The sequence below is a fragment of the Bradyrhizobium sp. LM2.9 genome (genome assembly GCF_054056555.1).
Genome location: NZ_JBSRYJ010000002.1, coordinates 2,954,247 through 3,065,294, shown reverse-complemented (window position 1 = coordinate 3,065,294; position 111,048 = coordinate 2,954,247). Strand labels below are relative to the sequence as shown.

Here is a 111,048-nt window from a genome sequence, read left to right as displayed (position 1 = left end):
CATGTCGGCGATCGACTTCGACATGGCGATCGAGCGCGTCGCCAACCCGAAGGGCGACCGCGTCAAATTCACCATGAGCGGCAAATTCTTGCCGTACAAATATTACGGCGCCAGCGGCAACGTGCCGGAGTACGGCTTCAAGGAAGGCTGACCGCGGCGAACGCGTCGCGCAATTCCTTGATCGGCGCCATCTCGCGCACATAGGTGAAGGAGCCGTGCTCCTTCATCTCGCGTGCGCTCGTCAGGAATGCCGCGAGCGCAAATCGCGACATAGCGCCGCCGACGCTGATGCGCTTGACGCCGGCTTCCGACAGCTGCGCGAGCGTCAGGGTCGGATCGGCAAAGCCCATCACGAGATTGAATGGTTTTCCAATCGACGAAACCACCGTCTTGATGGTCGCGAGATCGTGCACGCCGGGCGCGTAGAGCACGTCGGCGCCGGCGGCCTCGAACGCCTGGAGGCGCTTGATCGTGTCGTCGAGATCGTTGCGCCCATGCAGGAGATTTTCGGCCCTGGCCGTCAGTGTGAACGGAATGGGCAGGGAGCGCGCCGCTTCCACCGCGGCCTGCACACGCTCGACGGCGCGTGCGAAATCGTAGATCGGCCGGCTCCGGTCTCCCGTCGAGTCCTCGATCGAGCCGCCGACCGCGCCAGCTTCGGCGGCGCGCCGGATCGCGTCCGCCGCGCGCCGCGGCTCATGCGCGCCGCAGTTTTCGAGGTCCACGCTGACCGGTAGTGGCGTGGCTTCGGCGATCGCGCGGCAATTGTCGAGGATGGCATCCAGGCTGACGGTCGAACTCCCGAGCGTGTTGGCCAGCCCAAGGCTGGTGGTTGCGAGCGCCTCGAAACCCATCGCGGCCAGTAGCTTCGCGGTGCCGGCATCCCACGGGTTGGGAATAATGAAGGCGCCCGGCCGGGTATGCAGGTTCTGAAACGCTTTCGCCTTCTCCAATTGGGTCGCCATGTCTTTTTGAGTAGCCATGTCTCTTTGCTCCGCGCGAGATGGTCGGTTCGGTGCAGCCATAGGCGACTTCACGACATCCGCCAAATTGGTTATTTTTCTCTGGCTCATCAGTTTTTTGCATAGGGTAACGCCATGGACAGCGATGCGCTCAACACTTTCCTTGTGGTTCATCGCCGTGGCGGAATCTCGAATGCCGCAAGATTCCTGCACCGGTCGCAGCCGGCGATCTCCCGCCGCATTGCGCTGCTGGAGCGGGAGCTCGGTGTGCCGCTGTTCGAACGTGTGGCGGGGCGCACGCTTCTCAGCGATGCGGGGCGTGTTCTGATCCCCTATGCGGAGCGGGCCGTTGCGGCCGCACAGGATGCCGAGCAAGCCGTCCGCGCGCTGACCAAGCAGACATCGGGACCGGTTTCGCTGGCTGTGACCGGGACGCTTGCCGACAGCCGCCTGTCAGGGATCATGAAGGGATTTGCGAGGGCTCATCCAGGTGTCGCGCTCACCTTGCGCACGGCGACCAGCGCCGAGGTCAGCGCGCTCGTCCGCCGTGGCGAGGCGACGATTGGCCTGCGCTACAACCTCGACCGTTCGCGCGATCTCGACTGCGAGCCGATCCTGTCCGAGAAGCTCCAGGTCGTCTGCGCCCCCGACCATCCGCTCGCCGGACGCCGGGTGAAGCGGTTGGCTCAGCTCGCGAGCGAGCGCTGGATCGCCTTTCCCGAGATACAAGGCCGACCCAAGGTCGCGGCCGCGCATATCTTCGCGTTGTTTCTGACGCAGGGCCTGGGTGACGTGGTGTGGACCGCGGTCGACGGCCTGACCGCCCAGAAGCGGCTGGTGGAGTCAGGGTTCGGCCTGGCGCTGCTCGCGCAAAGTCATGTCGCAGAAGAACTCGGCTCGGGCGCGATGTCGACGATTGCGGTCGGTGATCTCTCTGCCAGCCACAACGTGGCGATCGTCACCCGGCGCGACGGCTTTCTGAGCCTGGCCGCGCAACGTCTGCTGGACGCCATTCGAGGCGGCTATGGCGCTTCGCGAAGTCCCGCAACAAAACGGCCGGCGCGCAAAAATTCTGCACGCCGGCCGGACGCCTAAGAGCGGGCGCTATTTCCCCGCCTTCACCTCGGCCGCCGCCACCGCGATCAGCTCGTTCATCTTGGCGCGAATCGCCTGCTCGGTGACGGACACGTTCTTGGCGGCGAAATCGGCCGCGACCTTACGCAGGACGTCGGCGTCGCCGGCTTCCTCGAAATCGGCCGCGACCACGTCCTTGGCATAGGCCGTCGCCGCGTCGCCGGTGATGCCGAGCTGCTCGGCCGCCCACAGGCCGAGCAGCCGGTTGCGGCGGGCCTCCGCCTTGAATTTCTGCTCCTCGTCGAGGGCGAATTTCTTCTCGAAACCTTCCTGGCGCTTGTCGAACGTGCTCATGCCTTTTCCAATTCCCTGCTGACTGGACCCGGCGCCCTCGTTGCGACGGCCCCTTCGCATGCCTAGATAGGGGGCACGAATCGGCAAAACAACGAGCCGTTAAGCCGCAGGCAAGGCGGTATAAGTTGGCATCGGATGAGCCGGATCGATTGTGCTGGGACAGCCAATCGGATAGGTTGCCTGAAGGTCCGGTTCCCGTTCTGTTTCCAAGGGTTGCAGATCGGTTCCAGGCCATTCACAGCCGCTCCGCTGTGGGTCGTAATCCCTAGTAACCGGAGCACACCAAATACATGGATTTCAACAAAACACGGTACATCCCCATGAGCCGTCGGCGTCGCATTTATGAAGGCAAGGCAAAGGTTCTGTATGAAGGCCCGGAGCCCGGTACCCTGATCCAGCACTTCAAGGACGACGCCACCGCGTTCAACGCGAAAAAGCATCAGGTGATCGAGGGCAAGGGTGTCCTCAACAACCGGATCTCGGAGTACCTGTTTCAGCACCTCAACGACATCGGGGTGCCGACCCACTTCATCCGCCGCCTCAACATGCGCGAGCAGTTGATTCGCGAGGTCGAGATCGTGCCGCTGGAAGTGGTTGTGCGGAACGTCGCCGCCGGCTCGCTGTCGCAGCGCCTTGGCATCGAGGAAGGCACGCAGCTGCCCCGCTCGATCATCGAATTCTACTACAAGAACGACCAGCTCAACGACCCCATGGTGTCGGAAGAGCACATCACCGCCTTCGGCTGGGCGACCCCGCAGGAGATCGACGACATCATGGCGCTCGCCATTCGTGTCAACGACTTCCTCACCGGTCTCTTCCTCGGCATCGGCATCCGCCTCGTCGACTTCAAGATGGAGTGCGGCCGGCTGTTCGAGAACGAGATGATGCGGATCATCGTCGCCGACGAGATCTCCCCGGACTCCTGCCGTCTGTGGGACATCAAGTCGAACGAGAAGCTCGACAAGGATCGTTTCCGCAGGGATCTCGGCGGGCTGCTTGAGGCCTATACCGAGGTCGCCAAGCGTCTCGGCATTCTCATGGAGAACGAGCGTCCGGCGGGCTCCGGCCCGGTGCTGGTGAAGAGCTAAGAGGGATCTGACGTGAAGGCACGTGTCACCGTTACCTTGAAAACGGGTATCCTCGACCCGCAAGGCAAGGCCATCGAAGGCGCGCTGAAGTCGCTCGGCGTCGACGGCGTCGCCAGCGTCCGGCAGGGCAAGGTGTTCGACATCGAGCTCGCCGGCGCGGACAAGGCCAAGGCCGAGGCGGCGTTGAAGGACGCCGCCGACAAGCTGCTCGCGAACACCGTGATCGAGAATTATCGGGTGGAGCTGATCGGGTGAACGGGATGGCTCACAGCCATCCGACCCTGCGAAAGCGCCAGTACAGCGCGCCGCACGCCGTCAGCATCACGCCGAGCAGCGTGTAATAGCCGTACTCCCAGTCCAGCTCCGGCATGTGCTTGAAGTTCATGCCGTAGATGCCGGCAAGCGCGGTCGGGATCGCGATGATCGCGAGCCAGGAGGCAAGCTTCTTGGAGACCGCCGTCTCCTGAGCCTGGCCGACCAGCAAGCTAGCTTCGAAGGCGAAGGCCAGCACCTCGCGCATGGAATCGATCCGCTCCTGGATGTTCCTGACGTGGTCGGTGACGTCGCGGAACAGCGGCTGCATCGTCGCGCGCACCATCGCCAGCTCGTCATGCTCCAGCCTGCGACAGACCTCGACCAGGGGGCCGATCGCAGTCCTGAGCCGCAGCAAGTCGCGGCGCAGCATGTAGAGCCGCTCGATCTGGGCCTTGCTGATCGGCTGGGAGAGCACATCGTCCTCGATGCTCTCGACCTCTTCGTGAATGCTCTCGAGCACGGGCGAGTAGTTGTCGACGATGAAATCGAGGATGGCGTAGAGGATGTAGTCCTCGCCGCGCGCGAGCGCCCGCGGGCAGCTCTCGCAGCGTTCGCGCACCGGCGTGTAAGACGTCGAGGCGCCGTGGCGCACCGAGACCAGATAGCCTTCGCCGACGAAGATGTGCGTCTCGCCGAAGGCGATCCGGCCTTCGATCAGTTGCGCCGTCCGCGCCACGATGAACAGGGCCTCGCCATATTGCTCGATCTTCGGTCGTTGGTGCGCGTTGTTGGCGTCCTCGATCGCGAGCTCGTGCAAATCGAACTGCTTCTGCACCGCGCTGAGCAGCGCCATGTCGGGCTCGTGCAGCCCGATCCAGACCACGTGGCCGGGTTTTGCCCGCCAGCTCGAAGCCTCGCTGATGGCGATATTGGCGACGCGCCGGCCGTCGACATAGGCGCCGGCGGCGACGACACCCTCGGCGGATACCGGCTCGGAGAGGGATGCGGGCAGCGACGGGACATTCATGGCTTCAATCCCGGGCAAGTCGATCAGCCGAATGGCGGGCTATGGCCTGTGCACAACGCTCGCTGGCAAGGCTAGCACTGGTAAAATCCCCGTCAAATGGTTATGTCTGCTGGCGATTTGGCCGCCGTGCCAGCCCATTCCAATCTCGTTCGGAACCTCCGCCATGAAAGCCGCCATCCTCGTGTTTCCCGGAATCAACCGCGAGCGCGACATGGCGCGCGCGCTGAAGCTGATCTCGGGCCATGAGCCGGCGATGGTGTGGCACGCCGAGACGTCGCTGCCTCACGGCACCGATCTCGTGGTGGTACCCGGCGGCTTCTCCTATGGCGATTACTTACGCTGTGGCGCGATTGCGGCGCGGGCGCCGGTGATGGACGCGGTGCGCGACTATGCGGCCAAGGGCGGCCTCGTGCTCGGCGTCTGCAACGGTTTTCAGATCCTCTGCGAGTCCGGCCTCTTGCCTGGCGTGTTGATGCGCAATGCACGGCTGAAATTCATCTGCCACGACGTGCATCTGCGCGTCGAGCGCTCCGACACGCCGTTCACGCGCGGCTACAATGCAGGGCAGGTGATCCGCGTGCCCATCGCGCATGGCGAGGGCAATTATGCGGCGGACGCAGAGACCATCAAGCGGCTCGAAGGCGAGGGTCGCGTGCTTTACCGCTATTGCTCGGCGGACGGCGCAATCGACGATATCAGCAACATCAATGGCGCCGCGCAATCCATCGCCGGCATCGTCAACGACAAGGGCAACGTGCTCGGCATGATGCCGCATCCGGAAAACCACGTCGAAGACATCATGGGTTGCACCGACGGCCGCGGCCTGTTCGCCGGCCTCACCGCGCATCTGGAAAAGGCCGCGTGATTGCGTTCGTGCTGAAGCGGCTGTCGGCCGCTGTCGCCGTCGTTGCGTTCGGGACCGTCGCGTTCGCGCAGGATTTTCCCAAGCGTCCCGTCACCATGATCGTGCCGTTCGCGGCCGGCGGAACCTCCGACGTGATCGCGCGCACCGTTGCCGAGCAGATGGGCATCGCGCTCGGCCAGACCATCGTGATCGAGAACGTCGCCGGCGCCGGCGGCTCGACCGCACTGGCGCGCGCCTCCCGCGCCGAGCCGGACGGCTACACCATCGCGATCGGCAATGCCGGCACCAACGCGGCGACCTATACGATCTATCCAAAGCTGCCGTTCACGCCGGACTCCTTCGTGCCGATCGCCATGGTGGCGAAGACGTTCGGCATCATCGCCGTGCGCAAGGATTTTCCGGCAAAGGACCTCAAGGAGTTCATCGCCTACGCCAAGGCCAACCCCGGCAAGATCAACCTCGGCCACGCCGGTGTCGGTTCGTCGAACTACCTCATTTGCAAAAGCTTCGTCACCGCCGCCGGGATCGACGCGACGCTGGTCGGCTATCGCGGCGCCGCGCCTGCGCTCACGGACGCGATCGGCGGCCAGATCGACGGCGTCTGCGATGCGGCGGCCTCCGTCTCGCAATCGGTCAACGAGAAGCTGGTGCGGGGCCTCGTGGTCGGCTCGAATGTGCGGCTTGCCACGCTGCCCGATCTGCCGACATCAGCCGAAGCCGGCCTGCCTGAATTCGAGGCGCAGGGCTGGAACGGCCTGTTCGCGCCCAAGGGCACCCCGCCCGCCGTGATCGCCAGGCTGAACGCCGCCGCGCGCACGGCGGTGGAAACCGATGCAGTGAAGAAGCGCTTTGCCGAGTTGTCGACTGTTGCGCCGGATGACAGCGAGCACACGCCGGAGCTGCTTCAGCAGCTCGTGACGCGCGACGTCGAGAAGTATCGGAAGATGCTGGCGGACGCCGCCAAGCAATAGCTAGCGCTTCTTCAGCCGCTCCACCGGGATCGTCATCGCAGCGACGCCGGCCATGACCAGCACCAGCCCCAGCGCCAGGTTCGACGGCACGCTCTCGCCGAGCAGCAGCACGGACAGGCCAACACCGATCGGGATGCGCAAATAGCCTTGTGCGTTCGTCGTCAACGTGCCGAGCCGTCCGAGGCACATGTAGAACAGCATCAGCCCCAAGGCGCTGGAGACGATGCCCATGACGATGGTGGCTGTGATTGCCGTCGGCGTCGGGTGCAGCGTCCAGGGCTGGTCAATGATCAGCGAAGGTGGCAGCAGCAGGAGACCGCCGAACAGCAGCGAGCCGGCAGCCACCACCATCGGGTCGTATTCGGAGAGCCGCAGGCCGAAGATCGTGGCGCAGGCAAAGGAGATGGTGGCGAGGAGGATCGCGATCTCCGCCACGATCTCGCTACCGAAGCCGCGCAGCGCATCCAGGCCGACGATGACGATTGTACCGGCAAGGCCGAGGATCGCGCCTGCGAGCTTCAACAGCGTTGCCGGCTCGTGCCGCGTGATCAGCGACGTGATCAGGAAGGCGAAGATCGGCGTGGTCGAGGCCAGCACCACCGTGTTCGACGCCGGCACATATTGCTGCGCCCAGGTGATGATCAGGAACGGGAAGGTCGAGTTGATCAATTGCTGGGTCGCGAACAGCTTCCAGGCCTTGGCGTCGGTCGGGATCCTGACGCCGCGCATCCACAGGATCGCGAACAGGAAGGCGGCCGCGATCAGCGAGCGTGCCGAGATGAAGGTGACAGGCGGGATCGTGTCCAGCGCGAGCTTGGCCAGCGGATAGGTTGAGCTCCAGCAGCAGGCGAGCGCGACCAGCAGGGCATAGTCACGCCAGTTGCGCGCGCCGGCGGCGGGCATGGACGGCAATTGCGAGGCCGTGGCGCGACCTGTCGGCGATGTGCTCTGCGGCACCTTGATGTTGCTCCCCGCGCGACAGCGCTGGACACAAGTCTGGGCGAGGGGGCACCAAAAGGGAAGGCGGCGAGCTATGCGTTTGGCTGCGGTGCCGGCTTCCGCTTCACCCGCTTGATCGTGCCGGAGAAGGTGAAGAGGGGCCGCCCGCCTGATGTCAGCTTGCCGCGCAGGAATATCAGCGAGCCGCCGGCGCGTGAGACTTCGCCGACGCATTCGATCAGTTCGCCCTCGCGTGCAGCGTCGAGGAAGTCGCAGGCGAAATTGGTGGTCACGGCCGGCCCATCCAGTTCGTGGGTGGCGATCGCGAACAGGCAATAGTCGGAAAACGCCATGAAGCAGCCGCCATGGACGTTTCCGGAGCCGTTGAGGTGCTTTTTCTCGACTCGGAACGCCGAGCGGACGCTGCCGTCGTCCTCGATCTTGTGCCAGAACGGGCCGATGTGGCTCTCAAAACTGTCGCGAATCCAGGTTCGCCAGCCCTCGAATTCCCCATCAGTGGCGATGTGGAGGTCGGGGCGGCGGGGCGGGGGCGCTTTGGTCAATTCATGCAAGGAAATGGGCCTTCAATTGCGGGTCTTTTGCCCTTAAATCCGATCTGTCCGCGCTGTGCAATTCCTGTTCCCGCAGCCCACGGCCGCAAAACGTGGGACAGCGGGAAAATGCGCCATAAAGGGCTTTTCCAAGCCGCCCGATGTTCCTAAGAACGGCCAACTGCTGCCGAAAGCCCAAACTCCATGAAGAACGAACCCAAGATCACCCCCGAGCTGATTGCCGCCCACGGGCTCAAGCCCGACGAGTACGAGCGCATCCTGAAGCTGATTGGGCGGGAGCCGACCTTCACCGAGCTCGGCATCTTCTCGGCGATGTGGAACGAGCACTGCTCGTACAAATCCTCGCGCCTTCATCTGAAGGGTCTGCCGACCAAGGCGCCCTGGGTGATCCAGGGTCCCGGCGAGAACGCCGGCGTGATCGACATTGGCGACGGCCAGGCCGTGGTCTTCAAGATGGAGAGCCACAACCACCCGAGCTACATCGAGCCTTACCAGGGCGCGACCACCGGTGTCGGCGGCATCTTGCGCGACGTCTTCACGATGGGCGCGCGTCCGATCGCCTGCCTCAACGCACTGAGTTTTGGCGCGCCCGAACATGCCAGAACCCGGCATCTCGTCTCCGGCGTCGTCGCCGGGGTCGGCGGCTATGGCAATTCCTTCGGCGTGCCGACGGTCGGCGGCCAGGTCCGCTTCCATACCCGCTATGACGGCAACATTCTCGTCAACGCGATGGCGGTGGGCCTCGCCGATACCGACAAGATCTTCTATGCGGCCGCCTCCGGCGTGAACATGCCGATCGTCTATCTCGGCTCCAAGACCGGCCGCGACGGCATCCACGGCGCCTCGATGGCCTCGGCCGAGTTCGACGACAAGTCCGAGGAGAAGCGCCCGACGGTGCAGGTCGGCGATCCCTTCGCCGAGAAGCTGCTGTTAGAGGCCTGTCTCGAGATCATGGAGAGTGGCTGCGTCATCGCGATCCAGGACATGGGCGCGGCGGGGCTCACGTGCTCGGCCGTCGAGATGGGCGCCAAGGGCGACCTCGGCGTCGACCTCGATCTCGACGCAGTGCCGACCCGCGAGAGCGGCATGAGCGCCTACGAGATGATGCTCTCGGAGAGCCAGGAGCGCATGCTCATGGTGCTCAAGCCCGAGAAAGAGAAGGAAGCTGAGGCGATCTTCAAAAAGTGGGGCCTCGATTTCGCCGTGGTCGGCTACACCACGCCCAGCAAGCGCTTTGTGGTCAAGCACGGCGGCGACGTCATGGCCGATTTGCCGATCAAGGAGCTCGGCGACGAGGCGCCGCTCTATGACCGTCCGCATGTCCCCTCGACCGCGCTGCCGGTCGTGCACGCGCGCGAGGTGCCGTCGCCGATGGGTCTCGGCGCTGCGCTGGAAAAGCTGATCGGCACGCCCGAGCTGTGCAGCAAACGCTGGGTCTGGGAGCAGTACGACCACGTCATTCTCGGCAACACCATGCAGCGTCCTGGCGGCGATGCCGCCGTGGTGCGCGTGCAGGACGGCCCGAAGGGCTTGGCGCTGACCGTCGACGTGACGCCGCGCTATTGCGAGGCCGATCCCTATCAAGGCGGCATGCAGGCGGTGGCAGAAGCCTGGCGCAACATCACCGCCGTCGGCGGCAAGCCGCTCGCGATCACCGACAATCTCAATTTCGGCAATCCCGAGCGGCCCGAGATCATGGGCCAGTTCGTCGGCTGCCTGAAGGGCATCTCGGAAGCCTGCCGCACGCTCGACTTCCCGGTCGTCTCCGGCAATGTCTCGCTCTACAACGAGACCAACGGCCGCGCGATCCTGCCGACGCCCTCGATCGGCGGCGTCGGCCTGCTGGATGATTTCACCAAGTCAGCCTCGCTCGCCTTCAAGGCCGAAGGCGAGGCGATCCTCTTGATCGGCGAGAACCATGGCTGGCTCGGCCAGTCGGTGTATCTCCGCGACATCTGCGGTCGCGAGGAGGGCGCACCACCGCCGGTCGACCTCGCCGCCGAGAAGCGCAACGGCGACTGCGTGCGTGGCATGATCCATGCGGGCACCGCGACCGCCGTGCACGATCTCTCCGACGGCGGTCTTCTGATCGCGCTCGCCGAGATGGCGATGGCGAGCGGCATCGGCGCAGAACTGCTCGCGGCGCCGACCGCGCTGGTGCCGCAGGCCTATTGGTTCGGCGAGGACCAGGCGCGCTATCTCGTCACCGTGCCGGAAACGGAAGCCGGCCGGGTGCTCGCCAAGATGCGCGGTTGCGAGGTGCCCTGCGTGCGGATCGGCACCACCGGTGGTGACGCCGTCGCGATCGCAGGCGAAGCGCCGGTTACGATCGAGGCGCTGCGGACCTCGTTCGAACGCTGGCTGCCGGAGTATATGGGCGGGAAGGCGGCCTGAGGGGCTGCCGCACATTCCGTCATTGCGAGCGTAGCGAAGCAATCCAGAGTCTCACCGAGGAGGCAGTCTGGATTGCTTCGTCGCGAGGGCTCCTCGCAATGACGAGGAGAGAGGCCTTGGTCTCACAACACGTGCGACGCCCCTGGAATCTTACGTAAGCCCGCCGTCAGTGCCCAGCTCAGGATCACCGTGAGCACGAAGCCGATCGCGGCCTTCACGATCGCCGGCAGCGAGTAGTCATACAGCGCGTACTGAATCCACAGCGCAATCGGATAGTGCACCAGGAACATGCCGTAGGCATCCGCCTGCATGCGGTCGAGCAGGTTCGGCCCGGGCGCCTTCTGGTCCAGGAAGAAGGCGAGGATCGCGAGCAGGATCGAGCCTGAGAACAGCACGAAGAACGTGCTGTAGATCGCCTGGTACCAGTGCGGCTGCGGGTCGGGATTCCCCAAAACTTCACGCTTGATGTAGATCATGCCCCACATCAGGCAGTACGGGATCAGCGTCGCGAACACCCATAGCCAGCGCTGTTTCGGCAACTGGCCGTCGGCGCTGAGGATGCCGCGATCGAAGTTCGCCGCACCAACGCTGACGCCGATGAAGAAATAGGCGAAGTAGAGCAGGATGCGGCTCGCCTGTACCGAGAACGGCCCGAGTTCGAACCATTTGCTGCCGCCGAAATAGAGCAGCGACGGCACGTAGACGAGGGCGGTGACGACCACGAGCATCAGCCAGAATGCGGCCGGCTGCTCAAATCCGCGCAGCGAGATACGGTTGCCCGGATCGACCAAATGGGCCGAGACCCGGTAGAGCAGGCTCGCGGTCAGGTCGAATGCCAGCAGCACCCACACGAACCAGATCGGCCCGCTCGGCCACGGACCAACCGTCACCGTCTTCCACCAGAACGCCGTGAAGCTCAGCTCGGGCTCGTGCCGCAGCGCGATAGCGTAATAGGCGAGCGGGATGACGGTGAAGGCCGCGATCGCAAACGGCAACCCCAGCCGCAACAGGCGATCGCGGAGAAAGACCGACGGCGCCTTACGTGCGATGCCGGGCCACGTGAACAGTCCCGACAGGAAGAAGAACATCGCCATGAAGAAGCTGTCGGTGGCCAGCACGACGATGTCGAAACCGATCCAGGAGGTCGGATCGGTGTGCCCGAAATAGGTGTAGGGGATGACGGCGTGGTGCAGCAGTACTACCAGCGTGAGGAAGGTGCGGGCGCGATCGAGCGACAGATTGCGCGCCTTGCTCCTCGGCGCGGCGTGCACGTCTGCGCCGATCGTCGCTGAATGTGACATCGTCATCGTGGCCGCCCCGGTCGCGCTCCTGTCCCGGCCGGACTTTGCCGCCGGGAACCGGATTCAGCAAGGGTCGTTTGAGACGTCCGCAGGTCCCGACACCGCTAGGAACCAGTTCCCTGCGACGAAGTTAGCGTTCGCCAAGAGGGCTTGAGGACCGCGACAAGCGGTACAATTTCGGAGCTGGCGATGACGATCCTGAAATGGGCGCTGATCTTCTTACTTGTCTCGATCGTGGCCGGCGTGCTCGGCTTCACCGGTATCTCGGCCGCCTCCGCCGACATCGCCCGCTTCCTGTTCTACGTGTTCGTCGTGATTTTCCTGGTGCTGCTGATCCTGGGGCTCACGATCTTCAGGGCGTAGCGGGGCTGCTCCAGCATTCCCAGTCGTCGTGCCCGGGCCTGTCCCGGGCATCTACGTCCTTTTGTATCCGCGGCAGCCAAGAACGTGGAGGGCCGGGACAAGCCCGGCCCTGACGGTAGGCCCGTGTCGGTGCTACCCCACTTCCTCGATCTTCACCTTGTCCGGATAGAAGGCGAGATGACCGGAAATCTCGGTCATCGCGGGGAAAGGCGTCTCGTAGGTCCAGATCGCGTTGTCGAGCGTCTGGCCGTTGGCCTTGACGCTGTAATAGCTCGCGTCCCCCTTGTAGGGGCAATGGGTGACGCGATCGGTGCGCTCCAGCAGCGCCATATTGGCGTCCTGTCTCGGGACATATTGCACCGCCGGATATTTGGCCTCCTTCAAGATCAGCGCCTTGCTGGTCTCGGCGATCACGATATCGCCCGCCGTAACGCGGACGCGCCGGGGGTTCTGGGTGATGGTGATGGGGTGGTCGGGCCCTGGAAGCTTCATGACTTCACGCCTTTTCGATCAATCTGCCGTGCGTGGCACTTTGTCGTGCCTTTATCAGGATGGGATATAGTGCCGGAAGGCGTGACGTAGAAGGCCGTTCACGCTAAGTTTGTCCCTGCCGGCAAGTTTGGCTTTGCAGATCCGGACCCCGGCAGCGATTCGACGACAAGGCTGATTGCAGCCGCGACAAGGAGTACGACCCGAATGCCCATGGACGCTCACGATATCGAGGCGATGATCAAGGCGGCGATCCCCGATGCCGAGGTGACCATCCGTGACCTCGCCGGCGACGGCGACCACTATGCCGCGACCGTGATCTCGGAATCCTTCCGCGGCAAGTCCCGCGTCCAGCAGCACCAGATCGTCTATCAGTCCCTGCGCGGCCAGATGGGCGGCGTGCTGCATGCGCTGGCGCTGCAGACCGGGGTGCCTGGGGCGCCCGGGGCCTGATTTGATCGTGTGACGGGGGATGACGATGGCTGCGGACAATCCTCGCGGCGCGATGTTTCGCGTCATCCTGCCGAACCAGCACAGCCGCGTCACCAATGCCGAGCTGTTCTTCGACCTCGTCTTCGTTTTCGCGATCACGCAGGTCTCGCACACGCTGCTGCACCATTTCACGCCGCTCGGTGCGGTGCATGTCACGGTGCTGTTTCTCGCGGTGTGGTGGGTGTGGGTCTACACCGCCTGGGTCACCAACTGGCTCAATCCCGAGCTGACGCCGGTCCGGATCCTGCTCTTCCTGATGATGCTGGGCGGGCTCGTGCTGTCGACGACGATCCCGACCGCCTTCGAGGGGCGGGGCCTGTGGTTCGCGATCGCTTACGCAACGATGCAGGTCGGACGTACCGCGTTCTGGATGTTTGCAACGCCGCGACATCGAACTGCGGTCCGGCACAATGCGATTCGCATCCTGACGTGGCTCTCGATCTCCGCGGTGTTGTGGATCGCAGGCGGCCTTTCCGAGGGCGACACGCGGCTATGGCTGTGGATCGCGGCGGTCAGCTGGGAATACATCTCGCCGGCGGCCCGCTTCTGGGTCCCGAAGCTTGGCTTTTCGTCGGTCGAGGCCTGGGCTGTCGAGGGCGGCCACATGGCCGAGCGCTGCGCCGGCTTCATCATCATCGCGCTCGGTGAAGCCGTCGTCGTCAACGGTGCGACCTTTGCCGAGCTGGACTGGACCGCGGACAATCTTTTGGCCTTCGTCTGCGCGCTGGTCGGCAGCATTGCGATGTGGTGGGTCTATTTCCACAAGGGCGCCGAGGCGGGCTCCGAATTGCTCTCGAAGTCCGCCGAGTCCGGCCGCCTGGCGCGGATCGCCTACACTTATCTGCACATGCCGATCGTCGCCGGCATCATCCTGACTGCGGTGGCGGACGAACTGGTGCTGAAACATCCCACCGGCCATTCCGACATCCGGACCATCGTCAGCACGATCGGCGGGCCGCTGGTGTTTCTGGTCGGCACCATCCTGTTCAAGCACGCGATCCGCGGCTTCCTCCAGCTCTCGCACGGCATCGGCATCGTCCTGCTGCTGGTGCTGAGCTGGTTTGCAGCGGAGCTCTCGCCGCTCTGGCTGTCGGTCGCGACCACGGTGATCATGATCGTCGTGGCAGTATGGGAATCGGTGTCGCTGGGATCCACCCCGGAAGAGGCCCAAGAGCATTGAGCCGGAGCCTTTGGCGCCGGAGCGGTTACTCCGCCGCCTCCAGCGCGTGCACCGAGAACATCTTCGCCGTATCCGTCCAGCTCTCGCGCACTTGCCAGCCCGCGCCTTGCGCCAGGGCGGCGAAGCGGTCGAGGCTGTATTTGTAGCTGTTCTCGGTGTGGATGCTCTCGCCCGCACGGAACGAGAAGCTGGTACCGAGCAGGCGCACGGTCTGGCTCTTCTTGCTGATCAGGTGCATCTCGATGCGGTGCCGCTCGCGATTGTAAATCGCGCGATGGGTGAAGGCGGAGAGATCGAAATTGCCGCCGAGTTCGCGGTTGATGCGGACGAGAACATTCAGGTTAAAGCGTGCGGTGATACCGGCGGCGTCGTTGTAGGCGTCGTGAAGCACGCGCTCTTCCTTCTCGAGATCGGCGCCGATGATCATCTGCGCGCCCCGGCCCAGAATAGCTCGCGCGCTCTTCAGGAAGGCCTGCGCTTCATGCGGCTCGAAATTGCCGATGGTCGAGCCCGGGAAGAAGCCGACCTTGGGCATGGATGCCACCGCCTTGGGAAGCTCGAACGGCGTGGTGAAGTCGGCCGCCACCGGGTGGATGCCGAGTGAGGGAAAATCCCGCTTCAGGCCGTTCGCCTGCGCCTTCAGGAAGTCGCCGGAGATGTCGACGGGCACATAGGCCGCGAATTTGCACTGGTTGAGCAGCAGGCGGACTTTTGTGGTCGCGCCCGCGCCGAACTCGACCAGCGCCGCGTGCTCCGGAATGATTTTCGCGATTTCGCTGCCGCGCTCTTTCAGGATCGCAAGCTCCGTGCGCGTCGGGTAATATTCCGGCAGGCGTGTGATTGCCTCGAACAGTTCAGATCCGGCCGCATCATAGAAATATTTCGGCGACAGCTTTTTCGGCTGCTGCGAGAGGTCCCCGATGGCCTCGCGGGCGAAGGCAGTGGTCTGAGCGTCGGGAAGATGGGCTTCAGCCAAAGCGCTGGCGTGCACATTCATGATACTCTCCTGAACGCGCTGTCCGGCGCGCGGTTGTCGTCGGATAATTGTTATTCGTAGTCGGCGAGCCGCAATCCCGTGAACTGCCAGCGGTGGTGCGGATAGAAGAAGTTGCGATAGGTGATACGGCTGTGCCCCTCCGGGGTTGCAAGCGAGGAGCCGCGCAGCACCAGCTGGTTGACCATGAACTTGCCGTTGTACTCGCCGAGCGCGCCTTCGATAGCGCGATAGCCGGGGTAGGGTGAGTAGGACGATCGCGTCCACTGCCAGACGATGCCGAAGGCATCGTTGAGCTGGCCGGCGCGGGCCGCGACTTCCCATTCCATCTCGGTCGGCAGATGTTTTCCGGCCCAGCGCGCAAACGCATCGGCCTCGTAATAGCTGACGTGGCAGACCGGCGCGGTGGGATCGACCGGCTTGAGGCCGGCCAGCGTCATCACATGCCATTGGCCGTCGATCTCGCGCCAATGGCCGGGAGCGTCCCAGCCCTCGTTGTTGACGGCGGCAAAACCGTCCATCAGCCACAGCGTTGCGGTCCGATAGCCGCCGGCGCGCATGAAGGCGAGCCATTCGCCGTTGGTGACGAGATTGCGTGCGACCTTGACCGGGCCGACGAGGGCGCGATGCGCCGGCTTTTCGTTATCGAAATGAAAACTGTCGTCGACATGACCGACGGTATGGATGCCTTCGTTCAGCATCGGCCAATCCTCACCGGCCGGCGTCGCGGTCGGGAAGCACCAGTCCGGATCATAGGCCGGCGGGATCGGATTCTGCGCGAAGGCGTGCAGGATGTCGGTGAACATCAATTCCTGATGCTGCTGCTCGTGGTTGAGGCCGACCTCGACCAGCGGTGCGATCTCGCGCAGCTTGTCCTCGCCGGCCTCGCGGAAGAATTTTACGACCGCAGCGTCGACATATTTTCGGTAGGCGCCGACCTGATCGGCGCTGGGACGGGTGATGTCGCCGCGATGATTGCGGGAATGGCGGGGACCGGCGCTGACGTAATAGGAATTGAACAGGAAGGCGAAGTCAGGGTGAAAGGGCCGGTAACCCGCACAGTGCCCGCCGAGCAGAAATTGCTCCCAGAACCAGGTGGTGTGCGCCCGGTGCCATTTCGTCGGGCTCGCATCCGGCATGGACTGGATCTGCTGGTCCTCCGGCGACAGCGGCGAGGCCCGGCGCTCGGTCTCGTCGCGGACGGTGAGAAACGCGACTTCGAGATTCCGCGCAAGACCGCCCAAATCGGCCGACGGTGACGAAAGCGGGGCGGGGGCCGTAGCGGAGGCTTGTTTCGTCACGTTTTTCTCCAGACAGGACAAGAGAACGTTGTTGGCGCTGCCCGGTTCCAAAACGCGGGGTTCGTCCTAGATAGGGGCTTCGTGACGGTATGAAAGTCCTCCCCGGCGATGATATTCGTGGCATCATGTAATGGGCCGGCGCTGCCCAGACCGTCGGCGCAGGGGGCCGGTCGCCGCCATTTTACTTTGGATGCACAACGGTTTGGGCTACATATATAGGCAGGTATCGGGTTAGATCGGCTGAGCCAGCCCGAAGCGATTGGAGTGGGCTCAGCCCCATAAGGACACGGATATGAGCATCGAGGAATTCATCGCCAACGAAGTGAAGTCGAACGACGTGGTTCTGTTCATGAAGGGTACGCCGCAATTTCCGCAGTGCGGGTTCTCCGGCCAGGTCGTGCAGATCCTCGACCACGTCGGCGTCGGCTATAAGGGCCTCAACGTTCTCGAATCCGCCGAACTGCGCAACGGCATCAAGGACTACTCGAACTGGCCGACCATTCCGCAGCTCTATGTAAAGGGCGAGTTCGTCGGCGGCTGCGACATCATCCGCGAAATGTTCCAGGCAGGTGAATTGCAGCAGCTGTTCTCCGAAAAGGGCGTCGCTGTCGCAGCCTGATACGTGACCGAGCTGACGCGCCGGATTGGCGGCGCCGAACTCGAGGTTATCGTTGCTGACATCACCACACTGAGCGTTGACGCAATCGTCAACGCGGCCAACACGTCGCTCCTGGGCGGGGGCGGCGTGGACGGCGCCATCCATCGGGCGGCCGGGCCCGATCTGGTCGCCGAATGCCGCATGCTTCACGGCTGCAAGACCGGCGATGCCAAGATCACCAAGGGCTATCGGCTCAAGGCCGCCCATGTGATCCACACCGTCGGGCCGGTCTGGAACGGCGGTACGCTCGGCGAGGATGATCTGCTCGCCTCCTGCTATCGCCGCTCGATGGAGCTGTGCGGGAAGCACAAGCTGACCTCGGTGGCATTTCCCGCGATTTCGACCGGCATTTTCCGCTTTCCTGCCGACCGGGCGGCCGATATTGCCGTGCGCACCACGATCGAAGAGCTCGCGGCCGCACCATCCGTCGCTCGCGTGATGTTCTGCTGCTTCGCCGAGCCGAGCGCCAAGCTCCACGCCGAGGCGGTTGCGCGACACAGCAGCCCTTGTGCCTGATGCCGCGGTCAGTACACTCCGCCCGCGATGTTCCGGGGAGGGGATATGATCTTACAGTCTGGACTGCGTGCGTTGCTCTGCGGCGCGCTGGTGTTGCTGGGCGCGATGTCGTTCGCGCGAGCGGAGGGCACCTACGAGATTCCGGCCGGCGCGCATTTTAACCGGGACAAGCTTGCCAAGGTTAGTGAGTTCTTCAAGAACGAGGTCGCGACCGGCAAGATCGCCGGCGCAACCGTGCTGATCCAGCAGCGCGGCAAACCGGTTTTCCGCGAAGCCTTCGGCGTGCAGGACGTGGCGAGCAAGGCGCCGATCACCGACAAGACGATCTTCCGCCTGTTCTCGATGACCAAGGCGATCACCTCGGTTGTCGCGATGCAATTGGTCGAGGACGGCAAGATCAAGCCCGACGATCCGGTCTCGAAATACATTCCGTCCTTTGCCAATGTGAAGGTCGGCGTCGAGAAGAAGGCCGAGGACGGCACCAAGTCGCTCGAACTCGTGCCACCGAACCGGCCGATGACGGTGCACGATTTGATGACGCACACCTCGGGCGTCACCTATGGCTTCTACGGCGACAGCCTGGTCCGCAAGGCCTATCGCGACGCCAACATCTATGCCGGCGATTTTGACCTCGCCGAGTTCGCCGAGCGCATCGCAAAGCTGCCGCTGCACAACCAGCCCGGCGCGCTCTGGCAGTACGGCCATTCCACCGACATCCTGGCGCGCGTCATGGAGGTCGCGAGTGGAAAGCCGCTGCTCGAGATCGAGCGGGAGAAGCTGCTGGTGCCGCTCGGCATGGTCGACACCGGCTTCTTCGTCACCGATCCCGAGAAGCAGAAGCTGCTGGCGCAGCCGGTGCCGAATGACAGTGATTTCCGGGTCGGCCGGATCAACGATCCGACCGTCGCCAAGAAATGGCAGTCCGCCAGCGGCGGCATGGTCTCCACCATGGCGGACTATGCGCGCTTCGCGCAGATGCTGCTCAACGGCGGCACCCTCGATGGCAAAACCATCCTCAAGCCCGAGACGTTCAAGCTGATGGTGACCGATCAGATCGGCCCCAAATCGGGCGTCGATCGCGATTATTTCTACTTCCCCGGCGACGGTTTTGGCTTCGGCCTCGGACTCGCGGTGCGCACCGACCCCGGCAACGCAAAACCGCCGCCGCCCGGCGATCTCGGCGAACTGAAATGGGACGGCGCCTCCGGCTGCTATTTCGTGATTGATCCCAAGCAGGACATGTTCTTCGTGCTGCTGGAGCAGACCCCGACCGAGCGCCAGCGCGTGCAGCGGACATTGAAGCAGCTGGTCTATGAAGCAATGGAGAACTGACATGCGCGGGCGCCGCGCGCTGATCGCGGCGCTCGTCCTTGTGTTAGGCGTCGTTGGTTTGAAGGCAGGCTCCGAGCGCGCCGCGCACAATCTCTCGCCCGAAGGCCTGGCAAAAGTCTCCGACTACATCCGGAACGAGATCGCGACCGGCAAGATCCCCGGCGCCATCCTGCTGCTCCAGCAGCACGGCAAGCCGGTCTATTACGAGAATTTCGGCGTCCGCGACGTCGCGACCGAGATGTCGATGAGCGCGGACACGATCTTCCGCCTCTATTCGATGTCGAAGCCGGTCACGTCAGTCATGGCGATGATGCTGGTCGAGGAGGGCAAGCTCAAGCTCGACGATCCCGTCTCGAAATACATTCGGGCCTTTGCCGGCATGAAGGTCGGCGTCGAGAAGAAGGCCGAAGACGGCAAGGTCGCGCTGGTGCTGGAGCCGGTCAATCGTCCGGTCACGATCAAGGACCTGCTGCGCCACACCTCCGGGCTGCCCTACGGCTATCATGGCGGCGGCATGGTGCGCGAACTCTATGCCGAGGCCAATCTCTTCAACAGCAATCTCAACAATGCCGACTTCGTCGCCAAGATCGCCACGCTGCCGCTGGTCGAGCAGCCCGGCACGGTGTGGGACTACGGCTATTCCACCGACGTGCTCGGCCGCGTCGTCGAGGTCATCGCGGGAAAGACGCTGCTTCAGTTCGAGAAGGAACGGCTGCTCGATCCGCTCGGCATGACCGAGACGGCCTTCTTCGTCGCCCATCCCGCCAAATTCCCGCGCATTGCCGAGCCGATGCCGGAGGATCGCAACATCAATCCGACGATGCAGGTCCGCGACATCAAGCAGCCCGCGAAATGGGAATCGGGCGGCGGCGGCATGGTCGGCACCGTCGGCGACTATGCCCGTTTCGCACAGATGCTGCTGAATGGCGGCACCTATGACGGCCGGCGCTATCTCAAGCCCGAGACCATCGCGCTGATGGCGTCGGATCATATCGGGCCCGAGACCAAGGTCGCACGTGACCAGAACTATTATCCGGGCGGGTCTTCTGGGTTTGGCCTCGGCTTCGCGGTGCGCACGTCGGTGCCGCCCGGTACATCCTGGCCACTTGGCGAATATCGCTGGGACGGCGTCGGCGGCACCTTCTTCTTCATCGATCCCGAAGACGATCTGTTCGGGATCTTCATGGTGCAGACCCCGTCGCAGCGAGGCCGGATTCAACTGGCGCTGAAGACGCTGATCTATCAGGCGATGGGGCGGTGATCGCGGCGGTTCGCGGGACTTAAGCCCCGCGCACGATCTCGCGCACGTAGCCGATCATCTCCTCGATCTGGGTCGCATTGACGTCGAGATGGGTGCAGGCACGGATGCGGCCGTCCATCATCGCAAGCGTCACGCCGCGCTGGCGGAGCGCCGCAACCATCTTGTCGCCGGCAATGCCGGCGCCATCGGGCTTGAAGAACACGAGATTGGTCTCGGGCTCCTGCACGTCGACGCCAGAGATCTGCGACAGTCCGCGGGCGAGTGCGCGCGCGTTGGCGTGGTCGTCGTCGAGACGATCGACGTGATGGTCGAGTGCGTAGATGCACGCGGCCGCGCAGATTCCGGCCTGCCGCATTGAGCCACCGAGGCGCTGCTTCCACTGCCACACCGCGTCGATGAAGGCGCGGGAGCCTGCGAGTACGCCGCCGATCGGCGCGCCCAGGCCCTTCGAGAAGTCGATCCAGGCCGAATCCCACCCCGCCGTCATGTCGCGCGGGGAGATGCCGCTCGCCACGGTGGCATTGAGCAGACGCGCGCCATCCATGTGGGTGACGAGGCCGTGTTGTTTGGCGATCGCGACGATTTCGTCGAGCGCGGCCTTCTTCCAGATCGTGCCGCCGCCGATATTGGCGGTCTGCTCGACGCTGACCACGGTCTGCGGTGGCTGGTAGCGCGTGCGCGGGTGCAGTGCCTTGCGGAATGTCTCCGGCGTGAACTGGCCGTCGGGTCCCTTCAATTGCGTGACCTGGAAGCCGCCGATCGCGGCATGTGCGCCGCCTTCGCGCGCGATGATGTGCGCGCTCTCATGCGCGAGGATCTCGTCACCGGGACGGCAATGCACCAGCGTCGCGGTGACGTTGCACATCGTGCCTGATGGCATGTAGACCGCGGCTTCCTTGCCGAGCAGCTCGGCGACGCGCTCGCACAGCGCATTCACGGTCGGATCGTCGCCGACCTGCTCGTCGCCGACTTCGGCGCGCGCCATCGCCTCGCGCATCGCAGCCGTTGGCTTGGTCTGCGTGTCCGAGAGCAGATTGATGCGCACCGGCGGTGCCTTGGGATCGATGGGGGGAGGGGTATAGAGCATCAACTTGCTCCCTGAGGGAATTGCACTCACTCGCGGTCAGCGAGTTCTGGGTGGACGCCGGGCGGCGTGACGAAACCGCATGATCACGACTTCTGTCGCGGTCACACGATAATCGATCAGATACGGTTAAGGGTTGACCGGCAAGCGACGGACGTATGCACGGGTAGTCGGTCGCCCTGCATAAGGGTGATCCTGAAGAGCGCTATAACGCGGTCACGCATGTGGTCTGCTCCTTGGGGCGAGCGCGCTTCGATGTAGGTCAGAACCTCGTCGATTTGGACGAGCGCCCGCTTCGTATAGCGGACCTTCACAGCCCGTGCTTAGCCCACATCGCGTGGATTTCGTCGACGCTGGCAAGCTCACCGCGAGCGATTTCGGCTTCGGCCCCGGCGAGATCGGCCTCTTCCGCCGGCGTCAGCTGGATCGGAGGCTGATCGACTCCAGCAAGTTCAAGCAGGGTCCGCGCCAATTCGTCCTGCTCTGAATCAGGCAGGCCGGACACTTTGCTAAAGGCCTCTTCCAGAAGACGCGTCATGCTTAACTCTGCAATGCGCAATCCTAGCACATATGGCCTGGGACATGGAAATGGCCGGCTCAAACAAAAAGGCCCCGGAAACCGGGGCCTTTGAGGAATTGATCTGCCGAACTATCAGCGCGAATAGAATTCGACGACCAGATGCGGCTCCATTTGCACCGGGAACGGCACGTCGGAGAGGTGCGGGATGCGCACGTATTTCGCGGTCATCTTGTTGTGGTCCACCTCGAGATAGTCCGGGGTGTCACGCTCAGAGAGCTGGCTGGCTTCGAGGACGTGGGCGAGTTGCTTGGAGGCTTCCTTGACCTCGATCACGTCGCTGATCTTGACCTGATAGCTTGAGATGTTGACCTTGCGGCCGTTCACCTTGACGTGGCCGTGGTTGATGAACTGGCGCGCGGCGAAGATCGTCGAGACGAACTTGGCGCGGTACACGACCGCGTCGAGACGACGCTCGAGCAGGCCGATCAGGTTCTCGCCGGTGTCACCCTTGAGGCGGCTGGCCTCGACATAGATGCTGTGGAACTGGCGCTCGGAGATGTTGGCGTAGTAGCCCTTCAGCTTCTGCTTGGCGCGCAGCTGCACGCCGAAGTCGGAGAGCTTGCCCTTGCGGCGCTGGCCGTGCTGGCCGGGACCGTACTCGCGGCGATTGACGGGGCTCTTCGGGCGGCCCCAGATGTTCTGGCCCATACGGCGGTCGAGCTTGTACTTGGCTTCACTGCGCTTAGTCATCGCGTCCTCTGTAGGTTCATGATTTGAGGAAACGCGCCCTCCTGTGTGACGGGCTAGCCCGGCACTGACAGGTCCGATCCCCAAAGCGTGGGGGAAAGGACCACGGGTCGCGAAACGCTTCGCGGGCCGAAATCGGCCCGCGAGCAAGCGGCTTTTAGGGGAGTTTAGGGCTCACTGTCAATGCGAATGGCCCTGGAATCACGTCCTGACCGCCCGGATCGGCTTGGGGCCGGCTGCCCGCAATTCGGCAGCGATTTCAGTGTTCAGGACCTGCTCCAGCCGGGTCAGGACCCTGGCGATGGGGGCAGCGTCGGTCACCCGGTGATCCCAGCGGATCACGACATGGATGCTCTGGTCAGCCCCGACCACCCCATAGCTGACGATGAAAGGGCCGGGCGTGATGGGGTGAAGCTCGCCCCCGCCATACGCGGCCACCGAGCTCACGGCGAAGCTGCTCCGAACCAGTTGCCGCGCTGCCGGCCGAAATTCAGCCCGATCGCCCAGGACAGGCGCCGCAGCGGCAGCGGCAGACGGGTCGCCCGCATGATCTTGCGGAACATGGGAATTTCGTCGATCGGGGCTGTCTTGGCGCGCCGGATCTCGGCGTCGATTTCGGCCAAGGCTATGGCCTCTGGGCCTGCGATCCGCTGCAACAGCACGCATTCCTCGCCGTCCTCGACCCGGGCGATGGCGACCGAGGCTACGCTCCTCGGCAGCTCATAGAGCATCGGCCAGGGCCATTTGGCGTAAACCGTGCGCAGGAGCGGCTCGTCCCTGGCCACCAGAGCGAAGGCCTTGACGAACATCGCGGCCCAGCCGGCCGGCGCCATCGCGCCCGCGCGGGCGTCCAGCAGAGGGCGGATGTTGAGCGAACGGGAAAGCGACACGAATGGCACGCCGATCGAGGCGCGCATGAGATCGATAATCAGGCGGCGCGGCAGCGAAATGGTCTTTGCTTTCCCGCGCATCGCTCTTTCGGTTCCCGCAGATTAGACAATGTGGAGCGAGCGGATTCCCGCTCGCCGCCTCCTCTAGCACGAACCAACCCGCCTGGGGCCGGTCGGTTCGCCGCATCAGGGTGCCGGCGAAGCCAGCGGCTTGGTCTTGTCGACGACGTAAACTCCAAGCACTTTCATGGCCTTGTCGCCGTGGGCTTTGGCGTCGTGCACGACACCTGCCGGGATCTGGTAGGAATCACCGGCTTTCAGGGTTTTCTCCGGCTGACCGTCGATAAGAAGATTCAGCTCGCCTTCGAGCACGTAGCCGGTCTCGATTCCCGGATGGGTATGGCGTCCGGCCGCGCCGCCCGCCGGGACTTCCGCGATGGCGGTGATGGTGTTGTAGCCGTCCGGAAATTCGACCTTCTGGAGTGGGGTGCGTTTGATGCCGGGCTGCTGGGCGAAGGCGGCAGCGGCAAGGCCGGTGAAGGCAAGACCGGTGAAGGCAAGACCGGTGAAGGCAAGAGCGAGCAAAGTCTTTTTGAGCATTGTTTCCTCCCTGGAACGGCCGACCCTAGCAGCGCCGCCGTTCCCGGCAAGGTGGCAATCGGCCTGTTCAGCGCTTGATCCCCTCGAACGCCGCCATGATGCCGCGCTGGAATAGCGACCAGTCGAAGCCGAGCGCGATCGCGCGGTAGCCGCGGTCGATCAGCTGGTTGGCCTGGTCTGCGGTACGCGCCACGCCACCGATCGGCACCCCGCTTCTGAGGATGCCGGCTTCCGCGCGGGCGACCAACTCCAGCAGCTCGGGATCGTCCATCTGCCCGCGCTTATTGATGGACGTGGCGAGATCGCCGGGGCCGATCACAGCAACATCGATGCCTGGCGTCGCCATGATCTCGTCGATGCGGTTGACGGCCTCGACATGCTCGATGGTGATCATGCAGATCATCTCGTCATCGGCTGAGGCCATGTAGTCCGGCATCGACTGGCCCCAGCGGAACGGCGCGTGGAACGGACCCCAGAGACGATCGCCGCGCGGCGGATAGCGCACGCTGCGGACCGCTTTCTCGGCATCGGCGCGATTGGTGATCATCGGGAAATTGATGCCGAAGGCGCCGATGTCCATCGGTGCTTTCGCCAGCCACGGCTCGTTGGCCGCGATCCGCACCAATGGTGTGCACGGCGTGCCGGTCGTTGCCGCGATCATCGCATGCGCCTCGGTCAGTCCAATCGGACCATGCTCGAGATCGACGATGATCCAGTCGAGCGAGCGGGCCATGATCTGCACGGTCTGCACGCTCGGGATCGTCGCGATCGCCCCGAACGCGGGACGACCCTCGCGCCACAATTGGCGGAGGCGATTGAGCGGCATTGCGGGGATCGACATGAGATGACCTGCGGAGAGATGACGACGGCGAAGCCTAGCAGCGTGCCGTGTCCGCGGAAAGTCAGGCCAATGCGCGGCCGCCGAAGAATGGCGTCAGCGTGGCGCTGAGGCCATGTACGCGATTCGAGGTGAAGATCATCTCGGCACCGGATTGCGCGATGCCGCCGATCTGCGGGCCGAGTAGATCCGAGACGCGGCGGGCGATCGCGGGTGCCGGATCGATCCAGTTGACCGGCCAGGGCGCGAGCTTTTTCATCCGGTCGAGCAACAGCGGATAATGCGTGCAGGCGAGCACGACTATGTCGGTGCGTGCGCCCGCATCCGCTGCATCGCCGACGAAGCAGGGGGTAAGCTCGGCGAGGATGTCGCCATCACTGATCGGGGTGCCGCTGAGTTCAGCTTCAGCCAGCGAGGCCAGTTCGGGTGAGCCGACCAGCGTCACCTCACAGCCCAGCGCGAAATCGCGGATCAGCGCCTTGGTGTATTCGCGCTTGACCGTGCCCTTGGTACCGAGCACGGAGACGCGCCGGGTCTTCGACTGCGCGCAGGCCGGCTTGATCGCCGGCACGGTGCCGACGAAGGGCAGGGAATAAGCGGCGCGTAAGTGAGATAGGACCAGGGTGGACGCCGTGTTGCAGGCGATGACGACGAGGTCAGGATCGTGCGTGCCGATCAATTCCCCCATCAGCGGCACCACGCGGGCGATGATCTGGTCCTCGCTGTGGTGGCCGTAGGGGAAGAAGGCATCGTCGGCGACATAGACGTAATGCGCGTCCGGGCATGCTGCCACGACCTCACGCAGCACCGTGAGCCCACCAAGGCCGGAATCGAACACCAGGATCGTCGGAGAATTGATCACGTCGTTACCTTAGCCCGCCATGGTTACCATTCGGTTTTTGGGGCGGTTTTGCGGCAGGGGCGTTTGGGACCAATTTGGAACGATTCAATTTCGCGATTGCCGCGTGTTCCCGCTATCAGCTGCCGTACTGCGGTGCGGACAGGGGCAGGCCCGCAAAACTCCGGAGAGCCGACATGATCAGAAACACCAGTCACGGCTGGGGCAGCGTTTCCCGGTGGCTGCACTGGATTTTGGCGCTGACCATTATCGGCATGATCGGCTTCGGCTGGTGGATGAACCACATCCCGGCGCGTCCCGACCGCTTCTTCTACCGCTCGATCCACGCCGATATCGGCTATGTGATCCTGCTGCTCACCGTGCTGCGCCTGGTGTGGCGCCTCGTCAACCCGACGCCGGCCCTGCCGGCCGAGACCTCGCGCTGGCAGAAGATCGCGGCCCATGTCAGCCACGGCGCGCTCTACCTCGCCGTCGTCGTCGTCACCATGCTCGGCTGGGCCCATTCCGGCGCGCACGCGCCTGACTATTCGGACTTCTTCGGCCTGTTTCACGTGCCGCAATTCACTACTCCCGACCGCGCGGCGGCGGGCGTCTATGAGGACCGCCACATCCTCTTCGCCTATGTCCTGCTCGCCTTGATCGCGGTTCACATGATCGCGGCCCTCTGGCACCACTTCATCCGCCGCGACCGCGTCGTGGCTCGGATGGTGACGGACGAGGCGTAATCGCAACCACACCTGTGCGTTCGTGGCACATCCCACGTTCTGCTTCATCTCTTCAGGAGGCCTCATGCTCACCGTCCATCATCTCGGCAAGTCGCAGTCTGAGCGTATCGTCTGGTTGTGCGAGGAGCTGGGGATTCCCTACGAGCTGAAGCGCTATACGCGCGATCCCGTCACCATGCTGGCTCCTGCCGAGTACAAGGCGCTGCATCCGGCTGGCACGGCGCCGGTGATCACCGACGGCGAGCTGGTGCTCGCGGAATCCGGCGCGGTCGTCGACTACATCGTTGCAAAACATGGCAACGGCCGACTCGTGCTCGGTCCCACTGACCCCGCCTTCGCTCAGTTTCTGTATTGGCTTCATTTCGCCAATGGCACCCTGCAACCCGGCATGGGGCGGATGATGATCCTGAGCCGGCTCGATCTCGCCAAGGACAATCCGACCCTGCTCGCGATGAAGGGGCGTCTCGATCGAGCCTACGATCTTCTCGATGCAAGGCTTCGCGAGGCCGAATACCTTGCGGGCAGCGCTTTCACGACCGCCGATATCATGACAGCTTTCTCGCTCACCACGATGCGCTACTTCCAGCCCTATGACCTGTCGCGCTGTCCGAACGTGGTCAAATATCTCGGCCGCATCAGCGCGCGGGCGGGCTATCGGCGTGCGATGGAGAAGGGCGATCCGGGCATGGCGTTGCTCTTGAACTGAACGGCGACGCGCAATCGATCACGCGATCCTGTTCGTGGTGGCGGCCCGCTCCGTGGCCAGCTGCTTCTGCAACCGATCGATGTTTTGCAGCAGGCGCTGGCTGGTCAGCACCAGGAAGTAGTAGCCGAACTGCGGATCCTGGAAGTAGATCTCGAGCAATCGGTCGTAGGTAATCGTCAGCACCTGCCCGTCTTCGATGCATTCGATCGTTCCGGTGCGCCGGTTGCCCGGCGTCAGGAAGCCGAGCTCTCCCATCAGCGCGCCCGGCATGATCTCGATATTGATCTCCTTGACCAGGAACTTGCCGGTGACGGTCAGGAGCATGTCCTTGGCTGGATCGCCTAGTTTGAAGAGCGTGTCGCCACGGCGGTATTTGCGTTCGGTCATGAACGGCTTGAGCCATTCGATCGACATGTCGCCTTCGGCCGCATGGCGCGCCTTCTTGACGAGCTTGAGCATCTGCCGCAGCCGCACGGCGTTGATCGGAAGCAGCAGCAGATAGAGCAGGAACGTGGAGACGTTGGCTGAGAGCGCGCCGAAAACGGCGAAGAACGCGCAACCGACCATGTTGGCGACGCGCAGCGGCACCATCGTCCGCATCAGGAGGGTGGCGACGAAGAAGCCTGCGCCGACCGCGGCGAACATATTGGCCAGCGTGATGTTGTGGACGAAGATCTCCAGCATCCGATTGAAAATCGCGTCGTAGGTGACGTTGTTCGGATCGAGGCCCATCTGGACCAGGATCTTCGCGATCTTGAGGTTATCCGTCGCCGCATCGAGAATGCGGTCGAGGATCGACGAAATGTCTGCGCTGCCGGACGGCATGGTACTATCCCCGCGTAAGGCCTTCAGTCCTGGTCGGTATTCTCGACCCGTATAGCCGAAATCGAATGACGACCACTTGAATGAAGCCTCCGGCCGTCATGCCGCAAGAGGCAAATTTTAGCGGGATCGGTGGTTTCGGCAATTGCCTGTTTGGCCGTAGCGCCCCCGTGATTCGGGCCCACGGGGTACGAGCCCCGGCGTGGTGGACCTCGGCGCCCGACGGGGCAGGGGCGTGGGGCGATCCCAACCCTAGGGCTTGGCGGCGGGCTGCAAGACCTGCTGCTCGACCAGGCCTAGGTGCCCCGGCAGCGAACCGGCGCGCAGCATCATGGCGACGCTGTTCGCTTCCTCCAGGGTGAAATTGCCGGAGATCTGGCCCGAACCGCCGGTGATGGGCTCGCGGATCACGGGGGCGGAGATCACCTTGCCGTCGAGCACGATGGCGAAGGGCTTTCCGATGTTCTCTTCGGTGACGTGGGCAAAGCGCCGCGTGCCGCGGCCGTTGAAGCGGAACGAGGCGATCGGGTCCTTCGTGCCGCTTGCAAAACCCGGGCCTGCATAGCTGATGTCGTCGCCGTCGAGCACGCTGTCCTTGGCGACCAGATAAAGGCTCTTGTCCTTGAAGCCGGGCAGGACTTCCGTGCCTGCCGGCGGCGCGCCGGATTGCGCCTGCTCCGGCGGCATCGAGAGGTCGATCAGGCGGAAGCCGACCTTGACCTTTCGGGCGAAGACCGCGGTGACGCGCTCGGGCTCCATCACACCGGGCAGGAAGATGCGGATGCGATCGGTCCCGTCGGGCTGGACGCTGGCGAGCTGGACGCCGGCCTCCTTCAGACGCTGCTCGATCATGGCGATGGCATCTTCGACGAACTCGTGCAGCCGCGCGGAGGACGCGGCATCGGTCGGCGCGAGCCTGACCATTCCGTCGCCGCCGTCGGTCACGGCGAGTGCATGCGACGGCAATCCCTCTGCGGCTGACGCGAGCTTGCGCGCGAGCTGCTCGCGGCCCTTGGCGTCGGCGATCTTCAACTCGACTCCGCCGTCGCGGATCGCAAGACCGGAGAAGGCGATCCGGCCCTCGCGCAGGTTCTTGTAGACGTCGTCGCGCAAATCCGTGACGACGCTCTCCCGCAGGCCATCGGTGTCCACCTTGTAGATGATGCGCGACCCGCCGAGCTTCTCCATCTTGTCGGCGACGAAGGCCGCGATCTTGGTGCGCATCTTGTCGAACTGGCCGTCCTCGGCGAGTGCCGCGCGGGGCAGGGCGATCGCCGATGCCATGATCGCAAGTGTCATGGCGAGCGCGATGAAGGGCCGAGTAGCGCAATCCCGCAGGGGCGTAGTCATGATCACCTCAAGTCTTGCGGCAGGGCGCTGGCATGCTGGTCCGATGCCAATTCTTGGTCCCCGGATCTGGCCCGCAGGTTCAAAGGTCTGAGCCCGATCGTAGGCGACGTTAGGTCATGGACGAACGCCAAATCATCCATCATTCTGTCCGTGCTCGACCGGTCATCGGTCGAGGCCTCCTCGACCCAAAAAGTCAAAAGACAGGGCGCGGGGAATGCATCTGAGGGAGGACGGAATTCCATGGCGGGCATCCACGCGCTCGATCGGCTCATCGGCAGCGACTATCCGGACCTGGCAACGGACGCCGAGGTTCGAGCTTTCGAGCAGGTCCCTTACGCCGATCGCGTCGCGGCCGAGAGCACCTACGACGCGATCAGACTGGGTGCGGCGCGCAACCCCGACGAGCCGGCGATCCAGTTCCTGCAAAATGCCGATCCCGCCGACACGCCTGTCGTTGTGACGTACCGCGACTTCATCGCGCGCGTCACGCAGGCCGCCAACATGTTTCACGCGCTCGGCGTCGAGAAGGGCGACGTCATCAGCTTCATGCTGCCGCTGGTGCCCGATGCCTTCGTGACGCTGTTCGGCGCGGAAGCCGCGGGCATCGCCAATCCCGTCAATCCGCTCTTGGAGCCGCACCAGATCGCGGAGATCCTGGAGGCAGCGAACACGAAAATCCTGGTGGCGCTAGGGCCGATGCCCGGCACTGACATCTGGCAGAAGGTCGAACAGATCCGCCCACGACTCAAGCATCTCAAGGCGGTCGTGCAGGTGTTCGGCGGCGGCGATCCGGCGAAGGGAATCTTTGCCTTCAGCGATCTGATCAAGCAGCAGCCGTCGGACCGGCTTATCAGCGGGCGCAAGATTCTCGGCAGCGATATCGCGGCCTATTTCCATACCGGAGGCACCACCGGAACGCCAAAGCTGGTGCGGCACACCCATGCCAACCAGGTCTATCAGGCCTGGGCGCTCAATCTGCTGCTGAAGTCCAAGCCCGGCGCCAACATGCTGTTCGGCATGCCGCTGTTTCATGTCGGGGGTTCGCTGACCCAGGTGCTGCTGACGCTGTCCGCCGGCGGATCGCTGGTCGTGCTGTCGCCGAGCGGATGGCGCAATCCGAGTGCGGTGAAGAACATCTGGCAACTGGTCGAGCGCTTCAAGCCGGAGGCGCTGTCGAGCGTGCCGACGGTGCTCGCCGCAACGCTCGCGGTGCCGCCCGGCAATGCCGACATCTCCAGCTTGAGATATGCCGCCGGCGGCGGCTCGGCGATCCCGGTCGCGGTGGGGTCTGCAATCCAGGACAAGCTCAAGCTGCCGGTCGTCGAGGTCTACGGCATGACCGAGACCTCGAGCGTGCACACGCTGGCCTATCCGTCGCGGCCGATCCGGCTCGGCTCGGTCGGCCTTCCCATGCCTTACGCGCGGGTCCGCATCGTGCAACTCAATGCCGACGGCCGGCTGATCCGCGACTGCGCGCCGGACGAGATCGGTGTCGTCATCATGGCCGGGCCCGGCGTGTTCGGCGGCTATCTTAACGACGAGCACAACAAGGGCGCCTTCGTCGACGAGGTCTGGGTCAATTCCGGCGATCTCGGCCGGCTCGATGCCGACGGCTATCTCTGGATCACCGGCCGCGCCAAGGATCTCGTGATCCGCGGCGGCCACAACATCGATCCGGCGCCGATCGAGGAGATCATGTTCCGTCATCCGGCGGTGGGCTTTGCCGCGGTGGTCGGCCAGCCCGACGCCTATGCCGGCGAGCTGCCGGTGGGTTACGTGCAGCTGAAGCTAGGCGCGACTGTCGAGCCGGGTGAGTTGGAGACATGGGTGCGCGAACGCACGCCGGAGCGCGCGGCTGTCCCGGTGCAGGTCATCCCGATCGACCCGATGCCGGTGACCGGCGTCGGCAAGGTGTTCAAGCCGCAGTTGCGCTGGGACGCAGCCCAGCGCGTGTTCACGAAGGTGCTGACACCGCTCGCCGAGCGCGGCATCGACTGCAAGGTCAGGGTCGGCGCTCACGGCAGCCACGGCTCGATCGCCACGGTTACGCTGGCGGGCCTGCCGGCTGATCAGCGCGAGGCGGTTGCGAGCGAGGTGCACGCACTGCTTGCACCGTTCGTGATGCGCCACGAGGTGGTGCAGATGTAACGGACCCAACAGCCGGCTTTGGCGTCAGCTGCGAAAGCAGAGCGACGCTTCGCCGCATTATCCATACCCCGATAGAGGGTCTTGTGTGACAATTATCACATAGGAAGAATTGGCAATCGGCCACGCTCCCGGATATTCTCATGGAATTGCATCCTGGGGGACGCAAGTGATTCCCTTTCGGTTATTTGCTTTGTTGATTTTGGCCATTGGCCTTGCCTGCGGACCGGCCCATGCGGACCGGCGGGTTGCGCTCGTGATCGGCAATTCCGCTTACAAGAGCGCTCCCAAGCTCGGCAATCCCGTGAACGATGCCACTCTGGTCGGCGGCATGTTCAAGAAGGCGGGCTTTGATTCCGTCGACGTCAGGCTGGATCTCAGTGCGAGCGAGATGCGGCGCATGTTGCGTGAGTTCGCCGGCAGGACCCGCGATGCGGATGTGGCGGTGATCTATTACGCCGGCCACGGCATCGAGCTGGAAGGCACCAACTATCTCATTCCGACCGATGCGACGCTGGAGACGGATGGCGACGTGCTCGACGAGACCATCCCGGTCGAGCGCGCGCTGTTCGCGGTCGAGCCGGCCAAGCAGCTGCGCCTGATCATCCTGGACGCGTGCCGCGACAATCCGTTTTCCAAGACCATGAAACGGACGCTGGCCTCCCGCGCGATCGGACGCGGGCTCGCCAAGGTCGAGCCGACCAGCCCCAACACCATGATCGCCTTCGCCGCGAAAGCGGGATCGACCGCGTCTGACGGCGACTCCAAGAACAGCCCGTTCGCCGTCGCCTTGGTCGAGCACCTGCCGAAGCCGGGCCTCGACCTGCGCAAGGCTTTCGGCTTCGTGCGCGACGACGTGCTCAAGAGCACGGGCTACAAGCAGGAGCCGTATGTGTACGGCTCGCTCGGTGGCGACGACGTGCCATTGGTTGCGGTCAAACCGGCCGCGTCTGGGGCGCAGGCCAACCCGCAGGATTCTATTCGCAGGGATTACGAGCTGGCGCTGCAGCTTGCCACGCGCGACGGTTGGGAAGCCTTCCTGGCGCAATATCCCGAAGGTTTTTATGCCAATCTGGCCAAGGGCCAGATGAACAAGATCGCCGCTGAAGAGACGCGGGCGTCGGCCGAGCAAAAAGCGAATGCGGCCGAGCAGCAGAAGGCAAGGCTTATTGCCGAACGCGCCCAGAAGACCGAGCAGGACAAGGCGGCCGCGGCGGCCAAAGCTGCCGAAGAGGCCCGGATCGCGGCGGAGAAGCAGAAGCAGATCGAGCAGGCTAGGGCGGACGCGGCGGAGCACCAGCGCAAGCTGGCTGAGGCTGCTGCGGCGAAAGCACAGGCCGAGAAGCAGGCGGCGGAGAAGGCCAAGGCCGAGCTTGCCGCCAAGCAGGCCGCCGAGAAGGCGGAGCAGGTGGCAAAGCCGACGGCCGATCGGCAGATGCCTGAGGTCGAGCAAAAAGTTGCAGCCCTTTCGCCGACGCCGGCATCGGCATTGTCGGCGGCTGATCTGACAAAATCCCTACAGAGCGAATTGCGCCGTGTGGGCTGCCTGTCCACGACTGCTGACGGCGACTGGAGCGCCGCATCACAGCGCTCGCTCACGCTCTTCAACAAATATGCCGGCACCCAGCTCGACGCGAAGCTTGCAAGCATCGACGCACTCGATGCGCTGAAAGCAAAACCTGGACGAGTCTGCCCGCTCATTTGCAATTTCGGCTCCAAGGCCGACGGCGATCAATGCGTGAAGATCACCTGCCGCGCCGGCTATCGCGTCGGTGACGACAATGAATGCGAGAAGGTGCCCGAGAAGAAGCTGGTCGCGACTCGCGAGGATTCGAGGAGGCGGGATACGGAGCGGAAGCAAACCGAGGCTGCGCCATCGAAGCCGGAGGCAAGCGGCCAAATCTATTGCAGCTCTGTGGGTTGCCGGCCAGTTCAAAAAGGATGTCGGCTCGTGAGTGGGGCGATTCCCGGAAGGGCCAGCCCGAATGGTGCGACGGGCGGGAACTATGAGGTTTGCAACTAGCGTCGAGACGAAACGCGATGACTGGGCGATTGTATGAACGTCTTTCGAGTTCTTTTGATATCGGCCTTCGCCGTCTGGCTGGCTTGCGGATCTGCGCTCGCCGACAAGCGCGTCGCGCTCGTGATTGGCAATTCCGCCTACAAGAACGCGCCGCGGCTCGCGAACCCGGTGAACGACGCCGGACTGGTCGGCGGCATGTTCAGGAATGCGGGTTTCGATACGGTCGAGATCAAGCTGGACCTCAATGCCAGCGAAATGCGGCGATCGCTACGCGAGTTCGCGGCCAGGACGCGCGATGCCGACATGGCGGTGATCTACTATGCGGGCCATGGCATCGAGCTGGACGGCAGCAACTATCTCGTTCCGACCGATGCCATGCTGGAAACCGATGGCGATGTCCTCGACGAGACGATCGCACTCGACCGCGCGCTGTATGCGGTCGAACCGGCCAAACAACTCCGTCTCGTCATCCTCGATGCCTGTCGCGACAACCCCTTTGCCAAGGCGATGAAGCGCACTCTGGCCTCGCGCGCGATTGGTGGCGGGCTTGCCAAGGTCGAGCCAACCAGTCCCAACACGATGATCGCATTTGCGGCCAAGGCGGGGTCGACGGCGTCCGATGGCGACTCCCGGAATAGCCCGTTCGCGGTGGCGCTGACCGATCATCTGCCAAAGCCCGGGCTCGACTTGCGCAAGGCGTTCGGGTTTGTCCGTGACGACGTCTTGAAAAAGACCGGCAACAAGCAGGAGCCGTATGTCTATGGCTCCCTGGGCGGCAGCGATGTGCCGCTGGTGCCGGCAAGGCCGGCCGCCGCAGCCGGTCCTCAGGCAAATCCACAGGACAGTGTGCGCAAAGACTACGAGCTTGCCCTTCAGGCCGGCCTGCGTGAAGCCTGGGAAGCATTCCTCCAGACCTATCCGGAGGGCTTTTACGCCAACCTCGCCCGCGTGCAGTTGAAGAAGATTGCCGCCGAGGAGGATCGCACGGCAGCGACCGAGAAGGCGCGCCTGGCCGAACAGGAGAAGGCGAGGCTCGCGACCGAACGAGCCCAGAAGGCCGAGCTGGAGAAAGCGGCCGCCGCTGCGAAAGCCGCGGAAGGGGCGAGGATCGCGGCCGAGAAGGCCAAGCAGATCGAGCAGACCAAGGCAGAGGCAGCCGAACGAGATCGCAAGGCGGCGGAAGCTGCCGCGGCCAAGTCGCTTGCGGAGAAGCGGGCGATCGAGAAGGCAGCGACCGAGGCGGCAGCGAAGCAGGCGGCGGACAAGCAGACGGCTGATGGCGACAGTAGGAAGGTGGCCGCGCTGTCGGCGCCGCCAAGCTCCCCGCCGCCCGGCGATCTCGCGAAATCCGTTCAGAGCGAACTGCGCCGCGTCGGCTGTCTTTCGGCCGCCGCCGACGGCGACTGGAACGCCACAACGCAGCGCTCGCTGACGCTGTTCAACAAATATGCCGGCACTCAATTCGACGCGAAGCTTGCCAGCGTCGACGCGCTCGATGCGCTGAAGGCGAAGCCGGGACGCGTCTGCCCGCTCGTATGCAATTTCGGCTTCAAGGCCGACGGCGATCAATGCGCGAAGATCGCCTGCCGCGCCGGCTATCGCGTCGGTGACGACAACGAGTGCGAGAAGGTGCAGGAGAAGAAGCCGGTCGCGACGCGCGAGGATTCGAGGAGGCGGGATACGGATCGGAAGCAAACGGAGGCTGCGCCGTCGACGCCGCAGGCCTCCGGGCAAATGATCTGCAACAACGCCGGATGCAGGCCGATCGCCAAGGGATGCCGGCTCGGGACGGCCAATCATCCAGCCACTCCTACGGTCAAGCTACCCGCCGAAATATGCAATTGATGACGAAGCGCAATTGCCGGACTTCCGCCATCGGGCTCTGAGCTCTTGCTTCTCTTGTTCTTGCAAGCTGGCTCGGCTGTACCGCCGCGCAGGCCGAGAAGCGCGTTGCGCTCGTGATCGGCACTTCCGCCTACAAGAGCGCGCCCAAGCTCGGCAAGTAATTGGTACGGGGCAATCGCAGGGGAGCGGCGGTGTTGGGCAGCAGAGAGAGGTTTGCAACTGATCTGAAGCGGTAGCCTCGCGGTGGCATGGCTGGCAAGCCCGCCCCAAACCGCGCAGGATTATCTATTGTGGTTTGGTGCAGACGCCACGGGCCTCGATAGGGGGATACTCTTCGCCGAGTTACCCCGCCGGCATCCGCGTCTCCACCAGGCGTGCCCAATAGGACGCGCCGTGGCCGAGAATGTTGTCGTTGAAGATGTAGCTGGGGTGGTGGCACTCGTTGCCGTCGCCCATGCCGACCAGGATCATCGCGCCGGGGCGCGCTTCCAGCATGAACGAGAAGTCTTCGGCGCCCATCATGGGAATGAACTTGTCGTTGACGCGCTCGGCGCCGACGATGTCGCGGGCGACGTCAGCGGCAAGGCCGGCCTCGCGCGCATGGTTCATCGTCACCGGATACATGCGCGTGTATTTCGTCTCCGCCGAGCCGCCATAGGCACGGGCGACGCTGTCGGCGACCTCGCCGATGCGGCGTTCGACGAGATCGCGCACCTCGGGATCGAGCGTGCGCACAGTACCGCCGAGCTCGGCGATCTCCGGAATGATATTGAAGGCCGTGCCGGAGTGGAATTGCGTGATCGAGATGACGGCTGACTTCAGCGGATCGACGTTGCGCGCGACGATCGATTGCAGCGCGTTGACGATCTGCGCGCCGATCAGCACGCTGTCGATCGATTTGTGCGGACCCGCGCCGGCGTGGCCGCCCTTGCCGTGGACCGTGATCTGGATGTTGTCGGAGGAGGCGAGCATCGCACCCGGCGTAGTCGCGAAATGACCCTCGGGCAGGCCCGGCATATTGTGCATGCCGTAGACCTCCTGGATGTTCCAGCGCGTCATCAGCCCGTCCTCGACCATCGCCTTGCCGCCGCCGCCACCTTCCTCGGCGGGCTGGAAGATCACAACCGCGGTGCCGTCGAAGTTGCGCGTTTCGGCGAGATATTTGGCGGCGCCGAGCAGCATGGCGGAGTGGCCGTCATGGCCGCAGGCGTGCATCTTGCCGGGTACCTTGGAGGCGTAGGCGACGCCTGACGTCTCCATGATCGGCAGCGCGTCCATGTCGGCGCGCAGGCCAATGGTCTTGCCGGAGGCCGACTTGCGGCCGCGGATCACGCCGACGACGCCGGTGCGGCCGATGCCAGTCACCACCTCGTCGCAGCCGAACTCGCGCAAACGATCGGCGACGATGCCGGCGGTGCGATGGACGTCGTATTGCAGCTCCGGGTTCTCATGGAAGTCATGGCGCCAGGCGGCCATTTCGTCGGACAGGGCGGCAACGCGGTTGACGATCGGCATGGGGGCTCCGTCTCTGTTGTTGTTATTGTTGTAGCCGGATGAGCGAAGCGACATCCGGGATCTTTGTTGGTGGCTCCCCGGGTTATCGCTGCGCTCACCCAGGCTACGCACTACGGACGGGACACTCAGCTTTCCCCGAACACGCGCTTGAAGATCGTGTCGACGTGCTTGAGGTGATAGCCGAGATCGAACTGCTCCTCGATCTCGGCGTCTCTGAGATATTTCTTCACTTCAGCGTCCTTCTTCAGGAGCTGGAGGAAGTCGCCTTCGCCGCGCCAGACCGGCATGGCATTGCGCTGCACGAGCTTGTAGGCGTCCTCGCGGCTGGCGCCCTTCTGCGTCAGCGCCAGCAGCACGCGCTGGGAGTGCACGAGGCCGCCGAGGCGGTCGAGGTTCTTCTGCATGTTGGCGGGATACACCAGCAGCTTGTCGATCAGGCCGGCGAGGCGCACCAGCGCGAAGTCGAGCGTCACGGTCGCGTCGGGGGCCATCATGCGCTCGGCGGAGGAGTGCGAAATATCGCGCTCGTGCCAGAGCACGACGTTCTCCAGCGCCGGTGTCACATAGGCGCGGACCATGCGCGAGAGACCCGTGAGGTTTTCCGAGAGCACCGGATTACGCTTGTGCGGCATCGCGGACGAACCCTTCTGCCCTTCGGAGAAGAACTCTTCGGCCTCCAGCACCTCGGTGCGCTGCATGTGGCGGATCTCCACCGCGAAGCGCTCGACCGAGGAGGCGATCACACCGAGGACCGAGAAATACATCGCGTGGCGATCGCGCGGGATCACCTGCGTCGAGATCGGCTCGGGGACAAGGCCCATGGCCTTGGCGACGTGTTCTTCCACGCGCGGATCAATCTGCGCGAAGGTGCCGACGGCGCCGGAGATGGCGCAGGTCGCGACCTCTTTCTTCGCCGCGATCAGGCGCTCCCTGGCGCGCGTGAATTCGGCATAGGCATAAGCGAGCTTGAGGCCGAAGGTCACGGGCTCGGCATGGATGCCGTGGCTGCGGCCGATGGTGGGCGTCATCTTGTGCTCGAAGGCGCGCTTCTTCAGCGCCGCCAGCACCTTGTCGAGGTCGGCGAGCAGCAGGTCGGCGGCGCGGGTGAGCTGGACGTTGAGGCAGGTGTCGAGCACGTCGGAGGAGGTCATGCCCTGATGCACGAAGCGCGCTTCGGGGCCGACGATCTCGGCAAGATGGGTGAGGAAGGCGATGACGTCGTGCTTGGTCTCGCGCTCGATCGCGTCGATGCGGGCGACGTCGAAGGTGACGTCCTTGGCCTTGGCCCAGACCGTTTTGGTGGCTTCCTTGGGGATCGTCCCGAGTTCGGCGAGGGCGTCAGCCGCGTGCGCCTCGATCTCGAACCAGATTTTGAACCGGGTCTGCGGCTCCCAGATCGAGGCCATTTCCGGGCGGGTGTAGCGGGGGATCATTGGACTGCTCCAGGAAGGTGGGCGGGCGACCCAAGAGAGCGCTACCTGCCAAAATGCTTTTTACGCCGTGATTTAGCAGAGCGGAGAGGGCGAAACAAACGATCCGAGCCCGGGAAGAGGGAGATCGCCGAGCTATCCACCGGACCAGCCGGCCCAAGGGAGGCCGGAGAGGAGTCCCACAAAAATTGACTGTCAATCACGGATCATTGACTGACAGATATTGAAATCTGTCATCGAGAGGTGTATATCCGCTCTCGGACGCTCCGATTGGGCGTCTCGTGGTTCTCCCCGATAAGAAACCGCGGACGATTGGAGACTTAAGACAATGACGACCGAAATCATCAATTTGACCGGGACGATTGGGCATTGGCTCAATTTACTGGTGGCGCGCCAGATCGCGGCGCAGGCTGCAAAACTGCCTCATTAAGGCGAGAGCTTTTCGAAACGACCGGCACGGGCGCTTCGGAAGCAGCTCCATCGCCGGGTAACTGAGCCCTCAACGGGACCATGGTGCTGGCATGAATGAAGCCGTTATCTTGACGCCGGAGCGGATCCTCGAAGTCACCGAGGACGTGTTGCGGCGCTACGGACTTGCCAAGGCCACCGTGGTCGACGTTGCCCGTGCGCTCGATGTGAGCCACGGCAGCGTCTACCGCCATTTCCCGAGCAAGGCCTCGCTGCGCGAGGCCGTTGCCAAACGTTGGTTGGACCGTATCGACGCGCCGTTGCTGGCGATCGCCGAGGAGCAGGGTCCGGCGCCAGTCAGGCTCGACCGCTGGCTGCGCACGCTGTTCGACGCCAAGCGTTCGCGCGTGCTCGACGACCCCGAGATGTTCGACACCTATCTGACCCTGGCGCGCGAGGCCTGCGCAGCCGTCAGGTGTCACAAGGACACCATGATCGACCAGATCGGGGCGATCCTGACCGACGGCGTGAAGCAGGGCGTGTTCGAGGTTGGCGACGTCAAGGCAACCGCGCGCGCCATGTTCGATGCCACCGTCCGCTTCCACCATCCGGCCCACGCCGACGAGTGGAAGGACGCCGATCTGCCGGCGCGCGTCGATGCGACGCTGGCGCTGCTGTTGCGCGGATTGAAGGCTTAGGCCGAACAACCCACCCGCTCCAAAGCCAGCGGTAGCCGACCTGGCCGGCGTTTGTTATCCCCCCACCTTATGTGCAAGGGCACCATCGCGGAGCGAACGCGGATGGTGAGATTTTTTCCGCCCACCAAGCGCGGCACCGGCCAATGGCACGACCGGCGGGCTTTCCGGATACGCATTGACTTCAATTTCGACAAGGTCCTTCGCCCGCTTTCGAAGCCGGTAGAATGCAAGCTCTTGTCCGAGCAGGGGGCAGTGGAATCGAATCGTTGCTGTGTCTGGCAGGCGGCAGAGTTCATCGATGAGCTCGCCGACAGTGATGATCGCGGGATAGGTGGCTTCGCGGATAGCCTTACTCATGGCGGAACTCCTTCGCTCCGGTACTAACCAGAGTTCGACCGCCTCCGTTCCAATCCGCATCGCTAAGGCGATCGAAATATTCTTGGAGGCCCCGCGTGCGGAGGAGGGCTCTGCGCGCCCTGTGTCCAGGGACGGGCGAACACTTAGATCTTCGTCAGCCCGCAAGCCGCGGCGAGCCGCACGAGCTGCGCATCCGTGCGCGCGCCGGTCTTGGTCTTGATCAGATAGTGATAGTTCTGCACCGTCTTGACGCTGAGATTGAGATGCGTCGCGATCTGTTCGGTGGTGGCGCCGCCCGCGAACTGGCGCAGGATCTCGATCTCGCGTTCTCCCAGTTGATCCAGCGCCGAGCCCGCCGAGAGGCTGTCCTCGGCCAGGATGTGCGCGATGTCGTCGCTCATGGCGCGTTCGCCGCGGGCAACGCTGCGGATCGCGGATACGACCGCGGACGGCTCGCTGCTCTTGGTGACGAAGCCGCTGGCGCCGGCACTGAAGGCGGCTTTCACCAGCACGGCCTCGTTGTGCATGGTGAAAACGAGGATGCGCGCCCGCGGGCTGCGCGCGCGGATGTTGCGGATCGCCTCCAGCCCGCTCGCGCCGGGCATCGAGATATCGAGCACGACGACGTCAGGATCGCGCGCCTTGAAGGCGCTGTAGGCATCCGCGGCGTTATCGGCTTCCGCCACGACATGCAGATCGCCCTGGCTTTCCAGCACGCGCCGGTAGCCTTGCCGCACGATCGGATGGTCGTCGACCAGCAGCACGGAGATTCCTGTTGCCGCAATCTCGTTCATGCCGGCCTCATGCGGCGAGCGGGATGGTGGCGGCGACGCTGAGGCCGCGATGGGCGGGCAGGATCGACAATGATCCGCCAGCCGCAGCGATGCGCTCGCGGATGCCGGTGAGGCCGAAGCCGGCCGACTGCGCCACGCGAGCCGCATCGCCGCCGCCGTCGTCCTCGACACTGATCAGCAATGCATCGTCATCGCCCGTGCGCCGCTCGACGCGCAGGGAAATCTCGCGTGCCGCGCCGTGGCGCAATGCGTTGGTCAGGCACTCCTGCGCGACGCGATAGGCGGTGGTGGCGGCCGGGCCGCTGATGTCGGTGAGGTCGCCCTTGAGATCGAGCTGGATCGTCGGCCGCGCCGCGCTCTGCGAACGCCAGCTATCCACCAAATTCACCAGGCTCGCCTCCAGTCCAAGCTCCGCGGGAAGGGGATTGCGCAGGCGCTTCAGCGCGTCCCGCAGCGAGGCCATCAGATGATGCGTGGCCTGCGAGATCATCCGCGCGTCCTGCGCGATGCCGTTGTCCTTGTCTTCCTTCGTGCCCGCCGTCTCGATGGTGTTGGCGAAGGCGAGGATGGCCGAGAGATTTTGCCCGAACTCGTCGTGCAGTTCGCGGGCGAGCGCGCGGCGCTCATCGTCGCGGATCTCGATCAGGCGCCGCGTCAGCGCCGCGCGCTGTTCGGTCGCTTCCTCCAGCCGGCCGCCGAGCTCGCCGACGGCGCTGCCGATCATCGCCAGCTCCATCGAGCGGAAGCGCGGCAGTTTCGTGCGATACTGACCGCGCGCCATGCGCTGCAAGGCGGTCACGATCGTGCGCGCCGGCGCCAGCGCATGCGCGATCGCGAGCGAAGCCAGCAGTGCGATCGCCGCCGCCATCAAAAGCGCGACGTCGATCACGTTGAGGATGTACTCCCAGGCGAGCGAGATGGAGGCCGCGGCATCCGGCGTCGCGACCACCGTTCCGGCGGTCGCCGCGCGAGGACTGACGGGCCGTATCACTTCGGCGTGGCTGCCGAGGAAGGTCGGCACGATCGATGCGAACCAGCGCGGCGGCGTCTTGCCTAGCCCCTCGCTCTGGCCGCAGAGCGGCTTTTCGAACGCGATGACCGGCTGGAACTCGACGCAGACGCCGGGCGAGATCAGCTTCATCGTCTCCAGCGTGCGCCACTCCGGAACCGGCAGAAGCTGCTCGCGTGTTCTGCTGCTACGCAACAAGAATTCGTGCCAGTACAGCGCCTGAAGCGCCTGCGCGACCCGTTGCGCCGAGGCCGCGGTCGCCCGGTCGACGCTGCGATAGGCGTCGAACGTCGCCCAGACGGTCGCCGCTCCAAGGCAGAGCGCGACGATGAGAAACAGACGGGCGACAAGCTCAAGCACAAGGCGCATGCGATCACCCCAAAGTTTGGTAAGGTCAGCCTAACAACGCCGCCGCGCCTTGCCAATTGCGAGGTATGGCAGGATGGCAGCTCGGGCAAATTTCCCAAGCCGGATTGGGCATGGCTCTTTGGACCGGGCGCGGCGGCTTTGATCTAATGGGCGGGAAATCGCGGTAGGCCAATCTTTGCAGGCCAGGAGCAGTGCAGCATGAGTTCGATGACGATTGGACCGATCGCGGGGACTGCGACCGACCCATCCGAGCGCAGCGCGCTCCTGTTCTGGATGATCTTCACCGGGCTTTCGGTCTTCGCCGTCGTGCTGCTGTGGCGCTTCGGCCTGATCCGTCTGATGTTGTCGTCGGACCGCACCTACATTTCCAGCGTGATCGCGCTGCTCTATGTCCTCACCTGCGGTCACTGCTTCCTGCGCACGCGGGCAATTGCCCGCGAGGGCGCGGCGGCCCGGCGCTGCCGCGCGGTGCTCGCGGCGCCCGAGGGCGGCAAGGCGCTGGACGCCGGCGCGACCGCGCTGCCGCGCGGGCTGGTGCGGGACCACATCGAGAGCCTCGTGACCAAGGCCACGGCGCAGGACTACCGCCCGGTCGACCAGACGCTATTGTTGCGGACGCTCGCCGACCGGCTGCGCGGGTCGAACGGCTTCGGGGCCTTCGTCTCGGATACGCTGATGAAGCTCGGCCTGCTCGGCACCATCGTCGGCTTCATCATCATGCTGGCGCCGATCGCGGGGCTCGATGCCGCCGACAAGGTCGCAATGCGATCCTCGATGGGGCTGATGAGCGACGGCATGGCGGTCGCGATGTACACGACGCTGGCGGGCCTCGTCGGCTCGATCCTGGTCCGCATCCAGTATTACATGCTGGACGCCGCGACCCAGAAGGTGTTCTCGGACGCGGTGGTGCTGACCGAGACCTATGTGACGCCAGTACTGGAGCGCAAGGGCGCTGGAACGCCGTTATGATGGATGACTTTGGTCTCTATCCGCGCGAGGAGCCGTTCGATCCCCTGGGCGTGATGCTGTTCAAGGCGCTCCAGGTGATCGCGTTCCTGTTCTTCCTCGCACTGCTCGCGGTCTCGCCGGATGCCAAGGACGGCAAGATCGACTCCAAGGCCGAGTTCATGATCACGCTGGACTGGCCGGACAGCCATCCCGACGATCTCGACCTGTTCGTGCAGGATCCCGCCGGCAACATCGCCTGGTATCGCCACCGCGAGGCCGGCTTCCTGACGCTCGACCGCGATGACCGCGGCGGGGCCAACGACTTCATCATGGTCAACGGCAAGAAGATCGCCTCGCCGATCCGCGAGGAGATCGTCACGGTGCGCGGCATCGTTCCCGGCGAATACACCGTCAACGTATCGCATTTCGTGGCGACGACCGGCGTCCCGGTCGAGGCCAATGTGAAGGTGCAGAAGCTCAATCCGACGGCGCAGGTGGTCTTCGACAACAAGTTCATGCTCGATCACACCGGCGACGAGAAGACCGCGGTGCGGTTCCGGCTCGATGCCGAAGGCAAGGTGGTCAATGTGGACCAGCGGCCGAAATCGCTGCTCGAGACCTTTCGCAGCGGCTGGCGCAACGGCGCCGATCTCGACCCGAGCACCGGTGTGAGCAAGAACGCTGCGAGGGTGCGCCGTGACTAGCCTGCAAACGATCATCCTCACGCTATCGATAGCCTACACCGTCATCGGCGCGCTGCTGCTGATCGTGCTGGTCTATGCGCGGCTGCACTGGTCGTTCAAGGCAGTCGCGGTGGTCGTGACCAGTGCGTTCTATGTCGTGAGCTTCACGGAAATGCGCGGGCTGCTCGGCTGGGCCAGCGCCGATCGGCTGCCGGGGAACTTCAAGCTGCTGAAGTCCCGCATCGTCGAGCCGCATTCGTTGGAGGGCGATCCCGGCTCGATCTATCTGTGGGTCGAGCAACTGGATGAGGACAATCGCCCAAGCGGCATCCCCCGAGCCTTCCGCATCCCCTACAACGACAGGCTGGCCGACAAGACCCATGCAGCGGAGAACGAGATCGCGCTGGGACATCCGCAAGGCGGCCGCGCCGCCGATTTCGGCGGCGGCGACGGCAGCCTCATCGACATGGTCCGGGAATATGTGACGCCCAAGACCATCATGGAGACGAGCGGCGGCGATTCCTCGACCGGCGAGTTCAGCGCTCCGCAGGCCGGCGCGCAAGGCGCCGGTTTCACCCCTGTGCCGCCACCCCGGATGCCGCCCAAGGACGAGCAATAGGCCCTTCACCCTCGCCGCAGGGACCCGCTGGAAAACCGAACCGCGCAGAGGCATCTTGACGTCCCTCAATTTGGCCTTATCGGCTTCCGACAAGACATTTGGGGTGGAGGGTGCGTGCTTCTCGCTGTCTTCTCGGATATCCATGGCAACCGGCAGGCGTTCGAGGCGTGCCTGAAGGTCGCGCGGGCGCGTGGCGCCGAGCGTTTCATCCTGCTCGGCGACTTCGTCGGCTATGGCGCCGATCCGGAATGGGTGGTGGATACCGCGATGGAGCTGGTTGCCCAAGGCGCCGTCGCCATGCGCGGTAACCATGACCAGGCGGTCAATTCCTCGGCCGAGACGATGAATGCCGAGGCGCAGATCGCGATCGAATGGACCCGCGGCCGGCTCGACACCGCGCAGCGCCGGTTCCTGGCGGAATTGCCGATGCTGGTGCAGGACGGCGATCGCCTGTTCGTGCATTCGGAAGCCTCCAGCCCCCGAAGCTGGCACTATGTCCGATCGACGGCGGACGCCGCCAAGAGCCTGATCGCGACGCCGGCCCATGTCACGTTCTGCGGCCACATCCACCGTCCGGCGATCTATTCGATGTCGGTGACGGCGAAGATGACGGGCCTGGTGCCCAAGACCGACGTCTCCATACCGCTGCTGCGCGGGCGGCAATGGCTTGCGGTGCTCGGCTCGGTCGGCCAGCCACGCGATAGCGATCCATCCGCCGCTTTCGTGCTGTTCGACACGGTCTCTTGCCAGATCACCTATTGCCGCGCGCCCTACGATGTCGAGACGGCCGCGAACCGGATCCGCGAGAACGGCCTGCCGCATTGGCTTGCCGACCGGCTGTCGCAGGGGCGCTAGAGGCGATGCCGAAACCCCTGGTCAAATCAGGCGCAGAGATCGACGGCTACACTATCGGCGAATGCGTCCATGCCGGCGGGATGGCGACGCTGTGGACGGTCACCCATCCCGGCATCGACGTGTCGCTGCTGATGAAGATACCGCGGGTGTCGGAGGGCGAGGACCCCGCGGCGATCGTCTCCTTCGAGATGGAGATGATGATCCTGCCGCGGCTGGCCGGGCCGCATGTACCTTCATGTTTCGGCACCGGCGATTTCGCCCACCAGGCTTATGTCGTGATCGAGCGCATCGCCGGGACCACGCTCTACAAGCGATTGCCCGACCTGCCGCTGCCGTATGACGAGGCGCGGCGGCTCGTCGCCAGGATCGCGACGGGGCTCGCCGATTTGCACCGGCAGAACGTGATCCACCACGACATCAAGCCGAGCAGCATCATGTTCCGCGAGAGCGGCGAGGCCGTGCTGATCGACTATGGCCTGTCGCACCACAACCATCTGCCGGATCTGCTGCAGGAGGAATTCCGCCTGCCTTACGGCACTGCGCCCTATATGGCGCCGGAACGGCTGTCAGGCGTGCGCGACGATCCGCGCAGTGATCTGTTTTCGCTCGGCGTGCTGCTCTATTTCTTCACGACGGGCGAGCGTCCCTTTGGCGAGGGCGAGACGCTGCGTGCGATGAGGAGGAGGCTGTGGCGCGATCCGTACCCGCCGCGCGGCTTACGCGCCGACTATCCGCCCTGGCTCCAGGAGGTCGTGCTGAGGTGCCTCGAGATCGAGCCGGTGTGGCGCTATCCGACGGCGTCACAGCTCGCGTTCGATCTCGCCCATCCCGACCAGATCAAGCTCACCGCGCGTTCGGAGCGGCTGAAGCGCGATCCGCTCAGCGTCGCCTGGCGCCGCCGGTTCAACCAGGGTGTCATGGCGCCCCACGCGAAATCGGATGTCGCAGCCCAAATCGCATCGAGTCCAATCCTCGCGGTTGCGCTCGAGACGGTGGAAGGCGCGCCGGAGCTGAACGAGGCGCTGCGCGTCACCACCGAGCGCATTCTCGCGACGCTGCCGTCGGCGCGGCTCGCTTGCGTCAACGTGCTCAAGCTCAACCGGATCGCGATCGATCGGACGCTCGACGAGCAGGGCTCCAACAAGCATATTGACCGCCTGGTGGCGCTGAGGCATTGGGCGACGCCGCTCAAGCTGGATGAGAGCCGGCTGTCGGTTCATGTGCTGGAAGCGGTCGATCCCGCTGCGGCGCTCCTGGAATTCGCCGAGGTCAACCAGGTCGACCACCTCATCATCGGCGCGCGGCAGAGCTCGTTCCGCCGCACGCTGCTCGGCAGCGTCTCGGCCAAGGTGGCCTCGGAAGCGGCCTGCACCGTCACCGTGGTGCGGCCGCCGCGGCTGGCTGCGGATGCGGGCGAGGAGGCCGGATAGGGCCGTGCTCTGGATGCTGGAAGGTTCAGGCCGCGTGGGCGGAGCGCTTGCGGCGGATCGGCCAGGAGAACTGGGGGCCGGGCTCGCCGTGATCCGCGCTGCCGCCGAAGAACTGGATGAGCTCGCGGCAGGGCTCGCAGTTGAAGAGGTTACGCGACGCGGATGCCTTGGTCATTTCCTTCAGGCAGTTCGGGCAGTGCGGCTTCATGTGCTTGGTCCAGAAAAGAATTCAATGCCGGCGCGGTGACCGGAGCGGGTGATCCAGGTCCGCCGCTTCGGGCCCGGTGTCGTCGCGCATCTCGCCTTCGGAGCGTTCGAGCCGGCCGAAGAAATAATCGAGGTCCGGGTGCGGGCGCCGCGGAATGCGGCGCCTGCGCTTCGGCTGACGCTTCACGAGCGCGAATTGCACTTGCGTCAGATCCAATGGCGACGGGTGGTACGCAACGAACATGCCGGGACCTGCACCGGTCCGGCCGACGGCCCAAACACAACAAACGCACTGAAACCAAGCCACAACGCCACGCCAGTCCAAACCAGGGTCGTCGTCATGATGTGCTCCCGCGAAAACAGGCAAGAATCACTAGCGGTGATTTGCGCGAATCAGGGAAGCCCGGAGGAGTACGGATCAAGATTGCAATTTTAGGCATTGCGCGTCGCAGCATCCGTAGAAGCCGCTCATTCGCGGAAAGCGCGTGACGCCTCAGATCGCTTCGCCGCGTGCGCCTGCGGCCGCGTTGCGGATCGCGGCAATGTTGGTCTTGTACGCTTCCTGCGTGCCGCCCCTGAACACGGACGTGCCGGCGACGAAGGCGTTGGCGCCAGCCGCGGCCAGGAGACCTGCGACGTCGGGACCGACGCCGCCATCGACCTCGATGTCGATCGGACGGCCTGCCGTCATCGCGCGGATATCGCGGATCTTGCCGATCGCGGAGGGGATGAAGGCTTGGCCGCCGAAGCCGGGATTGACCGACATCACCAGCACAAGGTCGACGAGGTCGATGACGTATTCGAGCACGCTGATCGGCGTGCCTGGATTGAGCGAAACGCCGGCCTTCTTGCCGAGCGCGCGGATCGCCTGGAGCGAGCGGTGCAGATGCGGACCTGCCTCCGCATGCACGGTGATGTGGTCGCAGCCGGCTTTCGCGAAGGCCTCGAGAAAGGGGTCGCACGGTGAGATCATCAGATGGGCGTCGAAGATTTTCTTCGTATGCGGGCGCATCGCCTTGATGATGTCGGGGCCATAGGAAATGTTCGGAACGAAGTGCCCGTCCATCACGTCGAGATGGATCCAGTCGGCGCCGGCGGCGTCCACGGCGCGCACCTCCTCGCCAAGCTTGGAGAAATCCGAGGCCAAGATCGAGGGCGCGATTGCCAGGGGGCGGGGGGCGAAGGCTTGGGTCATAGCGCGGTTTCCCGTGGCGGCCGTGAAAGATGAACTCGCCTAACATGGGCCTCTCAGCCGGGCAATGCAGGGGTGGCGAGCTTTCTGTGGGCGGAAATTTCTGCCGCGATCGGCATGAATTGCCGGTGTTCCCGGGCCGTGCAAAGTGCGGCGAAGGCGGATTTCATTGAGCTTTTTTCGTTGGCACGGCGCTTGCTGACGTCACCTCCAGGACATTGGCCGCGGCATGCCGCATCGGTTGGAGTTTTTGCGATGTTGTTTGCCCTTGGTGCCGCATCGAGTGCGCTCGACGCGATCCAGTCGCTGACGAATTCGAAATCGTCCTCGTCGACCCAGAAGACGGGGTCTTCGAAAGGCGGGACCAATCCGTTCGCGATCGACAGCGGCAGCAACAGCACGACCAGAGGCGCGACCTCTTCGGTCAATTCGGGCAAATATCCGCAGATCTCGCCGGAGACGATGAACGCGTTGTTCGCCGCGCAGAGCCAGTCCTCTGACAGTACGAGCAGCACAGCCAACTCGACCTCGTCGAACCCCACGTCCTCCACGTCGACGTCCTCGACGAGCCGTGACGCCGCGCTGAAGGACCTTTTTTCGCAGATCGACGGAGACGGCGACGGCAAGATCACCAAGTCCGAATTCGAGAATGCGCTGGGTGCCGGCGGCACCAACACGGCGCAGGCCGACGACGTGTTCTCCAAGCTGGATTCGAATTTCGACGGCAGCGTCAGCCTCGACGAGATGTCGAAGGCGCTGAAGAGCGGCCATCACGGCCACCATCACGCGCAAGGTGCGGGCGATGCGTCCGGCACCGGTTCGGATGCTTCCTCGCAGTCGAGCGGCGGCTCGACCTCGACCACGACAACCGGCGCCGACGGCTCGTCCACCACCATCGTCACCTATACCGACGGCTTCAAGATGTCGACAACGGTCCCGGGCGCCCCCAGCGCCTCCGGTAATTCGGCTTATGATCTGTTTGCGCAGTTGATGCAGCGGCAAGGCGGGCACGGGCAAGGCGCCTCAGCGGCTGCCGGCTCGTCCATGTCGATGAGCGTGTGAGCGAGAAGCTCTCCCTCCGCAAATTGCGTCGTCGTGCCCCGCGGAGACGGGGCATCCAGTACGCCGCGGCCTTTCGGTTCAATCATTTATCGTCTCTGGAATACTGGATCGCCCGGTCTTCGCCGGGCGATGACGTGTGACGTGTTGCGAGATGCGAGTGCTACTTACGCGCCGAAGCGATCCTTCCACGCCGGTAGTGCCCCTGCGAACGGCAGTGCTGTCGCATTGTAAATGCCACGTGCGATCGCGCGCGCGACCACGTTGGCGGCGACCGTGCCGAGTTCGGTGAGGCCGACCAACGGCTCGACCGGCTTCTCGCCAGTCGCGGCGGCAAACAGCACGTCGCCGTCGGTCGGGGCATGCACCGGATAGATCGCGCGGGCAAACCCGGTATGCGCGATCATCGCAAGCCGCTTGGCCTGTGCCTTGGTCAGCGTCGCGTCGGTGACGACGAGGCCGATCGTGGTGTTTTCGCGCGCGGTCGCGGCGAGCCCGCCCTTGATGCGCATCGCCAGCATGTCCGGCGTGAACGCGGACGGCAGGCCGCGCCCGCCGAACTCGCCGTTCTCCTCGAATGGGCGCTGCCCAGAACCACGGCCCGTCGCCGACGGTGGCGCTGCCGACCGCGTTGACGACGATAATCGCGGCGACCTTGATGCCGTTGGCCAGGACCGCGGAAGCTGACCCCAGCCCGCCCTTGAAGGTCGCGGTGGTGGCACCCAGGCCGGCGCCGACGCTGCCCAGCGCGAAATCGTGGCTTGCGGCCAAGGCCGCGGCGTAACCGAGATCGCGATAGGGCGCGAAGCGCCCCCAGGCCTTGTCGCCACCGTTGAGCAGGTCGAACACGATCGCACCCGGCACGAGCGGGATCACCGCGCCGCGGATATTGAGACCGCGACCCTGCTCGGCGAGCCAGGCCTGCACGCCGCCGCCGGTCTCGATCCCGAAGGCGGAGCCGCCGGACAACGCGATCGCATCGACCCGTTCTTGCGTGCTGGCAAGATCGAGCAGGGCATCCTCGCGGGTACCCGGTCCGCCGCCGCGGATGTCGATCGCCGCGACCGCCGGTTGGTCGAAGATGATCGCGGTCGCGCCCGAGGCGAGTTTCGCATCCTCGGCATGGCCGACGCGGACGCCGGCGATATCGGTGAGAAGGTTTTTCAAGACGGCTCCGCAGGCTGAAAGGCGATCGCTTCAGCGATATCGCAGGGATGCCGCAGGCTCAACCGGCGAGCGCGGTCCTGAGCATCTTGGCGAGCTCGGACTTGCGGTAGGGCTTTGCCAGCAGCAGCACGCCGGAATCGAGCCGGCCGTGGTGGACGATGGCGTTCTCGGTGTAGCCCGAAGTGAACAGCGTCTTGAGGTCGGGGCGGCGGCGAGCCGCCTCATCGGCGAGCTGGCGGCCGTTCATGTTGCCTGGCATGATGACGTCCGTGAACAGCAGGTCGATGTCCTTGTCGGAGTCGATGATGATGAGGGCCTCGGCCGCGTTGCCGGCTTCGAGGGCGGCATAACCGAGGCTCTTGATCTGGGTCACGACATATTGCCGCACCAGCGCGTCGTCCTCGACGATCAAGATCTTCTCGTCGCCACCGGTGATGGGCGCGTTCTGGAGCGCCTCGAACTCGGTCTCCTGCACGCCGCTCGAGCGCGGCAGGTAGATCTTCACGCTCGTGCCGTGGCCTTCCTCGCTGTAGATCTTGACGTGGCCGCCGGACTGCTTGACGAAGCCGAACACCATGCTGAGCCCGAGGCCGGTGCCCTTGCCGACCTCCTTGGTGGTGAAGAAGGGATCGAACACCCGGTCGATCAAGTCCGGCGGGATTCCGGAGCCGGTGTCGCTGACGGCGATCATCACGTAATTGCCGGCCAGCACGTCGGGATTCATGCTGGCATAACCGTCGTCGAGGAAGATGTTGCGGGTCTCCAGCACCAGCGTGCCGCCGTCGGGCATGGCATCGCGCGCGTTCAGCGCGAGATTGAGGATCGCGGTGGAAAGCTGACCCGGGTCGATCAGTGCCGGCCATGCATCCTCGGTGAGCTGCGGCAGGATGGTGATCTGCTCGCCGAGGGTGGGATGCAGGAGCTTTGCGGCCTCGAGCGTCAGGGCGTTGACGTCGATTTCGCGCGGCTGGAGCGGCTGCTTGCGGGCGAAGGCGAGCAGATGCTTGGTCAGTTGCGCGCCGCGTTCGGCGGCATCGTCGATCAGCTTGGTGATGGCGGCGAGTTCGGGACGGTCAGCGACCGCATCCGCCAAAATGCCGATCGTGCCGGTGATGACGGTCAGCACATTGTTGAAGTCGTGCGCGACACCGCCGGTCAATTGACCGATGGAATCCATCTTCTGGATGTGCCTGAACTGCGCCTCGGCCGCCTGCTTCTCGGTGAGGTCGCGGCCGATGAAGAAATGGCGCTTGACCGGATCGGACCAGGTGCCCATCCAATTCAGCGTGACCTCGTGACCGTCGTAGTGGTAGTAGCGCGCCTCGAAGCTGCGCTTGACGGCACCGCGCCGCGCCGCGCGCATCTCGCTTCGTGTCCTGTCGAGATCGTCGGGATGGATGAACTCGGTTGCGCTGTGTCCGACCATGTCCTCCGGACCGAATCCGAGGATATCCTTCACGCTCGGGCTGACCTGGACGAAATTGCCAAAACCGTCGGTGACCAGGATGAGATCCTGCGAGGTCTCGAAGATGCGCTGCCGCTCCTCGATCTCGCGGCGCAGTTTCTCCCGTGACTGCTTCTCCTCCGTGATGTCGTGGGCGATCTTGGAGGCGCCAATGATCTCTCCGCCAGCTGTTTTGAGCGGAAAAATATTGAGCACGACGTCGAGCCGACGGCCGTCCTTTCGGATGCGGACCGTCTCGTGCTGGGCGATCGTTTCGTTGCCGCCGACCCGGTTCAGGATACCCCTGACCTCGGCCTTGCGGTCGTCCGGCACAATGATGTCGATCGGCTTGCCGATGGCCTCCGTGGCGGCATAGCCGAACAGATGTTCGGCGGCCTTGTTCCAGCCGGTGATGACACCGTCGAGCGTCTTCGTGATGATGGCGTCATTGGCGGATTCGACGACGGCGCGCCGTACAGGGCAAGGCGCTTGCCGTAGTAGTCGCGATCCAATGCTGACTGCTGGCGCAGCCTGCCGACCAGGCCCACCGTGTGGGCCTGGAGGCGGACATTTTCGATCAGAAGCACCCCAAGCACGAAGGTAGCTGCGCAGAGGCCGTAGAAGCGGCCAGCGTAGAAGCCGAGATCGAAGCGCGCGACGTTGACGATCGCCGACAGTGCGATGTCGAACAGCCAGGCGCACATCACGACCATGAGCCAGACGTCGATGATCGAATGCGGACGCCGGAACCACAGCGAGACCAGTGCGGCGAAGCTCAGGGACCAAACGAAGGACACCACGCCGATCATGAGCTGCGTGTAACGGCCGTCGCGCAGCAGGACCGGCAGCAGATCGTGCTGGGCAGTGACGATCCAGGTCAAGACGATCGAGACCGCAACGACGCCGAGCGCGCTGGCGCAGATCGCCTTGCTTGCCGAGCCTGAGATCCTGGCGCCGCCGTCGGCCTCCTTCAGCCAGGCATAGGCCAGCACGCAGAGCGGGAAGCCGCCGTGCCAGATCATGTAGAGCCAGACCGCGGTCTGCTGATCGGCACGCAGCAACCCCGTCGGCGAGAAAAGTCCCGGGAAGGTGAGGGCATGGCATGTGGCCGCCGCGGCAGTGAACAGATAGCCCGTTGCTAGCACGAGCAGTGCGCGGGTCCGGAGCACCGCAAACTGCGACAGCAGAAGGACCGCGGTGATGATGTCCGCGGCGGCGAGGGCGGATTGATAGCTCGCGACGAAGGCTGGCACAGGCAGCAGCGGGATACCTGCGAACGGTACGGCCAGTGCGAACAGGATCGAGGCGACGCCGACGATCGCCAATGCTGCGGTGCGGTCCGACACGGTGGCCGGCAAGGTCGACAGGAATGTGTTTCGCTCGGTCGTCGCGGACAGGTCCAGCTCTCGCGAATCGGTCTTGAGCATCTTCGCCAGTCTCATTTGGCCCAATGAAATTCCGTCCATGGTAGCTCGTTCTGGGCACGCATCATGACAAAACCCACCGCGACTCAACCGAAGGTTACAGCTTACTTAATCTTGTTGGGAACGCGCACTAGCAGTCTGCTGAAAAACCCTGAAATGGAGAATTTTCATATTTCCGCCGGTCGTTTTTGGAGCGGCGCGGTAGAGTTGGATGTAATTTCTAGCTTGTTATTGAGTGTGCCCCGGCGCGGGGTGGCTATGCGGCGAGCAGTTTGGGAATTCGGATCAGGTTATAGGCGATCAGATTAAGCAGGAAGTCGGCGGCGACGCGAGCGATGCCCCGATGTTTGGTCTTGCGCATGGTGCCATGCTGCTTGCCCCATCCGAAAATGCACTCGACCATCGCTCGGCGTGATTGCGACATGCCGTATCCCGGATGCCGCGTGGTTCGTTCGTCGATCGCGCTGTTACGGTTCTTGCCGGTTTTGGTGATGGCCTGGTTCTGTGTCACATGCGGCGTCACGCCGATGGCGCGAAGATTGGCGACATGATCGGCCGTATCGTACGCCTTGTCCTCACCAGCCGTGATGCGGCGACCTGCGGCTTTGCGTCTCGCCTTCAGCATGACCTCCGCAGCCCGGCGTTCGGCGGTGCCATTGGCATGCGTGACCCTGCCGGCCACCGCCAGCCCATGCCGGTTCTCCATGGTGGCGTGGCCCATATAGCAAAGCTTGGCCTCCCGTCCGGCCGCCTTGCGATAAAGCCTGCTGTCCGGGTCACTGGTGCTCGCATGGGTGTCGTTCTTGCGTTTCTGGCCATGGAAGTTGGCGCCGTCATCATCGTCGCCGCTGCCGTCCTTGGGGCGAAAACTCTTCTGCGAAGCCCAGGCTTCGATCAGCGTTCCGTCCACCGAAAAATGCTCGTCCGACAATAGCGGCTTGACCTGAGAATGGTTCAGAAGCCTGGTCATGAACTTCGTGAACACATCGCCGTTCTGCAGCCGCTCCCGGTTCTTGGTAAAGGTGGTCGGGTCCCAGACCGGATCGTCCGGCGACAGTCCCACGAACCAGCGATACAAAAGATTGTAGTCCAGTTGCTCCATCAGCTGGCGTTCCGAGCGGATGCCGTAGAACACCTGCAGCAGCAAGGCGCTCAGCAATTGCTCCGGAGGGATCGAAGGACGTCCCTCGCTGGCGTATAGCTTTCCAAGGCTGCGGTTCAAATCACTCAAAACATCCCGGACAAGTTCCCGGACCTTCCGCAGCGGATGGTTCGCTGGCACGCGCTTATCCGGCGCGATGTACGAAAACAGGCCGCCCTGATCCGTAAACCTGCCGCGCATGATCGTCTCCGCCGATTCGAGATGATAAAGTGAATCATCAAGTCCCCTCCCTGGCGAGGGGGTTTTTCAGCAGACTGCTAGGGATCGGGTAAGATGCGCTTTACTGGACGGTGCCATAATGCCCTCCCACTGCTATGGGTTCCAGGTTTGAATCAGGCATTTTGATTTCAGGATCCGGGAGTTGTTCCCTATGGCCCGCGTTCTCATCATCGACGACCAGAAGGACGTCCGCGCGATGGTCGCGATCGTGCTGCGCGTCAACCGTTACGAGGTCGTCGAGGCCGACAGCGGCGCGGCCGGAGTGAAAGCGTTCAGCGCGGCCTCCTTCGACGCGGCCATCGTGGACATTTTCCTCGGCGACACCAGCGGCGTCGAGGTCATCTCGACTCTGCGCGAGCTTGCACCCCGCCTCCCGGTCATTGCCGTGTCGGGGATGACCGCGCTGGACTTCATGGAACAATCGCCCCACCTCGCCAACGTGGTCTGCCTGCAAAAGCCATTTCGGCCGAACGATCTTCTGCAAGCGCTGCGGAGGGCCCAGGCGGCGGCGGACGGCGAACTGCCCGCAGCCGTCTGACCTTGCCGCAGGAAGCAACGCCCCGGGGTAACCCGGGGCGCGATGATGATTGGAGGAGGCCTTCAGGCCCGGCAAGTGCGCTCAGGTGCCGTTGCCGCTGATCGCGGCGTAGCCGCCCTTGGCATCCCATTTGTAGACGACGTAGTCGAGCTGCTTGATATCGCCCTTGGCGTCATACTCGATCGGCCCGATCACGGTATCCCACTTGCCGGCCTTGATGGCCGCCATGACCTTCTTGGCGTCGGTGGTGCCGGCCTTCTTGGCCGCCTGCGACCAGACTTGCATCGCCGCATAGGTGTAGAGCGTGTAGCCCTCGGGGTCGATGTTCTTGGCCTTGAAGGCGTCGACGATCTTCTTCGCGGTCGGCTTGTTGCGCGGATCGGGGCCGAAGGTGAACAGCGTGCCTTCGCCGGCCGGGCCGGTGATGGAGGCGTATTCCTTGTCGGCGAGCGCGTCGCCGGCCATCAGCACGGTCTTGAGGCCCTGGTCGCGCATCTGGCGAAGGATGAGGCCGCTCTCCTGGTGGTAGCCGCCGACATAGACAAGATCGATGTTGTCGCGCTTCAGCCGCGAGACGATCGCGTTGAAGTCCTTGTCGCCCTTGTTGTAGGACTCGTACATCTTCTCGGTAACGCCGGCCTTGTTCAGCGCCTTCTTGGTTTCATCCGCAAGACCCTTGCCGTAGGTGGTCTTGTCGTTGAGGATGGCGATGTTCTTGCCCTTGTAGTTCTTGGCGATGTACTGGGCGGCGACCAGGCCCTGCTGGTCGTCGCGGCCGCAGACGCGCGCCACGTTCCACAGTCCGCTATCGGTGAACTTCGGATTGGTGGAGGCGGGGGTGATCTGGAGCACGTTGCCGTCGGCATAGGCCTCCGAAGCCGGGATCGACGACGACGAGCAATAGTGCCCGGCGACGAACGGCATCTTGGCACTGGCGATCTTCTCGGCGACCGAGCGCGCCTGCTTGGGATCGCAGGCATCGTCCTCGACAGAGAGCGCGAGCTTCTTGCCGTTGACGCCGCCGGCGGCGTTGATATCAGCCACGGCCATCTCGGCGCCGTTCTTCATCTGGCGGCCGAAGGCGGACTCGCCGCCGGTCATCGGACCTGCGACTGCGATGTTGACATCCTGCGCGAACGCCGCGCTCGACAGCGCGATCGAAGCGCCGAATGCCAGACCGATGAGCTTCAGTGATTTCATGAGATACCTCGAGGGTGGTCGCCTGTGGACGTTGCCGGGCATGCCCGGTTCAAACCGGCGCCATTCTTGAATGAATCTTGGGAGAAGTCACCGGCAAAATACGGGCATTGGCGCAGATATCTCGCCACATTCAGCCGCACGCGGGTCCGCAGGCTTGGCTCTTGAGGGTTCGTTCTCGGGCGCCTCAGCCGTGCCGCCCGCCTTCCAGATAGGCGGCGCGAATCTCGGGGCGCTGCAGCAACTCGGCGCCGGTCCCGGCCAGCGTGATCAGGCCGTTCACCATGACATAGCCGCGATGGGCGAGCTTGAGCGCATGGTTGGCGTTCTGCTCGACGATCAGCACGGTCAAGCCGTCCTGCCGGTTCAGAGTGCGGATCGCGTCGAAAATCTGGCGCGCGATCAGCGGCGCCAGCCCAAGCGAAGGCTCGTCGAGCAGGAGCAGGCGAGGACGGCTCATCAAGGCGCGGCCGATCGCCAGCATCTGTTGCTCGCCGCCGGACAGAGTTCCGCCGCGCTGGGCGTAGCGTTCCTTCAGCCGCGGAAACAGCGCGAACACGCGTTGGAGCGTCGCCTCGCGTTCGGCGTCGGTACATTCGGTCGCGTCGGCCCCCATCTGAAGGTTTTCCGCCACGCTCATGCGCGGGAAGATGCGGCGGCCTTCCGGCGATTGCGCGATGCGCAAATGCGCGATCTCGTGGGTGGGAACGCCGGTGATGTCGCGGCCTTCGTACAGGATCTGGCCGGCGCGGGCGCGCGGCTTGCCGAAGATCGTCATCATTAGCGTCGACTTGCCGGCTCCGTTGGCGCCGATCAGCGCCACGATCTCGCCGGCGTTGATCTCGACATCGACGCCTTTCAGCGCCTCGATCTTGCCGTAGGCGGCGCGAAGGCTGCGGATCGCGAGCAGGGGAGCGAGGGCCGGCGTCACGACCCGCTCTCCATCACGGCCACGGCCTCTTCCTCATCGGTGCCGAGATAGGCGGCGATGACCTTGGGATCGTCGCGAACCTCGCGCGGGGAGCCTTCCGCGATCCTCACGCCATGGTCCATCACCACGATATGGTCGGAGATCTCCATCACGACCGACATGTCGTGCTCGATCAGCAGGATCGAGGTGCCGAGGTCGTTGCGGATCGAAAGCAACAGCTCGCTCAGGGCCGCGCTCTCGCGCGCGTTGAGGCCGGCGGCGGGTTCGTCGAGGCACAGAAGCGCGGGCTCGGTGCACATCGCGCGCGCGATCTCCAGCCGGCGCTGGTCGCCATAGGCGAGATTGCCAGCGGCGTCGTCGGCGCGATCGAGCAGATTGATGCGCTTGAGCCAGTCGGTGGCGAGACCGATCGCCTGCTTTTCGGCGTCGCGATAGACGGGGGCGCCGACAAGGCCCAGGAAGGTGAAGCCGGAGGCGCGCATCAGTACGTTGTGCTGCGCCCACCATCAGGTTTTCCAGCGCCGTCATGCCGGGAAACAGGCGGATGTTCTGGAAGGTGCGGGCGACCTTGGCCTGCTTGGCGATACGGAAATCGTTCAGTCGCTCCAGCGCGATCACCTTGCCGTCGCCATGGGTGAGGCGAATGGCGCCGCCGCTCGGCTTGTAGAAGCCGGTGATGCAATTGAAGACTGTGGTCTTGCCGGCGCCGTTCGGCCCGATCAGCGCGGTGATCTTCTTCCGCTCGGCTGCAAACGACAGGTCCTGCACGGCGACGATGCCGCCGAAGCGCATGGTCAGCCGGTCGACGCTGAGAATCTCGTCGGCGCTCATCCGTGCCCTTCCTTGACGAGGTCGGAGGAGATCGCCTGCGCCTTGGTCAGATACACGGTCGGTGCGCGATGGCCGATCAGGCCGCGCGGCCGCCAGATCATGATCAGCACCATCGCCATGCCGAATACCAGCATGCGGTAATTCTCGAGGCCGCGGAACAGTTCGAAGCCGCCGATCATGGCGAGCGCGGCGAGTGCCACGCCAAGCTGCGAGCCCATGCCGCCGAGCACGACGATGGCGAGGACCAGCGCCGATTCCTGGAAAGTGAAGGATTCCGGACTGATGAAGCCCTGGCGGGTCGCGAAGAACGCGCCGGCAAAGCCGCCGAACATCGCACCGGTCGCGAATGCCGTGAGCTTGGTGGTCGTGGTGTTGATGCCGAGCGCGCGGCAGGCGACCTCGTCCTCGCGAAGCGCCTCCCAGGCACGGCCGATCGGCAGGCGGCGCAGCCGGATCGTCACCCAGTTGGTGAGGAGCGCAAGCGCCAGGATCAGATAGAACAGGAAGACGATACGGTGGGTCGGCGAATACTCGATGCCGAGTTTGGCGGCGAGCCCGTTGTCGCTGTTGTCGAGCGGGATGCCGAAGAAGGAGGGGCGAGGAATGCTGGAGACGCCGTTGGGGCCCCCGGTGAGGTCCTGCCAGTTGATGATGACCAGGCGGATGATCTCGCCGAAGGCAAGCGTCACAATGGCGAGGTAATCGCCGCGCAGGCGCAGCACGGGGAAGCCGAGCAGCACGCCCCAGAATGCGGCAAGGATGCCGGCAAGCGGCAGGCAGACCCAGAACGACCAGCCGAAATTGGTGGCGAGCAGCGCGTAGGAATAGGCGCCCACCGCATAGAAGGCGACGTAGCCGAGATCGAGCAGGCCGGCGAGGCCAACCACGACGTTCAGTCCCCAGCCCAGCATCACATAGGTGAGCACGAGGATTGCGAGGTCGAGGATGTAGCGCTGGTCATAGAAGATCACAGGCACCAGCAGCGTGAAGATCAGGAGCGCCGGTGCGAGATAGCGGCCGACGAACGACATGCCGCTTTGCAACGCAGGCGGCACCAGCTTCTCGGCGCCGGTCGGGCCGATCCATTGCCTGAGCAGCTCGATCACGATCGAGCCGCCGAACACGGCGGCGACGATAGATGCGAGGTCGCCGAATCGCGTCCAGTAGGTGAGCTGGCCGTCGGAACCCGCCTCGGTGCGGATGCCGATCATCAGCGAGAACAGCACCAGCGCGATCAACGCGTTGAAGCAGGCGGTCTTCAGGAGAGCGGGGATGCCCGATGCAGCTTTGGCCGTATTGATCGAGGGAGTTTTCACGCGCGCGACCGTCAGACTTTTTCGACTTCGGGGCGGCCGAGCAGGCCGGTCGGCATGAAGATCAGCACGACGATCAGGATCGAGAAGGCGGCGACGTCCTTGTACTCGACCGAGAAATAGGCCGACCAGAACGTCTCGATCAGCCCGATCGCGAGCCCCCCGAGCATCGCGCCCGGCAGCGAGCCGATGCCGCCGAGCACGGCAGCGGTGAACGCCTTGATGCCGGCGACGAAGCCCATGAAGAAATCGACCAGCCCGTAATAGAGCAGGTACATCAGACCGGCCACCGCGGCGAGCGCAGCACCGATCACGAAGGTCATGGAGATGGTGCGGTCGACGTTGACGCCGAGCAGTGCCGCCATGGTCTGGTCCTGCTCGCAGGCGCGCATGTCGCGCCCGAGCCGGGTGCGCGAGACCAGCCAGGTGAAGATCGCCAGCAGCACGATGGTGGTGACGACAACCATGATCTGGATGTTGGAGAGCTGGATCACGAAGCCGTCCGCGCTCTCATGCAGCGTATAGCCGCCGGTGATGAGCGGCGGGATCGGCTTGACGCGGGCGCCTTGCGCCACTTGCGAATAGTTGGTCAGCACGAAGGACATGCCGATCGCCGACAGCATCGGAGCGAGGCGGAAGGAGTGGCGCAGCGGTCGGTAGGCGATGCGCTCGATGGTCCAGCCGTAAAGTGCCGTGATCGCCATCGAGACCAGAAGCACGATCAGCAGGATCACCGGGATCGCGGTCAGGCCGGTCGAGATCAGGAGCAGAAAGGTGATGAGGGCGATGAACCCGCCGATCATGAAGATGTCGCCATGAGCGAAGTTGATCATGCCGACGATGCCGTAGACCATCGTGTAGCCTATCGCGATCAGGCCGTAGATGGAGCCGAGCACGAGGCCGTTGATGAGCTGCTGGGCGAAATAATCCATGGGCTGCCGTTACCAAACCTGACGAGGGCTCAAAGGGAGCTCTTTGAAGAGTTCTCGGGCCCCGGCAACCCCTGAGCATTCTCCTGGTTTTGTAACAGGAGGGAACTGGCGGCTGCAACTGGCCATCGCCTCGGCATAAAGGCTTGTACAGAACTGATTTCGTTACGGACGTCATGATCCGGTTCCGACACGCGCGAGGAACCGGGTTCCGCGGGGCAACCAAAATCGGGGCCGGCCGTTATCTCACCTCGGACGTCCGACAAGGGAGTTTCCCGATATGACGAACCAGCAGAACCAGAATCCCGGCCAGCAGGGCCAGAACCCCGGTCAGCAGCAGGGCGGCGGCCAGAAACCGGGCCAGCAGCAACAGAGTCCGCAGCGCCAGGGTGACAAGCCGGGCCAGCAACAGGGTGGTAAGTCCGGCCAGCACGGTCAGGACAACAAGTAGAGTTGAGAGCCAAGAACAATGGCCATCGCAGAAGCCCCGCCGGGAGGCGGGGCTTTTTCCGTGGGCCGCGTCGCCCGGCCGGGCAGTTAAGGTAAACAAAGGGTTTAAATTGCCGCCACAGTCTGATGCGAGTTAGCTCCCGGCAAAGCCTTCGAAGGCGCGGGCCAAGCGAAACGGGAAGCGGCATGTTCGGAAATTGGCGGATCGGTTCGGTCAACGGCGTACTTCTGGCGGCCTATTTCATCCCGGCCTGGACCCTCGTTGCCTTCAACATCATGGTGGCGCCGGTGCACGGTCTCTATGAGCGGCCGAGCGTCGCAGTGGCTCTTTTCCTCAGCGACCATCTTCAGATGGCGGGAATGGACACCGTGCGCGCCGCCTGGCTGCTGGCGCTGGGCCGAGCGACCGTGGTGGCGTTCTTTGCGATCTACCTCGCGCTGCTCTGCGTTCCCCGCATCCGTAAGAACGGCGGCAGCGACGAGGCGCTCGGCATTGCGCTTGCGATCGGCAGCCTGATCTCGTTTGCCAGCATGATCATGGCTTCGAAGGTCGGCGAGATGGCCGCGCTGCGGCTGCACGCCACCGAGCTCCTGCTCTTGCTCGGTGCCGCCATCGTGATTGTGATCGAGCGGCCGGCAGCGGTCCCGCAGACCATCGAGGCTACTCCGCCGCTAGGTCTTGAGCAGGCCGAGCTCCTGCACAATCGCTGAGGCTTCCTTGACGGCGTGGTTCGTCGCCGGCACACCGCAATAGATCGCCTGCTGCAGCAGGATTTCCTTGATGTCGTCGGGCGTGAAGCCGCCCTCGGCGAGCGCCGCGCGCACATGCAGGCGGAATTCGTCCCATTGCCCGAGCGCGACCATGGTGCCGATCACCAGCACCCGCCGCGTGCGCTCGTCGAAATGCGGCCGGGTCCAGATCTCGCCCCAGGCATAGCGGGTGATCATGTCCTGGAAGTCGGTGTTGAACGCATTGCGGCCCGCGATCGACTTGTCGACCCAGGCATTGCCCAGCACTTTTCGGCGCACGTTCATGCCGGCATCGCGGCGTTTCTGGTCGTCCATATTCATCCTCCTCCCGTCATTGCGAGGAGCGAAGGGACGAAGCAATCCAGTCTGTCGCGGAAAGATTCTGGATTGCTTCGTTGCGCTCGCAATGACGGCTGTGACTAGCGTTGCGTCAAAAAGCCCACCACCGCGTCGGTGAATGCGTGCGGCTGCTCGACATTGGAAATGTGGGCGGCGTCGATGATGGTCATGCTCGCGCCGGGAATGTTCGAGCGGATCAATTCACCCGCCGAAATCGGCGTCGCCATGTCGTGGCGGCCAGCGATCACCAGCGTCGGGCTTTTGATCTTCGGCAGCAGCGCGCGCTGGTCGAGCGTCGACAGCGCCTCGCAGCAGGGGAGATAGCCTTCGACGGGAGTGGCGAGCAGCATCGACTTCATCCTGGCGGAGACGTCAGGCGCGCGCTCGCGGAAATCCTGGGTGAGCCAGCCGGCGATAACGGCATCAGCGACCGCCGCGATACCGCCTTTCTTCACGGCGTCGATGCGCTCGAGCCATTTGGTCGGCTCGGCGTAGTAGCAGGAGGTGTTGGCGAGGATCAGCTTGCCGAACCGCTCCGGCGCGTTGGCGCCCAGCCATTGCCCGACCATGCCGCCCATCGAGAGGCCGCACCAATGCACCTTCTCGATGTTGAGGTCGTCGAGGATCGCCAGGACGTCGCGGCCGAAGCGCTCCATCGTGTACGGGCCGGCCGGAACGTTGGACTTGCCGTGGCCGCGGCGGTCGTAGCGGATGACGCGGAATATCTGCGTCAGCGCCTTCATCTGCGGCTCCCACATCTGCAGCGTGCAGCCGAGCGAGTTGGAGAGCATCAAGGTCGGCCCGCCGTCGCGGCCCTCGACGGAGACGTTGATCAGGCAACCGTCGGCATCGATCATGGGCATGCGGGCGTCTCCGTCTTGTTTCCGCTCAGGGCTGCTCTATTCGCGCTCGAGGCTGTCGAGCAAGCGGTCGATCAGGGTTTGGGAAGCCCCTTGATAGGCCATTGGCTCGAACAATGCCGTAATTTTTTCCGGCGAAAGATGCGCGGTGACCTGCGAATCGGCCGACAGCACCTCGCGCAGATGCTTCCTCTCGGCAACCGCGCGCTTGCTCGCGGCTTCGACGAGATGATGCGCATCGCTCTTGCCGATTGTCTCGGCCAGCGCAAAGGTGACCGCTTCCGCCATGATCAGGCCGTGGGTGGCATCGAGATTGCTGCGCATGCGCGCCGCATCGACATCAAGCCCTTCGGCGATGTCGACGATCGCGGCCAGCGCGCCCGAGGTGACCAGCATCAGTTGCGGCAGCGTCGGCCATTCCGCATGCCAGGGCCCGGCGCTCCGCTCGTGGTCCTGCACTTGAGCAGCGAATATCGTCGCGGCGAGCTGCGGCGCCATGGTCGCGCAGCCCAGCGCGCTCGCGGCGGCGACCGGGTTGCGCTTGTGCGGCATGGTCGAGGAGCCGCCGCGGCCTTCCCCGGCGGGCTCGAACGCTTCGGCAACGTCGGTCTGCATCAGCAGCGAGACATCGCGCGCGATCTTGCCGCAGCTGCCGGCGAGAATCGCAAAGCTCGATGCCGCCTCCGCGATCCGGTCGCGATGGGTGTGCCAGGGCGCTTCCGGTAGCGGCAGGTTCAGCTCCTGCGCCAGCCGTTCGGCCACCACGAGCCCTTTGTCGCCGAGTGCTGCGAGCGTTCCGGCCGCTCCGCCGAATTGCAGCGCGAGGCCCTCGCGGGAGAGCCGCCGCAGGCGGCAGCGGGCGCGGGCAAGGCTTGCGGCGTATTCGGCGGCCTTCAGCCCGAACGGCATCGGCAGCGCGTGCTGGAGCCAGGTCCGCGCCACCATCGCGGTGTTGCGGTGCTTCCGTGCCAGCGCGGCAAAGCCCTTGATGGCGCGGCTGAGGTCGGCGTCCAGCGCAACGATGCCGGCGCGCAGCGTGAGCATGGTCGCGCTGTCGATGACGTCCTGGCTGGTCGCGCCCCAATGCACGTAGCGCGCGGCCTCCGCGTCGGCCTTGCCGACGTTGGAGGTCAGCGTCCTGACCAGAGGGATCGCGAGATTGCCGGATCGCGTCGCGGCCTCGGCCAGCACAGCCATGTCAAAGGCATCAGCCTTGCACGCGGCTTCGATCGGGCCCACCGCGGATGCGGGAATCACTCCCGTGGCCGCTTCGGCTCGGGCCAAGGCTGCCTCGAAATCGAGCATATTCTGAAGGGTCGCCCGGTCGTCGCAGACTGCACGCATGGCCGCGCTCGACAGCATCGGCGCGAGCAGGGGGGAGAGGGATGTGCTCATATTGTGCGGGACCTAATCACCATGCTTCGGCTCTGCCAATCCCCAACCATCGGGCGCAAGCTTTTTGCAGGTGCGAATATGCATTGCACGTGGCCGGGTGCCACCCTTTCCTTTGTGGCCTCCGTGCGTTACTTGAGCAGCATCATAGTGACGCATCCCGGGAGGCACCCCATGGCCATGACGATGAACGGCGAAGTCCAGCTTGCGGCGCCGCGCGAGGCCGTGTGGGAGAAGCTCAACAATCCCGAGGTGCTGAAGACCTGCATCCCCGGCTGCGAGGAGCTGGAGAAGACCGACGACGGCGGCTTTCGTGCGACCGCGAAAATGAAGGTCGGCCCGGTGTCGGCGCGCTTCAAAGGCAAGGTCACACTGAGCGATCTCGACCCGCCGAACGGCTACAAGATCTCCGGCGAAGGCGAGGGCGGGGTGGCCGGCTTCGCCAAGGGCGGCGCCGTGGTCAAGCTTGCGGAGAAGGACGGCGGCACGCTTTTGTCGTACGAGGTCGAGGCGCAGATCGGCGGCAAGTTGGCGCAGCTGGGCCAGCGCCTGATCAACGGCGCCGCCAAGAAACTGGGCGACGAATTTTTCGCGAACTTCGCCAAGGCGGTACAGGGCTGAAGGCCAATACCTTAAGCATTGCGCCTTTGGGCATGGCGCCTTGCGTTCCCTGTGATGTTGCCCCGGGGCATAATGGCCCATATGATGGGTTGGAATAATTATAAGAACCGCTTCGACGGGACCCGTCGGGGCGCTGATAGAGAGTGCTTATGGCAAAAATCTCCCTCATCGTGAACGGCAATCCTGTAACGGCCAATGTCGATCCCCGTACCCTGCTGGTGCAGTTCCTGCGCGAAAATCTGCGCCTGACTGGTACCCATGTCGGCTGCGACACCTCGCAGTGCGGCGCCTGCGTCGTCCATCTCGACGGCAAGGCCGTGAAGTCCTGCACCACGTTGGCCGTGATGGCTGATGGCCACGAGGTCAAGACGATCGAGGGGCTGGCCGCCGACGGCGCGCCGCTGCATCCGATGCAGGAGGCCTTCCGCGAGCACCATGGCCTGCAGTGCGGCTTCTGCACGCCCGGCATGATCATGACCGCGATCGACCTCGTCCATCGCAAGGGCAACGAGCTCGACGATCACACCATCCGCGAGGAGCTGGAAGGCAATCTCTGCCGCTGCACCGGCTACCAGAACATCGTCACCTCGATCTCCGCCGGCGCCAAGGCGATGGCGAAATCCGACCTCGCGTAACCGCGCGCGCACTCTGCGATCAGGACATTCAGATGTACGATTTCAAATACCATCGCCCCGGGACCGTGCGGCAGGCCGCCAACCTCCTGGTGAAGAACGAGGACGCCAAGGTGATCGCCGGCGGTCACACGCTGATTCCGGTCATGAAGCAGCGCCTTGCCAGCCCACCACATCTGGTCGACCTCTCCCACATCGAGGGGCTCAACACGATCGAGATGAAGGGCCGCGCGCTCGTGATCGGCGCCACCGCCAGGCATGCCGAGGTCGCAAGCTCCGCGATCGTCGGTGAAGCCATCCCGGCGCTGGCCGATCTTGCCAGCCAGATCGGCGATCCAGCAGTGCGCCACAAGGGCACGCTCGGCGGCTCGCTCGCCAATAACGATCCGACCGCGGACTATCCGGCTGCGGTGCTGGCGCTCGGCGCCACCATCGTCACCAACAAGCGCCGCCTCAAGGCGGAAGAGTATTTCCAGGGCCTGTTCACGACCGCGCTCGAAGCCGACGAGATCATCACCAAGGTGATGTTCCCGCTGCCGAAGAAGGCGGCCTATATCAAGTTCCGCAACCAGGCCTCGCGCTATGCGCTGGTCGGCGTGTTCGTGGCGCGGCGTCCCTCGGACGTGCGGGTCGCGGTCACAGGCGCCGGTTCGGATGGCGTGTTCCGTGCCATCGCCTTCGAGGAAGCTCTGAAGAAGCGCTTCGCCGCGAAGGCGCTTGATGGCATCGAGGTGCCGGCGGACGGCCTCAACAGCGACATCCATGGCAGTGCCGAATACCGCGCGCACCTCATTGGAGTGCTGACGCGGCGTGCCCTCGACGCCGCCAACGCCAAGGAGTGAGTGATCCTCACGCCTCGGCCCAAACTTGTCCCCGGTGAGGGCGTAGCGAGACTGGCTTTTTCATGACTTCAACGGCCAATACGTCCGGTGCCTTGCCGGCATCGGTCGATGCGATGCTCGAACTCCTGACGTCGCGCGGCTATCTCTCCGAGCGATCGCTGGCCACGGTGACCTATCTGTCGCTGCGCATGGGCCGGCCGCTGTTTCTGGAAGGGGAGGCCGGCGTCGGCAAGACCGAGATTGCAAAAGTGCTGTCGGCGGCGTTGGGACGGAAGCTGATCCGCCTGCAATGCTACGAAGGCCTCGACGTCTCCTCGGCAGTCTACGAGTGGAACAGCGCCGCGCAGATGATCGCGATCCGGATGGCGGAAGCCGCCGGCGACACCGATCGCGATCAATTGTCGTCCGACATCTTCGCCGAGCGCTACATGATCAAGCGGCCGCTGCTTCAGGCGCTCGAGCCTGACGTCGCCGGGCCGCCGGTGCTGCTGATCGACGAGCTCGACCGCGCCGACGAGGCATTCGAAGCGTATCTGCTCGAAATCCTCAGCGACTTCCAGGTGACGATCCCCGAATTCGGCACGGTGAAGGCACCGAACCCGCCGATCGTCATCATCACCTCCAACCGCACCCGTGAGATTCACGACGCGCTGAAGCGGCGCTGTCTCTATCATTGGGTCGATTATCCCGACGCCGATCGCGAGCTCGCGATCGTCAAGTCGCGCGTGCCCGGCATCTCCGCAAAACTGTCGCAGCAGGTCGTGCGCTTCGTCCAGGTGCTGCGTAACCAGGATTTTTACAAATCCCCCGGCGTTGCCGAGACCATCGACTGGGCCACCGCTTTGTCCGAGCTCGACGCCCGCTCGCTGACCCCGCAAGTGGTCGGCGACACGCTGGGTGCGCTGCTCAAGTATCAGGACGACATCACGCGGATGCAGGGCGACAGCTTGCAGAAGGTGCTGAAGGAAGCGACGAGCGAGAATTGACGCCTCCGCGTCACGACTGAGCTCGTCATTCGGCGCGCCGCGACGGGATGACGAGTGAGAGTACTGAACCATGGCCATCAATCACTTGGCACCTGAGCAAACCGAGCAGTTCGCCGACAATATCGTCGGCTTCGCCCGCGCATTGCGTTCGGCGGGCATGCCGGTCGGGCCGGGCGCCGTTATCGATGCCATGAGCGCGCTCCAGGTAATCGACATCGGCAACCGCGCCGACGTCTTCACCACGCTGGAGGCGATCTTCGTCAAGCGCCACGAGCATGCGTTGATCTTCAAACAGGCCTTCCACCTTTTCTTCCGCGCCTCGGAAGAGTGGAAGCACATGCTGGATTCGGTGCCGTTGCCGGAGCAGGCCAAGAAGAAGCCGCAGGCCGGCTCGCGCCGCGTGCAGGAGGCGATGTCGCAGCCGCGCATGACGGAGACACCGCAGCACCAGGAGCAGGATCTGCGCCTGTCGGTCTCCGACAAGGAGATCCTCCAGAAGAAGGACTTTGCGCAGATGAGCGCGGCGGAGATTACCGAGGCGTTGCGCGCCATCGAGCGGATGCGGCTGCCGCAGGCCGAACTGCTCACGCGCCGGCACCGGCCCGATCCCCATGGCCTGCGCATCGATTTGCGCCGCACGTTGCGCGCGTCCCTGCGCACCAGCGGCGAGATCATCGACATCCATCGCCTCGGGCGGATCGAGAAACCGGCGCCGATCGTGGCGCTGGTGGATATCTCGGGCTCGATGAGCGAGTACACCCGGCTGTTCCTGCATTTCCTCCATGCTGTCGGCGACGCCCGCAAGCGAGTCTCGGTGTTCCTGTTCGGCACCCGGCTCACCAACGTGACCCGGGCGCTGCGCCAGCGCGACCCTGACGAGGCGCTGGCGAGCTGCTCGGCCTCGGTCGAGGACTGGGCCGGCGGCACGCGGATATCGGCCTCGCTGCACAATTTCAACAAATTGTGGGCGCGGCGCGTGCTGAGCCAGGGGGCCATCGTGCTGCTGATCTCCGACGGGCTGGAGCGGGAAGCCGATTCCAAGCTCGCTTTCGAGATGGACCGGCTGCACCGCTCCTGCAGGCGGCTGATCTGGCTCAACCCGCTGCTGCGGTTTGGAGGCTTCGAGGCCAAGGCGCAGGGCATCAAAATGATGCTGCCGCACGTTGACGAATTCCGTCCCGTGCATAATTTGAGTTCGATCCACGAGCTGATCAGCACGCTCTCCCGGCCGCTGCCGCCGCATCACCGCAGCCTGATCCGCTCCGCAGCTTGAGAGGTAGCCATGCTCGATCGCGACGAGGATATTCTGAAGGCCGCCGAGGACTGGCAAAAGGCCGGCCGTGGCGTCGCGCTCGCAACCGTGGTGGAGACCTGGGGCTCGGCACCGCGCCCGGCAGGCTCGAGCCTTGTCATCAACGACGGGGGCACGTTCCTGGGCTCGGTCTCCGGCGGCTGTGTCGAGGGCGCCGTGGTGACCGAGGCCATGGATGTGATCCAGAGCGGCAAGCCCAGGATGCTGGAGTTTGGCGTGGCCGACGAGACTGCCTGGAATGTCGGGCTGTCCTGCGGCGGCACCATCCGCGTCTTCGTTGAGAAGGTCGGCTAGCCGTGAAGCTCGCAATTTTGCACGAACTCAATGCCGAGCGCGCCGCGCGCCGGCCAGTCATTCTGGTGACGGACACCGAGAGCGGCGAGCAGCGCCTGGTGAAGGCCAGCGATTTTGCCAAGGATCCCTTGCGAGCTGAGCTCGACAAACAACTGCGCATGGGCAAGAGCGCCAGTGTCGAAGCCGGCGGCAAGAAGATTTTCCTCAACGTCTACGCGCCGACCGCAAAGCTCGTCATCGTCGGCGCGGTCCATATCAGCCAGGCCTTGGCGCCGCTGGCGCGCTCGCTCGGCTACGACGTCATAGTGGTCGATCCGCGCACGGCCTTTGCAAGCCCCGAGCGCTTCCCCGACGTTCCCTTGGTCGCGGAATGGCCCGACACGGCGCTGCCACCGCTCAACGTCGATGCTTACACGGCTTTCGTCGCGGTGACGCACGATCCAAAGATCGACGACCCCGCGCTGCTGCACGCCTTCGAGCGCAACTGCTTCTATATCGGCGCGCTCGGCTCGCGGAAGACGCATGCCAAGCGCGGCGACCGGCTGCGGGCGCAAGGCGCCAATGACTCTGACATCGCGCGCATCCACGCGCCCATCGGGCTTGCAATCGGCGCGGTCTCGCCGTCCGAGATTGCGGTGTCGATCATGGCCGAGATCACGGCGGTGCTTCGCCTGCCGCCCAAAGAAAAAGAAGAAGCGGCATGAAATTCGGCCCGGCGAGCCCCAAGGACGCGATCGGCGGGGTGACCGTCCACACCCTGCGCCAGGGACCGCTGGTGCTGAAGAAGGGGACGACGATCGGCCCGGCCGAGATCGAGGCGCTGGAGCGCGCCGGCATCAAGGACGTCGTCGTCGTGCGGATGGAGGAGGGCGATGTCTCCGAGGACATTGCCGCCGCAAGCATCGCGCTCGCCGTCGGCGGCGATGGCATTCATGTCGAGCGCGCCTTCACCGGCCGCGCCAATCTGTTTGCGGCTCGCCCGGGCGTGCTGGTGATCGAGCGCGGCGCGGTCGACCGCATCAACAATATCGACGAGGCCATCACCTTCGCGACGCTCTCCGCCTTCAAGCCGGTGGTCGAGGGCGAGATGGTCGGCACCGTCAAGATCATCCCGTTCGGCGTCGAAGGAAACTTGCGCGATGCCGCGGTGAAGGCTGCGGGCCGCGACGTGCTGAAGATCGCGCCGTACGTGATCAAGCGCGTTGGCGTGGTTTCGACGCTGCTGCCAGGCCTGTCCTCCAAGGTGATCGACAAGACGTTGCGTGTCACCGCCGAGCGGCTGGCGCCGGCCGGCGCCGGCATCATCGCCGAGCGGCGAGTCCAGCACGAGGAGCAGGCGCTGTCCGCCGCGATCAAGGAATTGCTCGCTCTTGGCGCTGAACTCGTGATCGTGTTCGGCGCGTCTGCGATCGCCGACCGCCGCGACGTGATTCCGGCGGCCGTCACCGGGATCGGCGGCGAGATCGAGCATTTCGGCATGCCGGTCGATCCCGGCAACCTGCTGCTGATCGCCCGTGCCGGCAGCGTGCCGGTGCTGGGGGCGCCCGGCTGCGCGCGTTCGCCGGTCGAGAACGGTTTTGATTGGGTGCTGATGCGGCTCCTCGCCGGCATCAAGGTGACGCGTTCCGAGCTGATGGGCATGGGCGTCGGCGGCCTCCTGATGGAGATCGTGACGCGGCCGCAACCGCGCGCCAAGCCGGAGATCGAAGGGAACAGCAATATCGCGGCCATCGTGCTCGCGGCGGGACGCTCGACCCGCATGGGCGGACCGAACAAGCTGCTCGCCGAGCTCGACGGCAGGAAGCTGGTGCGGATTGCGACCGAACAGGCACTGGTGTCGAAAGCATCCGAGGTGATCGTCGTCACCGGCCATCAGACCGAGCTGGTCGAGCAGGCACTGCAAGGCCTGAAGGTGCGGTTCGTCAAGAATCCGGATTTTGCCGGCGGCATCGCAAGCTCGGTCAAGGCAGGCATCGCGGCCGTCCCCGAGACCTCCGACGGCGCTGTGGTCTGCCTCGGCGACATGCCGCTGATCGATGCCGGCCTGATCGACCGCCTCATCGACGCCTTTGCGCCGGACCGCGGCAATCTCATCGTCGTGCCGGTCAGCGAAGGCCGCCGCGGCAACCCCGTGCTGTGGTCGCGCCGCTTCTTCAAGGAGTTGATGACGCTCGACGGCGATGTCGGCGCGCGCCATCTGATCGCCAAGCACACCGAGGCGGTTGCCGAAGTGCCGGTCGACGGCGAAAGCGCCTTCCTCGACATCGACACGCCGCAGGCGCTGGAAGCGGCAAGACGGGGATAGTTAGCCTTGCGGTTGCGCGCTTGCGCAGTCCGCTAGAGTAACCCACCAATTCTGCTTCCGCGGTGAGGTACTTTGGTGGATTGCGCTCGGCCAATCCGCCCTACACGGCTGTTTTCAACCCTCCGTTCACCATCTGGAAACGACCGCGGCTTACAGTCGCCTTCGCCTGCCTTGGGGGGAGGGGATTTCCATGCCTTCGAACGTCGTCGCGCGCCGTTGCGCGATGTTTTTCTTTGCGCTGTCGGTTTTTGTCGCCGGCGCGCGCCACATCACGGATGCGCACGCCGCCGGCGCATTTGCAGTCGGCAAGTGCGGCGCCTACGGCCAGGCCTTCGATTATGGTGCCGAGCACGAAGCGCGTGCGGCGGCGCAGAAGCAATGCAAGGGCGATTGCACGACCGTGACGATGAAGCGTGCTTGCGCCGCGATGTCGGTCGACCTTTCCAATCCCTGCGGCGCCTATGGCTATGCCGTCAAGCCGAAGATCTCGGCCTCGCTCAATGCCGCGACGCGCGAATGCTACAAGTTCGGCGGCAAGGAATGTGTGATCCGCGCCTGGGCCTGCGACGTCAAGGGGTAATTCCTCTTGCTGTCATTCCGGGGCGATGCGTAGCATCGTATCCGGAATAACAGTTAGGGATATGCATGCAGTTCGATACCAAGGTCGCCATCGTGATCCGCGCCGATCTTGCGGCCTGGCAGAAGCTCAACGTCGCGTCCTTCCTCACAAGCGGCATCGCCGCGGCCTTTCCGGAATGCATCGGCGAACCCTATGAAGATGCATCAGGCACCAAATATCACGCGCTGATCGGCCAGCCGATCCTGATCTACGGCGCCGACGGTCAGGCGCTCGCGCGCGCGCTCGATCGGGCCCTGACGCGCAACGTCGCGGCGGCGGTCTACACCGAGGACATGTTCAAGACCACGCACGATGCCGCCAATCGCGAGGCGGTGAGGGCGGTGGCGCGCAGTGACCTCAATCTCGTCGGTCTCGCAATGCGCGCCGAGCGCAAGGTGATCGACAAGATCGTCGATGGCTTGAAATTCCATAGCTGACGTAGGTGCCGGTTGGTTTCACCTCTCCCGCTTGCGGGAGAGGTCGGCGCAACGCGCCGGGTGAGGGTTCTCTCCACTAGGGGATTGTCCCGTTGGTGAGACACCCTCTCCCCAACCCTCTCCCGCAAGCGGGAGAGGGAGCACACCCCCACGTGGGGCCAGTGCCTCACCCCGGCGGCATGCCCTCAAACTTCGGCAGGTCCGCGTCGAGGCGATCCCAGTCATGACCGCGCGCGGCGTAGGTCACCACTTGCGGCTCGTAGCGGGCGGGCTCGTCGAGGCTTGCGGCGCGGATGGTGAAGATGTCAGGCATCGCCGCGAAGGTCATGTAGACCGGCAAGCCGCAGACGGAGCAGAAACCGCGAGTCTTCACGTTGCCACTGTCGCCGACCATGTCCCAGTGCTTCGCCTCGCCCGTCACTGTGACACCGGCGCGCGCGAAGGTCATGTACGAGCCATGGCCGCTGCCGCTTTCCCGCTGGCAGTCCCGGCACTGGCAGTGATTGCTGAACAGGGGCTCACTGGAGATCGAATAGCGGATCGAGCCGCAGGCGCAGCCGCCGGTTTAAAGGGCTTGGTCATTGCGATAACTCCTTACCTACTTGTCTTCGCCGCTGATCTCGTCAAGCTGGCGGACGACTTTCTTCCAGCCGCCGCTCATGCCCGTGTAGGCCGATTCGTTCCTGGGTATGACGAAGCCCGCATGAACCAGACGGATCCGCGTGCCGGCCTCGACCGGGGTGAGGGACCACGTCACGACAGTGTCGAGCGGCGCGCCGTAGCCGGTGTTGCGCTCATCCCCGCCCTTCCAGGCGTAGACGAGGCGCCGGTTCGGCATGACTTCCAGGACGCGGCAATGGATGACGCCATCCCAGGCGCCGCCCGGCGTGGTCTGGTAGGTGAAAGTGTTGCCTTCGACGGCCTCGAAACCGGTCGGCGGCATCAGCCAGCGCGCGATCAGCTGGGCGCTGGTCAGCGCCTTCCAGATCGTCTCCGGCGCGTGAGGGAGCACCTCGTCGATGACGATGTCTTTTGTCTCGGCTTTCAATTCAACAGCACTCACGGATCGATCTCCTTCAAGAGGTCACGCAGGTTCTGGAAGCGCTCGCGCCAGAACACGCCGTAATGGTCCATCCAGGTGACCAGCGGCTCGAGTCCTTGCGGCGCGGCGCGGTAATAGACGTTGCGGCCCTCGGCGCGCTCGGCGACGAGGCCGGCCTGCTTGAGGGACTTCAAATGTTGCGAGATAGCGCCTTGGGTCACGCCGCTGCCGCGCGTGAGTTCGGCGACGCTGATCTCCTTGCTCTCGAATACGCGCTCGAACACGGCACGCCGGGTTGGATCGGCGAGGGCGCGCATGACGCTGGTGACTGGGTTTCGGGCGGTTTCAATCATAGTAGTTCAATTAGCATCAGCTAATGAATTAGTCAATACTAATTCATTAGTCGGTTTACGTCTGTGGCCCTGACTTTACAATGACTGACTAGTCAGTCATATCTTTGGCATGACAAGGAAGCCGACCAAAACCGCCGCCCCATCCGGAGCTCGAGCCAATGCGAAGGCCTCTGTGGTCGCCAGAAGCGACGAGGCGCCCGCGTCGAGCCGCGCCACGCGTGCGGCGGAACGGCGCGCGGCGATCGTGGACGCGGCGATGGAGGAGTTCATCGTGCGCGGCTTTACCGCGACGCGGCTCGACGACATTGCTAAGCGCGCGGGCGTGGCGAAGGGCACGATCTATCTGCACTTCAAGGACAAGGAATCGATGTTCGAGGAGTTGGTGCGCACCGTGATCGTGCCCATCGTGGCGAAGCTGAATGCGTTGCCGCCGCCGACAGGCTCGGTGCGCGATCTCGTCGAGGCTTTTGCCAGCAATTTTTTGAAGGAGGTCATCGGCACCAGGCGCGGCGATCTCGTGCGGCTGATCGTAGCGGAGGGGCCGCGCTTTCCTTCCGTCGCCGACTTCTACTACCGCGAGGTCGTCTCGCGCGGAATGGCCGGCATGCGCGCGCTGATCGAGCTCGGCATTGCCCGCGGCGAGATCCGCGAGAAGAACCTCGCGCGCTACCCGCAAATCCTGGTCGCGCCGGCGATGATCGCGGTGATCTGGCAGAGCCTGTTTGCGCGGCACGCGCCGCTTGATGCGCAGGACATGCTGCGGGTCCATCTCGATTTGATTTTTGGCGAACGGAGGACGACATGAGGTCGTCGCTAAACATCTCTCACCTCATCCTGAGGAGCGCGGAACGCGCGTCTCGAAGGATGCAGCCCCGGCTGTGGCCCTTCGCCCTTCGAGACGCCGCTTCGCGGCTCCTCAGGTTGAGCGGTCGACAACGGTTGCTCCCGCCAAACGCGATTCAGTTTTCGGCGCGGTTCTGTTCGATCGCGATTCTAGCCCTCGCAACCGGACTTGCCGGTTGCAAGGAGAAGCGCGATCCCGGCTTCCAGGGCTGGGTCGAGGCCGACATGATCTATGTCAGCCCGGACGAGGCCGGCCGCGTGACGAAGCTGAACATCCGCGAGGGCGACGAGGTCAAGGTCGGCGATCACCTTTATTCCGTCGACGACGATCTCCAGCTTGCCGACCTCAACCAGAACAAGGCGACGCTCGCGAATGCGCAGCAAACCTATGATCGCGCGGCTTCGCTGAGCAAGTCCGGCTCGGGCACGCAGGCCAATCTCGATTCCGCGGTCTCCTCCTTGCGCGTTGCCGAGGCACGGGTGGCGACCTCGGAGACGCGGATGGCGCGGCGCAAAGGTTTTGCGCCAGTCGCCGGCACCATCCAGCAGATCTATTTTCGTGAGGGCGAGATGGTGGCGGCGCAGCGGCCCGTGCTCTCGATCATGCCGCCCGGCAACATGAAGCTGCGCTTCTTCGTGCCGGAGACCGAGCTGCCGAAGCTTGCGATCGGCGACACGGTGCGGATCGCGTGCGACAATTGCGCCGCCGATCTCACCGCAAAGATTTATTTCATTGCGACTTCGGCCGAATATACCCCGCCCGTCATCTACAGCCTTGAGGAGCGCAACAAGCTCGTCTACCTGATTCAGGCGCGGCCGTCGTGGCCCGACGCGTTGCGGGTCGGACAGCCGATCGACGTCTATCTCACTCCAAAAACGCCCGTGGCGGACAAGCGATGAGCGGCGACAACGGCATCGCGATCGACGTCAAGGGCCTGACCAAGTCGTTCGGCGGCCGCGAAGTCGTGCACGATCTGTCGATGCAGGTGAAGCGCGGCTCGATCTACGGCTTCCTCGGCCCGAACGGTTCGGGCAAGACGACGACCATCCGCATCCTCTGCGGCCTGCTCACGCCCGACAGCGGCGAGGGCACCTGTCTCGGCTACGACATCCGGCGCGACGCTGACAAGATCAAGCGCCAGGTCGGCTACATGACCCAGCGCTTCAGCCTCTATCAGGATCTCTCTGTCCGCGAGAACCTCGAATTCGTCGCGCGGCTGTATGGCCTTCGCGATGCGCGCGGCGCCGCGCGCGACATGATCAAGCGGCTGGGGCTCTCGGGCCGCGAGGAGCAGCTAGCGGGCGAACTCTCCGGCGGCTGGAAGCAGCGGCTGGCGCTAGGCGCCTGCACGCTGTCCAGTCCAAAATTGCTGCTGCTGGACGAGCCGACCGCCGGCGTCGATCCCAAGGCGCGGCGCGATTTCTGGAACGAGATCCATGCGCTCGCGGCCGAGGGTCTCACCGTGCTGGTCTCGACGCACTACATGGACGAGGCCGAGCGCTGTCACGAGATTGCTTATATCGCCTATGGCCATCTGCTGGTGCACGGCACCGTGGAGGAGGTGATCGCCAAATCCGCGCTGACAACCTACACCGTGACAGGCGAGGGACTGAACGAGCTCGCGGCTGGGCTCACCGGCAAGCCCGGAATCGACATGGTGGCGCCGTTCGGCACCTCGCTGCACGTTTCGGGGCGCGACGTCGCCGCGCTTGAGGGCAGCATCGCGCCGTGGCAGGCGAAAAGCGGGCTGCACTGGAATAAATCGTCGCCGTCACTGGAGGACGTGTTCATCGAATTGATGGGCCGTTCCAAGGACAATTTCCAATGAGCGCCGTCGATCATCCCGAACCACAGCACGCGATCCGGGAGCGCTTTGGTTTCTGGACACGCTCCTATGCGATGCTGATCAAGGAGTTTATCCAGCTCAAGCGCGATCGCGTGTCGTTCGCGATGATCGTGATGCTGCCGGTGATGCAGCTCCTCTTGTTCGGCTATGCCATCAACACCACACCCCACAATCTGCCGAGTGCTGTGCTGCTCCAGGAGGACTCTGATCTCGCCCGCTCGATCCTGAAGGCGCTGGAGAACACCAAATATTTCCGCTTCCTCTACGAGGTGCACGACGTCGAGGATTTCGACAATCTCCTGAAATCCGGCAAGGTTCTGTTCGGCGTCGAGATTCCGCGCGGCTTCGAGCGGGCGGTGCGGCGCGGCGACAGACCGGCGCTGCTGGTCGCCGCCGACGCGACCGATCCGGTCGCAGCGAGCGCGGCGATCGGCTCACTCGGCATGGTCGTGCAGACCGCACTCAAGCACGATCTCTACATCGGCGATCCCCCGGAGATGCCGTTCGAGATCCGCGCACATGCGCGCTACAACCCCGCCGCGGCGTCGAGCCTCAACATCGTTCCCGGTCTCGTCGGCACCATCCTCACCATGACCATGCTGATCTTCACCGCGCTCTCGGTCACGCGCGAGGTCGAGCGCGGCACGATGGAGAACCTGCTGTCGATGCCGATCAAGCCAGTCGAGGTGATGTTCGGCAAGATCATCCCTTACGTGCTGGTCGGGTTCGTCCAGGCCTTCCTGATCATCGGCATCGGCGTCGTCCTGTTTGGCGTGCCGATACTCGGCAACTTGTTCCTGCTGGCCCTTCTGTCGACCCTGTTCATCAGTACTAATCTTGCGATCGGCTACACGATCTCGACGCTGGTGCAGAATCAGCTCCAGGCCATGCAGATGTCGATGATGTTCTTCCTGCCGAGCATTTTGTTGTCGGGCTTCATGTTTCCGTTCGCGGGCATGCCGGTCTGGGCGCAATATGTCGGCGAGTGCCTGCCGCTGACGCACTATTTGCGCATCGTCCGCGCCATCATGCTGAAGGGCGCGACCATGCAGAATTTGCGGTTCGATGCGCTGGCACTAGCGGTCCTGATGCTGCTCGCCATGACCATTGCCGTGACGCGCTTCCGCCGCACGTTGGATTGAGGCACAATGCCCCGGAATCGAGGGGTGGAATGGTTAGGTTCGCGAGCAGGAAGACGCGGCAGCACGCCGTGCTATCGGAGGATTTCGAGCGCGAGCTGACGCGAGAGGTGCTGCGCACCGAGCTGTTGCGGGTGCGGACGCTGATCCTCACGGGCTGCGTCATGACCGTGTTTCTCACTGCCATCTATCTGCTCGATCCAGCCGTCGTGAACCGGGTCTGGCGCGGGACGGAAGGCCTAGCCGAGGTCTACGGCCTGCTGGTCGGTTTCATCGTGTTCGAGGTCTGGGTCCACGTCCAGATCAGAAAGAACCTCCGGCTCGATCGCGACCTCCCGGTGATCAGGCGCTATATCGGTGCACTGATCGAAACGTCGCTGCCGACGCTGATCTTGATCCTGCAGATCCGGACCATGGGCGCGAGCCAGGCGCTCGGCTTTGCCGTGCCGCTGATGTACTTCATCTTCATCATTCTCTCGACATTACGGCTGGATTTTCGGCTTTCGACCTTCACTGGCTTTGTCGCTGCAGCCGAGCTGCTCGCCGTGGCGCTGATCTACGATCGCGCCAGCGGCGTCGGTGAGCCGCAGACCTATTTCCATGCGGTGCGCAGCACCATCATCCTGGTCTGCGGCGTGCTCGCGGGCGCGGTCGGTGCGCAACTCCGGCGTCAGTTTGCTGCGAGCATTGCCGCGGCCACCGCGCGCGACCGGGTGACGAACCTGTTCGGCCAGCACGTTTCTCCTCAGGTGGTGGAGCGGCTGATGGCGGCGGGAACCAGAGCAGGCGGCGACCTTCGCCGCGTCGCCGTGATGTTCGTCGATTTCCGCGGCTTCACTGCCGGGCGCGCAGACGCGCACCCCGCAAGAGGTGGTCGACCGGCTCGATGGCGCCTTCGCCGTGCTCGTCGATATCCTCGATCGCGAGGGCGGCATCGTGAACAAATTTTTGGGCGACGGCTTTCTGGCACTGTTCGGCGCGCCGCTGGAGGCCTCCGACGCCGTGCATCGCGCGGTCGCCGCAGGCCGCGAGATGCTGACCGCGATGGGCCGCATCAACGCCGAGACGAGCTGGCCGCTCAGAATCGGAATCGGCATCCATTTCGGCGAGGTCGTCGCCGGCAATATCGGCTCGCCCCGGCGCAAGGAATATACGGTCATTGGCGACACCGTGAACTTCGCCTCGCGGCTGGAGGCCCTGAACAAGGAGTTCGGCTCGCAGCTCTTGATCTCCGCGGCCGTTCGCGAAGCGCTTGGTGAGGACTGCGACGATGCCGTCGCGCTCGGCGAGGTAGAGGTGCGGGGCTATGAGCAGAAGGTGGCGGTGTTTCAATTGGGGTAACGCGCCGTCAATGCAAGTTGCCTTTCGTTGAAGCGGGTCGCGCTTCGGTGAGGGCGGGTGATGAACTATCTCTGCTAGCTTTCGGGTCTTGCATTTGTGGAAGCCGCTTCTCGGCTTTCAACCCGTCACCGCAATTGCTCCGATTGCTCCGAATATTGGGGCATGACGGACGACGTCGACGGCTTGTAGACTGCCGGCGACGCGGCCGGTCGCGGTCGCGACTTGCATGAGGAAATGAAGATGCAGCGCCGCTACATCACCGTCGACGTGTTCACCGACCGCGCCTTCGGCGGCAACCAGCTCGCCGTGGTGCTCGATGCCGGCGGGTTGTCGACCACGCAGATGCAGTCGATCGCGACCGAGTTCAACTATTCCGAGACGACCTTCGTGCTGCCGCCGCGCGACAAGGCGAATGATGCCCAGGTGCGCATCTTCACGCCGGTCAGGGAGCTTCCTTTCGCTGGCCATCCCAATGTCGGTACCGCCTTCGTGCTGGCGACGATCGCGAAGGAGCCGAAGTCGTGCCTGCGGTTCGAGGAGAAGGCCGGGCTGGTGCCGGTCGATATTTTTCGAGAGCAGGGCCAGGTCATCAGCACCGAGCTCACAGCGCCGCAGCCGCTGTCTCGGCTGTCGCAATTGTCTGCCGCTGATGCCGCGCGCTGCATCTCGCTCAGCGCTGAGGACATCAAGGTCGACCGTCACGCGCCGCAGGTCGTCAGCGTTGGAACGCCGTTTCTGGTGATCGAGGTGCATTCGCGCGATGCGCTCAAACGGGCGAGGCCCGACGCGGCGGCCTTCGGCAAGATATTTCCGTGCGACGGCGCATTCTCGGCGTGGTTCTATACGCGCGATGTGCCTGCGGCAGAGGCGCCTTGCGAGCGCCAGGCGCGGATGTTCATGCGCGGCGCCAGCGGCCTCGTGGAGGATCCCGCCACCGGCAGTGCCACGGTCGCAGCCGCCGCGCTGTTCGCCGATCTCGATTCAACGCGCGACGGTGAATTGAAGCTGACGGTCGGCCAGGGCTTTGACATGGGCAGGCCGAGCATCCTGCTGACGCGCGTGCGCAAGCAGGACGGCAAGATCGTCTCAGCCCATGTGGGCGGCAGCTGCGTGCAGATGATGGAAGGGACGTTCCGGTTGGCGGGTGAGGGATAGGCCTGTCCACCCGTCATTTCGGGCTCGCGCCACGGCCGAAGATAAGCCCGTCATCCTGACGTGCGAGCACTTGCGGGCCTCCAAGGATGCACGGCTGCTGCATTGGCGTCACGCCGTCGTCCTTCGAGGGCCGCTGAGGAAGCGGCCACCTCAGGATGACGGCTACGGTTAAAGCCGTCGTTTCGTCCTCCCGCGCGAAGAGGGCTAGACCTGCCGGCCCGCCAAATTCCTCACCTCTACCCCATCCCGCTCCTCGATCACCTCCGCGATCATCTGGCGGTGGCAGTGGGTGTGGTCGCGCTCGTAGCAGAGCAGGCACACGGGGCCTGCCTTCTTCACGAGCGCCGCAAGCTCGTCCATCTCTTCCCTGGCCTGCGGCGTCTTCAGGTGCTTTGCGTAGATCTTTTCCAGCACATCGTATTGCCCGCTGCGGGCGGCGAGGCGGCCTTCCTTGGGTGTGCCGAGGGCGGCGAGATGGACATAGGCGATGCCGCGTTCATCGAGGCCTGCGGATAACTGATTCTTGGAAAAGCCGGGCCGGCGCGATGACGTCACCGCGCGCACGTCGACAACGAGCTTGACGCCGGCTCGCTCCAGCTCGTCGAGCACGGCCTTGGGCGGCGTCTGCTCATAGCCGATGGTGAAGAGTTTTTTTGCCTTTGCCATGAAACACCTCAGGTCACTCGCGCGATCAGTTCCATGGCGCCGGCCGGCGCGCGCACCTTGCCCTCGTGGATGACATAGGCAAACACGTCGCGTGGCTCCTTCTTCGGCTTGGCCTTGTCGACCTTCGGCAGGTCATCGGGTTCATTTCCCTCGGCCCAGTCCTGAAACCGCTTGGCCCACGCATCGAGCTGCTTCGGCGGATAGCAGGTCTTGATCTCGTCATTGCCCTTCTGGAGCCGCGCATAGACGAAATCGCCGGCAACGTCGGCGATCGCCGGATATTTGCCGTGTTCGGCGAACACGACGGGCGTCTCGAATTCGCGGATCAGCGCGACGAAGTCTGGCGTGCAAAAACTGTCGTGGCGGACCTCGACGACATGGCGCAGCGCGCGCCCCTCGAGCTTGCGCGGCAACAGCTCGAGGAACTTGCCGAAATCGGCGCCGTCGAATTTCTTGGTCGGCGCGAACTGCCACAGCACCGGCCCAAGATGATCGCCGAGTTCCAGCACGCCGGAATCATAGAAACGCTTGATGGAATCGCCGGCTTCCGCCAGCACGCGGCGATTGGTGGCGAAGCGCGGTCCCTTCAATGAAAACACGAAACCCTCCGGTACTTCGCCTGCCCATTTGCGAAAGCTCTCCGGCTTCTGCGAGCCGTAATAGGTGCCGTTGATCTCGATCGAGGTCAGCTTCGAGGCCGCGTAGGACAGCTCCTTCGCCTGCGTCAGCTTCTCCGGATAGAACACGCCGCGCCAAGGCTCGAAAGTCCAGCCGCCGATGCCTATGAAGATGTTGCCGGATTTTTTGGACGCGGTTTTTGCTTTGGCCACGGGAGGACTCGCATCGAGGGGAGGGACCTCATCCTAGTCAAACCAGATGTGATTGGCCAGTTGCGACGCCCCGTCTAAGGTCGCGACAGGACCCGCAAAAAAAGGAGAACAAGATGCGGATGCTGATGGTGGGAGCGGCGCTCGTTATGATGACATCTGCTGCCATGATATCTTCAGTCATGGCCGACGATGACGATGCCAAGGGTGCGCAGAAGCTCGCCATGCAGGGCCGCGACGATTACTGGCATTGCCTGGCGCGGGAATATTCGCGTGATAGCAATCAGGGCAAGTCTGAGCAGGATTTCGGCCGCTCGGTCGCCGGCGCCTGTCCGTCGGAGCGGCAATATTACCGTGTGGCACTGCTCGACTTTCTCACCACGCAGTATCCGACCATTGATGGCGGCGCCCATCTCGCCACCGCGAACAGGGCCGTGGAAGCGGCGCAGAAGGACATCGTGACGGCCTTCGTCAAGCACAGGCCGCCCCAGAAATAGCCCCCTTGAGTGTTGGCGTCCCGCAAGCCCTTCCGGCTGTGCGCTGATCCATGGTATCAGTGGGGGCATCTGGAACAGGGATGGGTTTCCATGTCGTCTGAGTCGGTGGGTGGCATTTTGGGGGCGATCGTCGCGGCGATCGTGCTTGCGGTCGCCGTCGTCTTCGGGCCGATCGGCCAGTACGGCAAGCCGCCCAAGCCCGTGAAAGTTGACCCGGCCGCGGCTACGGCGCCGGCGGCCCCTGCCGCGCCCGCGCCACGCGGGCCGGTGATCAAGGAAGTCCCGAACCAATAAAGGCCTGAAAAGGGCGCCTTTCGCCCCTTGCAAACCGGCTTTGTAGTTCCTATTTAGTTTCTAACGGCGACGTTGAGCGAAAAACTCCGGCGCTGGAACGACCTTGGGATAGCTCAGGCTGCGCCGGATGTACGCGCGGCCCGCCGTTCCGGGGTCGTTGGCATTTTAGGGCCCCTTTTGGGCCGTTCTCCAGAGAACCCCCGGCTTGGTAGCGCAAGTTCTTGGTAGCGCAAGTTCTTGGCAGCGCAAGACGCGGCGGATATACGCTGCCCTCATGAACGAAGCGATCAGACCGGGCTCCGACAACACGCCGCATGCCCCGCAGGCGGCTTCCCCATCGCCGGAATTGTCGGTCGTCGTCCCGACCTTCAACGAGCGCGACAATGTCACGGTGCTGTACCGGCGGCTGGAGGCAGCGCTGGCCGGCATCGCCTGGGAAGTCGTGTTCGTCGATGATAATTCGCCTGATGGCACCTGGGACATCGTGCGCGCGCTGGCCCGGCGCGACAGCCGCGTGCGCTGTGTCCGCCGTATCGGCCGCCGCGGCCTGTCGGGGGCCTGCATCGAGGGCATCCTGGCCTCAAGCGCGCCCTATGCGGCCGTGATCGACGCCGACCTCCAGCACGACGAGACGCAGCTGCCGAAAATGCTGTCGCTGCTCGCGAGCGGGCAGGCCGAGCTCGTGGTCGGCAGCCGCTACATCGAGGGCTACAAGAGCGAAGGCTTCAACAAGCAGCGCGCCGGCGCCAGTGCATTGGCGACCGAACTCGCCAGGAAGGCGCTGCGGGTCGAGATCGCCGATCCCATGAGCGGCTTCTTCATGGTTCGCCGCGACCGCTTCGAGCAGCTCGCGCCGAAACTTTCTGTGCACGGCTTCAAGATCCTGCTCGACCTCGTCGCGAGCGCGAACGGCACCTTGCGCGCCATCGAAATTCCCTACACGTTCGGAGAGCGCCAGCGCGGCGAAAGCAAACTCGATTCCATGGTCGCGCTGGATTTTCTCGGCCTGGTGCTGGCGAAGTTCACCAACGATGCTGTCTCGCTACGCTTCCTGCTGTTCGCGATGGTCGGCGGCATCGGCCTCGTGGTGCATCTCACCACCCTGTTCATATCGCTTGAGCTGTTCAAGCAGCCGTTCGCGGAAGCGCAGGCCTCCGGCGCCATCATCGCGATGACCAGCAATTTCGTCCTCAACAACTTCCTCACCTATCGCGACCAGCGGCTGAAGGGCTTTGCGCTGCTGCGCGGCCTGATCGCGTTCTACATCGTGTGCAGCGTCGGCCTGCTCGCCAATGTCGGCGTCGCCTTCTCGGTCTACGACCAGGAGCCGATCTGGTGGCTTGCGGGTGCGGCCGGTGCGCTGATGGGCGTGGTGTGGAACTACGCGATGTCCGGACTGTTCGTCTGGCGCAAGAAGTAGCTCACGATGGGCGGGGCTGACGCGCGGATCGTCCGCAATACGGCGCTGGTGATCCTTGCGCTGGTCGGCTTGCGGCTCGTCGCAGCCGCCTTCACGCCGATCACCTTCGACGAAGCCTATTACTGGATGTGGTCGAAGAACCTCGCCGGGGGGTATTACGATCACCCGCCGATGGTTGCCTACGTCATCCGCGCCGGCACCATGATCGCCGGGGACACCGAGTTCGGCGTCCGCCTGGTATCGATCCTGCTCGCGCTGCCGATGAGCTACGCGATCTATCGCTCCGCCGCGATCCTGTTCGGCGGCGCGCGGGTGGCGGCGACCAGTGCCATCCTGCTCAACGTGACGCTGCTGGCCTCGGTCGGAACGCTGATCGTCACGCCCGATGCGCCGCTTCTGGTTGCCTCCAGCTTCGTGCTGTTCTTTCTCGCAAAAGTGCTGGAAACCGGTCGCGGCGTCTGGTGGCTCGCGGTAGGCGTAGCCGTCGGCGCGGCGCTGTTGTCGAAATACACCGCGATGTTCTTTGGCCTGGCGATCCTGATCTGGCTCGCGACCGTGCCGAAACTGCGGCATTGGTTTCTCTCGCCCTGGCCCTATCTCGGTGGCCTCGTTGCGCTCGCGCTGTTCTCGCCGGTGATCCTCTGGAATGCGGACCATCAATGGGTCTCGTTCGCAAAGCAGCTCGGCCGCGCCAAGATCGAGGACTTTCGGCCGGTCTTTATCGCCGAGCTGATCCCGACCCAGATCGCGTTCGCAACTCCGCTCGTCTTCATCCTCGGCGCAATGGGGCTGCACGCGCTGACCTGGCGCCGCGCCGGCGCGCTGGCCTCGCGCGTGCTGATCGAGACGATGTTCTGGACCGTCGTCGCCTATTTCGTCTGGCATTCGCTGCATGCCCGCGTCGAGGCCAACTGGTTCGCGCCGGTCTATCCGCCCTTCGTTATCGCGGCGGCCGCCGCCGCCAATCTCGTGCGGTGGAAGCCGCGCCAGCGGCGCCTGGCGGATTTCTGCCTGCGCTGGGCTGCGCCCGTGGGCATCGTGATGTTTGCCGCGCTGATCGTGCAGGCCAACACCGGTTGGCTGTCCCTCTATCGCCGCGATGCGACCGTGCGCAGCGTCGGCGTCGGCTGGCGCGAGCTTGCCGCGGAGATCGAAGCCGTGCGCGCCCGCAATGGCGCGACCTGCGTGCTTGCGCCTGACTACGGCACCACGGGCTGGCTCGCCTTCTATTTGCCGCGCGGCACCTGCGTGGCCCAGCAGAACCAGCGCATCCGCTGGGTCAACATGGCCGAGCCAGATCCAAAGCTGCTTGCCGGCAAACTGATCTATGTCGACGAGCTGCGCAGCGACGGCCATCCCGCCGTCCACGACCTCTTTGCGAAGGTGACGCAAATTGCGCAATTGCAGCGCAAGCGCGGTCCGCTCGTGGTCGAGACCTACGGCATCGATCTGCTCGAAGGCGCCAAGGGCGACGTGCTGGACCGCTCGCCGCCGCCGGAAGCGCGGTAGCTCTTCGTCGGGACAACGGCGGAGCGTTCAGTCGATCATCTCAGCCTTGGTCATGGCCTGGTTTGGCCTGTTCTGGTCGCGCCAGAACCACACGGTCACGATGCCGGAGCGGCCGCGGACCTGCGTGAGCAGGGGGCCCGTCAGAATGCCGTCGGGAGCGCCGTGGAAGTCGGCCGTATCCAGCAGAACATCGCTGAGCGCGAGCCGCGCGTCGTTCTGGACGGCGACCTCCATTAACCGGCTCGCGACGTTGACGGTGTCGCCCGTCGCCGTGATGTGCTGATGGCTTTCGCCGAGGCGGGAGGCGACGATCGGGCCGAAATGCGCGCCGATCTTGAAGCCGAGCTGATCCCTGATCGCAGGGGGCAATGACACGATCCAGCGTTCGACGCCGCGGTGCAGGTCGATCGCGCATTTCAGCGCGCGTGCGGCGTCGTCGGGCATCGCGCCGGGCAGGCCGAACAGGATCATGGCGCCGTCGCCGAGAAAGCCGCTGATCATGCCGCCGCAATCGACCGCGGCCTTGTCGATCAGCGCGTGAAACGCCTTCAGAATGTCCTGGAGCTCGTCCGGATCGATTCGCTCGCTCAGCGCCGTGAAACCGGAGAGATCGATGAAGACCACGGCCGCGTCCCTGCCGGACGGGTTTTGACAGGAAATTCGGATCGCGCGCCAGCCAGTCCTGCACGGCGGGTGCCTGGAATTGCGCGAGCGACCGGCTCTTCGCGGCAAGATATTGCGTGCGCCGGCCTCCCGCCCACAGCTGCACGCCGCCGAAGACCACCACCGGCGGCACTGCCGCGGCGAGCGTGGTCGCGGCATTCAGCCAGACGCCGTGCGTGAACGCGAACAGATTGAGCCCGGCCCAGGCGATCATCACCCCGGCCGCCGCGACGAGGCCGAGTGCGCTGCGCCGCCAGGCGAGCAGGCCCACCAGCAGCATTGGCAACAGGATCGCGATGAGCGCGTCGGCGATGTGGACCTTGCGGTCACGCACGATGCCGTCACCGGCGACGAGATGGGTGATCGCGGTCGAGACCACCTCGACGCCGGGCATCAGGGAATCGAACGGTGTCGGATAGAAGTCACCGCCGCCTGCGACCGAGGCGCCGATCACGACAATCCGGTTCTCGATCGCGGAGCGATTGAGCGTGCCGTCGAAGATGCTCTGCGCGCTGACAGTGCGGATGGTGCGGCGCGGGCCGTAATAGGTGATCGGCAGCGCGAAATCGGTGTCGGTCGGCACCGTGTGGTCGCCGAGCAGGAGGTGGTCCGGCGCGATCGTCAGCGGCTTGTCGAGCGCGCGTATCGCGACGCGCAGCGGAAATGACAGCTCGACCTTGTCGCTCGTCCGGAACAGCATCGGCACCGAGAGCGGCGAGCCCGATTGTCCGGTCGCAACGTTGACGACGCCGACCTCGGCGTGGTCGGCGAATGCCGGCAAGGGCAACAGGAAGCGCTCGGCCTGCGGCAGCACGGCGAGGGGACCGTCGCTGCTCGGCGCCACGGTCTCGCTGGCGGACGGAAAAATCGCCGCGGCGGCGAGGATCATGGGACCCGTAGCCAGCGTATTTGCCAGCGTGGCGTCACCGATCGCAGCGCTGCGGTCGACCAGCAGCAGGTCGATCGCGACGACCTTCGGCTTGAACTGCACGATGGTGTCGACGACACGGGCGAGATCGGCGCGTGGCAGGGGATAGCTGCCGCCGCGCTTGACCACGGTGTCGTCGATCGCGACGATGGTGACGAGATCGGGTGGAGCCCGTACGCCGCGGACCTGCGTCCGCCAATCCGTCAGCATCGCCTCGAGGCGATCGAGAAAGCGAAGACGACCGTTGGCGTGGCCGGCATAGATGCCCGCGCCCCACAGGGCGGTAAGGGCGAGTGCCACCAGGATCTGAACGCGTCTTTTCATCACGTCGTACTGCAATCTTCTCTGTTGTCAGGGCCTGACTGATCGGGCCGTATCGACCAAGCCTTATTGGCCAAATCCTATTGACCGAGTCTTGCCATCAGCGCGTCGACGCGCGGCTGGCCCCATGTCTTGACGGTCAACGGACCGGTCGCTTCCACGTCGACGCCTTCGCCGGGGGCTAAAACGACGCCGCGTCCGCGGCTCCTGCGGCTGACGCCGACACGGCCGTCGGCGACGAAGACGGAGGTCTTGGCCTCCGTGACATCGACCGCCCATTTCGTGCCGCGCACCGCGGCGATCGCCTGCGGCGTCAGCACCTTGAAGGGGGTGCCGCCGGGCTTCTTGGGGACCTCGACCAGCAGCGCTTTGCTGCTCAACTCCACGGAGTCTATATGTCCGTCGCGGTTGGCGTCCTTAAGTTCAAATCTGGCGCCGCTTTCCGCAACGATCGTGATGCCGTTGTCGCAACGCCAGGTCCGTGTGCCAGCGGCCGACGGTGACGCGGTGCAGCCGGCATTGGCAGCAGGCTGCGCAATCGCAGATCCGATCAACAGAAACGACGATGCCAGAGTGAAAAATCCAGCGCGTGCGATCGCTCTCATGCCAGCCTCCGTTTGCGTGCCCGGCGCAGTTCAAGGCGATGTTGATACGGTACCGTATCGTACGCAGAGGCTGCTGAAAAGTGCCGAGGCAGCAGCTATTTTCTCGGCACGGTTTTTTCCAGACCGGTGCGATCAACTTTCGGTCAGGGTCTTTCTCCTCCCACCGTTCTGACGGGGAGAGGCGAAGCACATCGCATCACGCGCGGAGTGACAAAGGCGGCGTCCACCAGCCTGGCGCAACGCTTCGCCGCTATGGTCGGTGGCATTGAAGACCACGAAAACGACTTGGTTGGATGCGTTTAGAAATGCGGTCGGAGACGTTCGCTGACCGCACCGATCCGGCCGAGAATTATAGTTAACAGATGCGCTTAAGTCCGTAGTTCTGCGGGCTTTTTTCCCGAAATGGGACGACGTTAATGCATTGCCCCACATTCGCCCGAACTTAATCCGCATTTAACTAAAAGTGGCCCTAATGACGCTCCGGCCCTCTGCGAGATGCTGTTCCCGGATCGTGACCAGCGGCGCTTCGATGGGGGATTGAGTGACACCGTTCTGGACGCAAGGCGAATGAGTACGAGTATCGCTGCGCAAGGTATCGCGGCACGGAAGTCCAAAGAATTATCGAGCAATTCTTATCGGAAGCCTTCCCGAAAAATGACCACCCAAAACGCGCTTGGCGCCGCCGTGATCGGCTGCGTCGTGCTTGGTGCGGGCTGGACCGTCTACAGCAACATTTTTGCCGCCAGCGTCTATCCGACCGTCGGCAGCAGCGCCTACGACGAGCCCGTGATCAAGCGGGCGCCCAGGGTCGCACTGCGCGAAGCCGGTGAGGCCGTCAAGGAAGCCTTTGCGCTCTTGCCCGACCGGTTGCAGGTGGCCGCGCCAATCTCGCGCGAGATGTTCAACGATCGCTTTGCCGCCGCTGCGACCCAAGGCGTGACATCGAATGCAGCGAGCGCCGCGCCCGCAACCAAGGTAGCCGAAGCCACGGCGAAGCCGAGCGTGATCGCGAGGGTCGCGGAAGTCCTGAAGTCAGGTCCCGCCAAGATCGCTGACGCTGCGAAGTCCAAGCGCGCCGACGCGCCGGTGCAGCTTGCCTCGGCAGATCCGGCCGAAAATCGTGCCGGCGCCGGAGGCGAAGCCAAAATCGTTCGCCGATCGCGCCAAGGCCGCGGTGATGTCGGTTACCAGGCCGCGGCAGTCGATGGTGGAAAAGCTCTGGGGCAAGCGTGAGCCGTCCGGCGCCCTGCTCGCCTATGCCTCGGCTGATGCGAGCGTGACCGCTTCCATCGCGCCGAAGGAGCAGAACCCCATGCTCGGCGGTTCGGCGCCTTATGACCGCTCCACCGCGGTCTACGACATCAGCGCGAAGACGGTGTATCTACCCGACGGCACCAAGCTCGAGGCGCATTCCGGCCTCGGCTCTAATCTCGACGATCCCCGTTCCTCGCGCATCCGCATGCGTGGCGTGACGCCGCCACATATCTACGACCTGAAGCCGCGCGAAGCGCTATTCCACGGCGTTCCCGCGCTGCGCCTGACCCCGATCGGCGGCGAGAGCGCGATCTACGGCCGCGACGGCCTGCTCGCGCACACCTTCATGCTCGGCCCGAATGGCGACTCCAACGGCTGCGTCTCGTTCAAGGACTACTACGCGTTCCTCGACGCCTATCGCAACAAGGGCATCCGCAGGCTCGCGGTTCTGGCGCGAGTGGAGTGATCTCGGCTCATTCCAGATGATATAAAGGGCCGCTTGTTGCGGCCCTTTTTCGCGCTTCGTTTCAGCCCGGCTGCGGTCGTTATGGAACCCTCACATCTGGCGGTCGTGGCATCCCGTCACGCCGGGCTCGCCGCCACGGTCTTGCGCAGCGCCATCTCGGTTGCGATCGCCTCCCGCACTGCGGGGCGCGCCTGCATGCGCGCGAGATAAGCCGACAAGGACGGCCATTGCGCAATGTCGACGCCTGCCGGACGGAGCAGCAGCAAGGCCCAAATGAGGTGGGCATCCGCGACGGTGAATCTGTTACCGATCAGGAATTCGCGGTCCGCCAGATGCGTGGCTGGCACCGACAATGTCTGTGTAATCCTTGCCCGCGGCTTGGCGAGCGAGCCGTCGTCCTTGTACCAGAAGGTCGGAAACAGGAACGCCTTGTGGATCTCGGCGCCGATGAAGCTCAGCCATTCCTGCAAGCGGTAGCGGTCGGGATCGCCGAAGCGCGGCGCGAGGCCGGCCTCGGGTTTCAGATCAGCGATGTATTGCAGTACCGCCGCGCTCTCGGTTAGCCGCTCGCCGTTCTCCAGAACCAGGACCGGCACCGCGCCCTTCGGCGACACGCCGAGGAAATCGCTGCCGTCGTCCACGACTGTCTTGGTCCAGATATGGGCGAGGAGATACTGCGCCTCGACGCCGGCCTCGGTCAGCGCGATACGGCTGGCGAGCGAGCAGGCCATCGGGAAGAAATAGAGTTGCAGCATCACGAACGCTCCGTCAGCTTAGCGCATCGCCGCGCGCAATGATCGCGAAGCGATCCGACAATTCGGCCAACGCGACCTCGTGAATGGTCCTTGCGGCGAGCGTTCCGCCGCGGCCGTCGGGCAGATCGCGCGTGGCGCAGGAATCGGCATCGATCGTCGTGCGAAAGCCGAGGTCGAGCGCAGCCCGGGCGGTCGAGCTGACGCACATATGCGTCATGAAGCCGGCCAGCACGATGTTCTTGCGTCCGCTCGCGGCGAGCTGCGCCTGCAGATCGGTGCCGGCGAAGGCGTTCGGCAGCTCCTTCTCGATCACGAGCTCGCCCGCAAGCGGCGCGAGCTCGGCGACGATGGCGCCGCGATCGGCGGCGCGATCGAACAGGCTGCCGGCGCGGCCCTTGTGCGCGATGTGGAAGATCGCGGCGCCCGAGTTTCGGGCGCGGGCGAGAAGCTTCGCAGCAAGGGCGATTGCGGGCTCGGCGTCGGGCAAAGCGAGGGGGCCGGCGCGGTATTCGTTCTGGATGTCGATCAGCACGAGGCAGGCCTCGGCAAGCTTGGGCGGATTGAGATCGGCGCCCGACAATTCGAGCAGGGTTTTTGGAGCGGTCATGCTGGTCAAGCCTTCTAAGGGAGTATCGGTGACGCGACATTAGCGCGGCGGCGGCCTGCCATTGTGCAGGACTATTGCAGCTTATGGCTGCAGATTTGCAGCCACCGGGCGCGCCTGCTAGGCTCGTGCCCATGAACTGGGACGATCTGCGCATCATCGCCGCGGTGAGGGACGAGGGCACCTATGCCGGCGCCAGCGCGCGACTGCGCATCGACGAGACGACCGTCGGCCGCCGTCTCGCGCGCATCCAGCGCGATCTCGGCGTACCGCTGTTCGATGCCCTCGACGGCCTGCGGCGGCCGACCCGGCATTGCGAGGCAGTGCTCGAGCATGTCGGTGCGATGGCAGCGCACGTCGCCGCGATTGATCGCATCGGCGAGAGTCAGCCCGGCCCGGTCGGCCGCCTGCGCATCGCCTCGACCAATGCGGTCGCCGAGGAGCTGCTGGCGCCGCATGCCTGCGCGTTCCTGCGCGATCACCCCGGCCTCACCCTTCAGTTCCTCACCTCCAGCGGCAACGTCAAATTCTCGCGCTGGCAGGCCGACCTCGCCATCCGCTTGCGGAAGCCGGAGAAAGGCGACTTCACCATCTCCAAGCTCGGCGAGGTCAGACTGTATTTCTTCGAGCCCATCGATTTCGGGGGTGGCGAGCCTGTCGTGTGCGGCTTTCCCGATGAGCTCGACGCCATTCCCGAGGCGCACTATTTGCGCGCCAGGCGGCTGACAAACGCGCGCTCTGTAACCGACAATGTCCGCATTGTCCGGACCATGATCCAGTCGCACCAAGCCGTCGGCGTGCTGCCCGAACATAGCTGCGGAGGATTGCTCTCCGACCACAGTCTGCGCGCCACGCTGCTGCCCCGGCGCCGCGACGTTTGGCTTTTGGTACAGAACCACCTCAAGCGCGATCCCGCGACGCGGCTCACCATTGAATGGGTGCGCCACTGCTTCAGGGATCTTTCGCGCGACTGATCGCCCGCGGCTGAGTGTGAACGCGATCCACACGCCGCGCGACCAAGTTATGAGATTGCGCTCGCGCGAAGGTTGCGTAGCCTGGCGACGACCACAGGCTTGATCGGGGCAGGTGCATGACCACTCTCCAGGACACCACCCAACCGCAGGGCAAATCGCGGGAATGGAAGGCGATCGTTATCCTGATCCTCTTGATCCCGGTGCTGTGGTCGCCGCCGTTCCTGTTTCGCATCTTCCTGTTTCAGCCGTTCAACATCCCGTCCGGCTCGATGAGGCCGACGCTGGTCGTCGGCGACTATGTGTTCGCCGCCAAATATGCCTATGGCTATGGCCGCTATTCCTTTCCTTTCGCGCCGTCATGGATCTCGGGTCGCGTCTTTGCGGCCGAGCCCGAGTTTGGCGATGTGGTGGTGTTCCGGACGCCGAAGGACAATTCGGTCGACTACGTCAAGCGCGTGGTCGGGCTGCCCGGCGACCGCATCCAGATGCGGCAGGGCCAGTTCTTCCTCAATGACCGCCCGGTGACGCGCGTCGCTCTCGCGAGCGTGCCCGGGGGCTCCGCCTGCGGTGTGGATGCCGGCACCGGGATCAAGCGCTGGCGCGAGACCCTGCCGAACGGCGCGAGCTATGTGACATATGACTGCGTCGACAACGGTTATCTCGACAACACCAGCGTCTTCACGGTGCCATCAGGTCATTTCTTCGCGCTTGGCGACAACCGCGACAACTCCACCGACAGCCGCATGATGTCCGTGATGGGGTTCATCCCGATGGACAATCTCGTCGGCAGGGTGACGCGGATCTTCTGGTCGCTCGACGAACACGGCGAGCCGCACATGGAGCGGCTGGGGAAGGTGTGGTGAGGCCTCCCGTCATTCTGGCGGCGCGAAACGATCATTCCCCAAAACAAAAACCCCGGCATTGCTGCCGGGGTTTCGCGTTTTGTGGTTTGCCGGAGTGGCTGGATCAGAAATCCATGCCGCCCATGCCGCCGCCCGGGGGCATTGCGGGGCCGGAGCCGCCCTTCTTGGGCAACTCGGCGACCATGGCTTCCGTGGTGATCAGCAGGGCCGCAACCGAGGCTGCGTTCTGGATCGCGGTACGCACGACCTTGGTCGGGTCGATGATGCCCTTGGTGACCAGGTTGACGTACTCGCCGGTCTGGGAGTCGAAGCCGTAAGCATACGTCTTGTTCTCCAGGATCTTGCCGACGATCACCGAGCCGTCTTCACCGGCGTTGATCGCGATCTGGCGAGCGGGCGCGGAGAGCGCCTTGCGCACGATCTCGACGCCGGTCTTCTGGTCGTCGTTCTTGGTGCGCAGGCCCTTGAGCTGCTCGGAAGCACGGAGCAGGGCGACGCCGCCGCCCGGGACGATGCCTTCTTCCACAGCCGCGCGGGTCGCATGCATCGCGTCATCAACGCGATCCTTGCGCTCCTTCACCTCGACCTCGGTCGCGCCGCCGACGCGGATCACCGCGACGCCGCCCGCGAGCTTGGCGAGACGCTCCTGGAGCTTCTCACGGTCGTAGTCCGAGGTGGTTTCCTCGATCTGCGCCTTGATCTGGGCCACGCGCGCCTCGATGTCGGCCTTCTTGCCGGCCCCGCTGACGATGGTGGTGTTTTCCTTGTCGATCATCACCTTCTTGGCGCGACCGAGCATGGCGAGCGTGACATTCTCCATCTTGATGCCGAGATCTTCCGAGATCGCCTGACCACCGGTCAGAACCGCGATGTCCTGCAGCATGGCCTTGCGGCGATCGCCGAAGCCCGGAGCCTTGACGGCCGCGACCTTCAGGCCGCCGCGGAGACGGTTGACGACCAGGGTGGCAAGAGCTTCGCCTTCGACGTCTTCGGCGATAATCACTAGCGGTTTGCCGCTCTGCACCACGGCTTCCAACAAGGGAAGCAATTCATTCAACTGAGATAGCTTCTTTTCGTTGATGAGGACGTAAGCATCTTCCATTTCAACGCGCATCTTGTCGGCGTTGGTGACGAAGTAGGGCGAGATGTAGCCGCGGTCGAACTGCATGCCCTCGACAACCTCGAGTTCGGTCTCGAGCGACTTGGCTTCTTCAACCGTGATGACGCCCTCGTTGCCGACCTTCTTCATGGCGTCGGAGAGGAACTTGCCGATTTCGGCATCGCCGTTGGCGGAGATGGTTCCGACCTGAGCGATTTCCTCGTTCGAGGTGACCTTCTTGGAGTTCTTGACGAGGTCGGCGACCACGGCTTCCACCGCCAGATCGATACCGCGCTTCAGATCCATCGGGTTCATGCCGGCGGCAACCGACTTGGCGCCTTCACGAACGATCGCAGCCGCGAGCACGGTTGCGGTGGTGGTGCCGTCGCCGGCCGCGTCAGCCGACTTGGAGGCGACTTCGCGCACCATCTGCGCGCCCATGTTCTCGAACTTGTCGTCGAGCTCGATCTCCTTGGCGACGGTGACGCCGTCCTTGGTGATGCGGGGAGCGCCGAACGACTTGTCGAGGACGACGTTGCGGCCCTTGGGGCCGAGCGTCACCTTGACGGCGTTGGCGAGGATGTCGACGCCACGCAGCATCTTGTCGCGTGCATCGACGCCGAATTTGACTTCTTTAGCTGCCATCTGGATTTTTCCTTAGGTGTCTAGCTGGGTGGGGAGAGGGGGCTGTTAGGCCGCCTTCTTCTTGGAAGCGGGGACGTCGAGGACGCCCATGACATCGCTTTCCTTCATGATCAGCAGATCGACGTTGTCGATCTTGACTTCAGTGCCGGACCACTTGCCGAACAGCACGCGGTCGCCGACCTTCAGGTCGATCGGGATCAGCTTGCCGGCTTCGTCGCGACCACCGGGGCCGACAGCGACGATTTCGCCCTGCGAGGGCTTTTCCTTGACGGTGTCGGGAATGATGATGCCGCCAGCGGTCTTCTCTTCTGCGTCAATGCGCTTGACCACGACGCGGTCGTGAAGCGGACGGAATTTCATGCAGTTCTCCTAAACGTTTGCACGGATTGATGTTTTCAGGATGTTAGCAACCGATGCCCGCGAGTGCTAAGGCGGGTGAACCTCAAATAGGCCAGGATTTTTGCGGGGGCAAGGGCTTGTACCAGAAAAATCAGCACTCAGAAGCGCTGCCTGCCAGAATTCTTTACCATCGTTAACCGGCCAACTCGGATCTTATTAGCACGGTGCCGCATCTGCTGCTAACGCATTGAATTTCAACAGCTTGTTAAACTTTTGGGCTTGAGATGGATTGTCAGTTTGCGTCACATTTCTATCTTGTGAGCGCATCTCCACCGGGTGGCTCGTAGGGCGCGTACCGGAAAGCCACCCCTTGAATATGCGCTCCTGCAAAGGAGGTTGGCATGGTCTCGCGGGTTGGGGTTGTTTCCGACGATTTCCGGAAACAGGTGCTGGGTTACGGGCTGACGACGGCGGAAATTCTCTACCGGATGCCGGATCATCGCTCGCTGCTCCAGACCTATGTCTGGCAGAACTACGACATGTTTCCGAAATTCCCGGCGCTGACGGATTTCCTGGCGTTTTGGCAGCAGAAGCTCGACGGCCCACTGTTCTCAGTGACGGTCGTGCATTCCAAGCTGATCAAGCCGGCCGAGCTGCGTGCGGTCGACGGTGTGTTTCGGTTGCATTGATCGCGGGATGCGTAGGACCTGGATGAGCGCAGCGTGATCCACCACTGTTTGTATCCTCGGAAGCGAAAGAGGTGGGTTACGCCTACGGCTAACTCACCCTACGAGTCTTTTTTCTGTGCTAGCGTCTCCTTCACAACAAAACGGGAGGCCGGCCCATGGCCAAGAAAGTAAAATCGCGCAGCGCATTGCAAGCCGCGGTGAAGAAGCGGAGTGGCGCCAAGGCCGCGCCCCGATTATCGGCGCGCAAGGCGGTGAAAGCGAAGGCGCGCACTGTCACCCCGAAAAAGCCCGTGGGTCCCAAGCAGCGCATCGCCATCAGCCATCACCGCGAGGAAGACTTCAAGGCCGACGGTCTGCGCACCTACGCGAAGTATCGCGATCTCGGCATCGCTGCTGCAAGCCACGGCCTCGCGCAAGCGCACGTGATCCGGCTGCAAGGTCCCTGCAACCCGGACGAGGTCTCGAAGCTGCACTTCCACGCCGTCGAATTCCAGATGGTCTACGTGCTCAAGGGTTGGGTGAAGACCTATATGGACGGAGAGGGCGAGACGCTGATGAAAGAGGGCAGCGCCTGGACTCAGCCGCCGAAGATCAAGCACATGATTCTGGATTATTCGGACGACGTCGAGCTGCTGGAGGTAATCCTGCCGGCGGAGTTCAGGACGGTGGAGTTGAAAGCGTAAGCTCTCTCGTCGTCATTGCGGGGAGTGGCCATTGCAATAGCGTTTCCACATCGCGCGATAGGCATCGTCCACTGCTTGCGTGTATGAGACGGGGTTGCCGGCGGCTGCAGCCTTGATCTGTCCGGGCAGTTCGCAGCGCAACTTCTGGAGGTCGCCGATCTGCGATCCACGGCCAGCCGCGATTTCGACATACGCCTCATCGCTATTCGCGACCCAGTCCGGCAGGCCAAGCGCGGTGAGGATGGAGCCCGCAGCACGGCTAGGCAGGCTGTTACCGAGCTTCGCCACCACCGGCACGCCCATCTGCAAGGCTTCCCAAGTGCTGACGCCGCCATTCTGCGGGAACGGGTCGAGGCCAATATCGACGCGATTGAACGATGCCAGATGCTCGGTTCGCGAGGTGGCTCCGAGCAGGTCGACGCGTTCGGCCGGCAACCGGCAAGCTGCAAACCGCGCCAGCAGATTGTCGCGGACCAGCCGATCGTCCAGCGCAAAATCTTTGATCAGCAGTCGCGAACCCGGCACCCGCTCGAGAATCCTGGACCAGACTTCCACCGCCTCGTCCGAAATCTTGCTGATACGGTTGAAGACGCCGAATGTGATGAAACCGTTCGAGATCGCCGGCGTTGGCGCCCGCGCAATCCCGTCCGGCAGCGGCACCAGCGTCACAAAGCATGGCAGGTCGACAACGGTCTCCGCAAACAGCGGCCGAACCGCAAAGGGAATCGCGACCGGGTCCGAGAACAGATAATCGATCGTTCGCAGCCCGGTGCCGGTGCCGTGGCCCCAGCCATGCACCTGGACCGGTGCCGGCTTCCGCGCAAACACGCCGAGCCGGTGTCCCTTGGTATGGCCGGACAGATCGATCAGGATGTCGATGCCATCGGCGCGGATTTGAGCGGCGAGGTGATCGTCGGTCCATTGCGAGGCGTCGCGCCAGCGGTCGGCGAACCCTTGAAATTCGCCAGTCGTCGCATCCGCTTTCGGCGAACAAGAGTAGCACACGATCTCGAACTGTGTCCGATCATGGTGTTGCAGGACCGGCTTGAAAATGAACGCCGCCGAATGCGCGTGAAAATCCGACGAGACATAACCCAGCACCAGACGGCGATCCGGATCGCAGCTGTTGTCATGCGGTCCTACCGCTGCTGAAGCGATCTTCGCGCCGACCCGTTCCCACCAAAGCTGCCGCGCTTGCTGATGCTGCGCAACGCTGGCGCCCGCCACAAAATCGAGCGCGAATATCAGTTGTTGGTGATCGCGTCCTCGAAGTCAGGCTTGATGGCAAGAGCCCTGTCGAAACTGGCGTGGGCTTCGTCGACCCGGCCAAGTCCCGCGAGACATTGGCCAAGCAGGATGTGGGCCTGAAAGAAAGCGGGATTGATCGCGAGAGCCTTCTCGCAATCAGGCAATGCGTCGGCAATTCCTTTGTTTCGGACCAGGACAGTGGCCCGCCCGTACCACCCGTTCGCGTTGTCGGGTGCGAGAGCGATCACCCGGTTGTAATCCGCTGAGGCTTCGTCAAATCGCAGAAGTTCCAGCCATGCAGCAGCGCGGTTCGTCAGTGCCGAGACATGATTAGGCTGGATCGATAGCGCGCGGTTCAAGCTCGCAATGGCCTCACCATAGTCGCGCAGACTGCAGAGCGCCCAGCCTCGGCCGTTATGGGCATCGGCAAGGTTTCCATCGATTGCGAGCGCCTTGTCGAAACTTTCGAGCGCTTCATGGTGAAGATCTAGGGCGAGGCATACGTTACCGAGATTGGACAGGGCAACGGCGTAATTGGGCCGCAAAGCGATGGCTTTTTTATAGCTCTCGCGGGCCTCATCATGACGTTGCAGCCCGTTCAGCGCGACGCCACGGCTCATCTGGGCTTCAGGAGACCGCGGATCCACGGCAACCGCTCGGCTTAGTAGAATTTCGGCTTGCTGATAGTTTTTGGCTTGAGACTCCAGCACGCCGAGCAAATGCAGCGCTACGAACTGATCGGGCGCAAGCTCCAGGAGTTGGCGATAGGCGGCCTGAGCCTCGGTGAGAAGCCCCGCCTTATGCAGATAGAGGGCGCGCTCGAGCAGCGGCGTCACTTCGGCTTTTTGCCGTTTCTGAATCCGGGCATTTTGAAATGCACGCTGACCAACGCCGTTGCCCATGAATCAATTCCACCCGAATCTCCAGGCGAGATTAACATGGAAGTATTGTCCGGATTGCGCTGCACTCCATCCTGGCAATGAGGACGCAAGCCTCACGCAAGCCTCACGTCAACACCCCCACGATCGCGCCCATCAAACACGTCGTCAGCGTGCCTGATACGATCGACTTCAGCCCGAGCGCGTTGATTTCCTCGCGCCGTTCCGGCGCCATCACGCCGAGACCGCCGATCATGATGCCGAGGCTGGCGAAATTGGCGAAGCCGCACATCGCGTACAGCATGATCAGCCGCGAGCGCGGATCGAGCGCATCGTGCGACAGCTTTGAGAAGTCGACATAGGCGATCAATTCGTTGAGCACGGTCTTGGTGCCCATCAGGCTTCCGGCGATGACGGCCTGATCCCAGGGTAATCCCATCAACCAGCACACCGGCGCCATCACAAGGCCAAGCAGGCGCTGCAAAGAGATCGCGGCGCCGCCGACGTTCGGCAGCAGGCCGAGGATAGCGTTGACGAGATAGACCAGCGCGACAAGCACCAGCAGCATCGCGACGATGTTGATCAGCAGTTCGATCCCCGCGCCGGTGCCTTTCACGATTGCATCCATCGTGCCGGAGACCTCCATCTCGGGATCCTCCAGCGCGCCGCCGGTGCGCTTGTCGGATGTTTCCGGAACCATGATCAGGCTGACGAGGATCGCGGCCGGTGCGCCCAGCACCGAGGCAATGACGAAATGCGCGGCGGCGTCAGGAATGAGGGGAGCAAGGAGCGTCGCATAGAGCACCAGCACCGTGCCGGCGATGCCGGCCATGCCGCCGGTCATCACCAGGAACAATTCGCTGCGGGTCATCTGCGCGAGATACGGCCGCACGAACAGCGGTGCTTCGACCATGCCGAGAAAGATGTTGGCGGCAGTCGAGAGTCCGACCGCGCCGCCGACCCCCAGCGTCCGCTCCAGCAGCCAAGCCATGCCGCGCACGACTGGCGGCAGCACGCGCCAATAGAACAAGAGCGTCGTCAGCACGCTCATGACCAGCACGATAGGAAGCGCCTGGAAGGCCAGAATGAAATCGGCGCCCGGCACTTTCAGATCGAAGGGCAGGGGCCCGCCGCCGATATAGCCGAACACGAAGGACGAACCGGCGCGCGAGGCCGTCGAGATCGCGCCCACGGCATCGTTGATGGCACCGAAGGTGCGCGCGACGACGGGCACCTTCAGGAGCACGATCGTGGTGACGAAAGTGGCGACGAGGCCGATCGCCGCCTGGCGCAGCGAGACTGCGCGGCGATTTTCGCTCAGTACCAAGGCGATCAACAGCAATGCGAAAACGCCGAGTGCCGATTGCAGCCGCAGCATGATGTCCCCAAACCCGATGATTATGGCCGCCCGTGCGTTGCAAACGCAATGCCGGGAGATTGTCGGAGCATCCCTCTGTTGACAAGCAGGCCCGCGTCAGCCACGCGGAGCACGTCGACATCAGGAGCCGGATAGTCCGAGCGTGACCGAAGAGGCGATGCCAGACCAGCCAATATCCGGAATTCCGCCGGTCAGCGCCCGCGTGCTCCTCTCCCACCGTGCCTTCCTGTTCTTCCTGCTCTCGCGCAGCCTGTCGCGCTTTTCCAGCCAGATCGCGGCGGTCGCGATCGGCTGGCAGATCTACGATCTCACAGGTTCGGCCTTCGACCTCGGCATGGTCGGCCTCGTGCAATTCCTGCCGACGGCGCTGCTGGTGTTCGTCGCTGGCCATGCCGCCGATCGCTACGAGCGCAAGCGCGTCGTCCAGCTCTGCCAATTGGTGGAAGCCGCGACCGCGCTCTATCTCGGCGTCATCACCTATCTCGGCTTGGTCAGCGAAGTGCAGATTTTTGTGGCGACCTTCGTGCTCGGCATTGCCGGAGCCTTCGAAAGTCCGACCACCGCGGCGCTGCTGCCGGCGATCGCGCCGCAGGGCTCGCTGCAGCGCGCCACCGCCGTCTCCAGCGGTGCCGCGCAGGTCGCGACCATCACGGGGCCGGCCCTCGGCGGTTTTGCCTACGCGGTCGCGCCGCATCTTGCCTACGCAATGATGGTACTGTTCTGGATCTTTGGAATGATCCTGACCGGCTTCATCCGGCCGCGCCCGCAGGCGATCGCCAAGGAGGGGACGAACTCGGACAATGTCTTCGCCGGCGTCCGCTTCATCCGCAGCAATCCGGCGATCCTCGGCACCATCTCGCTCGATCTGTTCGCGGTGCTGTTCGGCGGCGTCACCGCGCTGCTGCCGATCTATGCCCGCGACATCCTCCAGACCGGTCCGATGGGGCTGGGGATCCTACGCGCCGCGCCCGCGGTCGGCGCGCTGGCGATGACCATGGTGCTGGCCCGTCACGCCATTTCGCGGCATGTGGGCCTGCGCATGTTTCAGGCCGTGATCGTGTTCGGCGTCGCGACGATCGTGTTCGCACTGTCGTCCTGGATGTGGCTGTCGGTGCTCGCGCTCGCCATTCTCGGCGCGGCCGATACGATCAGTGTCGTGATCCGCTTCTCGCTGGTGCAGCTCGCGACCCCCGACGAGATGCGCGGCCGGGTCGGTGCGGTGAACTTCCTCTTCATCAACGCGTCCAACCAGCTCGGCCAGTTCGAGAGCGGGGTCGCCGCCGCACTGTTCGGCGCCATGCCGGCGGCCGTTCTCGGTGGCGCCTGCACGGTCGCAGTGGCGCTGCTATGGATGAAGCTGTTTCCAAGCCTGCGGCAGGTGGAGAGTTTGGAGTAGGGCGGGAGCTCTCTCCTCTCGTCATTGCGAGGAGCCCTTGCGACGAAGCAATCCAGATTGTTGCCCCGGAGGGATACTGGATTGCTTCGCTACGCTCGCAATGACAGCTGCGGAAATAGCGCAGATGAATCAATAGGGCGCCGCTACGCGCCTACTGTGCATGGGGTTGTTTTCGAGATTTTTGAGTTAGCCCCGTCCGACGAACGGCATCTTGGTGGCCATGACAGTCATGGTCAGCACGTTGGCGTCGAGCGGCAGGCCGGCCATGTAGGCAACGGCATCGCCGACCGCCTTCGCGTCCATGCGCGGCTCCTGCTTCGACGTGCCGTCGGGCTGCAGCACGCCGGGCGCCGTTGACCATGCGGTCGGTCATCGGCGTCGCCGCGTTGCCGATATCGACCTGGCCGACTGCGATGTCATACATGCGGCCGTCAAGGTTAGAGGCCTTGGTCAGGCCGGTGATGGCGTGCTTGGTCGAGGTGTAGGCCGCCGAGAACGGCCGCGGCGCATGCGCCGAGATCGAGCCGTTGTTGATGACGCGGCCGCCGCGGGGGCTCTGGTCCTTCATGATACGGAAGGCGTGCTGGGTGCACAGGAACGGGCCGGTGAGGTTGGTGTTCACCACCGCTTGCCACTGTTCGAGGGTCAGATCCTCGAAATTCACCGGCGGTGCGCCCATGCCGGCATTGTTGAAGAGCACGTCGAGCCGGCCATAGGTGTCCTTCACCTTAGCGAACAGCGAGGCAATCGAGTCCGGCTTGGTCATGTCGGCGGTGACGCAGAGGCTTTTCCCCGCCGGGCCAAGCTTCGCGGTCTCCTCGAGCATGTCGAGTCGGCGCCCGACGAGCACCACGGTGAAGCCGGTGTTCATCAGCGCCAGCGACGCCGCGCGCCCGACTCCGGTGCCGGCGCCCGTCACCACTGCGATCTTTTTCGCTTCACTCATCGTTTCCTGCCTTTTCTCTTAAATTGTCAGGTTTTGGGTTCTTTTTCGTTCTTGTAGGGCGGCCGCGGAATGTTCTGATGCGCGGCGCGCAAGGCCGCAGACCAGCGCGAGCGCAAATCGTGGAAATAGGGCTCGCCCGCCTCGATGCGGTGGTTGAGATCGGCCTCGCAGGCGTCGGCACGCACCACCAGCACGTCGATCGGCAGGCCGACGCCGAGGTTCGAGCGCATGGTCGAATCCATCGAGATCAGGCCCGTCTTCAGCGCCTCGTAGAGTTCGACGTCGTAATGCATGGCGCGGTCGAGTACCGGCTTTCCGTATTTGTGCTCGCCGATCTGCAAGTAGGGCGTGTCGGTGGTGCACTCGATGAAGTTACCCGCGGTGTAAACCATGAACAGGCGCATGCGCGCACCCTTGATCTGGCCGCCGAACAGAAAGGAGACGTCGAAGGACACGTCCTCGGATTTCAGCGCCGGCCCTTCGGTCGCGTGCACGGCCCGGATCGCCCGACCGATGCGCTGGGCCGCCTGGAACATGGTCGGCGCGTTCATCAGCGTCTCGATCTCGCCCGTGTTGGGGTCTTCGAGGCCTTCGGTCAACGTGGAGAGCACCGATTGGCTGATTGCGAGGTTGCCGGCGCTGGCGATCGCCATGATGCGGTCGCCGGGATTGGAGAAGATGTGGAGCTTGCGGAAGGTCGAGACGTTGTCGAGGCCGGCATTGGTGCGGGTGTCGGCGATCATCACCAGACCGTCCCGAACCAGGATTCCGCAACAATAGGTCATTTCCAGTCCCCGAACGCGTTTGCGCGGAATTACTAGCCAATTTCAAGGGCCGCTCCAACCCCCGATTCCCGCGGGCGGCGGGCCGAAAGCAGTCGGCCGGTGAGGGGCTTGGGTGGCGCGGCTCAGCTTTGCCGCTGGGACTGCGATTGCGACTGGCCGCTTCGGCCGGCCTGCTCGACCTTCACGGCCACCGCCAGCGTCTCGGGGCCGCCGCCATAACGGGTGCCGCGCACGGGGGCGGCGCCGAGATAATCGAGCCCGATCGCGACGCGGACATGTGCGTCGGTGGCGCAGATGCTGTTGGCGGGGTCGAAACCGACCCAGCCAAGGCCGTCAACGTAAGCCTCCGCCCAGGCATGGCCGGCGTCCTGATGCACCGTGCCGTCGGAGCGCAGGAAGTGGCCGGAGACGAACCGCGCAGGCACGCCGCCGCTGCGAGCGCAGGCGATGAAGATATGCGCGTAGTCCTGGCACACGCCGCGCTTGAGCGTGAACGCTTCCGCCGCTGACGTGCCGCTGTTGGTCGGGTCCTCGTCGAAAGTCATGTGATCGCCGATCTGCGTCATCAGCGTGTGCAGGAAGCCGAGCGTGTCGCTCTCGGCCTCGCTGCGCAGCTGGCGCGCAACTGCATTCATCCCCGGATTGACGGTGGTGAGGTCGGTGGCGCGCAAGAACATACCTGCCGGAAAGCGCTCATCGGCGCCGCGCAGCACGCCGCCGGTGTCATGGGTTTCGATCAGGCCCTCGGCGGTGATCCTGATGTCGCTGACGGGTCCGCAGGACAGCACATGGGTGACGTTGCCGAATGCGTCCTCGTGGGTGTCGAGCTTGGTGTCGGTCGAAACGTCGATCTGCCACTCCGCCACATATTGCCCGTCGTGGCTGCCGGGCGTCATGCGCAGGATCTGGATGACGCTCGTGGCCTCCGGCTCGTAGCGATAGGTCGTGGTGTGCAGGATTCGCAGGCGCATGATGGACCGTTGTTCTGGCGTCGTCGTTCCGGGCTTGCCCTGCGGGCGTCCCGGGGATGACAGCAGTATCAGATCAAATACTGCTTCGTGATGATTTCGCCCAGCCTGGCATTATCCGCGATGAATTCCTGAATGAATTCATGCACGCCATGCTGGAAAATGTCGTTCATGTTGCTGTGTTCCAGCCGGTTGCGGATGCCGCGGGCATGGCGCTGGGCGGGGCCCTGGCGGCCATAGGCGACGCCGATCTGGTCGAGATTGCGCACGAGATTGCCGTAGCAGCTTGCAAGCGAACGCGGCAGCGAGTCGTTGAGGATGAGCAAATCCGCGATCAGCCAGGGTTTCAGCGTCTCGCGATAGACCCAGTGATAGGCCGTCAGCGCCGAGACCGAGCGCAGGATCGAGGTCCACTGGTAGAAATCGAGCGGGCCGCCGACATGCTCCTCCTCGGGCAACAGCACGTGGTATTTCACGTCGAGAATGCGCGCGGTGTTGTCGGCGCGTTCGAGATGCAGGCCCATCCGCGAGAACCAATAGGCGTCGTTGCGCAGCATGGTCCGGTAGGCCGAGCCGTCGAAGCGCAGCGAGGTCTCCTGCACGAAGCGCAGGAATTTTGCGAGATCCTCGCGCGTGGAGGTTCCTCTGCTCCAGACCTCCTGCAACTCGATCCACGCCGAGTTGATGGTGTCCCACATCTCGCTCGTCAGCGCTGTGCGCACCGAGCGCGAATTCAGCCGCGCCGCCTCGATGCAATTCCTGATCGAGGACGGATTATCGGCCGAGAACGAGAGATAATCGACGACGTTGTGCTCGTTGGCTTCTTCGTACTGCTGATAGAAGCTCGCGGCGACGCCGGCGGTCAAAAGCGCCGAGTCCCATTCGTTGGTCTTGCCGATATAGGCGGCGGGAAGCGCGGTGACGCGCAGCGTCGCATCGATGGTGCGCGCGAGATACTCGGCCCGTTCGACGTAGCGGGCGAGCCAATAGAGGTTTTCGGCGGTGCGCGACAGCATCTCTCTACTCGTCCAGAATCCAGGTGTCTTTGGTGCCGCCGCCCTGGCTCGAATTCACCACCAGGGAGCCTTCCTTCAGCGCAACGCGTGTCAGCCCGCCCGGCACGATCGTGGTGCTCTTGCTGCCGGTGAGCACGAACGGCCGCAGGTCCACGTGGCGCGGCGCAAGGCCGGATGCCGTGCAGGTCGGACAGGTCGAGAGCGCCAGCGTCGGCTGCGCAATGAAGCCTTCGGGCTCGCGCTTGAGCTTTTCGCGGAAGGCTTCGATCGTCGCCTTGGTCGCGGCAGGACCGATCAGCATGCCGTAGCCGCCGGAGCCGTGCACCTCCTTCACGACGAGTTCGTTCAGATGGTCCAGCACATAGGCGAGATCCTTCGGCTCGCGGCAGCGCCAGGTCGGCACGTTCTTCAGGATCGGCTCCTCGCCGAGATAGAATTTTACGATGTCCGGCATGTAGGAGTAGATCGCCTTGTCATCGGCGATCCCGGTGCCGACCGCGTTGGCAAGCGTGATGTTGCCGGCCGCATAGGCCGACATCAGCCCGGGCACGCCGAGCGCGGAGTCGGGGCGGAAGGTGAGGGGATCGAGGTAGTCGTCGTCGACGCGACGGTAGATCACGTCAACGCGCTTCACGCCTTCGGTCGTCCGCATGAACACTTCGTTGTTCTTGACGATGAGGTCGCGGCCCTCGACCAGCTCGATGCCGAGCTTGTCGGCGAGGAAGGAGTGCTCGTAATAGGCCGAGTTGTAAACGCCAGGGGTAAGCAGCGCGACGGTTGGCTCGCCGGAGGCGCTTTGCGGCGCCACTGAGCGCAGGGCGGACAGCAACTCGTCCGGATAGCGCTCGACCGGCGCCACTCTGTGGCGGGCGAACAGGTCCGGAAACAGCCGCATCATGATCTCGCGGTTTTCCAGCATGTACGACACGCCCGAGGGCGTGCGCGCATTGTCCTCCAGCACGATGAAGTCCTCTGCATCGACCCGGACGATGTCGATGCCGGCGATGTGCACGTAGACGTCGTGCGGCACCTGCTGGCCGTTCATCTCGGGACGAAAGACCGGGTTCTGAAAGATGAGGTCGTCGGGCACGATCTCGGCACGGAGGATGTCGCGGCCATGGTAGATGTCGCGCAGGAACATGTTGAGCGCGCGCACCCGCTGCTTCAGGCCCTTCTCGAGCAGCGCCCATTCCTTGCCGGACATGATCCGCGGGATCACGTCGAAGGGGATCAGGCGTTCGGTGGATTCGGACTCCCCATAGACCGCGAAGGTAATGCCGATGCGGCGGAATAGGAGCTCGGCCTCCTGGCGGCGATATTCGAGCGCCTCGGGCGGCGTCTCCTTGAGCCAGCGTGCCAGCTCCTGATAGGCGGGGCGAAGGTCCCCACCGGGAATGTTCATTTCATCAAACGCGAGTGCCATAGATCCCGACTTGTCTCCGCAAGGCGTTGCGCCATTCGACAGGTCGTCAGGCCTTGATGGAGACCGCAACGTCCTGGCCATGCGGCAAGAGTGCATGACTTTCATGCGGTAGCAAGGGCCGGGCCAGCGCGATAAGCATGGGCAGAGGACATTTGCCGGGGATGGCCGGCGGCTTGCCTGAAAAAATGGCTGAGGACTGCTTATTTCGGCAGCAAAACCGCGTGACTTCAACGCGTTACCTCGGCAAAGTCGGCACTAAAAGTGAGGGATAGTTTATGAGCGAGATCGTCACGGCGGGCATTCTGGTTATTGGGGACGAAATCCTGTCCGGCCGGACCAAGGACAAGAATATCGGCTTCATCGCCGAATACCTGACCAATATCGGCATCGACCTGAAGGAGGTCCGGGTCGTCTCCGACGACGAGCCCGACATCATTGCCGCGTTGGATGCACTGCGGCATCGCTACACCTATGTCTTCACCACCGGCGGCATTGGCCCGACCCACGACGACATCACCGCCGACAGCGTCGCCAAGGCGTTCGGCGTCGGCATCGACCATCACCCGGAGGTGGTCGCCCGTTTCCGCGAGCGATGGAGCGAGCAGGATCTCAACGAGGCCCGCCTGCGCATGGCCCGCATTCCCGACGGTGCGGAGTTGATCCAGAGCGCGACCATCCTCGCCCCCGGCTTCAAGATCGGCAATGTGATCGTGATGGCCGGCGTGCCCTCGATCATGCAGGCGATGATGGACATCGTCTCGCCCAAGCTGAAATCGGGCGTGCGCATGCTTTCCGAATCGGTCCGCGCCAATGCGCGTGAGGGTGACATCGGCAGCCCACTGCGAGTGATCGCCGCCGAGCACCCCGACACCATCATCGGCAGCTATCCCTTCATGGATGAAGAGCAGAAGCCAAACACCAACCTGGTGGTGCGCTCGCGCGACGCGGACAAGCTGGCGGCAGCGATGGTGGCGGTGAAGGAAATGCTGGCGGGATTGAATATCACCCGCTAGCTGCCGGCAGACGAATTAGGAGACGACAATGGCTGGTGATGCACCGGAACTGAGCGCGCAGGAACGCGCAGGCAAGGCTTTCCCTGTCTCGTGGGACCAGTTCCATCGGGACTGCCGGGCGCTGACCTGGCGGCTCAACGAGGTCGGTCCATTCCACGCGGTGATTGCGATCACGCGCGGCGGCCTGGTGCCGGCCGCGATCGTCGCGCGCGAGCTCGGCGTGCGCGTGATCGATACGGTCTGCATCGCCAGCTACGATCACGACAAGCAGGGTGACTTGCAGGTTCTCAAGGGCATTTCAGATGCGGCGATGAAACTCGGCGGCGGCACCGGCAAGGGGCTCCTGATCGTCGACGATCTCGTCGACACCGGCAAGACCGGCAAGCTGGTGCGCGCGATGCTCCCCGATGCGCATTTCGCAACCGTCTACGCCAAGCCGAAGGGACGTCCGCTGGTCGACACCTTCATCACCGAAGTCTCGCAGGACACCTGGATATTCTTCCCGTGGGACACAGCGCTGTCCTACCACCCGCCGCTCCGCGACGGGGCGGCGTGACTATCGCGACGGCGCGGCGGAGCCATCGATGCCCCTGCAAAACCGCGTCACGCCGACCGGCGAGATCATTGCCACACCGCACCGCGGCCTGTTCACCGGCAACCGCGGCATCATCCACGATCCCGCGACGAAGACGCTGCTGAGGAAGCGCTGGTCGTCGCCGGCCTGGATCGTTTGCCTGTGTGAATTCCGCGGCTGGCGGCGGCCGGTGATGGCGCGGCGGAGCTGGACCGAGCTGTTCTTTCTCGACGAGGCCACGGCCTTTGCCGCGGGTCACCGTCCCTGCTTCTTCTGCCGCCGCGACGACGCCAAGCGCTTTCGCGCGGCGTGGGAGACGGGCAACGGCGTGAGTAATGCGCGTGCGAAGGAGATTGATGTCCAACTGCACCTGGAACGTCTGGATCATGGTCGCAAGCGCTTGCACCCGCTGCCTGCGCCCCTCGCAGAATTGCCTGACGGCGCGATGGTGCAGCAGGGCGAAGAGAGTTTTCTGGTGATACAGGGACGAGCGCTAACGTGGTCGCCTGCCGGCTATGCCCGCGCTACGGGTGAGCTGGCGAGCCCAATGCTGCTGACGCCCCCGTCCACACTGCGCGCGCTCAGTGCCGGATATCTGTTGCTGCTGCATCCCACCGCCCTGGATTAGCGGAGCGGCCTGCCTTCTTCATCCACATTTGTTCGCGCATCGCGCAATGCCCATTCGCGGATCACCTGGCGGCACCGGGTCAGTTCGACTTCGCTCGCGGCATTCGCATCCCGCGATGCGCGCTCCACCATCGCCTTGCAGGTAAGGAGCACGGAGCGATCCTCCGCGCACGCAGACGAGGTGATCGCCGCAACTGTTGCGACGACGAGCGCCGTCCGGATCACCGTCATCATCCGAGCTTCTCGCGTGCCAGGGCGGCACCGGCACCGAGCGCCATCAACTTGGCTTCGGCGATCTCCCGCCGCATCGGCGCCATGCCGCAATTGGTGGTGGCGATGATGTTGCTCTTGGGTACGAATTTCGACACAGCGTCGATCACCTGCACGACGTCCTCGGCGGTCTCCACCGTGTCGCTGGCGACATCGATCACACCGGCCTGCACGATCTTGTTCTTGAGCAGCGCGAGGAGATCGAGCGGCACCTTCGAATTGCGGCATTCGATCGCGACCTGCTGGATAGGGCTGGCGTCGATCGCAGGAAAGATCTGCTCATACTGCCGCCATTGTGCGCCGAGCGTCTCCTTCCAGTCGGTGTTGGCCTTGATGCCGTAGCCGTAGCAGATGTGCACGGCGGTGACGCAGGTCAGGCCTTGCGCCGCGCGCTCCAGCGCCTTGATGCCCCAGTCGTTGACCTCGTCCATGTAGACGTTGAAGGCGGGCTCGTCGAACTGCACGAGATCGACGCCGTCGGCCTGGAGCGCCTTGGCTTCCTCGTTCAGGAGTTCGGCGAATGCAAAGGCCATCTTGACGCGGTCGCCATAGTAGCGATCGGCAATGGTGTCGATGATGGTCATCGGGCCGGGCAGGGTGAACTTGAGCTTCTTCTTTGTATGCATCCGCGCGACGCGCGCCTCATCGGCGTGAACGCGGCTCTTCAGCCGGAGCGGGGCGACCACCTGCGGCACCATCGCCTTGTAGCGATCCTTGCGGATGCCCATCTCGACCTTGTGGGCAAAATCGATGCCCTCGATCTTCTCCAGAAAACCGTGGACGAAATGCTGTCGGGCCTGCTCGCCCTCGGTGACGATGTCGATGCCGGCGTCCTCCTGGACTTTGACGGCAAGCATGGTCGCATCGCGCTTGGCGCGGACGAGCTCGTCGCCTTGCGACTTCCATGGCGCCCAGAGCATGTTGGGCTCGGCGAGCCATTCCGGCTTCGGCAAGGAGCCGGCGATCGTGGTTGGAAACAGCATGGCGGCCCTCCCGGCGGGTTGTGTTGCGCCCCTTCCTGCCATGTCTTAACGTCGAGGTACAGAACAACAAAAGTCGCCTTGAAACCCGGGACGCCGGACCGGAAACGCCATGATCGAGTTCTTCTTCGACTGTTCCAGCCCCTGGACCTATCTCGCCTTCCACAACATCCAGCCGCTCGCCAAAGAACTCGGCGCGGAGATCATCTGGCGGCCGATCCTGGTCGGCGGCATCTTCAACACGGTCAATCCGAGCGTCTATGCGCAGCGCGAGACGCCGGTGCCGCTGAAGGCGCGCTACATGAAAAAGGACCTTGCCGACTGGACGCGCTCGGCCGGCCTGTCGATCAAGATGCCGCCGACGGTGTTTCCGGTGAACAGCGTGAAAGCGATGCGCGGCTGCATCTGGCTCGGGCAGGAATCGGTGCCTTTCGCCACGGCGGTGTTCGAGACCTATTGGGGCGAAGACAAGGACATCTCGCGGGACGCAGTGCTCGCCGAAATCTGCAGGAAGGTCGGCGTCGACGAGCAGAAATTCTTCGCGGGCATTTCCGGGCAGGGGATCAAGGACCAGCTCAAGGCCAACACCGAAGAGGTCGTCGCCCGCGGCGGCTTCGGCTCGCCGACGATCTTCGTCGGCAAGACCGACATGTATTTCGGCAACGACCGCCTGCCGCTGATCCGTGAGGCGATCCTGCGCCGCAAGGCGAGCGCGGCCTGATGGTGCGGGCTGTCGTCTGCCGCGCGCTCGGCGAGCCCGAAACGTTGCGGCTGGAGGAGTTTCCGTCGCGCGACCTGAAGCCGAGCCAAGTGCGGGTCGCGATCCGCGCCGCTGGCTTGAATTTTCCCGACGTGTTGATGGCGGCCGGCGAATACCAGCTCAAGCCGGAGCTGCCGTTCACGCCGGGTATGGAGGCGGCCGGCGACGTGACCGAGGTCGGCGCAGAGGCAAGCGGCGTCGCCGTCGGCGACAAGGTCATCGTCAAAATGCGGCACGGCGCCTTCACGGATGAAGCCGTGGTGACGCCGTCGCAGCTCACGCCGATGCCATCGACGTTCGACTATGCGGAAGCTGCGACTTATCTCGCCGGGCATGGCACTGCCTATCACGCGCTGATCGACCGCGGTCGAGTCCAGCCGGGCGAGGTGCTGCTGGTGCATGGCGCCGGCGGGGGCGTCGGCCTTGCTGCCGTCGAGATCGGCAAGATGCTGGGCGCGACCGTGATCGCGACCGCTTCCAGCGACGAGAAGCTGGCCATCGCGAAATCCCGCGGCGCCGATCATCTTATCCGCTACGACCGCGAGCCGTTTCGTGATGCGGTCAAGCGTATCACTGACGGTCGCGGGGCCGACGTCGTGTTCGATCCCGTCGGCGGCGAGGTGTTCGAGAATTCGATGCGCTGCATCGCCTGGGGCGCGCGGCTCCTGGTGATCGGCTTCACCGGCGGCATCGGTTCGGCCAAGACCAATCTGTTGCTGATCAAAGGCGCCAGCGTGCTCGGTGTGCGTGCCGGCGAAGCCGTGCGGAAAAATCCCGCGCTTGGAGAGACGCGTCTGAAGGCGCTGCTGACATGGGCGGAGGAGGGCAAGCTGCGGCCCAACATCTCGCACCGCCT

108 protein-coding genes and 10 pseudogenes (2 of these 118 running past the window's edge) are annotated in these 111,048 nt (G+C 64.1%); 60 read left to right on the top strand and 58 right to left on the bottom strand.

Annotated features, from left to right (window positions below; all coding sequences use genetic code 11):
- Positions 1-151: the final stretch of a cyanase gene (cynS, locus tag ACVWW3_RS16535; RefSeq protein WP_456649326.1), read on the top strand. It extends 338 nt beyond the left edge of the window; only the last 151 of its 489 coding nucleotides appear in the window; its start codon lies off the left edge, out of view; it ends in the stop codon at positions 149-151.
- Here cynS and ACVWW3_RS16530 read toward each other — a convergent pair.
- Complete coding sequence (locus ACVWW3_RS16530; RefSeq protein ID WP_247339179.1) at positions 138-965, bottom strand: isocitrate lyase/PEP mutase family protein; 828 nt, start codon at positions 963-965, stop codon at positions 138-140. The genes cynS and ACVWW3_RS16530 overlap by 14 nt on opposite strands.
- A 132-nt stretch (positions 966-1,097) precedes the next feature.
- On the opposite strand from ACVWW3_RS16530, the gene ACVWW3_RS16525 reads away from it, so the two are divergent.
- Positions 1,098-2,057 (top strand): LysR family transcriptional regulator, encoded by a 960-nt coding sequence (locus ACVWW3_RS16525; protein WP_456649327.1) that lies wholly within the window; start codon positions 1,098-1,100, stop codon positions 2,055-2,057.
- A 9-nt stretch (positions 2,058-2,066) separates the two neighbouring features.
- Here ACVWW3_RS16525 and ACVWW3_RS16520 read toward each other — a convergent pair whose 3' ends face one another.
- Positions 2,067-2,390, bottom strand: coding sequence for a DUF1476 domain-containing protein (locus ACVWW3_RS16520; protein WP_247339149.1), 324 nt, complete (start codon positions 2,388-2,390; stop codon positions 2,067-2,069).
- Positions 2,391-2,710: 320 nt separating this feature from the next.
- Between ACVWW3_RS16520 and purC the strand changes: the two genes are divergently transcribed.
- Both purC and purS read left to right on the top strand, forming a co-directional pair.
- Positions 2,711-3,478, top strand: coding sequence for a phosphoribosylaminoimidazolesuccinocarboxamide synthase (purC, locus tag ACVWW3_RS16515; RefSeq protein ID WP_008974302.1), 768 nt, complete (start codon positions 2,711-2,713; stop codon positions 3,476-3,478).
- Positions 3,479-3,490: 12 nt separating this feature from the next.
- The gene (gene purS / locus ACVWW3_RS16510; protein WP_007602264.1) at positions 3,491-3,733 is read left to right on the top strand and encodes a phosphoribosylformylglycinamidine synthase subunit PurS; all 243 of its coding nucleotides are present in this window, start codon (positions 3,491-3,493) and stop codon (positions 3,731-3,733) included.
- Positions 3,734-3,743: 10 nt separating this feature from the next.
- On the opposite strand, the gene ACVWW3_RS16505 is transcribed toward purS, so the two are convergent.
- Complete coding sequence (locus tag ACVWW3_RS16505) at positions 3,744-4,760, bottom strand: magnesium and cobalt transport protein CorA (RefSeq protein WP_247339146.1); 1,017 nt, start codon at positions 4,758-4,760, stop codon at positions 3,744-3,746.
- 163 nt (positions 4,761-4,923) lie between these two features.
- Between ACVWW3_RS16505 and purQ the strand changes: the two genes are divergently transcribed.
- Positions 4,924-5,625 carry a phosphoribosylformylglycinamidine synthase subunit PurQ gene (gene purQ / locus ACVWW3_RS16500; RefSeq protein ID WP_247444459.1) on the top strand — a complete coding sequence of 234 codons (702 nt, stop codon included), beginning with the start codon at positions 4,924-4,926 and terminating at the stop codon, positions 5,623-5,625.
- On the top strand, positions 5,622-6,596 hold the full coding sequence (locus ACVWW3_RS16495) for a tripartite tricarboxylate transporter substrate binding protein BugD (RefSeq protein WP_456649328.1): 975 nt from the start codon (positions 5,622-5,624) through the stop codon (positions 6,594-6,596). The genes purQ and ACVWW3_RS16495 overlap by 4 nt, the downstream gene beginning before the upstream one ends.
- Here the strand turns inward: ACVWW3_RS16495 and ACVWW3_RS16490 are convergent, their stop codons facing one another.
- Positions 6,597-7,553, bottom strand: coding sequence for a DMT family transporter (locus ACVWW3_RS16490; RefSeq protein ID WP_456649329.1), 957 nt, complete (start codon positions 7,551-7,553; stop codon positions 6,597-6,599).
- Between the two features lie 74 nt (positions 7,554-7,627).
- Positions 7,628-8,107: a PaaI family thioesterase gene (locus ACVWW3_RS16485; RefSeq protein WP_456649330.1), complete on the bottom strand. Its 480-nt coding sequence runs from the start codon at positions 8,105-8,107 to the stop codon at positions 7,628-7,630.
- 183 nt (positions 8,108-8,290) lie between these two features.
- Here ACVWW3_RS16485 and purL point away from each other — a divergent pair, with 183 nt between their 5' ends.
- Positions 8,291-10,501 (top strand): phosphoribosylformylglycinamidine synthase subunit PurL, encoded by a 2,211-nt coding sequence (gene purL / locus ACVWW3_RS16480; protein ID WP_456649331.1) that lies wholly within the window; start codon positions 8,291-8,293, stop codon positions 10,499-10,501.
- A 122-nt stretch (positions 10,502-10,623) separates the two neighbouring features.
- Here the strand turns inward: purL and ACVWW3_RS16475 are convergent, their stop codons facing one another.
- Positions 10,624-11,802: an acyltransferase family protein gene (locus ACVWW3_RS16475; RefSeq protein ID WP_456649819.1), complete on the bottom strand. Its 1,179-nt coding sequence runs from the start codon at positions 11,800-11,802 to the stop codon at positions 10,624-10,626.
- Positions 11,803-11,991: 189 nt separating this feature from the next.
- Between ACVWW3_RS16475 and ACVWW3_RS16470 the strand changes: the two genes are divergently transcribed.
- Entirely contained in the window at positions 11,992-12,165 is a 174-nt protein-coding gene (locus ACVWW3_RS16470) for a DUF1328 domain-containing protein (RefSeq protein WP_007612121.1), read from the top strand.
- A 132-nt stretch (positions 12,166-12,297) separates the two neighbouring features.
- Here the strand turns inward: ACVWW3_RS16470 and ACVWW3_RS16465 are convergent, their stop codons facing one another.
- Positions 12,298-12,657, bottom strand: coding sequence for a DUF427 domain-containing protein (locus tag ACVWW3_RS16465; RefSeq protein WP_247339137.1), 360 nt, complete (start codon positions 12,655-12,657; stop codon positions 12,298-12,300).
- A gap of 204 nt (positions 12,658-12,861) precedes the next feature.
- Here ACVWW3_RS16465 and ACVWW3_RS16460 point away from each other — a divergent pair, with 204 nt between their 5' ends.
- Both ACVWW3_RS16460 and ACVWW3_RS16455 read left to right on the top strand, forming a co-directional pair.
- Entirely contained in the window at positions 12,862-13,107 is a 246-nt protein-coding gene (locus ACVWW3_RS16460) for a BolA family protein (RefSeq protein WP_212487351.1), read from the top strand.
- A 25-nt stretch (positions 13,108-13,132) separates the two neighbouring features.
- Positions 13,133-14,326: a low temperature requirement protein A gene (locus ACVWW3_RS16455; RefSeq protein WP_456649332.1), complete on the top strand. Its 1,194-nt coding sequence runs from the start codon at positions 13,133-13,135 to the stop codon at positions 14,324-14,326.
- A 25-nt stretch (positions 14,327-14,351) separates the two neighbouring features.
- Here ACVWW3_RS16455 and egtD read toward each other — a convergent pair whose 3' ends face one another.
- Together egtD and egtB are read right to left on the bottom strand one after the other, a co-directional pair.
- Positions 14,352-15,323 carry an L-histidine N(alpha)-methyltransferase gene (gene egtD / locus ACVWW3_RS16450; RefSeq protein ID WP_456649333.1) on the bottom strand — a complete coding sequence of 324 codons (972 nt, stop codon included), beginning with the start codon at positions 15,321-15,323 and terminating at the stop codon, positions 14,352-14,354.
- A 50-nt stretch (positions 15,324-15,373) separates the two neighbouring features.
- Positions 15,374-16,672: an ergothioneine biosynthesis protein EgtB gene (gene egtB / locus ACVWW3_RS16445; RefSeq protein WP_456649334.1), complete on the bottom strand. Its 1,299-nt coding sequence runs from the start codon at positions 16,670-16,672 to the stop codon at positions 15,374-15,376.
- 241 nt (positions 16,673-16,913) lie between these two features.
- Here egtB and grxD point away from each other — a divergent pair, with 241 nt between their 5' ends.
- The 4 genes from grxD to ACVWW3_RS16425 are packed head-to-tail and all read left to right on the top strand — an operon-like array spanning position 16,914 to position 20,388.
- Positions 16,914-17,240 carry a Grx4 family monothiol glutaredoxin gene (gene grxD, locus ACVWW3_RS16440; RefSeq protein ID WP_247339126.1) on the top strand — a complete coding sequence of 109 codons (327 nt, stop codon included), beginning with the start codon at positions 16,914-16,916 and terminating at the stop codon, positions 17,238-17,240.
- Between the two features lie 3 nt (positions 17,241-17,243).
- Complete coding sequence (locus ACVWW3_RS16435) at positions 17,244-17,795, top strand: O-acetyl-ADP-ribose deacetylase (protein WP_456649335.1); 552 nt, start codon at positions 17,244-17,246, stop codon at positions 17,793-17,795.
- A gap of 45 nt (positions 17,796-17,840) precedes the next feature.
- On the top strand, positions 17,841-19,127 hold the full coding sequence (locus ACVWW3_RS16430) for a serine hydrolase domain-containing protein (RefSeq protein ID WP_456649336.1): 1,287 nt from the start codon (positions 17,841-17,843) through the stop codon (positions 19,125-19,127).
- 1 nt (position 19,128) lies between these two features.
- The gene (locus ACVWW3_RS16425) at positions 19,129-20,388 is read left to right on the top strand and encodes a serine hydrolase domain-containing protein (RefSeq protein WP_456649337.1); all 1,260 of its coding nucleotides are present in this window, start codon (positions 19,129-19,131) and stop codon (positions 20,386-20,388) included.
- Positions 20,389-20,407: 19 nt separating this feature from the next.
- Here the strand turns inward: ACVWW3_RS16425 and ACVWW3_RS16420 are convergent, their stop codons facing one another.
- The 7 genes and pseudogenes from ACVWW3_RS16420 to murI form a co-directional block, all read right to left on the bottom strand.
- The gene (locus ACVWW3_RS16420) at positions 20,408-21,475 is read right to left on the bottom strand and encodes a threonine aldolase family protein (RefSeq protein ID WP_456649338.1); all 1,068 of its coding nucleotides are present in this window, start codon (positions 21,473-21,475) and stop codon (positions 20,408-20,410) included.
- A gap of 307 nt (positions 21,476-21,782) precedes the next feature.
- Positions 21,783-22,010, bottom strand: coding sequence for a hypothetical protein (locus ACVWW3_RS16415; RefSeq protein WP_456649339.1), 228 nt, complete (start codon positions 22,008-22,010; stop codon positions 21,783-21,785).
- 114 nt (positions 22,011-22,124) lie between these two features.
- Complete coding sequence (gene rpsD, locus ACVWW3_RS16410; RefSeq protein WP_247339107.1) at positions 22,125-22,742, bottom strand: 30S ribosomal protein S4; 618 nt, start codon at positions 22,740-22,742, stop codon at positions 22,125-22,127.
- 198 nt (positions 22,743-22,940) lie between these two features.
- A pseudogene (locus tag ACVWW3_RS16405) lies at positions 22,941-23,710 on the bottom strand (acyltransferase).
- 105 nt (positions 23,711-23,815) lie between these two features.
- A complete protein-coding gene (locus ACVWW3_RS16400; protein ID WP_456649341.1) occupies positions 23,816-24,229 on the bottom strand; it encodes a cupin domain-containing protein in 414 nt (137 codons plus the stop codon).
- 67 nt (positions 24,230-24,296) lie between these two features.
- On the bottom strand, positions 24,297-25,070 hold the full coding sequence (locus ACVWW3_RS16395; protein ID WP_456649342.1) for an HpcH/HpaI aldolase family protein: 774 nt from the start codon (positions 25,068-25,070) through the stop codon (positions 24,297-24,299).
- A 61-nt stretch (positions 25,071-25,131) separates the two neighbouring features.
- Positions 25,132-25,929 carry a glutamate racemase gene (gene murI, locus ACVWW3_RS16390; protein WP_456649343.1) on the bottom strand — a complete coding sequence of 266 codons (798 nt, stop codon included), beginning with the start codon at positions 25,927-25,929 and terminating at the stop codon, positions 25,132-25,134.
- Between the two features lie 173 nt (positions 25,930-26,102).
- Between murI and ACVWW3_RS16385 the strand changes: the two genes are divergently transcribed.
- Positions 26,103-26,651 (top strand): cytochrome b, encoded by a 549-nt coding sequence (locus ACVWW3_RS16385; RefSeq protein WP_354046294.1) that lies wholly within the window; start codon positions 26,103-26,105, stop codon positions 26,649-26,651.
- Positions 26,652-26,715: 64 nt separating this feature from the next.
- On the top strand, positions 26,716-27,357 hold the full coding sequence (locus tag ACVWW3_RS16380) for a glutathione S-transferase family protein (RefSeq protein WP_456649344.1): 642 nt from the start codon (positions 26,716-26,718) through the stop codon (positions 27,355-27,357).
- Positions 27,358-27,375: 18 nt separating this feature from the next.
- On the opposite strand, the gene ACVWW3_RS16375 is transcribed toward ACVWW3_RS16380, so the two are convergent.
- Positions 27,376-28,182, bottom strand: coding sequence for a Crp/Fnr family transcriptional regulator (locus tag ACVWW3_RS16375; RefSeq protein WP_247339096.1), 807 nt, complete (start codon positions 28,180-28,182; stop codon positions 27,376-27,378).
- A gap of 249 nt (positions 28,183-28,431) precedes the next feature.
- Positions 28,432-29,529 carry a SecDF P1 head subdomain-containing protein gene (locus ACVWW3_RS16370; protein WP_456649345.1) on the bottom strand — a complete coding sequence of 366 codons (1,098 nt, stop codon included), beginning with the start codon at positions 29,527-29,529 and terminating at the stop codon, positions 28,432-28,434.
- 240 nt (positions 29,530-29,769) lie between these two features.
- Between ACVWW3_RS16370 and ACVWW3_RS16365 the strand changes: the two genes are divergently transcribed.
- The 3 genes from ACVWW3_RS16365 (at position 29,770) to ACVWW3_RS16355 (ending at position 35,542) form a co-directional block, all read left to right on the top strand.
- A complete protein-coding gene (locus tag ACVWW3_RS16365) occupies positions 29,770-31,677 on the top strand; it encodes an acyl-CoA synthetase (protein WP_456649346.1) in 1,908 nt (635 codons plus the stop codon).
- A 166-nt stretch (positions 31,678-31,843) separates the two neighbouring features.
- Positions 31,844-33,697 carry a caspase family protein gene (locus ACVWW3_RS16360; protein WP_456649347.1) on the top strand — a complete coding sequence of 618 codons (1,854 nt, stop codon included), beginning with the start codon at positions 31,844-31,846 and terminating at the stop codon, positions 33,695-33,697.
- 33 nt (positions 33,698-33,730) lie between these two features.
- On the top strand, positions 33,731-35,542 hold the full coding sequence (locus ACVWW3_RS16355; RefSeq protein ID WP_456649348.1) for a caspase family protein: 1,812 nt from the start codon (positions 33,731-33,733) through the stop codon (positions 35,540-35,542).
- 342 nt (positions 35,543-35,884) lie between these two features.
- Here the strand turns inward: ACVWW3_RS16355 and ACVWW3_RS16350 are convergent, their stop codons facing one another.
- Positions 35,885-37,057: a M20 aminoacylase family protein gene (locus ACVWW3_RS16350; RefSeq protein WP_456649349.1), complete on the bottom strand. Its 1,173-nt coding sequence runs from the start codon at positions 37,055-37,057 to the stop codon at positions 35,885-35,887.
- A 125-nt stretch (positions 37,058-37,182) separates the two neighbouring features.
- Positions 37,183-38,490 carry an adenylosuccinate lyase gene (purB, locus tag ACVWW3_RS16345; protein ID WP_456649350.1) on the bottom strand — a complete coding sequence of 436 codons (1,308 nt, stop codon included), beginning with the start codon at positions 38,488-38,490 and terminating at the stop codon, positions 37,183-37,185.
- A gap of 518 nt (positions 38,491-39,008) precedes the next feature.
- On the opposite strand from purB, the gene ACVWW3_RS16340 reads away from it, so the two are divergent.
- Positions 39,009-39,593, top strand: a complete 585-nt coding sequence (locus ACVWW3_RS16340; protein WP_247339089.1) for a TetR family transcriptional regulator — start codon at positions 39,009-39,011, stop codon at positions 39,591-39,593.
- A 54-nt stretch (positions 39,594-39,647) separates the two neighbouring features.
- Here ACVWW3_RS16340 and ACVWW3_RS16335 read toward each other — a convergent pair whose 3' ends face one another.
- From ACVWW3_RS16335 to ACVWW3_RS16325, 3 genes are all read right to left on the bottom strand, one after another.
- Complete coding sequence (locus ACVWW3_RS16335) at positions 39,648-39,950, bottom strand: hypothetical protein (RefSeq protein ID WP_247339087.1); 303 nt, start codon at positions 39,948-39,950, stop codon at positions 39,648-39,650.
- Between the two features lie 143 nt (positions 39,951-40,093).
- Positions 40,094-40,744, bottom strand: coding sequence for a response regulator (locus ACVWW3_RS16330; protein ID WP_247444486.1), 651 nt, complete (start codon positions 40,742-40,744; stop codon positions 40,094-40,096).
- A gap of 7 nt (positions 40,745-40,751) precedes the next feature.
- On the bottom strand, positions 40,752-42,122 hold the full coding sequence (locus tag ACVWW3_RS16325) for a sensor histidine kinase (protein WP_456649351.1): 1,371 nt from the start codon (positions 42,120-42,122) through the stop codon (positions 40,752-40,754).
- 198 nt (positions 42,123-42,320) lie between these two features.
- Here ACVWW3_RS16325 and ACVWW3_RS16320 point away from each other — a divergent pair, with 198 nt between their 5' ends.
- From ACVWW3_RS16320 to ACVWW3_RS16300, 5 genes are all read left to right on the top strand, one after another.
- Positions 42,321-43,091: a MotA/TolQ/ExbB proton channel family protein gene (locus ACVWW3_RS16320; protein WP_456649352.1), complete on the top strand. Its 771-nt coding sequence runs from the start codon at positions 42,321-42,323 to the stop codon at positions 43,089-43,091.
- Positions 43,088-43,774 carry a hypothetical protein gene (locus ACVWW3_RS16315; RefSeq protein ID WP_247339081.1) on the top strand — a complete coding sequence of 229 codons (687 nt, stop codon included), beginning with the start codon at positions 43,088-43,090 and terminating at the stop codon, positions 43,772-43,774. Before ACVWW3_RS16320 ends, ACVWW3_RS16315 begins: the two co-directional genes overlap by 4 nt.
- Positions 43,767-44,372 carry a hypothetical protein gene (locus tag ACVWW3_RS16310; protein ID WP_247339080.1) on the top strand — a complete coding sequence of 202 codons (606 nt, stop codon included), beginning with the start codon at positions 43,767-43,769 and terminating at the stop codon, positions 44,370-44,372. Before ACVWW3_RS16315 ends, ACVWW3_RS16310 begins: the two co-directional genes overlap by 8 nt.
- A 114-nt stretch (positions 44,373-44,486) precedes the next feature.
- A complete protein-coding gene (locus ACVWW3_RS16305) occupies positions 44,487-45,227 on the top strand; it encodes a metallophosphoesterase family protein (RefSeq protein WP_456649353.1) in 741 nt (246 codons plus the stop codon).
- 5 nt (positions 45,228-45,232) lie between these two features.
- Positions 45,233-46,657, top strand: coding sequence for a serine/threonine protein kinase (locus ACVWW3_RS16300; protein ID WP_456649354.1), 1,425 nt, complete (start codon positions 45,233-45,235; stop codon positions 46,655-46,657).
- Between the two features lie 25 nt (positions 46,658-46,682).
- Here ACVWW3_RS16300 and ACVWW3_RS16295 read toward each other — a convergent pair whose 3' ends face one another.
- From ACVWW3_RS16295 to ACVWW3_RS16280, 4 genes are all read right to left on the bottom strand, one after another.
- Positions 46,683-46,865 carry a hypothetical protein gene (locus tag ACVWW3_RS16295; protein ID WP_247339077.1) on the bottom strand — a complete coding sequence of 61 codons (183 nt, stop codon included), beginning with the start codon at positions 46,863-46,865 and terminating at the stop codon, positions 46,683-46,685.
- Positions 46,866-46,886: 21 nt separating this feature from the next.
- Positions 46,887-47,108 carry a hypothetical protein gene (locus ACVWW3_RS16290; protein ID WP_247339075.1) on the bottom strand — a complete coding sequence of 74 codons (222 nt, stop codon included), beginning with the start codon at positions 47,106-47,108 and terminating at the stop codon, positions 46,887-46,889.
- A 249-nt stretch (positions 47,109-47,357) separates the two neighbouring features.
- A complete protein-coding gene (gene rpe / locus ACVWW3_RS16285; RefSeq protein WP_456649355.1) occupies positions 47,358-48,059 on the bottom strand; it encodes a ribulose-phosphate 3-epimerase in 702 nt (233 codons plus the stop codon).
- Between the two features lie 53 nt (positions 48,060-48,112).
- Positions 48,113-48,457 (bottom strand): hypothetical protein, encoded by a 345-nt coding sequence (locus ACVWW3_RS16280; RefSeq protein ID WP_456672460.1) that lies wholly within the window; start codon positions 48,455-48,457, stop codon positions 48,113-48,115.
- On the opposite strand from ACVWW3_RS16280, the gene ACVWW3_RS16275 reads away from it, so the two are divergent.
- On the top strand, positions 48,354-49,118 hold the full coding sequence (locus tag ACVWW3_RS16275; protein ID WP_456672410.1) for an EF-hand domain-containing protein: 765 nt from the start codon (positions 48,354-48,356) through the stop codon (positions 49,116-49,118). The two genes, ACVWW3_RS16280 and ACVWW3_RS16275, sit on opposite strands and share 104 nt — an antisense overlap.
- Positions 49,119-49,282: 164 nt before the next feature.
- Here ACVWW3_RS16275 and ACVWW3_RS16270 read toward each other — a convergent pair.
- The 3 genes and pseudogenes from ACVWW3_RS16270 to ACVWW3_RS16260 all read right to left on the bottom strand — a co-directional run bounded on the left by ACVWW3_RS16270 (position 49,283) and on the right by ACVWW3_RS16260 (position 54,492).
- A pseudogene (locus ACVWW3_RS16270) lies at positions 49,283-50,282 on the bottom strand (P1 family peptidase).
- Between the two features lie 58 nt (positions 50,283-50,340).
- A pseudogene (locus ACVWW3_RS16265) lies at positions 50,341-53,153 on the bottom strand (PAS domain S-box protein).
- Between the two features lie 253 nt (positions 53,154-53,406).
- Entirely contained in the window at positions 53,407-54,492 is a 1,086-nt protein-coding gene (locus tag ACVWW3_RS16260) for an IS5 family transposase (RefSeq protein ID WP_247772700.1), read from the bottom strand.
- A 190-nt stretch (positions 54,493-54,682) separates the two neighbouring features.
- On the opposite strand from ACVWW3_RS16260, the gene ACVWW3_RS16255 reads away from it, so the two are divergent.
- Entirely contained in the window at positions 54,683-55,069 is a 387-nt protein-coding gene (locus tag ACVWW3_RS16255; protein ID WP_247339044.1) for a response regulator, read from the top strand.
- An 81-nt stretch (positions 55,070-55,150) separates the two neighbouring features.
- Here ACVWW3_RS16255 and ACVWW3_RS16250 read toward each other — a convergent pair whose 3' ends face one another.
- The 5 genes and pseudogenes from ACVWW3_RS16250 to ACVWW3_RS16230 all read right to left on the bottom strand — a co-directional run bounded on the left by ACVWW3_RS16250 (position 55,151) and on the right by ACVWW3_RS16230 (position 60,273).
- Positions 55,151-56,269 (bottom strand): branched-chain amino acid ABC transporter substrate-binding protein, encoded by a 1,119-nt coding sequence (locus ACVWW3_RS16250; RefSeq protein WP_247339034.1) that lies wholly within the window; start codon positions 56,267-56,269, stop codon positions 55,151-55,153.
- Positions 56,270-56,453: 184 nt separating this feature from the next.
- The gene (locus tag ACVWW3_RS16245; RefSeq protein ID WP_354046335.1) at positions 56,454-57,197 is read right to left on the bottom strand and encodes an ABC transporter ATP-binding protein; all 744 of its coding nucleotides are present in this window, start codon (positions 57,195-57,197) and stop codon (positions 56,454-56,456) included.
- A pseudogene (locus tag ACVWW3_RS16240) lies at positions 57,194-58,028 on the bottom strand (ABC transporter ATP-binding protein). The gene ACVWW3_RS16245 and the pseudogene ACVWW3_RS16240 overlap by 4 nt, the downstream one beginning before the upstream one ends.
- Complete coding sequence (livM, locus tag ACVWW3_RS16235) at positions 58,025-59,344, bottom strand: high-affinity branched-chain amino acid ABC transporter permease LivM (RefSeq protein WP_354046337.1); 1,320 nt, start codon at positions 59,342-59,344, stop codon at positions 58,025-58,027. Before livM ends, ACVWW3_RS16240 begins: the two are co-directional and overlap by 4 nt.
- Before the next feature lie 11 nt (positions 59,345-59,355).
- Positions 59,356-60,273, bottom strand: coding sequence for an ABC transporter permease subunit (locus ACVWW3_RS16230; protein WP_247339012.1), 918 nt, complete (start codon positions 60,271-60,273; stop codon positions 59,356-59,358).
- Between the two features lie 277 nt (positions 60,274-60,550).
- Here ACVWW3_RS16230 and ACVWW3_RS16225 point away from each other — a divergent pair, with 277 nt between their 5' ends.
- Positions 60,551-60,721: a hypothetical protein gene (locus tag ACVWW3_RS16225; RefSeq protein ID WP_247339010.1), complete on the top strand. Its 171-nt coding sequence runs from the start codon at positions 60,551-60,553 to the stop codon at positions 60,719-60,721.
- Positions 60,722-60,906: 185 nt separating this feature from the next.
- A complete protein-coding gene (locus ACVWW3_RS16220) occupies positions 60,907-61,431 on the top strand; it encodes a hypothetical protein (protein WP_247444500.1) in 525 nt (174 codons plus the stop codon).
- Here the strand turns inward: ACVWW3_RS16220 and ACVWW3_RS16215 are convergent.
- The 3 genes from ACVWW3_RS16215 to ACVWW3_RS16205 form a co-directional block, all read right to left on the bottom strand.
- The gene (locus ACVWW3_RS16215) at positions 61,393-61,785 is read right to left on the bottom strand and encodes a carboxymuconolactone decarboxylase family protein (protein WP_247444501.1); all 393 of its coding nucleotides are present in this window, start codon (positions 61,783-61,785) and stop codon (positions 61,393-61,395) included. The genes ACVWW3_RS16220 and ACVWW3_RS16215 overlap by 39 nt on opposite strands.
- Before the next feature lie 104 nt (positions 61,786-61,889).
- Complete coding sequence (gene pcaD / locus ACVWW3_RS16210; RefSeq protein ID WP_456649359.1) at positions 61,890-62,672, bottom strand: 3-oxoadipate enol-lactonase; 783 nt, start codon at positions 62,670-62,672, stop codon at positions 61,890-61,892.
- Positions 62,673-62,708: 36 nt separating this feature from the next.
- Positions 62,709-64,064: a 3-carboxy-cis,cis-muconate cycloisomerase gene (locus ACVWW3_RS16205; protein WP_456672018.1), complete on the bottom strand. Its 1,356-nt coding sequence runs from the start codon at positions 64,062-64,064 to the stop codon at positions 62,709-62,711.
- A gap of 171 nt (positions 64,065-64,235) precedes the next feature.
- Between ACVWW3_RS16205 and ACVWW3_RS16200 the strand changes: the two genes are divergently transcribed.
- The 10 genes from ACVWW3_RS16200 (at position 64,236) to ACVWW3_RS16155 (ending at position 72,109) form a co-directional block, all read left to right on the top strand.
- Complete coding sequence (locus ACVWW3_RS16200) at positions 64,236-64,682, top strand: SRPBCC family protein (protein WP_247338999.1); 447 nt, start codon at positions 64,236-64,238, stop codon at positions 64,680-64,682.
- Between the two features lie 149 nt (positions 64,683-64,831).
- Entirely contained in the window at positions 64,832-65,317 is a 486-nt protein-coding gene (locus ACVWW3_RS16195) for a (2Fe-2S)-binding protein (protein ID WP_247338997.1), read from the top strand.
- Between the two features lie 32 nt (positions 65,318-65,349).
- Positions 65,350-66,156, top strand: a complete 807-nt coding sequence (locus tag ACVWW3_RS16190; protein ID WP_456649360.1) for an FAD binding domain-containing protein — start codon at positions 65,350-65,352, stop codon at positions 66,154-66,156.
- 62 nt (positions 66,157-66,218) lie between these two features.
- Positions 66,219-67,142, top strand: coding sequence for an AAA family ATPase (locus ACVWW3_RS16185; RefSeq protein ID WP_354046346.1), 924 nt, complete (start codon positions 66,219-66,221; stop codon positions 67,140-67,142).
- Between the two features lie 70 nt (positions 67,143-67,212).
- Positions 67,213-68,415, top strand: a complete 1,203-nt coding sequence (locus tag ACVWW3_RS16180) for a vWA domain-containing protein (RefSeq protein WP_354046348.1) — start codon at positions 67,213-67,215, stop codon at positions 68,413-68,415.
- 9 nt (positions 68,416-68,424) lie between these two features.
- A complete protein-coding gene (locus ACVWW3_RS16175; protein ID WP_456649361.1) occupies positions 68,425-68,748 on the top strand; it encodes an XdhC family protein in 324 nt (107 codons plus the stop codon).
- A 2-nt stretch (positions 68,749-68,750) separates the two neighbouring features.
- Entirely contained in the window at positions 68,751-69,452 is a 702-nt protein-coding gene (locus tag ACVWW3_RS16170) for an XdhC family protein (protein ID WP_456649362.1), read from the top strand.
- Entirely contained in the window at positions 69,449-71,053 is a 1,605-nt protein-coding gene (locus tag ACVWW3_RS16165; protein ID WP_456649363.1) for an NTP transferase domain-containing protein, read from the top strand. The genes ACVWW3_RS16170 and ACVWW3_RS16165 overlap by 4 nt, the downstream gene beginning before the upstream one ends.
- A 190-nt stretch (positions 71,054-71,243) precedes the next feature.
- On the top strand, positions 71,244-71,633 hold the full coding sequence (locus ACVWW3_RS16160; RefSeq protein ID WP_247338975.1) for a DUF4189 domain-containing protein: 390 nt from the start codon (positions 71,244-71,246) through the stop codon (positions 71,631-71,633).
- A gap of 65 nt (positions 71,634-71,698) precedes the next feature.
- Complete coding sequence (locus ACVWW3_RS16155; protein WP_456649364.1) at positions 71,699-72,109, top strand: DUF2000 family protein; 411 nt, start codon at positions 71,699-71,701, stop codon at positions 72,107-72,109.
- Between the two features lie 166 nt (positions 72,110-72,275).
- Here ACVWW3_RS16155 and ACVWW3_RS16150 read toward each other — a convergent pair.
- From ACVWW3_RS16150 to ACVWW3_RS16140, 3 genes and pseudogenes are all read right to left on the bottom strand, one after another.
- A pseudogene (locus ACVWW3_RS16150) lies at positions 72,276-72,691 on the bottom strand (GFA family protein).
- A 16-nt stretch (positions 72,692-72,707) separates the two neighbouring features.
- Positions 72,708-73,172, bottom strand: coding sequence for an SRPBCC family protein (locus ACVWW3_RS16145; RefSeq protein ID WP_247444510.1), 465 nt, complete (start codon positions 73,170-73,172; stop codon positions 72,708-72,710).
- Positions 73,169-73,504 carry an ArsR/SmtB family transcription factor gene (locus tag ACVWW3_RS16140; RefSeq protein ID WP_247338966.1) on the bottom strand — a complete coding sequence of 112 codons (336 nt, stop codon included), beginning with the start codon at positions 73,502-73,504 and terminating at the stop codon, positions 73,169-73,171. Before ACVWW3_RS16140 ends, ACVWW3_RS16145 begins: the two co-directional genes overlap by 4 nt.
- Before the next feature lie 109 nt (positions 73,505-73,613).
- Here ACVWW3_RS16140 and ACVWW3_RS16135 point away from each other — a divergent pair, with 109 nt between their 5' ends.
- The 6 genes and pseudogenes from ACVWW3_RS16135 to ACVWW3_RS16110 all read left to right on the top strand — a co-directional run bounded on the left by ACVWW3_RS16135 (position 73,614) and on the right by ACVWW3_RS16110 (position 79,829).
- Positions 73,614-74,309, top strand: coding sequence for a TetR/AcrR family transcriptional regulator (locus tag ACVWW3_RS16135; protein ID WP_456649366.1), 696 nt, complete (start codon positions 73,614-73,616; stop codon positions 74,307-74,309).
- A complete protein-coding gene (locus tag ACVWW3_RS16130) occupies positions 74,306-75,247 on the top strand; it encodes an HlyD family secretion protein (RefSeq protein ID WP_456649367.1) in 942 nt (313 codons plus the stop codon). The genes ACVWW3_RS16135 and ACVWW3_RS16130 overlap by 4 nt, the downstream gene beginning before the upstream one ends.
- Positions 75,244-76,176 carry an ABC transporter ATP-binding protein gene (locus tag ACVWW3_RS16125; RefSeq protein ID WP_456649368.1) on the top strand — a complete coding sequence of 311 codons (933 nt, stop codon included), beginning with the start codon at positions 75,244-75,246 and terminating at the stop codon, positions 76,174-76,176. Before ACVWW3_RS16130 ends, ACVWW3_RS16125 begins: the two co-directional genes overlap by 4 nt.
- Positions 76,173-77,336, top strand: coding sequence for an ABC transporter permease (locus tag ACVWW3_RS16120; RefSeq protein WP_456649369.1), 1,164 nt, complete (start codon positions 76,173-76,175; stop codon positions 77,334-77,336). Before ACVWW3_RS16125 ends, ACVWW3_RS16120 begins: the two co-directional genes overlap by 4 nt.
- A 29-nt stretch (positions 77,337-77,365) precedes the next feature.
- A pseudogene (locus ACVWW3_RS16115) lies at positions 77,366-78,674 on the top strand (adenylate/guanylate cyclase domain-containing protein).
- A gap of 240 nt (positions 78,675-78,914) precedes the next feature.
- On the top strand, positions 78,915-79,829 hold the full coding sequence (locus ACVWW3_RS16110) for a PhzF family phenazine biosynthesis protein (RefSeq protein WP_456649371.1): 915 nt from the start codon (positions 78,915-78,917) through the stop codon (positions 79,827-79,829).
- Between the two features lie 204 nt (positions 79,830-80,033).
- Here ACVWW3_RS16110 and ACVWW3_RS16105 read toward each other — a convergent pair whose 3' ends face one another.
- Complete coding sequence (locus tag ACVWW3_RS16105; RefSeq protein WP_247444518.1) at positions 80,034-80,495, bottom strand: DUF488 domain-containing protein; 462 nt, start codon at positions 80,493-80,495, stop codon at positions 80,034-80,036.
- 8 nt (positions 80,496-80,503) lie between these two features.
- Positions 80,504-81,325 carry a DUF72 domain-containing protein gene (locus tag ACVWW3_RS16100; RefSeq protein ID WP_354103962.1) on the bottom strand — a complete coding sequence of 274 codons (822 nt, stop codon included), beginning with the start codon at positions 81,323-81,325 and terminating at the stop codon, positions 80,504-80,506.
- A gap of 113 nt (positions 81,326-81,438) precedes the next feature.
- Here ACVWW3_RS16100 and ACVWW3_RS16095 point away from each other — a divergent pair, with 113 nt between their 5' ends.
- From ACVWW3_RS16095 to ACVWW3_RS16080, 4 genes are all read left to right on the top strand, one after another.
- The gene (locus tag ACVWW3_RS16095; protein WP_247338945.1) at positions 81,439-81,819 is read left to right on the top strand and encodes a hypothetical protein; all 381 of its coding nucleotides are present in this window, start codon (positions 81,439-81,441) and stop codon (positions 81,817-81,819) included.
- A gap of 90 nt (positions 81,820-81,909) precedes the next feature.
- Positions 81,910-82,113 (top strand): hypothetical protein, encoded by a 204-nt coding sequence (locus ACVWW3_RS16090; RefSeq protein WP_354046373.1) that lies wholly within the window; start codon positions 81,910-81,912, stop codon positions 82,111-82,113.
- A 274-nt stretch (positions 82,114-82,387) separates the two neighbouring features.
- Positions 82,388-83,533 carry a glycosyltransferase family 2 protein gene (locus ACVWW3_RS16085; RefSeq protein WP_456649372.1) on the top strand — a complete coding sequence of 382 codons (1,146 nt, stop codon included), beginning with the start codon at positions 82,388-82,390 and terminating at the stop codon, positions 83,531-83,533.
- 6 nt (positions 83,534-83,539) lie between these two features.
- Positions 83,540-85,042: a glycosyltransferase family 39 protein gene (locus ACVWW3_RS16080; RefSeq protein WP_456649373.1), complete on the top strand. Its 1,503-nt coding sequence runs from the start codon at positions 83,540-83,542 to the stop codon at positions 85,040-85,042.
- A 27-nt stretch (positions 85,043-85,069) separates the two neighbouring features.
- Here ACVWW3_RS16080 and ACVWW3_RS16075 read toward each other — a convergent pair.
- A pseudogene (locus tag ACVWW3_RS16075) lies at positions 85,070-86,957 on the bottom strand (CHASE2 domain-containing protein).
- A 77-nt stretch (positions 86,958-87,034) separates the two neighbouring features.
- The gene (locus tag ACVWW3_RS16070; protein ID WP_456649375.1) at positions 87,035-87,559 is read right to left on the bottom strand and encodes a FecR domain-containing protein; all 525 of its coding nucleotides are present in this window, start codon (positions 87,557-87,559) and stop codon (positions 87,035-87,037) included.
- Positions 87,560-88,213: 654 nt separating this feature from the next.
- Here ACVWW3_RS16070 and ACVWW3_RS16065 point away from each other — a divergent pair.
- Positions 88,214-89,279: pseudogene (locus ACVWW3_RS16065) on the top strand (tlde1 domain-containing protein).
- A gap of 116 nt (positions 89,280-89,395) precedes the next feature.
- Here ACVWW3_RS16065 and ACVWW3_RS16060 read toward each other — a convergent pair.
- A complete protein-coding gene (locus tag ACVWW3_RS16060; protein WP_456649377.1) occupies positions 89,396-90,034 on the bottom strand; it encodes a glutathione binding-like protein in 639 nt (212 codons plus the stop codon).
- A 13-nt stretch (positions 90,035-90,047) separates the two neighbouring features.
- Positions 90,048-90,641, bottom strand: coding sequence for a cysteine hydrolase family protein (locus ACVWW3_RS16055; RefSeq protein ID WP_456649378.1), 594 nt, complete (start codon positions 90,639-90,641; stop codon positions 90,048-90,050).
- 131 nt (positions 90,642-90,772) lie between these two features.
- Here ACVWW3_RS16055 and ACVWW3_RS16050 point away from each other — a divergent pair, with 131 nt between their 5' ends.
- Together ACVWW3_RS16050 and lepB are read left to right on the top strand one after the other, a co-directional pair.
- A complete protein-coding gene (locus ACVWW3_RS16050; protein ID WP_456649379.1) occupies positions 90,773-91,612 on the top strand; it encodes a LysR family transcriptional regulator in 840 nt (279 codons plus the stop codon).
- A 116-nt stretch (positions 91,613-91,728) separates the two neighbouring features.
- The gene (lepB, locus tag ACVWW3_RS16045) at positions 91,729-92,475 is read left to right on the top strand and encodes a signal peptidase I (RefSeq protein WP_456649380.1); all 747 of its coding nucleotides are present in this window, start codon (positions 91,729-91,731) and stop codon (positions 92,473-92,475) included.
- A 103-nt stretch (positions 92,476-92,578) separates the two neighbouring features.
- Here the strand turns inward: lepB and groL are convergent, their stop codons facing one another.
- Both groL and ACVWW3_RS16035 read right to left on the bottom strand, forming a co-directional pair.
- Positions 92,579-94,219 carry a chaperonin GroEL gene (groL, locus tag ACVWW3_RS16040; protein ID WP_247338899.1) on the bottom strand — a complete coding sequence of 547 codons (1,641 nt, stop codon included), beginning with the start codon at positions 94,217-94,219 and terminating at the stop codon, positions 92,579-92,581.
- Between the two features lie 45 nt (positions 94,220-94,264).
- Positions 94,265-94,579, bottom strand: coding sequence for a co-chaperone GroES (locus ACVWW3_RS16035; protein WP_247338897.1), 315 nt, complete (start codon positions 94,577-94,579; stop codon positions 94,265-94,267).
- Positions 94,580-94,959: 380 nt separating this feature from the next.
- Between ACVWW3_RS16035 and ACVWW3_RS16030 the strand changes: the two genes are divergently transcribed.
- Positions 94,960-95,247, top strand: a complete 288-nt coding sequence (locus ACVWW3_RS16030) for an usg protein (RefSeq protein WP_247338894.1) — start codon at positions 94,960-94,962, stop codon at positions 95,245-95,247.
- A 155-nt stretch (positions 95,248-95,402) separates the two neighbouring features.
- Positions 95,403-95,930 carry a cupin domain-containing protein gene (locus ACVWW3_RS16025; RefSeq protein WP_456649381.1) on the top strand — a complete coding sequence of 176 codons (528 nt, stop codon included), beginning with the start codon at positions 95,403-95,405 and terminating at the stop codon, positions 95,928-95,930.
- Between the two features lie 12 nt (positions 95,931-95,942).
- Here the strand turns inward: ACVWW3_RS16025 and ACVWW3_RS16020 are convergent.
- Together ACVWW3_RS16020 and ACVWW3_RS16015 are read right to left on the bottom strand one after the other, a co-directional pair.
- Positions 95,943-98,080, bottom strand: a pseudogene (locus tag ACVWW3_RS16020) (O-linked N-acetylglucosamine transferase, SPINDLY family protein).
- 103 nt (positions 98,081-98,183) lie between these two features.
- Positions 98,184-99,434 carry a NupC/NupG family nucleoside CNT transporter gene (locus ACVWW3_RS16015; RefSeq protein WP_456649382.1) on the bottom strand — a complete coding sequence of 417 codons (1,251 nt, stop codon included), beginning with the start codon at positions 99,432-99,434 and terminating at the stop codon, positions 98,184-98,186.
- 157 nt (positions 99,435-99,591) lie between these two features.
- Here ACVWW3_RS16015 and ACVWW3_RS16010 point away from each other — a divergent pair, with 157 nt between their 5' ends.
- Complete coding sequence (locus tag ACVWW3_RS16010; RefSeq protein WP_456649383.1) at positions 99,592-100,830, top strand: MFS transporter; 1,239 nt, start codon at positions 99,592-99,594, stop codon at positions 100,828-100,830.
- A gap of 186 nt (positions 100,831-101,016) precedes the next feature.
- Here the strand turns inward: ACVWW3_RS16010 and ACVWW3_RS16005 are convergent.
- The 5 genes and pseudogenes from ACVWW3_RS16005 to ACVWW3_RS15985 all read right to left on the bottom strand — a co-directional run bounded on the left by ACVWW3_RS16005 (position 101,017) and on the right by ACVWW3_RS15985 (position 105,968).
- Positions 101,017-101,776 (bottom strand): annotated as a pseudogene (locus ACVWW3_RS16005) (SDR family oxidoreductase).
- Positions 101,777-101,802: 26 nt separating this feature from the next.
- Entirely contained in the window at positions 101,803-102,561 is a 759-nt protein-coding gene (locus ACVWW3_RS16000) for a proteasome-type protease (RefSeq protein WP_247338874.1), read from the bottom strand.
- Between the two features lie 122 nt (positions 102,562-102,683).
- Entirely contained in the window at positions 102,684-103,532 is an 849-nt protein-coding gene (locus ACVWW3_RS15995; RefSeq protein WP_247338873.1) for a transglutaminase family protein, read from the bottom strand.
- A gap of 68 nt (positions 103,533-103,600) precedes the next feature.
- Positions 103,601-104,545, bottom strand: coding sequence for an alpha-E domain-containing protein (locus tag ACVWW3_RS15990; RefSeq protein ID WP_247338872.1), 945 nt, complete (start codon positions 104,543-104,545; stop codon positions 103,601-103,603).
- Positions 104,546-104,549: 4 nt separating this feature from the next.
- Positions 104,550-105,968 carry a circularly permuted type 2 ATP-grasp protein gene (locus ACVWW3_RS15985; RefSeq protein WP_456649385.1) on the bottom strand — a complete coding sequence of 473 codons (1,419 nt, stop codon included), beginning with the start codon at positions 105,966-105,968 and terminating at the stop codon, positions 104,550-104,552.
- 275 nt (positions 105,969-106,243) lie between these two features.
- Here ACVWW3_RS15985 and ACVWW3_RS15980 point away from each other — a divergent pair, with 275 nt between their 5' ends.
- The 3 genes from ACVWW3_RS15980 to ACVWW3_RS15970 are packed head-to-tail and all read left to right on the top strand — an operon-like array spanning position 106,244 to position 108,183.
- Positions 106,244-106,981, top strand: a complete 738-nt coding sequence (locus tag ACVWW3_RS15980; RefSeq protein WP_247338870.1) for a competence/damage-inducible protein A — start codon at positions 106,244-106,246, stop codon at positions 106,979-106,981.
- A gap of 28 nt (positions 106,982-107,009) precedes the next feature.
- Positions 107,010-107,537, top strand: a complete 528-nt coding sequence (gpt, locus tag ACVWW3_RS15975; RefSeq protein ID WP_247338869.1) for a xanthine phosphoribosyltransferase — start codon at positions 107,010-107,012, stop codon at positions 107,535-107,537.
- 28 nt (positions 107,538-107,565) lie between these two features.
- Positions 107,566-108,183, top strand: a complete 618-nt coding sequence (locus ACVWW3_RS15970) for a hypothetical protein (protein WP_456649386.1) — start codon at positions 107,566-107,568, stop codon at positions 108,181-108,183.
- Here ACVWW3_RS15970 and ACVWW3_RS15965 read toward each other — a convergent pair.
- Together ACVWW3_RS15965 and ACVWW3_RS15960 are read right to left on the bottom strand one after the other, a co-directional pair.
- Complete coding sequence (locus tag ACVWW3_RS15965) at positions 108,180-108,416, bottom strand: hypothetical protein (protein ID WP_456649387.1); 237 nt, start codon at positions 108,414-108,416, stop codon at positions 108,180-108,182. The two genes, ACVWW3_RS15970 and ACVWW3_RS15965, sit on opposite strands and share 4 nt — an antisense overlap.
- Entirely contained in the window at positions 108,413-109,435 is a 1,023-nt protein-coding gene (locus ACVWW3_RS15960) for a methionine synthase (protein ID WP_456649388.1), read from the bottom strand. The genes ACVWW3_RS15965 and ACVWW3_RS15960 overlap by 4 nt, the downstream gene beginning before the upstream one ends.
- Before the next feature lie 109 nt (positions 109,436-109,544).
- Here ACVWW3_RS15960 and ACVWW3_RS15955 point away from each other — a divergent pair, with 109 nt between their 5' ends.
- A complete protein-coding gene (locus ACVWW3_RS15955; protein WP_456649389.1) occupies positions 109,545-110,153 on the top strand; it encodes a DsbA family protein in 609 nt (202 codons plus the stop codon).
- Positions 110,153-111,048: the 5' portion of an NADPH:quinone oxidoreductase family protein gene (locus tag ACVWW3_RS15950; protein ID WP_456649390.1), read on the top strand. The gene runs 91 nt beyond the window's last position; the window shows 896 of its 987 coding nt (coding positions 1-896); its start codon is at positions 110,153-110,155; its stop codon lies off the right edge, out of view. Before ACVWW3_RS15955 ends, ACVWW3_RS15950 begins: the two co-directional genes overlap by 1 nt.

Excerpts from the sequence above, each read along its gene's own strand:
- ACVWW3_RS16530 (WP_247339179.1), bottom strand. The coding sequence starts at position 965 with ATGGCGACCCAATTGGAGAAGGCGAAAGCGTTTCAGAACCTGCATACC.
- ACVWW3_RS16525 (WP_456649327.1), top strand. The coding sequence starts at position 1,098 with ATGGACAGCGATGCGCTCAACACTTTCCTTGTGGTTCATCGCCGTGGC.
- ACVWW3_RS16520 (WP_247339149.1), bottom strand. The coding sequence starts at position 2,390 with ATGAGCACGTTCGACAAGCGCCAGGAAGGTTTCGAGAAGAAATTCGCC.
- purC (WP_008974302.1), top strand. The coding sequence starts at position 2,711 with ATGAGCCGTCGGCGTCGCATTTATGAAGGCAAGGCAAAGGTTCTGTAT.
- ACVWW3_RS16505 (WP_247339146.1), bottom strand. The coding sequence starts at position 4,760 with ATGAATGTCCCGTCGCTGCCCGCATCCCTCTCCGAGCCGGTATCCGCC.
- purQ (WP_247444459.1), top strand. The coding sequence starts at position 4,924 with ATGAAAGCCGCCATCCTCGTGTTTCCCGGAATCAACCGCGAGCGCGAC.
- purL (WP_456649331.1), top strand. The coding sequence starts at position 8,291 with ATGAAGAACGAACCCAAGATCACCCCCGAGCTGATTGCCGCCCACGGG.
- ACVWW3_RS16475 (WP_456649819.1), bottom strand. The coding sequence starts at position 11,802 with ATGTCACATTCAGCGACGATCGGCGCAGACGTGCACGCCGCGCCGAGG.
- ACVWW3_RS16470 (WP_007612121.1), top strand. The coding sequence starts at position 11,992 with ATGACGATCCTGAAATGGGCGCTGATCTTCTTACTTGTCTCGATCGTG.
- ACVWW3_RS16465 (WP_247339137.1), bottom strand. The coding sequence starts at position 12,657 with ATGAAGCTTCCAGGGCCCGACCACCCCATCACCATCACCCAGAACCCC.
- ACVWW3_RS16460 (WP_212487351.1), top strand. The coding sequence starts at position 12,862 with ATGCCCATGGACGCTCACGATATCGAGGCGATGATCAAGGCGGCGATC.
- ACVWW3_RS16455 (WP_456649332.1), top strand. The coding sequence starts at position 13,133 with ATGGCTGCGGACAATCCTCGCGGCGCGATGTTTCGCGTCATCCTGCCG.
- egtD (WP_456649333.1), bottom strand. The coding sequence starts at position 15,323 with ATGAATGTGCACGCCAGCGCTTTGGCTGAAGCCCATCTTCCCGACGCT.
- grxD (WP_247339126.1), top strand. The coding sequence starts at position 16,914 with ATGAGCATCGAGGAATTCATCGCCAACGAAGTGAAGTCGAACGACGTG.
- ACVWW3_RS16430 (WP_456649336.1), top strand. The coding sequence starts at position 17,841 with ATGATCTTACAGTCTGGACTGCGTGCGTTGCTCTGCGGCGCGCTGGTG.
- ACVWW3_RS16425 (WP_456649337.1), top strand. The coding sequence starts at position 19,129 with ATGCGCGGGCGCCGCGCGCTGATCGCGGCGCTCGTCCTTGTGTTAGGC.
- ACVWW3_RS16420 (WP_456649338.1), bottom strand. The coding sequence starts at position 21,475 with ATGCTCTATACCCCTCCCCCCATCGATCCCAAGGCACCGCCGGTGCGC.
- ACVWW3_RS16415 (WP_456649339.1), bottom strand. The coding sequence starts at position 22,010 with ATGACGCGTCTTCTGGAAGAGGCCTTTAGCAAAGTGTCCGGCCTGCCT.
- rpsD (WP_247339107.1), bottom strand. The coding sequence starts at position 22,742 with ATGACTAAGCGCAGTGAAGCCAAGTACAAGCTCGACCGCCGTATGGGC.
- ACVWW3_RS16400 (WP_456649341.1), bottom strand. The coding sequence starts at position 24,229 with ATGCTCAAAAAGACTTTGCTCGCTCTTGCCTTCACCGGTCTTGCCTTC.
- ACVWW3_RS16395 (WP_456649342.1), bottom strand. The coding sequence starts at position 25,070 with ATGTCGATCCCCGCAATGCCGCTCAATCGCCTCCGCCAATTGTGGCGC.
- ACVWW3_RS16385 (WP_354046294.1), top strand. The coding sequence starts at position 26,103 with ATGATCAGAAACACCAGTCACGGCTGGGGCAGCGTTTCCCGGTGGCTG.
- ACVWW3_RS16380 (WP_456649344.1), top strand. The coding sequence starts at position 26,716 with ATGCTCACCGTCCATCATCTCGGCAAGTCGCAGTCTGAGCGTATCGTC.
- ACVWW3_RS16375 (WP_247339096.1), bottom strand. The coding sequence starts at position 28,182 with ATGCCGTCCGGCAGCGCAGACATTTCGTCGATCCTCGACCGCATTCTC.
- ACVWW3_RS16370 (WP_456649345.1), bottom strand. The coding sequence starts at position 29,529 with ATGACTACGCCCCTGCGGGATTGCGCTACTCGGCCCTTCATCGCGCTC.
- ACVWW3_RS16365 (WP_456649346.1), top strand. The coding sequence starts at position 29,770 with ATGGCGGGCATCCACGCGCTCGATCGGCTCATCGGCAGCGACTATCCG.
- ACVWW3_RS16355 (WP_456649348.1), top strand. The coding sequence starts at position 33,731 with ATGAACGTCTTTCGAGTTCTTTTGATATCGGCCTTCGCCGTCTGGCTG.
- ACVWW3_RS16350 (WP_456649349.1), bottom strand. The coding sequence starts at position 37,057 with ATGCCGATCGTCAACCGCGTTGCCGCCCTGTCCGACGAAATGGCCGCC.
- purB (WP_456649350.1), bottom strand. The coding sequence starts at position 38,490 with ATGATCCCCCGCTACACCCGCCCGGAAATGGCCTCGATCTGGGAGCCG.
- ACVWW3_RS16340 (WP_247339089.1), top strand. The coding sequence starts at position 39,009 with ATGAATGAAGCCGTTATCTTGACGCCGGAGCGGATCCTCGAAGTCACC.
- ACVWW3_RS16335 (WP_247339087.1), bottom strand. The coding sequence starts at position 39,950 with ATGAGTAAGGCTATCCGCGAAGCCACCTATCCCGCGATCATCACTGTC.
- ACVWW3_RS16330 (WP_247444486.1), bottom strand. The coding sequence starts at position 40,744 with ATGAACGAGATTGCGGCAACAGGAATCTCCGTGCTGCTGGTCGACGAC.
- ACVWW3_RS16325 (WP_456649351.1), bottom strand. The coding sequence starts at position 42,122 with ATGCGCCTTGTGCTTGAGCTTGTCGCCCGTCTGTTTCTCATCGTCGCG.
- ACVWW3_RS16320 (WP_456649352.1), top strand. The coding sequence starts at position 42,321 with ATGAGTTCGATGACGATTGGACCGATCGCGGGGACTGCGACCGACCCA.
- ACVWW3_RS16315 (WP_247339081.1), top strand. The coding sequence starts at position 43,088 with ATGATGGATGACTTTGGTCTCTATCCGCGCGAGGAGCCGTTCGATCCC.
- ACVWW3_RS16300 (WP_456649354.1), top strand. The coding sequence starts at position 45,233 with ATGCCGAAACCCCTGGTCAAATCAGGCGCAGAGATCGACGGCTACACT.
- ACVWW3_RS16295 (WP_247339077.1), bottom strand. The coding sequence starts at position 46,865 with ATGAAGCCGCACTGCCCGAACTGCCTGAAGGAAATGACCAAGGCATCC.
- ACVWW3_RS16290 (WP_247339075.1), bottom strand. The coding sequence starts at position 47,108 with ATGTTCGTTGCGTACCACCCGTCGCCATTGGATCTGACGCAAGTGCAA.
- rpe (WP_456649355.1), bottom strand. The coding sequence starts at position 48,059 with ATGACCCAAGCCTTCGCCCCCCGCCCCCTGGCAATCGCGCCCTCGATC.
- ACVWW3_RS16260 (WP_247772700.1), bottom strand. The coding sequence starts at position 54,492 with ATGCGCGGCAGGTTTACGGATCAGGGCGGCCTGTTTTCGTACATCGCG.
- ACVWW3_RS16255 (WP_247339044.1), top strand. The coding sequence starts at position 54,683 with ATGGCCCGCGTTCTCATCATCGACGACCAGAAGGACGTCCGCGCGATG.
- ACVWW3_RS16250 (WP_247339034.1), bottom strand. The coding sequence starts at position 56,269 with ATGAAATCACTGAAGCTCATCGGTCTGGCATTCGGCGCTTCGATCGCG.
- ACVWW3_RS16230 (WP_247339012.1), bottom strand. The coding sequence starts at position 60,273 with ATGGATTATTTCGCCCAGCAGCTCATCAACGGCCTCGTGCTCGGCTCC.
- ACVWW3_RS16225 (WP_247339010.1), top strand. The coding sequence starts at position 60,551 with ATGACGAACCAGCAGAACCAGAATCCCGGCCAGCAGGGCCAGAACCCC.
- ACVWW3_RS16220 (WP_247444500.1), top strand. The coding sequence starts at position 60,907 with ATGTTCGGAAATTGGCGGATCGGTTCGGTCAACGGCGTACTTCTGGCG.
- ACVWW3_RS16215 (WP_247444501.1), bottom strand. The coding sequence starts at position 61,785 with ATGGACGACCAGAAACGCCGCGATGCCGGCATGAACGTGCGCCGAAAA.
- pcaD (WP_456649359.1), bottom strand. The coding sequence starts at position 62,672 with ATGCCCATGATCGATGCCGACGGTTGCCTGATCAACGTCTCCGTCGAG.
- ACVWW3_RS16205 (WP_456672018.1), bottom strand. The coding sequence starts at position 64,064 with ATGAGCACATCCCTCTCCCCCCTGCTCGCGCCGATGCTGTCGAGCGCG.
- ACVWW3_RS16200 (WP_247338999.1), top strand. The coding sequence starts at position 64,236 with ATGGCCATGACGATGAACGGCGAAGTCCAGCTTGCGGCGCCGCGCGAG.
- ACVWW3_RS16195 (WP_247338997.1), top strand. The coding sequence starts at position 64,832 with ATGGCAAAAATCTCCCTCATCGTGAACGGCAATCCTGTAACGGCCAAT.
- ACVWW3_RS16190 (WP_456649360.1), top strand. The coding sequence starts at position 65,350 with ATGTACGATTTCAAATACCATCGCCCCGGGACCGTGCGGCAGGCCGCC.
- ACVWW3_RS16185 (WP_354046346.1), top strand. The coding sequence starts at position 66,219 with ATGACTTCAACGGCCAATACGTCCGGTGCCTTGCCGGCATCGGTCGAT.
- ACVWW3_RS16180 (WP_354046348.1), top strand. The coding sequence starts at position 67,213 with ATGGCCATCAATCACTTGGCACCTGAGCAAACCGAGCAGTTCGCCGAC.
- ACVWW3_RS16175 (WP_456649361.1), top strand. The coding sequence starts at position 68,425 with ATGCTCGATCGCGACGAGGATATTCTGAAGGCCGCCGAGGACTGGCAA.
- ACVWW3_RS16165 (WP_456649363.1), top strand. The coding sequence starts at position 69,449 with ATGAAATTCGGCCCGGCGAGCCCCAAGGACGCGATCGGCGGGGTGACC.
- ACVWW3_RS16160 (WP_247338975.1), top strand. The coding sequence starts at position 71,244 with ATGCCTTCGAACGTCGTCGCGCGCCGTTGCGCGATGTTTTTCTTTGCG.
- ACVWW3_RS16155 (WP_456649364.1), top strand. The coding sequence starts at position 71,699 with ATGCAGTTCGATACCAAGGTCGCCATCGTGATCCGCGCCGATCTTGCG.
- ACVWW3_RS16140 (WP_247338966.1), bottom strand. The coding sequence starts at position 73,504 with ATGATTGAAACCGCCCGAAACCCAGTCACCAGCGTCATGCGCGCCCTC.
- ACVWW3_RS16135 (WP_456649366.1), top strand. The coding sequence starts at position 73,614 with ATGACAAGGAAGCCGACCAAAACCGCCGCCCCATCCGGAGCTCGAGCC.
- ACVWW3_RS16130 (WP_456649367.1), top strand. The coding sequence starts at position 74,306 with ATGAGGTCGTCGCTAAACATCTCTCACCTCATCCTGAGGAGCGCGGAA.
- ACVWW3_RS16125 (WP_456649368.1), top strand. The coding sequence starts at position 75,244 with ATGAGCGGCGACAACGGCATCGCGATCGACGTCAAGGGCCTGACCAAG.
- ACVWW3_RS16120 (WP_456649369.1), top strand. The coding sequence starts at position 76,173 with ATGAGCGCCGTCGATCATCCCGAACCACAGCACGCGATCCGGGAGCGC.
- ACVWW3_RS16110 (WP_456649371.1), top strand. The coding sequence starts at position 78,915 with ATGCAGCGCCGCTACATCACCGTCGACGTGTTCACCGACCGCGCCTTC.
- ACVWW3_RS16105 (WP_247444518.1), bottom strand. The coding sequence starts at position 80,495 with ATGGCAAAGGCAAAAAAACTCTTCACCATCGGCTATGAGCAGACGCCG.
- ACVWW3_RS16095 (WP_247338945.1), top strand. The coding sequence starts at position 81,439 with ATGCGGATGCTGATGGTGGGAGCGGCGCTCGTTATGATGACATCTGCT.
- ACVWW3_RS16090 (WP_354046373.1), top strand. The coding sequence starts at position 81,910 with ATGTCGTCTGAGTCGGTGGGTGGCATTTTGGGGGCGATCGTCGCGGCG.
- ACVWW3_RS16085 (WP_456649372.1), top strand. The coding sequence starts at position 82,388 with ATGAACGAAGCGATCAGACCGGGCTCCGACAACACGCCGCATGCCCCG.
- ACVWW3_RS16080 (WP_456649373.1), top strand. The coding sequence starts at position 83,540 with ATGGGCGGGGCTGACGCGCGGATCGTCCGCAATACGGCGCTGGTGATC.
- ACVWW3_RS16070 (WP_456649375.1), bottom strand. The coding sequence starts at position 87,559 with ATGAGAGCGATCGCACGCGCTGGATTTTTCACTCTGGCATCGTCGTTT.
- ACVWW3_RS16060 (WP_456649377.1), bottom strand. The coding sequence starts at position 90,034 with ATGCTGCAACTCTATTTCTTCCCGATGGCCTGCTCGCTCGCCAGCCGT.
- ACVWW3_RS16055 (WP_456649378.1), bottom strand. The coding sequence starts at position 90,641 with ATGACCGCTCCAAAAACCCTGCTCGAATTGTCGGGCGCCGATCTCAAT.
- ACVWW3_RS16050 (WP_456649379.1), top strand. The coding sequence starts at position 90,773 with ATGAACTGGGACGATCTGCGCATCATCGCCGCGGTGAGGGACGAGGGC.
- lepB (WP_456649380.1), top strand. The coding sequence starts at position 91,729 with ATGACCACTCTCCAGGACACCACCCAACCGCAGGGCAAATCGCGGGAA.
- groL (WP_247338899.1), bottom strand. The coding sequence starts at position 94,219 with ATGGCAGCTAAAGAAGTCAAATTCGGCGTCGATGCACGCGACAAGATG.
- ACVWW3_RS16035 (WP_247338897.1), bottom strand. The coding sequence starts at position 94,579 with ATGAAATTCCGTCCGCTTCACGACCGCGTCGTGGTCAAGCGCATTGAC.
- ACVWW3_RS16030 (WP_247338894.1), top strand. The coding sequence starts at position 94,960 with ATGGTCTCGCGGGTTGGGGTTGTTTCCGACGATTTCCGGAAACAGGTG.
- ACVWW3_RS16025 (WP_456649381.1), top strand. The coding sequence starts at position 95,403 with ATGGCCAAGAAAGTAAAATCGCGCAGCGCATTGCAAGCCGCGGTGAAG.
- ACVWW3_RS16015 (WP_456649382.1), bottom strand. The coding sequence starts at position 99,434 with ATGCTGCGGCTGCAATCGGCACTCGGCGTTTTCGCATTGCTGTTGATC.
- ACVWW3_RS16010 (WP_456649383.1), top strand. The coding sequence starts at position 99,592 with ATGCCAGACCAGCCAATATCCGGAATTCCGCCGGTCAGCGCCCGCGTG.
- ACVWW3_RS16000 (WP_247338874.1), bottom strand. The coding sequence starts at position 102,561 with ATGACCTATTGTTGCGGAATCCTGGTTCGGGACGGTCTGGTGATGATC.
- ACVWW3_RS15995 (WP_247338873.1), bottom strand. The coding sequence starts at position 103,532 with ATGCGCCTGCGAATCCTGCACACCACGACCTATCGCTACGAGCCGGAG.
- ACVWW3_RS15990 (WP_247338872.1), bottom strand. The coding sequence starts at position 104,545 with ATGCTGTCGCGCACCGCCGAAAACCTCTATTGGCTCGCCCGCTACGTC.
- ACVWW3_RS15985 (WP_456649385.1), bottom strand. The coding sequence starts at position 105,968 with ATGGCACTCGCGTTTGATGAAATGAACATTCCCGGTGGGGACCTTCGC.
- ACVWW3_RS15980 (WP_247338870.1), top strand. The coding sequence starts at position 106,244 with ATGAGCGAGATCGTCACGGCGGGCATTCTGGTTATTGGGGACGAAATC.
- gpt (WP_247338869.1), top strand. The coding sequence starts at position 107,010 with ATGGCTGGTGATGCACCGGAACTGAGCGCGCAGGAACGCGCAGGCAAG.
- ACVWW3_RS15970 (WP_456649386.1), top strand. The coding sequence starts at position 107,566 with ATGCCCCTGCAAAACCGCGTCACGCCGACCGGCGAGATCATTGCCACA.
- ACVWW3_RS15965 (WP_456649387.1), bottom strand. The coding sequence starts at position 108,416 with ATGATGACGGTGATCCGGACGGCGCTCGTCGTCGCAACAGTTGCGGCG.
- ACVWW3_RS15960 (WP_456649388.1), bottom strand. The coding sequence starts at position 109,435 with ATGCTGTTTCCAACCACGATCGCCGGCTCCTTGCCGAAGCCGGAATGG.
- ACVWW3_RS15955 (WP_456649389.1), top strand. The coding sequence starts at position 109,545 with ATGATCGAGTTCTTCTTCGACTGTTCCAGCCCCTGGACCTATCTCGCC.